Origin of the sequence: Prevotella sp. AM42-24 (assembly GCF_003461825.1) — a bacterium.
In the GTDB taxonomy this organism is placed as follows: domain Bacteria; phylum Bacteroidota; class Bacteroidia; order Bacteroidales; family Bacteroidaceae; genus Prevotella; species Prevotella hominis.
In genome coordinates this window covers 57672-173014 of the sequence record NZ_QTXV01000002.1, presented here as the reverse complement: position 1 = coordinate 173014, position 115343 = coordinate 57672, and the positions used below count along the sequence as shown (strand labels likewise).

Sequence of the window (115343 nt, the reverse complement as noted above, 5' to 3'; positions counted from 1 at the left end):
AAGGAATACTTCCTCTGGTTCACTCTCTTGAGCATCGGTGTATATGGTTTCTTCATCTCTGTTGACATGTTCACCATGTTCATGTTCTATGAGGTTGCGCTGATTCCTATGTATCTCCTCATCGGTGTATGGGGTAGTGGTGCAAAGGAGTATTCTGCCATGAAGTTGACTTTGATGTTGATGGGTGGTTCTGCTCTTTTGATTATCGGTATCTTGGGTATCTACTTCTACAGTGGTGCTCAGACATTCGAAATCCTGGATATCGCTCACCATACCCATGGTGCTCACGCTATTCCTGAGAGCGTTCAGAATGTATTCTTCCCATTGCTCTTCATCGGTTTCGGTATTCTTGGAGCTTTGTTCCCATTCCATACATGGTCTCCTGATGGTCACGCAAGTGCGCCAACAGCCGTATCTATGTTGCATGCCGGTGTATTGATGAAGTTGGGTGGTTATGGTTGCTTCCGTATCGCTATGTTCCTTTTGCCAGCAGCTACTCATGGTTTCTGGATTAAGGTATTCTTGGTATTGACAACCATCTCAATCGTTTATGGTGCTTTGTCAGCTTGTGTACAGACTGACTTGAAGTACATCAACGCTTACTCTTCTGTATCTCACTGTGGTATGGTGCTCTTCGCACTCTGTATGATGACCCAGACAGCTGCAACTGGTGCTATTCTCCAGATGTTGTCTCATGGTTTGATGACAGCCCTCTTCTTCGCCGTTATCGGTATGATTTATCATCAGGCTGGTACACGTGACGTTCGCTACTTGGGTGGTTTGATGAAGATTATCCCATTCCTCTCAGTAGGTTATGCTGTAGCAGGTTTGGCTAACCTCGGTTTGCCAGGTTTCTCTGGTTTCGTAGCTGAGATGACCATCTTCGTAGGTTCATTCCAGAATGCAGATATGTTCCACCGTGTATGTACCATCATCGCATGTACTTCTATCGTAGTAACAGCGGTTTACATCTTGCGTTGTGTAGGTAAGATCCTTTATCAGAAGGTTCCTAATCCAAAGTTGGAGAAACTCCACGATGCGACATGGGATGAGCGTATTGCAGTAGCAGGTCTGATTGCCTGTGTAGCAGGTCTCGGTATGTTCCCACTCTGGGCAGAGGAGATTATCATGGACGCAGTAGGTCCTATCTTTAGTGTAATCATGTAATAAATATCAGAAGAAATGAATTACAGTCAATTTTTAAATATGATTCCAGAAGCTACCCTGATGGTAGTTCTGCTGATCACTTTCTTTGCTGACTTCTGCAGTTCCAAGAGCGCAGACCGTAAGTGGTTCAATCCTCTGGTATGTCTCTTGATGGTGGCTCACATTGTCATCAATATCTTCCCAACAGAAGCCACAGAGGCATTTGGCGGCATGTACACAACAGGTCCTGCTGTCGGTGTCTTGAAGACTATCCTTGCTCTCGGTACCCTCATCGTGTTGGTACAGGCCAAGGAGTGGTTGAGCCGTAAGGACACAGCCTTCAAGGAGGGTGAGTTCTATATGTTGATTATCTCTACCTTGCTCGGTATGAATATGATGGTAAGTGCCAACCACTTCCTCCTGTTCTTCCTCGGTCTTGAGATGGCATCTGTGCCAATGGCTTGCTTGGTAGCATTCGATAAGTATCGTCACAATTCAGCTGAAGCTGGTGCTAAGTTCATCCTTACTGCTACATTCTCAAGTGGTGTGATGATTTATGGTATCTCTTTGCTTTATGCTGCTTGTGGTACTTTGTATTTCGATGATGTTGCAAAGGTTATCTCTGCATCTCCATTGACCATTGCTGGTATGGTATTCTTCTTCAGTGGTTTGGGCTTCAAGATTTCTTTGGTTCCATTCCACTTCTGGACAGCTGATTCATATCAGGGTGCTCCAACTACAGTTACAGGTTATCTCTCTGTAGTTTCTAAGGGTGCTGCTGCATTTACTCTCTGTGCTATCCTCATGAAGGTATTTGCTCCAATGGTAGAGTACTGGACAGTATTGCTTTACATTGTCATTGTACTTTCTATCACTATCGCCAACCTCTTTGCTATCCGTCAGAGTGACTTGAAGCGTTTCATGGCATTCTCTTCTATCTCTCAGGCTGGTTACATCATGTTGGCTGTGGTTGGTAACTCAGCAATGAGCGTGACCGCTCTGACATACTATGTATTGATTTATGTAGTTGCCAACTTGAGCGTGTTTACCATTATCTCATCTGTAGAGGAGCACAACAATGGTACAGTTATGATGGACAGCTACAACGGTTTGTACAAGACCAATCCACGTTTGGCATTCCTGATGACCTTGGCATTGTTCTCATTGGGTGGTATTCCTCCATTTGCAGGTATGTTCTCAAAGTTCTTCGTGTTTATGGCAGCCGTTCAGGGTGCTGATATTCACACCACTCTTGGAGCATGGGCTTATGGCGTAGTATTCATCGCTTTGGTTAACACCGTATTGAGTTTGTACTACTACTTGCTTATCGTGAAGGCAATGTTTATCAAGCACAGCGATAATCCGCTGCCTACTTTCCAGAGCGCTTGCTCAACAAAGTTGGCGCTTGCCATTTGCACAGTAGGTATCGTTGCATTCGGTATCTGTTCATGTGTATTCGATTGGATTTCTGTAGCAGCTAATGCATAACATCATTAAGGTATAGAATTCTTATCAAGAAGAAAATACAGATTTAATATAAAAAAGGATGGGGCTCCATGATAGAGTCTCATCCTTTTTTTGTATTTTTGCACCATGAAAAAGATTTTTAGATCATTACTATATATTATCATGATGCTGGGGTTGGCATTACTTCCCGACCTCTGGCTGTGGTTTGATGCTGTTTCTACTTGGCCTTTAGCTTTGGCAATAGCATGGTGGATACCATCAGCTTTGCTTCTTCTGGCAGAAACAGGACTGCAATTTGGCGTATATCATAGACTTTCAGTAAGAGTCCTTTTTACGATGATTCTTTTTTCTGTGATGCCAAAGATAGTTTATATCCTTTTGTCTCTATTTTTGCCTTGGTGGGTAGCCATTCTTCCTGCCTTGTTTATGATAGGGGGATTCATATTTGGTTTCACGAAGGGATGGAGAAAGTTGGAAGTGAAACAGATCACCTATTCGTCACCGGATTTACCTCCCTATTTTGATGGTTATAAGATACTGCATTTCACTGATTTTCATTTGGGTACTTTTCCCAAAGATACGGATTTCGTGGAAAAAGTGGTGGAATGTGCCAATAATGAAGATGTTGAATTGATGGTTTTTACTGGAGATTTAGTCAATAACTCTGCTACAGAAGTCGCTCCATATCTGGAAACATTAAAACAACTTCATGCTCCAGATGGTATCTATTCGGTATGGGGAAATCATGATTATTGTGAGTATGATAACAATCATTCCATTGGAGCTTTGAAGCGAAACCGCAAAATGCTTTTCGGATTTCAGAAGGAGTTGGGCTGGACTCAGTTGATGAATGAGCATGTTACCTTATCGCATGGACTGGCAAGTATTGAGATAATAGGAGTAGAGAATGCAGGAAATCCACCTTTCTCTAATCGTGCCAACTTGAAAAAGGCAATTAAAGGAATCGTAGATAAGAAAGCTTTCAAAATACTGTTGACCCACGACCCACATCATTGGCGCAAGGAGGCTCTGAAGGCTGGCATACATCTTACCCTTTCCGGTCATACTCATGCTGGACAGATTCTCATAGGTAAATTGACACCAGCCCGTCTGGCTTTCAAGGAGTGGGGAGGTATTTATAGGCGGGGTGCCCAGATGCTCTATGTATCCGCCGGTATCGGTGGTTCTTTCCCTTTCCGTTTGGGAGCATGGCCTGAAATGACCGTCATCACATTGAAAAGAAAGTTATAAAATAGCGATTTCCTTTCAAAAAGTTTATCAATTGTTTGGAAGTTATTTAGAAAAACGTTATTTTTGCATAAGAGTAGAGTTATATCATATAATTCAGTCAATTTAGGAGTTTTAAAATCAAAGAGAAGATGAAAAGTTTAAAGAATCTTGCCCTTGTGGCAATGACATCATTGGTGTTGGCTTCCTGTGGAACCACCCAGCAAGTACCATTGACAGGTCGTACTCATCGTATTTCAGTTTCTGATGAGCAGGTGTTGAGCCTCTCTAATCAGGAATATACAAAGTATATGGCTTCGGCTAAAAAATCCACGAATGCTACTCAGACAGCTATGGTCAGAAGAGTAGGTCAGAGATTGGCAACTGCCGTAGAAACATATTTGAAGCAGAATGGTTTTGCTAATGACTTGAAGAATTATTCCTGGGAATTTAATCTGGTGCAAGACAATAGTGCCAATGCTTTCTGTATGCCTGGTGGTAAAATTGTAGTTTATGAAGGATTGCTCCCATATACCCAGAACGAGACCTGTCTTGCCATTGTTCTTGGTCATGAAATTGCACATGCTGTGGCTAAACATAGTGCCGAGCAGTTGAGTAAGCAGCAGAATCAGCAGATTGGTACTAATATTTTAGGCAGTGTTCTGAATCAGGCTGTGGGAAGTGGTGTAGGTGATGTGGCCAGTGCTGTTGCCGGTCAGTATTTCTCATTCCGTAACTTAAAGTATTCCCGTGACAATGAGACAGAGGCTGATTATATGGGTCTGATCTTTGCAGCGATGGCTGGTTATGATCCTCAGCAGGCTATTCCTTTTTGGAAGCGTATGTCCAGCGGTTCAAGTTCAAACAAGAGTGATATCTTCAGTGATCACCCTTCTGATGCTAAGCGTATTGCTGCTTTGCAAAAAGAAATGCCTACAGCTTTGCAATATTATAAGGCCGCAACTCCTGCCGTTACTTCTGTTAAGACTGTCAGAGCTTCGCAATTGACAAACAATAGAAAGACTGCAGCGAAGAAGACTACAACGAGAAGACGTTAGACAATATAAAAATACTAACCATTCAAAATCATAGAATCATGATAGACTATATTTCTCAAAATCTTTGGCTTTTCTGGACCATTATTACAGTAGTGTGTCTCATCATGGAACTCTCATCTGGTGATTTCTATGTTACTTGTTTCGCCCTTGGTGCTCTGGTAAGTATCTGCCTGGCAGTGGCAGGTTTGCCTTTCTGGGTGCAGGTTATTGCCTGGGCTGTCTGTTCGGTATTGAGTATTTGGCTCATACGCCCTCATCTGGTTCATGCCATCCATCAAGGAGCTGATGACAGGAAAAGCAATGCTGATGCCCTCTTGGGACAGGTGGGTGAAGTAACGCAAACCATTGTTGTCGGTGATTACGGAAGAGTGAAATTGGATGGTGACGACTGGAAAGCAGAGGCGCCATCTTCATCTGTGAACATCGAAGTGGGAACAAAGGTAAAGATAGTCGGAAGAGAGTCTATTATTCTGAAAGTTGAAAAGCTGTAAAAAGCATTTTTTAGTCAATTTTCATTTATTATTAACTAATCAAAACATACAATTATGAGCATCGGTATCTACGTGTTAATTGTTATTGTGGTTCTTGCACTTATCATCGTCAAGAAGACCATTGTCATCATTCCTCAGAGTGAGACCAAGATTATAGAGCGTCTCGGTCGTTATTATGCGACTTTGAAACCAGGTATCAATATCATCATACCTTTTATCGATCATGCCAAGGATATCGTTTCCCAGCGCAACGGACGTTATTCCTATAGTAATAGCATCGATTTGCGTGAGCAGGTTTATGATTTCGCCCGTCAGAATGTAATCACGAAGGATAATATTCAGATGCAGATTAATGCCCTCTTGTATTTCCAAATTGTAGATCCATTCAAGAGTGTATATGAAATCAATAATTTGCCAAATGCTATCGAGAAGTTGACACAGACTACACTCCGTAATATTATAGGTGAGATGGAACTTGACCAGACTTTGACTTCCCGAGATACCATCAACACCAAATTACGTTCTGTATTGGATGATGCTACCAATAAGTGGGGTATCAAGGTAAACCGTGTTGAGCTGCAGGATATTACTCCTCCAGAGAGTGTGCTCGTTGCCATGGAAAAGCAAATGCAGGCAGAACGAAACAAGCGTGCTACCATTCTGACTTCTGAAGGTGAAAAAGAAAAACAGCGTTTGCTTTCTGAAGGTGAGAAGGCTGCTATTGTCAACAAGGCTGAAGCTGCAAAACAGCAGGCTATCCTGAATGCCGAAGGTGAAGCTACTGCACGTATTCGCAAGGCAGAAGCTGAGGCGATTGCTATCCAGAAAATAACTGAGGCAGTAGGGCAGTGTACCAATCCTGCCAACTATCTCTTGGCACAGAAATATATTCAGATGATGCAGGAGGTTGCAGAAGGTAAGAACAATAAGGTGGTTTATTTGCCATACGAGGCCACAAACCTGTTGGGCTCAATTGGTGGAATCAAAGACCTCTTTAAGGGATAAAGCCGAACCTGATGTAGCCCCTTTCCTCAGATAACTTATAATTTTATACTTTATATCAAGTAAACTTTATGAAAAAGATTTGTATTGTAGCAGGAGCAAGACCAAATTTTATCAAGGTAGCTCCACTTATCAGAGCTATCGTATCAGCAAAAAACAGTGGTCATGATATCGGCTATCAATTGGTCTATACAGGAATGGAGGATGATCCTACGTTGGAAAATTCTCTGTTTGAAGACTTGGAGATAGCGAAGCCGGATGTTTATCTGGCTGTGGACTGTGAGAATCTGAATGAACTTACAGGTCATGTTATGGCTAAATTTGAAAAATATCTTCAGGAAAATCCTGCGGATGTGGTTGTAGTGGTGGATGACTTGGCTTCTACTATGGCAGTAGCCATTGTAACTAAGAAACAGGGCATTCAATTAGCCCATATTGCAGCGGGTACCCGCAGTTTCGATATATCGATGCCTAAGGAAATCAATCGTCTTGTTATTGATGGTCTTTCTGACATCCTCTTTACTGCAGGTATTTCAAACAACAGTATTGCCAATAAGGAAGGTGCTGAACTTTCCAAGGTATATATGGTAGGAAATATCCTTATCGATAACATCCGTTTCCTGAAGAACAAGATGTCTCGCCCATCACTGATGGATGAGCATGGATTGGAAGATGGGAAGTATCTTGTTCTGACTATCAACCGAAAAGTTTTGCTTGCTGATAGAGATAAGTTGAATGCCTTACTCTTTGTGATTGATGCGGAGGCGCGAAAGGCTGGTGTCAAGGTGATAGCTCCTTTGAGAGGTAAAGCTTTGGAGGCCGTACTGTCTTTCCAAACCCATCAGGCATTGCATGATCATCATACGGGAATAGAGATTGTTTCTCCACAGGCTTATCTTGATTTCTGTTATCTCACAGCTCATGCTCAGGGTGTCATCAGCGATTCTGGTAATGTGGCAGAAGAGGCTACGTTTAATGGTGTTCCATGTATTACGCTCAATAATTATACAGAGCATATTGAGACGGTAAAAGTGGGAACCAATGAACTGGTAGGAGAAGATGCTGAGATACTTGCTGCCATGTTGCAGAAAATCTTCAAGGGCGAATGGAAGAAGGCTGGCATTCCTGACCGCTGGGATGGTCGTTCTGCAGAACGTATCCTTCAGATCCTTTGTGATTAAGTATAGCGATAAGTTATGTAGGTTTTACATCATTGATTTTCAAACCAATATGAACAAAAAAATAAGAGTGTGATGAAGTTTCCCATCACACTCTTATTTTTTTGTCTTTATAATGAATTTTATATTACTGTTTGGAACGGTTTTCATTCGGGTTCGGATAATTGTATCTATCAAAATAATCCATTCCCTTATTATTATACCAAACACCCTCCACATTGATTCCGATGGAGAAATTCTTGTTGACATTGTACTTCACGCCTGCACCTAAGACATTGGCTCCTGGCATTCCCATACCATATCCGAAAGGCATGGTTCCTCCCATTCCCCATAAACCGGGATAATAACCTAATCCGTAGCCGCCATATCTGCCATAACCATAGGGACCATATCCTGCATAGCGATTGTAGAAGTTATCATAGTTGTTGCTGATGCTGAGTTGTCCATATACATAAGCTTCCCAATGCTCATTGAATTTATAGCCCATGATGGCATAAAGTCCTACGTCACGATAGCTGTCGCTTCCCCAGAAAGTATTGTTGAAATATCCGCCTCCTGCAATCCAGAGTTTTCCATCTTTAGAGAGAGGAGCCAGATAAGTGGCATTGATATTCTGCGAGAATCCGCCTTTATGAGGCAGGCCTTTTCCGAAAGTTGCAAATGCTGAAGCACCTAAGGAAACATTCAGTCCTTTGTGCAGACCATAGCCATACTCCAATCCCTTGTTATCATCTAAACTGCTTAGAGGAGATAAGTTGGATTTTTCTTCAGAGAAAGATTTCTGTTCTTCATTCCAAGAAGGTGAACTGACTGTATATTTCACATTCTTCATTGGTTTCCCCTGATAAATCATCTTTTGACCGGCTTGCATGATGGTGTCACCTGGCAATAACCAGTCTGCTCTCGGACTATCTGCGCTGTGCAGTGGACCGAAAGTTAAGGTTTGTGCCTGTGCTTGAGCAATGCAGAAACCAAAGAGTGATATCAGAGTTATGATATATTTCTTCATATTCCGTATTTGTTTTATTCTGCAAACTTACAATTTTTTCTTGTATTTCTATCAGGCTTTAATATAAAACAACAAAAAATAGGCTTGCTTTACTTAAAAAACAAGCCTATTATATAATAATGTAAAAATCAGGAACTTTTCCGGACCTTTACTTTCTGTTTATTAGAAGAATTAGTAAGCGAACAGAGGATAGTCCTTCATTGTCTCATTTACTTTTTCGCGAACTCGAGCGATGACCTTCTCGTCCTCTGGGGCATTCAAAACTTCCTCGATAAGTTCAGCAATCAGGTGCATCATGTCTTCCTTAGCACCACGAGTAGTCATGGCAGCTGTTCCGAGACGGATACCTGATGTCTGGAATGCAGAACGAGAGTCGAATGGAACCATGTTCTTATTGACAGTGATATCTGCTGCAACAAGTGCATTTTCAGCAACTTTACCTGTCAAGTCAGGATACTTAGAGCGCAGATCGACAAGCATAGAGTGGTTGTCTGTACCACCGCTGACAATACCGAATCCACGACCGATGAGGTCTTCTGCAAGTACGGCAGCGTTCTTCTTAACCTGAAGTGCATAATCTTTCCAAGATGGTTGCAGGTTCTCATTGAATGCAACTGCCTTGGCAGCGATGACATGCTCCAAAGGTCCACCTTGCTGTCCTGGGAATACGGCAGAGTTGAGCAACATACTCATCTTCTTCACCTCTCCCTTCTTGGTAGTCAGGCCCCAAGGATTATCAAAGTCTTTACCCATCAGGATGATACCACCACGAGGACCACGGAGAGTCTTGTGGGTAGTAGAAGTAACGATGTGGGCATACTTCAATGGATTATCCAACAATCCAGCTGCAATCAAACCAGCAGGGTGAGCCATATCAATCATCAGCAAGGCGCCTACCTCATCAGCAATTTTGCGCATGCGGGCATAATCCCACTCACGGCTATAGGCACTACCGCCACCGATGATCAACTTAGGTTTATGTTCACGAGCCAATTTCTCCATTTCGTCGTAATCAACTCGGCCTGTCTCTTTGTTGAGGTTGTAACCGATAGGGTTGTAGAGAATACCAGAAGTATTGACGTGGCTACCATGAGAAAGGTGACCACCGTGGTCGAGATTCAATCCCATGAAAGTATCGCCAGGTTTGAGGACAGCGAGCAAAACGGCTGCATTAGCCTGTGCTCCAGAGTGAGGCTGAACATTGGCATACTCAGCACCGAAGACTTTCTTGACACGCTCGATGGCAAGGTTCTCTACGATATCAACAACTTGGCAACCGCCATAGTAACGTTTGCCAGGGAGACCTTCTGCATACTTGTTGGTCAAGTATGAACCCATAGCTTTCATCACTTCTTCACTTACGAAATTCTCTGAAGCAATCAGCTCCATACCTTTCAACTGACGCTGATGCTCTCTCTCAATCAGGTCGAAAATCTCTTGATCTTTTTCCATTGGCTCTTTTATTGTTAAGTTCTTTATTTATGAATTGCGGCTGCAAAAATAAGCATTTTTCTTCAATACTCCAAATAATATGGAAGAAAAAGAAGAAAAATGCTTTCAAATTGTTACTTACAAAGTTCTACCTTGCCTAATTGTTGCTCTTTATCGCAATAGTGGCAGCGGATAATTCCGAGTGTAGCATCTACTGTGTGGAAGATAGTTGCCATAGGCTCATTGTTGGTGATACACTTAGGATTGTTGCATTTTACGATGCCTTTGAGTGTATCAGGAGTCTTCACGGTCTTTTTCTCCACGATTTCATAGTCCTTGATGATACTCAGACCGATGTTAGGAGCAACTACAGAGAGGCGGTTGATTTCCTCATCAGTGAAATACTTGTTGGCAACCTTGATGATTCCCTTTTTGCCGATTTTCTTGGAAGGCAAGTTGTAGCCGATAGTGACAGGAGTGTCCATCTTTTCCAACTGGAGCAGGTTGACAACCTGATAGGTCTTCTCGGCTGGTATGTGGTCGATTACGGTACCGTTTTCGATAGCCGCAACTACGAGTTGATTCTTATTGTTTCCCATAATTACATTAATCACTAAACATTAAACATTACTCAATCACGGTCTTGTCATTCTTGACGTCATCGAGTGTGATGCCGAGGCAGTGACAGAAGATGGCTTCTCGTGCATAGAGACCATTTTGAGCCTGCTGGATGTAGTATGCATGTGGGTCGTCATCCACATCGTATGCAATTTCATTCACGCGAGGCAGTGGGTGCATGATCTTCATGTTTTCCTTAGCCTTGCTGAGCATTTCGCGTTTGAGGATATATACGTTCTTTACTCTTTCGTATTCCATCAGATCACTGAAACGTTCCTTCTGTACACGTGTCATGTAGAGAATGTCGGCATCAGCGATGACATCCTCGTTGAAATCTTCGTGCTCCACATACTTAATGTTGTGCTGCTGGCAGTACAACTTATATTCCTGTGGCATAGCGAGTTCCTTAGGAGCGATAAAGTGGAATGTAGGATTGAAATGGCGCATGGCTGTGATGAGGGAGTGAACTGTACGTCCGTACTTCAGGTCGCCTACCAGATAAATATTGAGGTTTTCCAAAGTACCTTGTGTTTTGTAGATAGAGTAGAGATCGAGCAAGCATTGTGATGGATGCTCGTGGGCACCATCGCCGGCATTGACGATTGGCACAGGAGCAACTTCGCTTGCATATATGGCAGCACCTTCGATGAAGTGGCGCATAGCGATGACGTCAGCATAGTTGCTTACCATCAGGATGGTATCCTTGAGAGTCTCACCCTTTGTAGTGCTGGATGTCTTGGCATCAGAGAAACCAATGACACGGGCGCCAAGGCGGTTGGCTGCTGTCTGGAAACTGAGTTGGGTACGAGTGGATGGTTCGAAGAAAAGGGTTGCTACAACCTTTCCCTTCAACAGCTCCCTGTTAGGATGCTTTTCAAACTCTTGTGCCATTTCCAAGAGATACATGAGTTTCTCCTTGGAAAGGTCTGCAATCGTCACAAAATTATGTTTTTCCATTGTAAATTTGATTGAATTGTTCTGAAATCGCCTCCAAAGTTACATATATTTTTTGGTTTTTCATTCATTTCCTCTGAAAGTTTTAGGTTATTTTGCACATCGTCTTTCATTGTTATCATGTTTTTCTCTAATTCCTTTTCCAATCTCAAACTTTTTGTCTATCTTTGCACTCACATGACGAATAAAAACATAGCATCATGAAGATGGTGAATATGTTTACCTATTTATATATAAGAGATAGGAAATATTCGGTAGATATTAACATCATAAAGTACAAGATAACTATGCCAAAAGCAACCGGTTCGATACATTATATAGAACACCGTTCGCCGATGAAAGACGAGACCGGCGAATATTTGATTCATCCTCAGTTCGTTTATAGCGATATTTATGATTTCAAGGATATGACAAAGGGTATGCGGCATCATCACCAGATGACGCCAGCCCAATTTGTGGCAGCCATCGAATCCATCAAGGACGAGACGATGCTGGCTCTCTCCCAAGGTATGGAAGTGAAGATAGGAAATATGCTTGTCATTCGTCCGAAGCTAAAGTTACGGGAACACAAGGATGAAAATGGTAATTATTATCACAAGGTTTATCATGAAGGTGAGCGCATACCTGCCAGTGAGGTGGTATGTTCCGGTTTTGAGGTGCGAACCACCAAGGAGTTTGACAAGGATTTTTTCATAGAGTATGATAGTAAATGCAGCCGTAGTCCTTGGAAAACAAAAGCTTTTGCGCAAGACCCGGAGCAAGAATGGCAGGTTATCACCAATTATTGCAAGGAACATGGTTTTATAACGGTCAAGAACTTCCGTCTTTTGTTGGGCGTAGCAGACTATCATGCTCGCCAAGTGCTTGATGGTTATTGTGAAGGAGATTTCCCGAAGATGGTTCGCGAGAAGGTGGGTGCCACTTATTTGTATCGTGTAATAGGGGAGTGAAATCATGCGATTGTACAGTAAAAGGTATATTGCTTAAGAGTAATTACCAATACTTATGGGATGGAACGTATGCTCCCAACCTTTAGTACATTCGTAAAAAGAGTTTTTGACGGCTGTCAAAAACTCTTTTGATTATTCTCGAAAGCTCTTGTGACGGTAGTGAAAAACTATCAGAACATTACTTCTTTATGTGTTAATCTCTTCTGCTACGCTTGTGGCATATTGCTCAACGTCTGGAATCTTGTACGGGCGAAGTGTATGTGTGGTAGTGATGATGTCGTCTCCAAGAACGGTTGCCATTTTAGCGATAGAGGATAGTGTGAGATTATGCGTGCCGCTTAACCATCGGCTCACTTCTGTTTCTGTCTTGTTAAGGGCTTTAGCAAAATCACGTTGGGTCATGTTGCGTTCCTTCAGCAAGTCATACACTCTGTTGGCAATAGCTACACCAAAATCTACTTGCTTGTTTGTGTTCTCAGGAGTAGTCTTGCGGATAGAATCCATTATCTTATTTGTTTTCATAACTTGTCCTCCTTTTTAGTTGTCTGTATTAATAGTTATTTCAAGTGGACCATTTAAGTTGGTGCCAATGATAGTGATAATCTTTTTCTTTTCTAATGGAAGAGCCATGACTCTATCCTGTTTGCTACCTTCATATCTAAAAAATCTGTCTTCTGCACCCATTTCTTTAATGATATCTAAGCGTCTGATGAGAATCTGAACGTCTTTTGTATATGAGTCTTTATAGGTGAGAAGAAATTTTTCAAACTCTGTAAATTCTTCTCCTTCAAACCTTGGAGAATAGAGGCTAACCTTTTCTCCAGTTTCCAATAACTCTATTAGTAAGTTCTTTTTCATTTGCCTAAATATTTTTTTGTGCAAAAATAAACATAAAAGTTTATTCTTGCAAATGTTTAGTGTTAATATTTACTTTTATGGTGAATTTTTATGGCGATGTACTCATATTAACCCACATTGCAGCTACCCGTCATGTAACTCCCTGATTTTCAATATCCGGATTTTTTGAAGTCTGATTTGGGTGTAGCATGGATTTTCTTTTCCCGAGCGGTTTGGGGTTAATGTAGAGCAAATCATAGATGGCGGAGAGTTTACTCTCTGCCTCTGTGCTCTGTCTTATACTAATGACCTGTCCATCTACGGTTTCAACTTTTGCAGTAACCACAACCTGTGTGCTGGCAATGCGCATAATTTCATCCCATCTCACATTCTCATACTTCTTCAATTTCAGGCGATATTTGGTGACGCTTACCACCCAATATGCCAGTATGGCAAGATTGAGATGAGACTTGATTCCATTGTCGCTCTTATGATAGACAGGACGGATGTCCAAGTCTGTCTCCAACACATGGAAAGTCTCTATCTAACCAATTTATTTATTAAAATAGCTAAAAATAGAACAGAAAAACAAGGAAAAGTTAGTTTCCTGTTCAAAATTTTACTATTTTTGCAGAAAAAAGTTGCGGCTCGGCAATTGAAACAAGTTTCATAGCTCTCGCACTTGCATTATTTTTGCACTATGATATTGGATTTAGAACATATAGGTAACATACCAGTCAGTACTTCGGTAATAGCTTCGTTGTTTACAAATATTGAAGCAGGAAATCAGAAAGTGCGCAATCTTGAGGCGGCTCATAAGATTATCCGCCTCAAGAAGGGGCTTTATGTGGTCTCTCCAAATGTGTCTCGTGTTGCTCTATCCACAGAACTTGTTGCCAATCATCTTTATGCTCCTTCATACGTATCAATGCAGACGGCTTTGCGTTATTATGGCTTAATCCCAGAAGCTGTATATACTACCCAGTCGATGACACTAAAGCATTCTCGTTGTTTTGATACTCCAGTAGGACGCTTTGAGTATAAGAACATGTCAAGAGAAGCTTTTCCCATAGGAATCACAAGCATCAATAGGCAGAGTTACGCCTTTCTGATGGCAACCCCCGAAAAAGCACTTTGCGATTTGATTGCTAATTCTCCCAAGGTTAATTTACGCTATCTGAAAGATGTTGAGGTCTATTTGGAAGAGGACATCCGAATGGAAATGGATGATTTTAAGAATATGGACATAAGCATATTTGAGCGATACGCTCAGGTTGGCAAGAAGTCTAAATCCATAGAAACTCTAATTAAATATTTAAGAAAATGAGTACAAACGAAATATTCAATCAAATGCTTTCGGGCTATGATATAACGACTGAGCAGCAAAAGCGCAATGCTATCTTTGAGGTCAATCAGCAGGTTATTCTTGCAGGTCTTTATAATGGTGGCTTTTTCAATGAGGCTGCTTTCTATGGTGGAACATGTTTGCGCATATTCCATGGATTGCAGCGTTTCTCAGAGGATATGGATTTTTCCTTGCTTGCTCCAAATGAGAACTTTGACTTTACCCAATACTTTCAGCCTATCATTGACCAATTCGCGTTGGTGGGCAGAGAGGTTGAAATCAGAAAGAAGGACAAGAAGAATTTTGGCAAGGTGGAGTCTGCCTTTCTGAAAGACAACACAGATGTATATGATATTACATTTCAAACGGAGAAGTCTGTTAAGATAAAGATAGAAGTTGACACCCAACCTCCATTGAAATTCAAAACAGAGCAGAAGTTGCTTCTGCTCCCCCAGTCATTCATGACACGCTGTTTCACCTTGCCAACTCTCTTTGCAGGAAAGATGCACGCCTTGGTATATCGTGCTTGGAAGAACAGGGTAAAGGGACGTGACTGGTATGACTTCGAATGGTATGTTCGCCATAATCTCTCTCTTGACTTTACCCATTTGTGCGAAAGAGCCTTGCAATTCAATCAGGAAGAGCTTGACAAGGAAACTTTCCTGCAAAAGTTGAACGAACGGCTTGCTACAGCAGACATTAATCAAGTAAAGGCTGATGTCTTGCCTTTTGTGAGAAATCCAAAAGAGTTGGATATTTGGTCGAATGACTATTTTTTGCAATTAGCTAAGATGATTAGATTTGAATGAAAATAACTGAGCCCACTTTGCATCTTGCCAGTCTTGAGCTACATGGCATTGTGGTTCTTTGCAAACTTTCGATTGTCTGGACTTTGATAGGCACCATCTGCATACAGGTCAATGCCAGTTCTTTCCTGATATTCGCAGATGCGGCGGCGAAACAGATAATAGGTATCTATTGATGGAGTCACATCTGTTCGTTTTCTCATTCTATTACCCAGTCTGTGATGTTCCTTGTCGTGCCGTCAAAGTTGACACCTACCTTGGTAATTGGCTTCTCGCTTAAAGCGAAACGCTGGCGGTAGTTCTTGAGGTTGATCTGCTGCATTGCAGTCTGGGCATCCTGATTAAGTTTCAATTCTATGAGGTAGAGATTGGTCTTGGTCAGGAGAACAATGTCAACTCTGCCTTTTGGGGTATGAACCTCCACATCTACTAAGTAGTCTGTGAGCAAAGTAAAAATGATGTATAACATCTGTTGGTAATGCCCCTCGTAATTGGTGTTGCTGCAGTAAGGTACAGTGCCGAGGAAAGTCTGGAGCAGTCCCAATGCTCCATTCATATCCTGCTTGTCGAGAGCCTGGGCTATACGACGAGCCGTATTGGTGGCAGCAAGTGTGTTTGAGGTGACGTATGAAGGAATCAAAGATTTGGTCAGTCCCACTTTTACCTCTTTGTTTGGAATGTCGAGGGTATAATAATTATACTCCTGGTTGTAATCTTTGATGGTGATGTAACCACTTTGGTAGAGTAATGGCATGATGGTCGTCATGTTCTCCGTTGGTGCATCAAATTCGCTTGCATCAGCTTCTACTCTTGTGATGTCCGATGGTATAACGTCGAATTTTCGCATCATATTGATGAGGTATGTAGGAGTGCCAGAGGCAAACCAATATGAACCGAATTTCTTCTCATTGAAGCAATTCAGCAAACTGTAAGGATTGAAAATGTCTGGTGATTCGCCAGAGAAGTGATAACCATCGTAATGCTCTTTGAGTTTTTCGATGGCTTGCTCCTTGGTAATGCCTATTTTTTCAGCCAATTCTCCTATGTCCTCCGACATTTGGGTAAGCAGTTCTTCTTTTGTGATACCACAAATGCCAGCATAGTCATCATTCATGGAGAGAAGAGTGATGTTGTTTAGTTCACTGAAAATGCTGACTTGCGAGAACTTGGTGATGCCTGTGAGAAAAACAAAACGGAGAACAGGTTCTCTGTATTTCAAAGGGCTGTAGAAATTGCGCATAACATCACGAAGAGCTATCAGTCTGTCATTGTCATGAGCAACGTCTAACAATGGCGCATCATACTCATCAATGAGAACGACCACTTGTTTGCCGCTTTTTTGATACGCAGTGTTGATAAGGTCTATCAAACGATTGTTGTTACCTTTTGCAGGGTTAGAAATTCCCCATTTTTTTTCCTCATCTTGGAGGCGATATCCCAGGTACTCTTCCAGCTGCTCCTTGTCCATGTGCTTTCCACCGCTCATGTCAAAATGCAGTACAGGATATTCTGTCCATTCTTTCTCAAACTTTTCGATGGCAAGTCCTTCAAACAAATCTTTCTTGCCTTCAAAGTAGCTTTGGAGCGTTGAGACAAGTAGTGATTTTCCAAAACGGCGAGGGCGAGCCAGGAAGAAATATGTACCACTGGTATGAGTCATGTGGTAGATATATTCCGTCTTGTCTATATAGAGTTTGTCTTCCTTGCGGATTCTCTCAAATGTCTGTATTCCTAAAGGATATAGTTTTCTTGCCATAAGCATCTAAGTCTTTTTTCTGCCGACAAAGTTAACATTATTATTTGGAATATGCAAAATTTCCTTGATTTCTTTTGCGTAACAACTTTTTTTGTGTAATTTTGCACAAATTATCAAGAAATGATATTTGAAATATAATTTAATTAGTGATGAGAAAACGTTTCATACATATTTTGTGGGCGCTTCTTGCTGGAGGTTTTGTTTCTGCAATAGTTGGATTCTTTGCCATTTGGTTTGGCTGGATTGGCTATATGCCGGATATTGAAGATTTGCAGAATCCGATCAACCGCTTTGCGACTCAGGTATATTCTTCTGACGGTAAGGTTATCGGTACATGGAATCTGAATAAGGAAAACAGAATTGTGATACCTTATAAGAAAATGTCACCTTATCTGGTTCAGGCTTTGGTGGCTACTGAAGATGAACGATTTTATGAGCACTCTGGTATTGACTTCAGAGCGCTGGGGCGTGCTATCATTAAGCGTGGTATTTTGGGGCAGACTAATGCTGGAGGTGGTTCTACCATTACTCAGCAGTTGGCTAAGCAGTTGTATAGTAGTACTGCGCAAAGTGCTGCTCAGCGAATGTTCCAGAAGCCAATAGAGTGGGTCATTGCCATCAAGTTGGAACGTTATTATACCAAAGAGGAGATTATTGCTCTCTATCTCAACTATTTTGATTTCTTGCACAATGCTGTCGGTATCAAGACGGCAGCTAATACCTATTTTAATAAAGAACCGAAGAATCTGACGGTGTGCGAAGCTGCTACTTTGATAGGCCTTTGTAAGAACCCATCGCTCTTCAATCCGGTACGTTATCCAGAACGTGCCAAGGAGCGTCGTAATGTTGTTCTCTCGCAGATGGTGAAGGCTGGTTATATGGACCGTGCTGAGTATCAGAACTATTCAAGTGAACCTTTGACGCTGAACTTCCATCGTACTGATCATAAGGATGGTACGGCTACTTATTTAAGGGAATTCTTGCGCCAGTACATGATGGCAAAACGCCCTGTTCGTACAGATTATCCTTCGTGGAACAATGTGCAGTTTGTTGCCGATTCAATTGCCTGGGATACGGATCCTCTCTATGGCTGGTGCAATAAAAACTTCAAGAAAGACGGTTCGCCATATAATGTTTATTCTGATGGACTGAAGGTGTTTACTACCATCGATAGTCGTATGCAGAAGTATGCTGAAGAGGCTGTTTATCAGCATGTTGCCCGTTATCTTCAGCCAGCTTTTGATAAGGAAAATAAGCCAAAGCCAAGTTCTCCTTATTCAGATAAGTTGACTCCTCAGCAGATTCGTAATATTCTGAACCGTTCTATTACCCAGAGTGAGCGCTGGCGTACGATGAAGGCTGCGGGATGCACACCTGAGGAAATTAAAGAGGCTTTCCGCAAGAAAATTGAAATGACGGTGTTCACTTATCATGGAGATATTGATACCTTGATGAGTCCGCTCGATTCCATCAGATATTACAAAGGTTTCCTGCGTAGTGGTTTCATGAGTATGGATCCGAAGACTGGAGCTGTCAAGGCTTATGTGGGCGGTTTGGATTATCCTCACTTCATGTATGATATGGTAAGCTTAGGTAGGAGACAGGTGGGTTCTACTATCAAACCATTCCTCTATAGCTTAGCTATGGAGAACGGATTCACACCTTGTGATTATGCTCCTAACCGTCAACAGACATATATAGTTGCCGGAAGGCCTTGGACTCCTCGTAACGTGAGTCATGCCCGTTATGGACAGATGGTACCATTGAAGTGGGGACTGGCGCAGAGTAACAACTGGATCAGTGCTTATCTGATGAGCAAGTTGAATCCAAACCAGTTTGTTCAGATTCTCCATGACTTCGGTATTCATAATCCTGATATTCATCCATCCTTGAGTCTCTGTCTGGGTCCTTGTGAAGTGAGTGTGAGCGAGATGGTGAGTGCCTATACGGTATTTGCCAATCATGGTATCCGTACAGCTCCTATGTTTGTGAGTCGAATAGAGGACAATGAAGGAAATACCATTGCTACATTCCAGCCTCGAATGAATGAGGTGATTGGTGCTGCCAACGCAATGAAGATGCTTACGATGCTGATGGGTGTAGTAGATAATGGTACTGCTGGACGTTTGCGCTATCGTTATAATTTCCAGGGACAGATTGGTGCCAAGACTGGTACGACCAACAATAATAGTGATGGTTGGTTTATCGGTTTCACTCCACAGTTGGTTAGCGGCTGTTGGGTGGGCGGTGAAGACCGTGACATCCATTTTGACAGAGGGCAGATGGGACAAGGTGCTACGATGGCGCTTCCTATATGGGCTATCTTCATGAAGAAGGTGTATGCTGATAGGTCATTAGGTATTGATCCAATGGCAAAGTTTGACCTTCCTGAAGATTATAATCCTTGTGGTCAGAAAACAGAGGAAGATGATTTTACAGAAAACGGAATTGATGAGGTTTTTGAATAATACCTTGTCTTCCTGATAAATATGTATCCCACGATTATGCAGAAGTAGATGAGGCATAATTGTGGGATATTTATTTTTATCCCATCAATGCTTGCTCCTGGCAGCATGGTTGTGAGTTTTAGAGCCGTATTCGTTGCTTGAGTGATACTGATGAGTCCACTTGCTGCAAAGTGTAGAAGCGGTTCTGACAGTAAACTCATCAAGGGTATATGGGTAAGAAGTGTAAGCAGGAGGATAGCGGCAGATAACCAAAGGATTACTGTGGCAGCAGGGATGGCTATGAAACCTGTGAAAAGTGCATAGCATGAGATGCGACCAAAATAATAGATGATGAGTGGCATGGTGCCGATTTGAGCGGCTATGGAAATGCAGAGCATACTCCAGGGCCATCGGGTATAAAAATGACTGGTACTGCAAAGGTCTTCAAGAGGCTGGTAGAATAATAGTATCGAATAAACTGCCATAAATGACATTTGAAAACTGATGTCGAATAAGTAGAGTGGATTGTAAATGAGCATGATAACATAGGCAAATGCGAGGTTGTTGATGGACAGTGCTTTACGATGGGAAAGCATGGCAAAGCAGCAGATGCTGATCATGGTAGCAGAACGTATAGCACTGGCAGGCATTCCGATGAAGATGACATAAGCCCAAATGGCAGTGATGGAAAGTATGATGGTAGGGATACTGCGTCTTCGTCCTCCTAACAATAGAATGAATAGTTGGAAAATAATTCCGATATGTAATCCGCTGACAGCCAGTATATGACTGGCTCCTGATATCGAATAGATATCTTTGGTTTCTTTAGTCAATGAGGTCTTGTCTCCGAGGGTCATGGCAGAGACGATGGCGAAGTCCTGTTCCTGGATGTTGAGGCTTCGCAATTGTTTTTGGATTGTATTTCTGCATTCTTGAGTGACTAACATGGTTTTGTCAAATGATGAAAGGTTTTCTTCAGTGATGATTTGCGGCTTATCCTGTTTCTTATCCAATTGGTGAGAAGTCAGGACTCCTCCCATACAGAATATGCAGAAAATCAGGGAAAGGCATTGGGCGTTTATTGTCGATGAATAGCGTTTGAGAAGATAGAATGAAAAGCCCCATGAAAGCAGTGTAGCCACCAGCCAATAGATGGTGTCAATATAGCCGTATCCCATCTTTGCGATGAGAATTCCAAAGGTTAGGAAGATGCTGATGTGCATCAGGGGTGTTATCTGTGGGGACTCTTTTTTTCGCATGTTATTTTGTTTTGAAATCTATCTTCCAAATGAAAAAGTTTCTGTTTTCGCTGGAAAAATCGCATTAAACTTTTAATAAGTGCAAATATACGAATATTTTTTCGTCTAAGTCTGTTTTTTTTTGTATTTTTGCAAAGTTTTAGAGAAAATCATAAAAAGTCGAAGTGCGTGAGGTGCTTCGATGTGAATTTTGAGAATACAAATAAAATCATTATAATGAACGTTTCTTACAAATGGCTTAAAGAATACGTCGATTTCGACTTGACTCCTCAGGAAGTTGCGGACGCGCTGACTTCTTGTGGTCTGGAAGTTGACGCTTTGGAAGAAGTTCAGTCTATCAAAGGTGGACTGAAAGGTCTTTACGTGGGTAAAGTGTTGACATGCGAGATGCATCCTAACAGCGATCATCTTCATGTAACAACTGTTGACCTGGGCAAGGGGGAGCCTCAGCAGATTGTCTGTGGTGCGCCAAATGTTGCCGCTGGTCAGAAGGTTATCGTAGCAGACTTAGGTTGTGTACTTTACGATGGTGACCAGAGTTTTACTATCAAGAGAAGCAAGCTCCGTGGAGTGGAGAGCCTTGGTATGATTTGTGCCGAGGATGAGATTGGTGTGGGTACAGACCATGCTGGTATTATTGTTCTCCCAGAGGATGCTCCAGTAGGGCAGCCTGCTGCTGAGTATTATCATCTTGAGAGCGATTGGTTGATTGAGATTGATATCACTGCCAATCGTGCAGATGCACTGGGTCACTGGGGCGTAGCCCGCGACCTCTATGCTTGGTTGAAGCAGAATGGTTATCAGACCAGTCTTCATCGTCCTTCTTGCGATGAGTTTGTCGTAGATAACGAGGACCTGCCTATTGACGTAGAGATTCAGAATACTGATGCTTGCAAGCGTTATGCATGTGTAAGTATCACAGATTGTGAAGTAAAGGAAAGTCCAAAGTGGTTGCAGGATAAGTTGAATATCATCGGCTTGCGCCCAATCAACAATATTGTGGATATTACCAACTATATCATGATGGCATATGGTCAGCCATTGCACTGTTTTGATGCTGACATGGTAACCGGTCATAAGATTGTAGTTCGTACCCAGCCAGGAGGAACTAAGTTTGTTACCCTCGATGGTGAGGAACATACACTTGGTGAGCACGATTTGAGCATCTGCAATGCAGAAGAGCCAATGTGTATCGCTGGTATCTTTGGCGGTAAGGGTTCTGGTACATACGAGACCACCAAGAATGTAGTTCTGGAGAGTGCTTATTTCCATCCAACCTGGATTCGCAAGAGTGCACGTCGTCATGGTTTGAGTACAGATGCCAGCTATCGTTTTGAGCGTGGTGTTGATCCAAACGGACAGATTTATGCTTTGCAGCAGGCTGCTATTCTCTGCAAGCAACTTGCAGGTGGTAAGATTTCCATGCAAATCAAGGATGTTTATCCAGAGCCTATTCAGGATTTCCCTGTTCGCTTGAACTATGAGTACGCTCATCGTCTCATCGGTAAGGAAATCGGTGTGGAGACTATCAAGAACATTGCTACATCCCTGGAGATGAAGATTGTGAAGGAGGATGCTGAAGGCATCGATCTCCTTGTTCCTCCATTCCGTGTAGATGTTCAGCGTCCTTGTGATGTAGTAGAGGACATTCTCCGTATCTATGGTTATAATAATGTGGAAATTCCTACCCAGTTGAAGAGTTCTTTGACAGTTCAGGGAGAGGAAGATAAGCATTATCATACTCAGAATATCGTAGCAGAGCAGTTGGTGGGTGAAGGTTTCATGGAAATTCTGAACAACTCTCTTACCAAGGCAAGCTATTATACTGATTTGGAACTCAATGCTTATCCTGATGAGCATACTGTTAAGATCATGAATCCATTGAGTACTGATCTCGGTGTGATGCGTCAGACTATGCTCTTTGGCGGTTTGGAGAGTGTTTCTCGCAACATCAATCACAAGAGTCAGAATCTGAAGTTCTTCGAGGTTGGTAACACCTATATATATAATAAGGAGAAGTGGGATGCTGAGAATCCTATCAAGGGTTATACTCAGGAGGGTCATATTTCTCTTCTCATTACCGGTAAGCGTGTAGAGGGCAACTGGGCTCATGCTGATGAGCAGAGTAGCATTTACGAGTTGAAGGCTGTGGTAGAGAATATCCTTCGTCGTGTTGGCATGCCTGCCAATAACATTGTGATTAAGCATAGCGACAACAATATCTTCTCTAAGGGTGTACAGTATGAGACACGTGCAGGTAAGGTATTGGTAGAGTTGGGTATCTTGAGTCTCAAGTTGAAGAAGGCTTTTGATATTGAGCAGGATGTATTCTATGCTGATGTGCATTGGGACAACCTGATGAAGGCCATCAAGAAGGTAAACCTCACCTATACTGATATCAGTAAGTATCCTTCAGTAAGCCGCGACCTGGCTCTCTTGGTAGATAAGAGTGTACAGTTTGAGCAGATTGAGCAAATCGCTCGTCAGACAGAGAAGAAACTTCTGAAGAGTGTCGTTCTCTTTGATGTCTATGAAGGTAAGAACTTGCCAGCTGGCAAGAAGAGTTATGCTGTCAACTTCATTCTTCAGGATGAAGAAAAGACTTTGAATGACAAGCAGATAGATGCAATCATGAAGAAGTTGATTACCAACCTGACAGGCAAGCTCAATGCAGAGTTAAGATAATATTTTAAACAAAACGATAAACATTTTTAAAATTTATTCCAATGGGAAGAGCATTTGAATATCGTAAAGCTACAAAGCTGAAAAGATGGGGCCACATGGCCAAGACATTTACTAAGTTAGGTAAGCAGATTGCAATTGCAGTAAAGGCTGGCGGTCCTGAGCCAGAGAACAATCCTACTTTGCGTGCTATCATCGCTAACTGTAAGCGTGAGAACATGCCTAAGGATAACATCGCTCGTGCCATCAAGAACGCTTGTGGCAAGGATACCAGCGATTACAAGGAGGTAACATACGAGGGATATGGTCCTCACGGTGTTGCTGTATTTGTTGACACATTGACAGACAATACTACTCGTACTGTAGCTGATGTTCGTTCTATTTTCAATAAGTTCAGCGGCAACTTGGGTACTACAGGTTCCCTTTCTTTCCTCTTCGATCACAAGGCTGTGTTCACATTCAAGAAGAAGGATGGTCTGGATATGGATGAGATGATTCTCGACCTGATCGACTATGGTGTAGAAGACGAGTTCGATGAGGATGAGGAGAACAATGAAATCACTATCTATGGTGCTCCTACAAGCTTCGGTGAAATCCAGAAGCACTTGGAGGCTGAGGGCTTCGAGGTAACTGGTGCTGAGTTCACTTACATTCCTAATGATTTGAAGGATGTAACTGCTGAGGAGCGTGAGACTATCGACAAGATGGTTGAGAAGTTGGAGGAGTTTGACGATGTTCAGACTGTCTATACCAACATGAAGCCAGAAATTCCTGCTGACGCTGAATAAGTTTTCTATGATCAACAACGAGAATGTAAAGCATCTTACCAAGGTGACTTATCAGACTCATGGTACCTGCTCCAAGTACATCTGCATCAGTGTAGATGAGAATGGAGTCGTACAGGATGCGCAGTTTATCGGTGGTTGTGATGGCAATACCAAGGGCGTTTGTTCCTTGATAAGAGGTATGAAGGCGCAGGAAGTGATTGCCCGATTGAAGGGTATTACCTGCGGCAACAAACCAACAAGCTGTCCAGACCAGTTGGCAACTGCACTTCAGGAAATGGGGTACTAAATGTAAAAGACAGCATTACTGGTCGGTTTCCAGTAGAAATAATATAAAAGTCCCGAAGAATTAAATCTTTCTTCGGGACTTTTTCTGCTTTTAATCTTTGTCTTTTTCTGCTTTTAATCTTTGTCTTTTTCTGCTTTTAATCTTTGTCTTTTTCTGCTTTTAATCAATGACCTTTTCTGTCTTAATATTTAAAGGTTTCGTCCAATAGAACTTCCTTTGGATTTTTAGCAGAATGATAGATGAATCTGAAAGCAAAATGGGCTTCTTTGTATTTCTGAAGTCCTGGATTATTGTCTAATGACTGCTTTTGTGCATCATAGAGTTTCTTGTGGTTCTGTTTGATGAGTATGGCATTATCTGCTTTGTTTCTCAAAGTCATATAATAAATATAGGTACGGGTATTCTTGTCGAATACCGTACTGTCTGTGCGCCCATCATTCACGAAAGGAGTAGGGCATACTTTCTCTGTATATTCCTTAGCCTCTCTTGCTGCTCTGTCTTCAATGCTTTCTGAGCATGAAGCCAACAATGTAATCAACATGATTGGAAAAATAATCTTTTTCATATCTTTCTTTTTAATATTTGTCCTTTATCGTATTTATCCTTTTAATTCTTTTTATTCACAAGTACAATATGCTGTTCTGTATTTGAATTGTACTGAAATTCGGGCACAAAGATAAGTTTTTTTGATGGAATAGCAAAGCAATCTGCTACGTTTTTGTGGGGAAGATTTATCAAATTATACTTTTTCTCATTTTATTTTCTTTTTTCTCTGGTTTTTGCAGTACCTTTGTATTTCAAAATATAATATCTTCAAAAGTATAATATCTTTGAAAGCAATGAAATTTTTTAAGAAAACAAAATCATTAAAGTCAGCTTGTTTGTTGATGTTGCTCATCCTGCCTTTGCAGATGTTGGCAGCAGAATTGGGTGAAGCTGGTAAACGGTTAGCGGCTCTTCCTGGTGTGAGTAAAGTGGAACCGCTGCAGAGTACTTGTTTCCCAGAAAAATACGTGTTCTTTATCAAGCAGCAATTAGATGCTAAGAACCCGCAGGTTGGTCAGTTTGAGCAGCGGGTAGTGCTCTGTCATCGCGGTTTTGACCGTCCAACAGTACTTGTTACAGAAGGCTATGATGCCAATTATGCGTTGCATGAGGGATATATAGAGGAACTGTCCAAGCTTTTCGATACCAACATCATTACCGTGGAGTACCGTTATTTTGATAAGTCCATGCCAAGCCCTTGCAACTGGGATTATCTGACAGTGGAGAATTCTCTTTATGATTTGCATCATGTGAATGAAGCATTACATGCTTTATATAAGGGTAAGTGGATGGCTACGGGCATCAGTAAGGGTGGTCAGACAACCATGTTCTACCGTTCCTATTTTCCAAACGATATTGATATTTCTGTTCCATACGTAGCTCCACTCAACAGAAGTGTTGAGGATGGCAGACATGAGAAATTTCTCCAATATGAAGTTTCGACTCCTGAAAACAGACAGAAAGTGCTCGACTTCCAGCTTCTGCTCTTTAAGCGCAAGGCAGCTCTTCTTCCTATGCTTGAGAAATATTGCAATGACAAGCATTATACATTCAATGCCCCTTTGGCTGAAATATATGACTTCTCTGTCTTTGAGTATGCATTTGCTTTCTGGCAGTGGGGTTCTGATATCCAAAAGATTCCTACAAGAGAGGCTGATGATTTAGCTGTATTCAAGTATTGGATGAGTCATTGTGAACCCGATTATTTCTCCAATCAGAATCCCTATTTCTCGTTTGATGTGCAGGCGGCTAAAGAATTAGGTTACTATGGCTATTATACAAAACCATTCAAGAGATATCTGAGTATTAAGACGGCAAAGGGATATTTGCATCGGTTGATGTTGCCGAAGGATGCGGAGGAAGTGAAATTTTCTCCTGTATTATATAAGCACACAGTAGATTTCCTGAGTAAGAATGATCCTAAGATGGTTTATATCTATGGTTCTATCGACCCATGGAGTGCTTCTGGTATTTATGGACTTCCATTTACAAAGAACAAGCAAAACTTGCATGTTTATATGTGTCCGGGAGGTTCTCATAAGACCCGTATTCTTTCCTTTCCAGAGCCTACTCGTCAGGAAATTATTAATTTGATAGGTCGTTGGTTGAAGGAATAGTACATTATATAAAAAGTTAATAAAAACGTGTAAGTAATGATGTTTACTTACACGTTTTTGTTGTTTTGAATATCTGGCTCTGCTGATGTGCCATTTCTATTAAACTCTCGAAGTCATTGCAGAATTCGGTCATCTGATGGTAAAGAAGATTACTGCCTTTATCTGATAACTCATTATCTGGTAATGGACCGGAATTGATAGCTACCGTGAAGATGTTAGCAGCAACACCCGCTCTGACTCCTAATGGAGCATTCTCTACAACGATACCTTCCCATGGTTGAAGATTGCCCGTTTTCTGCAATCCCATCAGGTATGGGTCAGGGTTTGGTTTTCCACGTTTCACGTCATACGCAGTTACAATATGCTCTTCATCCAGAAAATCGCCGAAGTCATTGAGTAGGCGCATGATGAGAGGGCGCTGGCCGCTACCGGTAACCACACCCACTTGCATACCAGCATCCTTAATCTTCTGCATGATTTCCTTAACACCAGGGAAGATTTCTGCCGTTGGCATAGAGTGGAAGATATCCGTCTTTACATCATACATTTTCTGAGCTTCTTCCAGAGATATGTCGATACTTTTCTGTTTTTTCACCATCATCTGGATGGTATCGATACCTCGTGCTCCCTCTGTGGCATAAGCATCAGCTGCAGTCATGTGGATGTCAAACTGCTTCATAGATTCCTGCCAGGCCACGGCATGATTAGGCATACTGTTGTATAGCACGCCATCCATATCAAAAAGAACGGCTTTAGGGTTGAATTCCCCAAAGCCGTGGTCTTTTAAGTATTTTGAAATAATTTCTTTCATCAATAATGAAATGATTTCTTAATATCGATTATTTCTCGTTAGCCAAACGCTCCTGGATAGCCTTGCTTTCAGCCTCATAACCAGGCTTGTTGAGCAATGCGAACATATTCTTCTTGTATGCCTCAACACCAGGCTGGTTGAATGGGTTTACCTCTTCCAAGAGACCGCTGATACCGCAAGCCTTCTCGAAGAAGTAGATTAACTGACCGAGGTAGTAAGCGTTCAACTCTGGTACGTTAACCAAGATATTAGGAACACCACCGTCAACGTGAGCCAAGCGAGTACCGAGTTCAGCCATCTTGTTCACCTCATCCACACGCTTGCCCTCCAAGAAGTTCAAACCATCAAGGTTTTCATCATCGTGAGGGAAGAGCAACTTCTCGTTAGGAGTCTCTACGCTGATAACAGTTTCGAAGATAGAACGCTCACCTTCCTGAATCCACTGACCCATAGAGTGAAGGTCGGTAGTGAAGTCGCAAGCTGCAGGGAAGATACCCTTCTGGTCTTTACCCTCGCTCTCACCATAGAGCTGCTTCCACCACTCAGCGAAGTAGTGAAGTTTTGGCTGGAAGTTGCAAACGATCTCAATCTTCTTGCCAGCCTGTGTATAGAGTGCCTGACGAGTAGCTGCATAGATAGCAGCAGGGTTCTCATCGAAAGCAACGTCTTTACCACAAGCCTTTTCCATGTCAGCAGCACCTGCAACGAGCTGTTTTACGTCGAAACCAGCAACTGCGATAGGCAATAAACCTACTGGAGTAAGAACAGAGAAACGACCACCTACATTGTCAGGAATGATGAAACTCTTATAACCCTCTTTGTCAGCGCAAGTACGGGCAGCACCCTTCTTGGCATCGGTAACGGCTACAATCACATCCTTAGCCTCTTCCTTACCACGCTGATCCTCGCACTGCTTCTTCAAAAGACGGAAAGCGAGAGCAGTCTCAGTTGTGGTACCAGACTTAGAGATATTGATAACACCGAACTTCTTGTCCTTCAAGAAAGAAGTCAACTCGTAGAGGTAATCCTCACCGATGTTGTTACCTGCGAAAAGGATTGTTGGATTCTTTTTATCATTTACGAGCCAAGCGAAAGAATTGCCGAGACCTTCGATAACGGCGCGAGCACCAAGGTAGCTACCACCGATACCAGCAACAACAACAACCTCACACTTTTCACGCAATGTGTTGGCAACTGCCTGAATCTCATTCAAGAATTCAGGGGTGATAGAAGATGGCAAATGCAACCATCCCAAGAAATCGTTACCTTCACAAGTGCCGTTCTCAAGAGCTTCCTGAGCGGCTTTTACCTTAGGCTCGTAAGCCTTTACTGCACCTTCTGCGAGGAATGATGCAGCCTTAGTAATGTTTAAGCTGATACTTTTCATTTTCTTATTTAAATATCTAAATGAATGTGTTAATTTTTCTCCTTTATCTGAACGAATCAGTCAAGAGTTTGATTTCGATTTGCGGACTGATGCGCTCGTACAGTATATTATATACAGCATCGAGAATCGGCATGTTGACGTGCATGTGGCGATTGATTTCCTTCATACACTTTGTACCGAAAAATCCCTCGGCAATCATCTCCATCTCTATCTGTGCACTTTTCACGCTATAGCCTTTACCTATCATGGTACCGAAGGTGCGGTTGCGTGAGAAATTACTGTAACCTGTTACGAGCAGGTCACCGAGATATACTGAGTCGTACATGCTGCGGTCGATAGGGTGGACGGCAGTGAGGAAACGGTGCATCTCCTGAACGGCATTCGACATGAGTACCGCCTGGAAATTGTCGCCATATTTCAGACCGCCACAGATGCCTGCTGCAATAGCATATACATTCTTCAAGACTGATGAGTATTCGATACCGATGACATCGCTTGAAGTCTTGGTCTTGATGTACTCGCTTGCCAGACAGTCGTTGGCAAAGGCGCGAGCCTTATCTGTGTCGCTACAGCCCACGGTGAGATAACTCAGACGCTCCAGCGCAACTTCTTCTGCATGAGAAGGGCCACCGATACAAGCCAGGTTTTCATAAGGCACGTCATATACCTGATGGAAATATTCCGAACAAACGAGGTTTTCGTCAGGTACGATACCCTTGATGGCTGTGATGATAAACTTGTCGCTGATGCGAGTCTTGAGTTTCTTGAGATGATTCTTAAGGTAAGGCGATGGGGTGACGAATACGAGTGTGTCGTAGTTCTGCACAATCTTATTGATGTCTGAAGAGAAGAAAATCTCATCCACATTGAATCTTGCCGACATCAGATAGGCAGGATTATGCCCCAAGCGCTTGAAGTCCTCGATGCGGTCGTCGCGTCGCATATACCAACCTATGTGATGAGTATGCCCCACCACAATCTTGGCTATTGCCGTAGCCCAGCTACCGCCGCCAATAATAGCAATTTTTCCGCAGTTGAACACTTCGTTTTATGTTTAATGTATAACTAATAATGTATAATTGGAGTATGCTGCCCCAATTATACATTAATATATATTACTTATTTGCTGCGTCAATCCAGCCCTGGATATCATCAACAGAAGGCTTCTCGTAGCCGAGTTTGTACTTCTTGTTGATTTCACCGATCTTCTGCTGAAGACCCTGAGCCTTCTCTTCACGGATGTCAGAAATCAGGTTGAAACCTGCCTTGCGGAGCACGTATGCCCAATCCTCTGGCACGCCGATCTCAGCCCATTCCTTGATAGTACTCTGTGGCATCTTCTTCTCAGGCTTCATCTGAGGGAAGAACAATACCTCCTGGATGAAGGTCTTGCCTGTCATCAACATGACGAGACGGTCGATACCGATACCGATACCTGATGTTGGAGGCATACCATACTGGAGGGCGCGGAGGAAGTCCTGATCGATGATCATTGCCTCATCGTCACCCTTGTCAGCCAACTTCATCTGGTCGATGAAACGCTCTTCCTGGTCGATTGGGTCGTTGAGCTCTGAGTATGCGTTGGCAAGCTCCTTACCGTTGACCATCAACTCGAAACGCTCTGTCAAACCAGGCTTAGAACGGTGCATCTTTGTCAGTGGAGACATCTCAACAGGATAGTCGGTGATGAAAGTAGGCTGGAGGAAAGTACCCTCGCAGAACTCGCCGAAGAGCTCGTCGATCAACTTACCCTTACCCATGGTCTCATCTACATCCATGCCCTTCTCCTTGCAGAATGCGCGGATTTCTTCCTCTGTCTTGCCGTTGCAATCGAAACCAGTCTTTTCCTTGATGGCATCGAGGATAGGAAGACGGCGATATGGAGCCTTGAAGCTAATGATGTTACCATCTATCTCGCGTTCTGGCTTTCCATTGACTGCGATACAGATAGTCTCGAGCAATTTCTCAGTGAATGACATCATCCAGTTGTAGTCCTTGTACTGAACATAAAGTTCCATACAGGTGAACTCTGGGTTGTGGTTACGGTCCATACCCTCGTTACGGAAGTTCTTGCCAATCTCATAAACACCCTCGAAACCACCTACGATAAGGCGCTTCAGATAAAGCTCGGTAGCGATACGCATATACATATCCTGATCGAGCGCATTGAAGTGGGTGATGAATGGGCGGGCAGAAGCACCACCAGCGATGCTCTGGAGAGTAGGAGTCTCCACCTCTGTATAACCAGCGTTGTCGAGAACGCTGCGGAGTGTACGGAGAACTGTAGCACGCTGCAAGAAAGTATCCTTTACGCCATCGTTGACGATGAGGTCAACATAGCGCTGACGATAGCGCAACTCAGGGTCGTCGAACTTGTCGTAAGCAACACCATCCTTATACTTTACGATAGGGAGTGGTTTCAGACTCTTAGAGAGCAGGCACAGTTCCTTGGCGTGAACTGAAATCTCGCCAGTCTGTGTGCGGAAAACAAAACCCTTTACACCGATGAAGTCACCGATGTCGAGAAGTTTCTTGAAAACAGTATTATAAAGGTCTTTGTTCTCGTCTGGACAAATCTCGTCGCGTGCGATATAGACCTGGATTCTTCCCTTTGAGTCCTGCAACTCTGCGAAGCTGGCTTTACCCATTACGCGTCGGCCCATCATACGACCTGCGATGACTACCTGGCGTGGCTCTTCCTCGTCTTTGAATTCAGCTTTGATATCAGTGCTGAATGCATTGGTTGGAAACTCTGCAGCTGGGTATGGATCAATGCCCATCTCGCGCAATGTTTGAAGACTTTGTCTGCGAACGATTTCCTGTTCGCTTAACTCTAAAATGTTCATATTCTATTTAGATATATCTAATTTTGTTATTCTGTCTGCAAAAATACAAATAATTTTCTGAACTCCACCTTATTTTTATGCTTTTTAATATAATAAGTCGGAAATAGTAGTGCAAACATTTGCATTATAGCTTAATGAAAATCTTCTTTTGGTACATCCAGATGCCCATCGCTGCATGAATGGCAACAAAAAACAGGGCATAGGTGAGGGAAACCAGATACTCGTCTGAAATGACATTCCTGATGAGGCCTAACAGGTCGTCCTTGATGCCGTATGTTCCGAAAACGATGGCAAGGAACTCGCTCAGGACATAAAGAAAAAGTGGATTCATTCCGAATGACAGAAACAGAACTGTTATCGGATTCTCCGTTGTTTTTATCGTCTTTCCTTCCGCATTTGCTTCATTCTTTCCTTCTGCACTGATTTCACCCCTGTCAATCCATTGGATGAGCAGACTCAAGGTCCAGGCAGCAAAACCACAGGTCACAAATACATAGCTTGGACTCCATATTCTCTTATTGATGCCGAAACCAATCAAGGAAAGGAAGAAACCAAGAATGAGCATGACAAGACCACTGATTTTCAAAAACTTAATTTTGGAATGAACGTTCTGGCCTGCAATGCTGATGTATTTGCAACAGAGGAAACCTATCATCGTATGGGCGATGGCTGGCAATGTACTCAGCAGTCCTTCGGGATCTACCGGACTCTTATGATAGAGGTGATCGTAGCCGAAAAAATGGAGATCTGCCTGGGCGATGATGTTGACTGATGCATCGTAGGCATAACCGTTGCCGAAAGCTAAGATGCCCATATAGACTATGATGATGCCGAGGATGATATGGACAAAATACCGTTGGTTGATATGGATGGCCAACAGGGATACAATGCCATAACAGAGGGCTATGCGCTGTAAGACTGCCCATATACGCAGATGCGCAAAGTCTAATCCATTACCCGAACAAATCATATCAAACCAGTTGATACTGAGTCCGATAAGGAAAAGCAAGATGGTGCGTTTTGCGATTTTTCTGTAGATAATTAGCGAGGGCTTAAACTCCGTCTTTCTCAAAGACAGATAGGTGGACATACCCATCATGAAGAGGAAGAAAGGAAAGACCAGGTCGCAGGGAGTCAAGCCGTTCCACTTGCTATGCGTCAGAATATGATAGTTCTGTTCACCGCCATTATTGACCAATATCATGAGGGCTACTGTGAGCCCTCGCATGATATCCAGAGATTTGAGTCTGATCATAGTTTTCTGGGTGTTTTATCTTGTTCTTAATAGTTCTTATCTGATAAAATTGATAACTTCCTTCGCCACTTCCACACAGTCTCCTTCAGGTTGATCACTGTAGGTATTGTGCTGCAGAGTCCATGGTTCCTCTATAGCATACCAGTCAATTACCGGACCGCCAGGCAATGCCATTTGGAAGAGTTCGGCAGCAGTCTTGTTAGCATTCTTGCCACCGCCTAACGCTTCGTAATCCACTTGGGTGCTGGCTTTCATCTGGTCTTTTAATGCCTTCATATAGGTACTCCATCTTTTGTAGTAGAAGTCTTTCAGTAAACCTTGCCATTCCTTGTGTGCATAGTCTCGGAGCCCTCCCTTATCAGCACAGGTGCGGTTTCCCCATGTGGTAATCTGTACACGAGCATTCCATTCATATTGGTCTTTCTCTGCCGTAGTCTTGCCGATTTTGCGTGCCTGTTCTGTCCAATGTCCCAGACGGAATTCAGAACGGGTGCCTAAGAGTTTGTCCTGTAGGAGAATCATCTTCAGGAATCGGTCTGCATTCTTGTCAAAGTCTTTACGGGCAAAGGCATTGTAGTCGGCAATCGTCTTCAGGTACTGTTTTCTGCCCTGATCTGCGAGAGCCTGTCGGCAGATATCCACGAGGTCATATTCGTAGTTGTTGTTTCCTTTGTATTTATCAGCTACTTGTGCGAAGAGGATGGCAGCCTGTCGGGTGTCTTCCGGATCATAGTAGTTGTGCATTTTCGACCAGCTGGAAACCTGGAAATTGTTTAATGATGGGCGTCCGCAGAAGATGCTCTCATGGGGACCTTGCTGGTTGTTGCCGAGCGGACAGTTGTAGATGCTTTTTGCAAGCAAAGTCCAGGCTTTCACGATTGTATCATCGTGGACGCCATATCTGGCAAAGCAGTATTCCTGGATCCATTCTTCCTTGGTCATCTTCTCCGCTCTCCAAGGCAGTTCGCTCATCAGTTCGAACATCACCGGGTTGTTTTCTGAACCTTCCATCGTAAAGCCCCAACCCTTCATTGAAGAGTTAGTGATAAATGAAGAATTCTCTTGCTTTTGGACGTTCTTTTTTCCTGTAGCTAGATAGAAGTTGTTGAGAAGCTGATCCATTCTTCCATGAAGACCTACGTTTCCGCCAAAGTTCTCCAGAAGACAGAAGAGCCATTGATGCTTGCCGTATCCACCTTCCCGTTTCCAGATACTCGGACTTCCGAACATCGGGCGGCATTCAGAGAAGAGGTCGAGTATGAGGAGGTCGCCAACCTTCAGATTTTCTATCATCTGTGGACGTGGATTCTCGGTCCATCCCTGAACCACCCACACAGCCTCAGAATTGGCACGCTTCATGGCATCCATCAGCACCTTTCCTGCTTTTCCGTAATCAACGGCAGCATCATCATTGCTTTCGTGGAAAGGATCCATGGAGTAATAGGAAGCCTTACCGAAGAGATGGGTGAGCTCCTTATAATATAGGTCTGCGATTTCTGCAAATCGGGCATCCGTAGGCGATAGGTTGGCAGGGCGCTGATAACCATTCCAGCGACCACCATCAGTCACGTTGAGTCCTAACTTTTCTTTGGCGTCATGAGGCATCATACCGCAATAGCCCGGCAAGACAGGTTTCATACCAAGCTCTTTCATTCTTGCCAATATCTTCTTCTGCAATACTTCCTGTTGCTTGTACCAGTTGAGTGGCAGCGGACCGCCCCATCCCTCGAGGTTGTTCATTTCCCACCAAGCCAGGAAAGCAGGACCGGCAATGAATTTGCCGACTTCTTCCTCTGTATAGCCTAACTTGAGGAGCATGTTTCTCCATACACATTCTTCGCCTACGATGGCAAGCGGCATGTTGATGCCATGCAGAGCCATCCAGTCGATTTCTTTCTGCCAACGGTTCCAGTCCCAGAAAGCCATCGAGTAGGAGAAGGTGCAGTAGTTGAAATCATAGCGCAATTTGAGATCTGTCTCATGGCGCTCCTTTTTCTCAACTCGTGGCAATACGGCAGGTATTTTAGCCGTCATATTGTTCCAGGAGATATGGATGCCGGCATAGTGTTTGAGATACCAGTTGACACCCACGGCAATATTCACCCAAGAGTTGCCCCGGATGATGATAGGAGATGAAGTTTTCCTGCTGTTGGAGGAAGGATGAGACTTCTGGTCAATCTCAAAAAAGTCTTTGTCTGATTTTACCAGTATGGTCTGAAACTTGCGTGAAGCGCCTTTGTCAATGCGTTCCAGGATGTCATCTACAGGATTTGCCTGTATGCTCGTAACGGTCAATAGAAATAGGTAGAATAATATTTTTCTCATATACATTATATAAATATAGGATTAACATGATGATGAAAAGGTCTCATATTTGAATATAGAAAAGGTCTAAAATATAAATGTTGAAGAGTTTGTGTATCTTCATTCTTCCTTCTGCTGATACACATTCTCTCCAACATTTCATAAGATTATCCTTCTCTGAAGAAATCCAGTGCTTCCTTGATTTCGTCCATGGTAGCCGTCTGGTTGATGCGGATGTCACCGATGCCTCCCAAGAGGGTGAAGTTGATGATGCCGTTCTGGTTTTTCTTATCGTGGTGCATCAACTCTATCAGTTCATCGTAGTCATCACAGGTGATAGGCAATGTGCCGTAGTATTCCTTGATGAAACTTACGGTCTGTCTCATCTTTTCGGTAGGGAAACCTGTATGTGTGGCACTGAGATATAGTTCGCAGATCATACCGAAAGCAACCGCATGACCATGCAGGATAGGCTTGCGCTTCAAGGCCCAACTCTCAAAGGCATGACCGAAGGTGTGTCCTAAGTTCAGTGCCTTGCGGATACCATGCTCATGAGGATCTTCTTCTACGATGCGTTCCTTTACCTTCACGCTGTCAGCCACCATTTGCTGCAGATGCTTTAAATCAGGATTTGCCAAATCGAAGGTAATCAGTTCCTTCCACATATCCTCCGTTGAGATGAGTCCGTGCTTCAACATCTCTGCATAGCCAGAACAGATGTTCTCGGCATCCAGACTGCGCAGGAATTCCGTGTCGAGGATGACAAACTTAGAATCGTTGAATACACCTATCTCATTCTTCAGTCCGTTGAAGTTGATACCCGTCTTACCGCCAACCGATGCATCCACCATGGCAAGCAGGGTAGTAGGGATATTGATGAAGTTGATGCCGCGTTTGAAGGTGGAAGCAGCAAAACCGCCGAGGTCAGTTACCATGCCGCCACCGAGATTGATGAGACAAGAGTGTCGTGAACCGCCACCATCGCCGAGTGATTTCCATACATGTGCTATTGTTTCCAGGTCCTTATGGGTGTCTGTAGCACCTATCGTGATGACCTGTGCATTTTTCAGCGTAAAGAATCCCTGGATGACCGGAAGGCATTTTTCCTTCGTCACCTCATCGACAAGGATAAAAATCTTGTCGTGCTCGCATTCAGTGAGTGCATTGGCAATTTCACTCTCCAGATGAGTAGATATGATAATTCTCTGATTCATAACAAAAACGTTTAATAATGTTGCAAAGGTACGTTAAAAAACTGACTTATACGGCAAAAAATCCTATTTTTTTTGATTGTTTACTCTATATTTGGCATAAAAATAGTATTTTTGTTTAAACCTTGTATAATTATGTACGTCAAAAAGGCAAATCAAAAATAACTTATTGCAATGAAAAAATCAATTTTGATGATGCTGTTGCTTTTGGTCTCAATAGCATCGTTTGCTCAGGAACGCTTGGTAAGCGGAGCGATTATCGACCGGGATACCAAGGATCCTGTAGAGCAGGTGACCGTCCAGTTGCTCAAAACCGATAGCACCTATGTGACGGGTGCCATCAGCAACGAGAAAGGTCTTTTCCATCTGAATGCGCCTGGAAATGGCAAGTATCTTCTGAAGATTACGAGTGTCGGATATAAGCCTACCGTGAAGCGTGTGGTTCTTGAACAGGACAAGAATCTGGCATTGGGTAATGTCGTCATCGGTGCTGATGCCATCATGCTGAAAGGAGCTGTGGTTACCGCTATGGCTCAGAAAGTAACGCTCAAGGAGGATACCTTCGTATATAATTCTGCTGCCTATCGTACGCCGGAAGGTTCGGTGGTGGAAGAACTCGTGAAGCGTCTGCCGGGTGCTGAGGTGAGCGATGACGGTACCATCAAAATCAATGGTAAGGAGGTGAAGAAAATCCTCGTTGACGGTAAGGAGTTTATGACCGGAGATACCAAGACTGCCCTCAAGAACCTGCCAACCAGTATTATTGATAAGATCAAGGCTTACGATGAGAAAAGTGATCTCTCTAAAGTGACGGGCATTGATGATGGTGAAGAACAGACCGTGCTCGACTTCAATGTGAAGAAAGGTATGAATAAGGGCTTGATGTCAAATATCGACCTGGCTATTGGCAATAAAGACAGGTATAGTGCCCGAGGTATGGGCGGATATTTCAACAGTAATAACCGGTTTATGCTTTTTGGCAATGCGAACAATACCAGCGACCGTGGCTTCGGTGGCGGTGGACCAAGGCGTGGCTTCGGCGGTGGCAATGGGTTGAATGCAAGCAAGATGCTGGCTGCCAACTATAATTATGAGGAGAAGAATAAAATCAAATTTAATACATCTCTTCGCTGGAATCACGGTGATGGTGATGTCTGGAGTCGTAGTGCCAGCGAGAATTTCATGGGAAGCAGTTCCTCTTTCTCCAATAGTCTGAGCCAGAAATTCTCTCGCAGTGACAGTTGGAATGGCAATATCCGTCTGGAGTGGATGCCGGATACAATGACCAACATCCTCTTCCGTCCTTCTATCTCATGGACTACCAATGATAGTCGCAGCACGGGTATTTCTGCATCCTACAATCAGGATCCGTACCAATATACAGAAGACCCTCTTTCTGATGAGGGCATAGAAAAGATGGATGAAGTGGATGCTGTGATCAACAGACAGAAGTCTGTAAGCTTGAGTAATTCCAAGAACAACAACATCCGCGGCATGCTCCAGTTGAATCGTAAACTCAACAATAAAGGACGTAACGTAACCCTCCGTATGGATGCCAAATATACCGATAAGGACAGTAAGAGCATCTCCCTGCAGAATGCCCATCTTTATCTGGTACAGACTGCTGCAGGTCTGGATTCCACATATCAGACCAACCGCTATAATCTGACTCCTTCCAAGGATTACAGTTACAGTGCACAGGCCACCTATAGCGAACCGCTCTGGAAGGCCACCTTCCTCCAGCTTAGCTATAAGTTCACCTACAGCTACTCCAAGAGTGACCGCAGCACCTACGATTTCAGTAAATATAGTTTTGATGGAATCAATCCAGAATACGGAGCGTGGGGCAATTATCTTGGCCGTCTGGATGGCGGACTGGGTGACTATCGAGATGACAAACTGAGCCGCTATTCAGAGTATAGAAACTATACCCATGATATTCAGGTGATGATGCGCTTCGTCCGTCAGAAGTATAATCTGAACTTCGGTGTGATGATCCAGCCTCAGCGTTCCAAGTTCATACAGGATTATCAGGGCAAATATGTAGATACGGTGCGCACGGTGACCAACGTCAGTCCGACCCTTGATTTCCGTTACCGATTCTCCAAGATGAGCAATCTGCGTGTCAACTATCGAGGAACGACTTCACAGCCAAGCATCTCTCAGTTGCTCAACATCGTAGATGACAGCGATCCGCTCAATGTCTCTATAGGTAATCCCGGTTTGAAACCTTCGTTCACTCAGAACTTCCGATTGTTCTACAACAATTTCGTTCAGAATCACAACAAGGGTGTGATGACCTATATTAACTTCTCTACGACCAGCAATAGCATCAGCAATAAGGTGACCTACGATGAGACGACTGGTGGAAGAATCACCCGACCTGAGAATATCAATGGCAACTGGAATGTGATGGGAGCCTTTATGTTCAACTGTTCTATCGACAGTGCTGGTGTATGGAATATCAATACCGATACCAATTTGGGTTATAATCACTATGTGAGTTATCTGAGTCTCGACAAGTCGCAGGATTCCCAAAAGAATACCACCCAGAATACCACGTGGAATGAGCGTCTCTCTCTGAGTTATCGCAATGATTGGTTGGAATTGTCACTCGATGGAACATTGGCTTACAATCATGCCAAGAACAAGTTGCAGCCTAACAGCAACCTGGATACCTGGCAGTTCTCTTATGGACCTTCGATGACATTGACCGCTCCTTGGGGCACAAGTTTGAATACCAGTCTCTCCTGCAGCAGTCGTCGCGGCTATTCCGATGCATCGATGAATACCGATGAGTTTGTGTGGAATGCTCAACTTTCACAGGGATTCCTGAAGGGTAAGCCTCTCACCGTGATGCTTCAGTTCTACGATCTGTTGCACCAGCAGAGTACCTTCTCGAGAGCGATTTCATCCGTTTCGCGTACGGATACGGAATACAATGCCATCAACTCTTATGCGATGCTTCACGTAGTATATCGCATGAATCTCTTCGGAGGCAAGGATGCACGCAAGGAAAATCGTGGGGAAGGTCCAGGTGGACGTCCTGATTTCCGTGGTCGCCCATTTAATGGAAGTGGTCGTCCAATGGGTCCTCCTCCAGGACGTTTCTTTTAATAGAATTTTTTAGGAGATAACTGAACTTTCGAGTTTTTAAGACGATAAGAAATAATTTAGGTATGGCTTTATAAAAGCTGAACAGCCGCTTTCTCATGTGTTCGAGAAGCGGCTGTTCTTATTTTTTTAGTTGGCTTGATCCAATATTTAGTTGGCTTGCTCCAACTTATTCTGTGCGATGATTTCCTCAGCTCGTTTGAGCGCCTTGCTAATATGGTCGGTGATATTCTCCTTACCGAGCATATTGTAGAAACCAGCGTGCTCCAACTGGAAGTTTACTTTCTCGCAAACACCGGAGAGAACGATCTGGATGTTTTCCTTCTGACTCATTTCGCAGAGGTTGGTGAGGTTGTGAATACCTGTAGAATCTACGAAAGGAACCTTGCGCATACGGATGACGCGTACCAGCGGGCGATCACCGAAGGCAGCCATCACTTCCTCAAATTTATTGCCGGCTCCGAAGAAGAAAGGACCATTGATCTCATATACCTCCACACCCTTAGGAATGGTATAGTGCTCCAGGTTGGTAGAAAGGAAGTCAAACTCTTTGTTGAGGTCAATCTCATCGTCGGTAATAGCCTTTACGTCGGTCGTCTCAGACATACGTTTCATGAAGAGCAGACAGGCGATAATCAGTCCCACTTCGATAGCTACGGTAAGGTCGAAGATGATGGTGAGGAAGAAAGTAATCAGGAGCACAGTAACATCGCTCTTAGGATTCTTCATCAGTGCTAAGAATGAACGCCAGCCAGACATACCATAAGAAACAACTACCAATACACCAGCCAGACAAGCCATAGGGATAAACTTAGCTAATGGCATCAGGAAGAGGAAGATGAACAGTAAGACGATGGCATGGATGATACCGGCCACAGGAGTCTTACCACCATTATTAATATTGGTCATCGTACGGGCGATGGCACCTGTAGCTGGAATACCGCCGAAGAGAGGAGAGGCGATATTGGCCAATCCCTGTGCCACCAACTCTGTATTGGAATCGTGGTGGTCGCTGATTACACCATCTGCCACGGTAGCAGAAAGCAGACTCTCAATGGCACCGAGAATAGCGATGGTGATGGCAGGAGACACCAGGTTCTTGATGGTTTCCCAGTTGATTTCAGGCACCTGTGCCGCAGGCAGTTCATTGCTGATGGAAAAACGGTCTCCGATGGTCTCGATGCTTGTCACACCGGCATATTGTTTCAGGATGAGCGCTACTATCGTCATCAGGATAATGGCGATGAGCGAACCCGGAATCTTCTTGCTGAAACGAGGAGTGATGGCAATGACAATCACGCTCACCACACCGATGAGGGCACACCAAGGGTCGATGGTATCGAAACTCTGGAAATAAACGCCCCATTTCTCGATAAAGTCAGAAGGATTGCTGGCTAAGGTCAAGCCAAAGAGATCCTTGATCTGTGTGGTGAAGATGGTAACAGCGATACCACTGGTAAATCCCACTACGATTGGGTAAGGAATGTACTTGATGATGGTGCCGAGTCGGAGCAGTCCGAAGAGTACCAGGAAGAGACCCGCCATCAATGTGGCGATGGTCAGTCCCTCCATGCCATACTTCTGGATGATGCCATAGATGATGACGATGAAGGCTCCCGTAGGACCACCAATCTGCACTTTACTACCGCCAAAGACGGAGATGATAAGACCTGCCACAATGGCGGTGATAATTCCCTTCTCTGGGGTCACGCCTGAGGCAATACCGAATGCGATGGCCAGAGGCAGGGCTACGATTCCCACGATGATTCCTGCCATGAGGTCAGACATGAATGTTTTCTTGTTGTATGTCTTCAGACTAGAAAACAAGCTTGACTTGATTGCTATTGCTTTCATTACCTTATTAAAAAATTATATTGTATTTTTTGTTATCCAAAAATATCGCTTGCAAAGGTACGATAAATATTTTAAATAACAAAATGTTTTTTAATGTTTCTTAATTGTCGATCTCGTTTCATTGATTTAGCGTACTTTTGTACGTCATCTAAGGTTTAGATAGCATACAGATTATGGCAAAAGACAAGATAGCATACGTTTGCAGCAATTGCGGACAGGAATCAGCCAAGTGGATTGGCAAATGTCCGAGTTGTGGACAATGGAATACTTTTAAGGAAATCCGAATCGCAGGAGAAACGGGAACCCAGGCTGCCCGAAATGCGGGCATGACGATGAGACATGGTGGCGCAGCTACTATGTTTGGCGGCGTGCGTGCTTCGGATGGCGCAGTCCAACCCATGAAGCTTCGTGATATCTCTGCCCACGATGAACCCCGTATTGATATGCATGATGAGGAACTGAACCGTGTGCTCGGTGGGGGAATGGTGCAGGGCAGTATCACTTTGTTGGGTGGTGAACCGGGTATCGGTAAGAGTACGCTCACACTGCAGACCATTCTCAATATCCCTGAAAAGAAAGTGCTCTATGTGAGCGGAGAGGAGAGTGCGCATCAGATCAAGTTGAGAGCCGACAGGTTGGCTTCTTCGATCACACCCGATGGAACGGATGTGAATCTCGACCATATCTCTATCCTTTGTGAAACTTCCTTAGAGAAGATATTCTCCCATATCCAGCAGGTGGCTCCGGAAATCGTAGTCATTGACTCTATCCAGACCATCGCAACAGAGGATGTGGATAGCAGTCCGGGCAGTGTCTCGCAGGTCAGAGAGTGTGCTGCAGCATTGTTGCGATTTGCCAAAACCAGTGGCATTCCTGTTATCCTGATAGGACATATTAATAAAGAGGGAACGCTTGCAGGACCTAAGATACTGGAACATATCGTGGATACCGTCATCCAGTTTGAGGGCGACCAGCATTATATGTATCGCATCCTCCGTAGTATCAAAAACCGATTTGGAAGTACTTCGGAATTGGGAATCTATGAGATGCAGCAGGGAGGACTCCGCCAGGTCAGTAATCCGTCAGAACTCCTCTTGACTGAGGATCACGACGGACTTTCGGGAGTGGCCATTAGCAGTGCCATCGAGGGTGTGCGCCCATTCCTGGTCGAGACTCAAGCCTTGGTTTCCACTGCCGCCTATGGAACTCCCCAGCGCTCAGCTACGGGTTTCGACCAGCGCCGACTTAACATGCTTTTGGCCGTATTGGAAAAGCGCGTGGGATTCAAGTTAATGCAGAAGGACGTGTTCCTGAATATAGCAGGAGGACTGAGAGTCACTGACTTGGCGATGGATTTGAGCGTGATAGCCGCTGTCTTGAGCAGTAATGTGGATACAGCCATAGAGGCTGGCTGGTGTATGTGTGGCGAGGTAGGTCTGAGCGGAGAAGTGCGCCCCGTAAGCCGTATCGAACAGCGAATAGCTGAGGCTGAGAAGCTCGGTTTTCAGCACATCATCATCCCTAAATACAATTATTCGGGATTTGATCATTCGAAATACAAGATAGAGATTCACCCGGTCAGAAAGGTGGAAGAGGCGCTGAGATGCCTGTTCGGATAGAGGCTTTTTGAAAGGTAAAAAGGTAAAAAAGTAAAAAGTTAAGAAAGTAAAAATATATAGAGGAAATGAAAGATTCAGTGATTATTGTGAGTGGTGGTATGGACAGTATCACGCTGCTCTACGACAAGAAGGACGAAATCGCTTTGGGCATCAGTTTCAATTATGGTTCCAATCATAATGAGCGTGAGATTCCCTTTGCCAAAATGCATTGCGAGCGTCTTGGCATCAAGCATATTTCTATCGATTTGGGCTTTATGCACCAGTATTTCAAGAGCAGTCTCCTTGAAGGAGCCGATGCTATCCCAGAAGGGCATTATGCTGATGACAATATGAAATCCACGGTGGTTCCTTTCCGTAATGGCATCATGCTGAGCATCGCCATCGGCATTGCAGAGAGCAATCAGCTGAAGAAGGTGCTTATAGCCAATCATGGAGGAGATCATACGATTTATCCCGACTGTCGTCCTGAGTTCATTGATGCCATCGACAAGGCGGCGCAGGCAGGTACTTTCGTAGATGTGCAGGTGAGTGCTCCTTATACCAATATCACCAAGGCTGATATTGCTCGTATCGGCAAGAAGTTGGGAATCGACTATGCTGAAACCTGGAGCTGCTACAAGGGCGGCGAAATCCATTGCGGTAAATGCGGCACATGCGTAGAACGCAAGGAAGCGCTTGCCGAGGCAGGTATCGAGGATACAACCGTATATGAAGCCTGAGAATGACGTGTATAAGATTAAAATTAGTAAATGACAAAATAACAACAAAATGAAAAAGAATTTGATTTTGAGTGCAGCTCTTTTGCTTTCTGCAACTGCAGCGATGGCACAGAGTGGCACTTTCACATTGAAGGCCAACTTGAAGAACTTTGGTGACACCGTGATAGTCTTTAAGAACAGAGGTGTGAAGAACGATACCATCTTGGTAAAGAAGGATAAGTTCACTTATACCACCACTTTGGATAAGCCAATGTCTATCATTTTCGCAACTCCAGGTACATTCCGCAACACAGAGTACAAGATGGCTCGCATCGTAGCAGTACCAGGTGAGAAAGCAGAGCTCGTAGGTGATGTTCTCACCCGTTACGATATCTCTGGTAGCAATTTCTACAAGCAGTATCATTCATTGGATCTGATGTTGGAAGAGGCAGAGAAGCCTTTCACAGAGTTGCGCAAGTCTATCGAGGACCGCATGAAGAACGGTGGCGATCAGAATGCTCTCCGCAAGGAATATCAGGAGAAGGCTATGGAACTCGAGAAGACACGCAATGAGAAGGTAATGAATTACATTTCCCTGCATGCCAACGAGGAGGCTACTGCAGCACTCGTTCCTCAGTTCCAGGAGTATGACGTCATGCAGAAGGTTGTCAATATGCTTTCAGAGTCAGTTCGCAATGGTCGTATGAAGGCATTCTATCAGCCAATGTTGGATCAGGCAAAGGCTCAGATGGAGGCAGAGGAGAAGGCAAAGAAAGTACAGGCAGCCGGTGTTGAGGCTCCTGATTTCACCTTGAAGGATATTGAGGGCAACGACTTCACCCTTTCCAGTTTGCGTGGCAAGTATGTAGTTCTCGATTTCTGGGGTTCATGGTGCGGTTGGTGCATCAAGGGTATGCCTCAGATGAAGGAGTACTATACCAAGTATGCTGGCAAGTTTGAGATAGTAGGTATCGATTGCAATGATACCGAGCAGAAGTGGAAGGATGCTGTGAAGAAGCACGAGTTGCCATGGAAGCATGTTTACAATCCACGTAATGGTGCCGAGAATATTTGTGACAAGTATGCCATTCAGGGTTTCCCTACCAAGATTGTTCTTTCGCCAGAGGGTAAGATTGTGAAGACCATCGTAGGCGAGGATCCTGCATTCTATACATTGCTCGACGAGTTGCTCGGCAAGTAAATCTTGCGTGCTGGTTATCAGGGGCAGATTGGCAGTAAATATCCCGCTGTTTTCCTTTCAGACGGGGTTATTTGCTTCTAAATAAGCATAAACAGCCAAATATTTGCAAAAATATTTGGCTGTTTCAATAAAAAGTTGTACCTTTGCACCCGCAAGTTTAGAAATTGCAAATGATTAATTGATGGTTCCGTAGCTCAGTTGGATTAGAGCAACAGCCTTCTAAGCTGTGGGTCTTGGGTTCGAACCCCAACGGAATCACAAAAATCATGGAGAAAGAGGTTTGTCAGGAGTTCCTGGTGAGCCTCTTTTCTGTTTAATATAAGTCAATGGCTGCCGTTAGAATTGTGATTGCCTTGCTTTTTGGACAAAACTGGGGCTTCACTCAGGAGGATATGTATAGACCCAACAACAAATATTGAGGGATGGAAAGGAGTCATGGACATTTAGAACAAAGAAAAACGTCCCTTCTGCAGATTTGTATCATAAAATAGTGGTAGTGGAGACTTCCCCACTCTGCAAAGGCTAAGTCTTGGTACGGAGAGGATACGGACTTGGTATGAAGGTAGTCTTGCTTCTTTTGCTTGGTTTCCTTTTGAATCTTTTTTCATTTTTATGAGTCTCCTATATCTATGAATCTCCTATATATTTAATGGATATCAGACTCTTCCGCTACAGATGCTTTGCTTTCCTTGGGTTGTGGTTTGGGTACGAAACCTAGAATGGCAACCAGACAACTCATCAAAGGACTGATGATATTGAAGAAACAGAATGGGAGATAGATCAGAGTTGGGATTCCAAGAACCGTACTTTGCGTCATACCGCAGGCAGTCCATGGAACCAGTACGCTCGTCACGGTAGCACTATCCTCTGTACTTCGGCTTAAGAGTTCAGGTCGGTAACCTCGTTCTGCATACTCATCCTTGTAGATAGATGCATTCATGATGATACTCAGGAACTGATCGCCCATAACGAGATTGAGCAACACACCCGATGCCACAGTACTGCATACAAGTGATATTGTGCTGTGTATGCTTTTCAGAAGCATGTGGGTGATAGCGTGAAGCATGCCGCTGGCTACCATACATGACCCGAAACACATGGCACAGAGGATGAGCCAGATGGTATTGAGTATGCCAGCCATGCCTCGGGTGGCAACAAGATTATTGATGTTCGCCATACCGCAATCTACCTGGGTATGAGTGTAGCAGGTGGTCATGATTCCCTCAAAGAGACTCTTGGCAGTGATGCTGTCTTCGTCAGCAATCTTTACCAGTACTTCCGGTTGGAGGACGAGGGCACAGATGCATGCTGAAAGGGCAGAAAGAAGAAGTGTGATGAGAGAGGGGGGCTTGCGGTAGATGAGCCATCCTGTAAAAGCTGGAACGAGCATCGTAAGTAGGGAGATATTGAAACCATGACTCAGACCAGTAAGATACTGGCTAATATCCACAGGCTTGGAATCATAGCAGAGTCCGATGATGAGATAGAGTACCAGCGAGAGCAAGATGCTTGGTATGGTGGTATAGAGCATGTAGCGAATATGCGAGAAAAGATCGGCACCGGCTATGCTTGAAGCCAGGACCGTGGTATCGCTCATAGGTGAGAGCTTATCACCAAAATAGGCTCCCGAAATGATGGCTCCAGCGGTATATGGGGCTGGTATTCCCAGGGCATCACCGATTCCCATCAGGGCAATACCGATGGTGGCAATGGTGGTCCATGAGGTTCCCGTCATCACAGAAATAATGCTGGAGATGATGCATGCGCAGGGAAGGAAAAAGATTGGTGACATAATCTGTACGCCATAATATATCAATGTAGGTACTACGCCACTGATCATCCAGGTTGCTGACATCATTCCTATGAGCAGCAGGATCAGGATAGATACTCCGGCATCGCCCACCGTCTTTTTAATCATCTCTTCAAAGATATTCCATTTCATCCTATAGATGCCCATGCCGAGTGCCACACATACGGCAGTGGCTATCATAAGGGCCACCTGGGAGGCACCGGCCAGGGCATCGTCAGGGAAGAGTTTGACAACCATGACGATGAGGGCGATAAGTACTGCCAGTGGTATGACAGAAATGAAAGGATGTGGACTAGCTGGCTGCTGCGGTGGGCAGGATACCTGATTCTCTGCAGCTTGAGATTTCTGTTTCTTTTCTTCTTGTTCCATTTTTAATACTCTCTTATACAATTATTTAAAATCAAAGTCTTTCATTTACTTTGCGTTTTCATCAGTTTCTTTAACGCTTCTCTTCTGGGTATTCGGCAAGAATCCTGCTATGATGCCGAGCAATGGCAGGAAGGCACTCACCTGGAAGATAAACTCAATACTGGTCTTGTCGGCTAACCAGCCGAAGAACGCGGAACCAAGTCCTCCCAGTCCGAACATCAGTCCGAAGAAAATGCCTGCTATTAATCCCACTTTATCCGGCATTAGGTCGGTGGCATATACCACGATGGAAGAGAATGCCGATGCGATGATCAGTCCTGACATGAAGGTGCAGATGATGGTCCATGTGAAGTTCACGAAAGGCATGGCGATGGCAAAAGGTGCGGCACCCAGAATGGAGAACCAGATGACATACTTTCTACCGAATTTGTCACCCAACATTCCTCCAGCCACAGTACCAATTGCAAAGGCGGCCAAGAATACGAAGAGGCACAACTGAGAGGTCTGTACTGATACCCCGAACTTATCCATCAGGAAGAAGGTGAAGTAACTCGTAATGCACGCCGTATAGAAATACTTGGAGAACACGAGCATGATGAGGATAAATAGTGCCCAATACTTCACCCTTTTAGAGATATGGTTATTAAGAAGGGGCTGTTTCTGTGGATGTTTTACCACGTAAGCCAATCGTGCTTTATACCAGACTCCCAATCTTACCATGATGATTGCGGCAAGCAGGGCTGCAAGGGCAAACAAGGAGATGGCATGCTGGCCGAAAGGCAGGATGATGATGGCTGCTAACAGTGGTCCTATTGCCGATCCGCCATTGCCGCCCACCTGGAAGATGGATTGTGCCAGACTCTTCTTACCTCCCGATGCCATCTGGGCCACTCTCGATGCTGTGGGATGAAACACGGACGAACCCAGGCCGACAACGCTCACTGCCAGGAGAATCAGGAAATAATTCTCGGCGAAAGCCAGCAGGAGCAGGCCCACCAATGTGAAGCACATGCCGATGGAGAGGGCATAGGGACGGGGATGCTTATCGGCATAAAGTCCTGTGAAAGGTTGCAAGATGGAAGATGTCATCTGGAAGACCAGTGTGATGATACCTATCTGTGCAAACGAGAAGTCGAACTTATCCTTCACGATCGGGTAGATGGAAGGAATGATCGACTGAATCATATCGTTCAGAAAATGGGAAACACTGCAGATGATGAGCATGGAATATACCGTGCCCTCTATCATCTTGGGATTACCCTTGATTTTATTACCTATTGACTTGATATTCATTTTGTTTTTTACAAATCTTATTGAATTTACAAATGATGGAATGCTTTTATGATTATTCTGTCTCCAGCTCCAGCAAAATTCTCTTAGCTTCCAGTCCTCCGGCAAAACCTGTCAGGGAACGGTTGCTGCCGATAACGCGATGGCAAGGAATAAGAATACTGATGCCATTGACTCCGATAGCTCCTGCTACGGCTCTGCTTCCCTTAGGATTGCCTATATTTTGAGCTATGTCCTTATAGCTTCTAGTTTCACCGTATGGTATTTCGAGCAAAGCACTCCATACTTTTTTCTGGAAATCTGTTCCTACAGGATACAATGGAATTTCGAATGACCTGCGGGTGCCCAAAAAATATTCATCCAGTTGCAGCTTGGTCTGTTCCAGAACAAGAGATGTTTCAATCTTGAAATCTGCATTCATATACCTTGTAAGTCTATTTTTATTGTGCTCTGCACATGGCATTTTATTCCAATCACAAAGACACAAATCATCACCCACTGATGCCAGAATTAACTCTCCGCAGGGCGAGTTGTAATATTGGATGTTTATTTGCTGCATTTTTTCAAATACGATTAAACGGAATCTTTATTTTTCATACAGTTCTATCGGTAAACCATCTGGGTCACTGAAGAATACAAATCGCTTGCCTGTATATTCATCCGTGCGAATGGGTTCATGCACGATGCCTTTACTGTCTAGTTCATCAATTGTCTCCAAAAGGTCATCTACCTCAAAAGCAAGATGGCGCAGACCGGCTGCTTCCGGATAGGAAGGACGTGCTGGTGGGTTAGGGAAGGAGAATAACTCGATGATATAGTTGTCATCAAGCCAGCAGTCAGCTTTCCAGGAGTCACGTTCCTTACGATAGTTTTCACTCATAATCTTCATTCCGAGCACATCTGTGTAGAAATGCTTGGATTTCGCATAGTCGGAACAAATCACGGCTACATGATGGATTTTGTTAAGCTTCATATTTCTTAAATATTTCTCATCGGTTTGTTTATCATGCTTTTCTATAATATGAATATTCCGATGAGACCACAAAGCAGCATGACTAAAATAGGATTCGTCTTCCTTACTTTTGTGAAATAAAAGGCGAAGGCAAAGAGGAGTATGCTGATGGTAAACTGGTATGGACTCTCTTCTGGCGAACCGAAATTCTCCTTGTTCATCAATAATACTGCTGCGGCGGCTATCAGACCTATAATGGCTGGACGGAGACCGCTGAAAATGTTCTGCACATCCTTGGAATCCTTGTGGCTCATTAAATACCGACTGATTAAAATCATGATGATAAAGGGTAACCATATGATTGAAAGGGAGGCTATGAATGAACCTATACAGGCTACCCAATGGGAATAGCCTGCATGAAGTACGGAGGTGTAACCTACATAAGTGGCACAGTTGATACCGATTGGTCCAGGTGTGGACTGGCTGATAGCTACGATGTCCGTGAACTCGGCATTCGTGAGCCAGTGATTTTTTACTACTGTCTCATTGTGGATGAGCGAAAGCATGGCATAGCCTCCGCCAAAATTGAATGTTCCTATCTTTGTGAACGTGAGAAATAAATTCAGAAAAATCATACTTGCTTTTTATTTGTCCTTTTTGATGATTCTGCCATAAAGCCAACCGAGTACACCGGCAGCGATGATGACATAAATAGGGGATACGGCGAATATCGGCAATGCGATGAGCGCACAGCATACGATCGGTATCCAAAAATTGTACTTATTGATATTGGCTGTCTTTGCCATCTTAAAACAAGGTGCTGCTATCAGGGCTACTACAGCTGGTCTTACACCTGCAAAAAACTTAGCCACCCAGTAATTGTCCTTGAAATGCTGGAAGAACATAGCGATGATGAGGATGGCGATGATTGATGGCAAGGCTATACCGATGGCGCCCACGATGCCTCCCCATACTCCTTTTAATTTATATCCGATATGACTGGCCATGTCGATGGCAAATATTCCCGGAGTGGTCTGCGCTACTACCATGATGTCCATGAACTCCTGTTTGTCCATCCACTTGTTTTTATCCACAAACTCTCTCTCCATGATGGGGATCATGGCATAGCCTCCTCCCAAGGTGAAAGCCCCAATCTTGTTGCACGTCGCAAAAAAATTCAATAACATCTGTCTTTCTGTTTTAATTTGGCTGCAAAATTACACATAATTTGTTAAATATAGACCATAACTTCATGAGATTTTTTTATTTTCTTGTTTTATTTCAAGAATATTCATTATCTTTGCATTTTATAAAAACGCATTTTGAATTAAACTTAAAAAAATATAATAGCATGAATTTAAAAGTACGTTTGGCAGTGATGAACTTCTTAGAGTTTGCTGTCTGGGGAGCTTATCTTACTTCTATGGGTAATTATCTTGGCAAAGCTGGCATGGGTGCCGAAATTGCCTGGTTTTACGCTATTCAGGGAATAGTGTCTATCTTTATGCCTACCTTGATGGGTATTGTTGCTGATAAATGGATTCAGCCTCAACGCCTCCTCGGATATTGCCATCTCTTAGCAGGTTTGGGGATGTGTGCGCTCTTTGCTATGGGACAGGCTGCGGCTCAACCGGACGAGGTGCTCTTTATTTCTGTCTATACCTTCAGTGTGGCTTTCTATATGCCTACACTCGCACTGTCAAACACGGCTGCTTTCACCATTCTCAAGGATCATGGACTGGATACGGTGAAGGACTTCCCACCTATCCGTGTGTTCGGTACTGTCGGCTTCATCCTCATGATGTGGGTGGTGAATTGTGCGACATGGGAAGACGGTTCTTTCTCTTTCCTCCTTATAGAAAATGCAAATAAGTTCCAATATACGCATCTGCAGTTCCTCATGTCGGGATTGATGAGCTTTGTGCTTTTCCTCTATTGCTATTCCTTGCCTCAGTGTAAGATAGTAAGGAAGGAAAACCAGAGTATTGCGGAGATGTGGGGACTGGATGCCTTCAAACTGTTTAAGTCTAAGCAGATGGCGCTGTTCTTTATTTTCTCCTGCCTATTGGGCATGTCTCTGCAGGTGACCAATGGTTATGCTACTCCTTTTATTACCAGTTTCAAGGGAGATCCTGCTATGATAGATACGTTTGCTGCCAATAATGCTACTCTGTTGGTTTCTATATCTCAGGTGGCTGAGGCACTGTGTATCCTGCTGATTCCGTTCTTCCTGAAGCGTTTTGGTATCAAGGTGGTGATGTTGATAGCCATGTTTGCCTGGGTGCTCCGATTTGGATTCTTCGGATTGGGTAATCCTGCTTTCCCTGGTGTCATCCTCTTTGTGGCTTCCTGCATCGTATATGGTGTGGCTTTCGACTTCTTCAATGTTTCGGGCGGCTTGTTTGTTGACCAGAAATGCGACCCGAAGATTAGGGCATCTGCTCAGGGACTGTTTATGCTGATGACGAATGGTCTGGGTGCTACGATCGGTACGCTGTTGGCTGGACAGGTGATCAATCATTATTGCCAGTTCAACGAACAGGGTTATCTGATGGGCGATTGGAGAAGTTGCTGGTTGATTTTTGCCGGTTATGCGCTTGTTGTAGCCGTACTCTTTGCTTTCTTGTTTAAACCCAAGAAGCTGAACTAATGTGTGATTTTTTATAGGAGATGATTATTTATGGACTCTTTATTATTAATTAAAAGTGTTTCCGAGATTTTGGGAATCAAGGATGTGGCTCTGGTGTCTTTGGTTAATGCTACAGAGACAAGACAGATTGTCGTTTCTTGTGAGCTGGAGATGCGTGATCTGATCATGAAGTATATGACGGATAGGCCTGAGACCCAGATGCTTTTCCCCAGTGTGGTGAATGATATCTTAGCTACGCGGGATAAGAGTTCGCTGGAGGTCAGGATCAATGGTGTCAAAGATGGTGTTTATCAAACTGAAATTTATGATCGGTTGACACAGAAGTCTTTCCCTATCAGATGTAGTGATGGAATTTTTATGTCTGTTGCCTGCAAGCTTCATATTTATGCTTCGGCAGAGGTGATGCGCCTTCATTCAATTCCTTACGTAACGGGTGCTACGAAGGTTGGACTTCCTTTATCCGTACTCTCTGAAAAGTTGCTCAAGAATTCTCTCCAGATGGCGATTGAGACTGAAAACTATGAGATGGCTTCCAATTTGCGGGATGAACTCAATAAAAGACATAAAGATAAGCACGAATGAAAGAGATAAGATATTTTTTTGTGCCTGATGCAGGCAAAGTGACTGAATTGCCTCAGGAGGAGGCTAAGCATGCACTGAAAGTGTTGCGCCTCACCTCGGGTGATGAGATAAATCTGATGGACGGCGAGGGGAACTTCTATCGTGCTGAAGTTAGCCTCGCCTCCAGTAAGCACTGTCTCTATCAGATATTGGAGACCTTCCCTCAACAGCCTGCCTGGAAGGGAAAGGTGCATCTGGCTATTGCGCCTACGAAGATGATGGACCGTATCGAATGGATGGCTGAAAAGGCTACGGAAATCGGTTTTGATGAACTCTCTTTCCTCTCTGCCAAATTTTCTGAGCGCAAGACTATTCGTGTGGACCGCGTGGACAAGATTGTTGTTTCTGCCGTCAAGCAGAGCCATAAGGCTTGGAAACCGGTGGTGAATGAGATGATTCCTTTTAAGGAGTTTATAGCCCAGCCTCGCACGGGGAAAAAATATATCTGCCACTGCTATGAGGAGATAGACAAGGTGGACTTGTTTGCTGAACTCCAGAAGCCTTTGGATCATGAGGGGGATGTGACGATTCTCGTGGGTCCGGAGGGGGATTTCTCTATCGAAGAGGTGCAGTTGGCCTTGCAACATGGATATGTATCGGTGAGTCTTGGTACCAGCCGATTACGTACGGAGACCGCTGGTCTGATGGCTGTGGCTATGGCTAATTTGGCTCGACGCATTTAATTTAATTTATATAATGGAACTGATGAAAAAAATGAATATCAGCATGGCACTTGCCTGGCTGATTACGGGAATGGTATTTTTCTGTTCCTGTTCTGGGTCTGATTATATCAACGCTATTCCTGCCAACAGTTCTGCACTCATCTCCATTGATATGCAGAAAATGGCTGAGAGTAATCCGCAAGCCAGTAAGACTGGTGTATTGAAGTCTTTGCTTCATGTGGAGGATGTGACTGATTGTGGCATTGATGTTTCTGAAAAAATGTATCTCTTTGAGACTGTTGATGGGAACTTGGGACTTTGTGCAAAGGTTTCTGATGCTGCCGATTTGGAAGATTGGTTAAACAAATTATCGAAGGAACAGAAACTTTGCGAAAATGTAACTGAAAAGAAAGGCTTTCATTTTTCTGTGCTCAAGAATTCCTGGTTGGTAGGTTTCTCAGATCAGGCACTCCTCATCATGGGACCTGTTGTTGCTGATGCTCAGGCTGAACTGCAACGCATGATGATCAAGTATCTGAAGGCTGACGAAGAACATGGCATCCAGTCTTCTCCGATGTTTGAACGTCTCGATTCAATCTCTTCTCCGATGGCATTAGTGGCTCAGGCTCAGGCTTTGCCAGAGAAGTTTGTGGCTCCTTTCACCTTGGGCGCTCCTAAGAATGCGGATGCTTCTCAAATCATCATTGCTGCCGAAATGAATCTACAGAAGGGTATGCTCAGAATCAAAGGCAAGACTTTCTCTTTCAATCCTGATATCAATCAGGCTCTCCAGTCTGCGGTTGCTTCTTACCGTCCTATACAGGGCAAGTATCTGGAATCGATGCCTGATGATGCTACTGCTGGTATCTTCATGAATGTGGATGGTAAGAAATTCCTGCCGATGATGCAGACCAATAAGGGTATCCAACAGCTTTTACTTGGCATCAATGCGGCTATTGATATGGATAATATCATCAGGAGTGTGAATGGTGATATGGCTATCGTACTACCTTCTTTCTCTGATGCTAATCTGAAGATGACGATGGCTGCGCAATTGGCTCATTATCAGTGGTTGGCAGATGTAGATTACTGGAAAGAGTCATGTCCTAAGGGGGCTTCTATTGCCGACTGGGGGAAGAATGCCTATTATTACACGGATGGGAAAACGTCTTTCTATTTCGGTGTTAGCGATGACAAACAGTTCTTTAGCGGAAGTGACGAGCTGCTTGCTTCCTATGCCATCAAGCGTTCTAATCATCCGGTTTCTGCGGATATCAGAAAAGAAATCAAAGGGCAGAAGTTGGCGATGGTTATCAATCTCAACAAAACTGGTAACAGCGGTGATGCCATGGCGGCAGTTACTTCTCTGCTGAGTCCGATTTTCGGAAATCTCAATTCCGTCGTATATACATTGAAGTAATGGTAAACTAAGTTTTTAAAATATAAATAACTAAGTTTTTTAAATATATATCAAAGTGGAAACAATTCAGTTTCAATCTGTTCTCCCTCAGGTCTTTGCGCAGCGCAATGATCTTGATTCGGAGATCTGGCAGCAGGATGTCTCTTTTGAGAAAGGGCATCTTTATCTTGTTGAAGCAGACAGCGGAAAGGGTAAGAGTACTTTCTGCAGTTATGTTTTGGGGTATCGTCACGACTATAGCGGAAGTGTGTTGTTTGACAAGGATGTGACCGCTCATTATCAGGTGAAAGATTGGGTAGAGGTGAGAAAGCGACATATCAGTCATCTCTTTCAGGAACTTCGTCTTTTCCCAGAACTCACGGCGATGGAGAATGTTGAAATCAAAAACAAAATCACAGGATTTCAGCAGAAAGATACCATCCTACAATGGTTTGAAAGATTGGGCATTGCTGATAAGGTGGATTCCAAGATAGGGCGTATGTCCTTTGGTCAGCAGCAGCGTGTGGCTATGATTCGTGCACTGTGTCAGCCTTTCGATTTTATCTTGGCTGATGAGCCTATCAGTCACCTGGATGATACCAATTCTCGCATCATGGGAAATATCATGATGGAAGAAGCGGGCAGACAGGGGGCTGGTGTCATCGTGACCAGTATCGGTAAGCACATGGATCTTGCCTACGAAAAGATTGTAAGATTATAGTTTAGTTTTGGTGTTATGAATTTAGTTTGGAAATTACTTAGACAACATATCAGTATCTCGCAGTTTGCTGGTTTTGCTTTTGCCAATCTATTTGGTATGCTGATTGTTCTTTTCGGCTTTCAGTTTTATCAGGATGTCTTGCCTGTGTTCACTCAGCAAGATAGTTTTATGAAGGCTGATTATCTTATCATGAGTAAGAAAATCGGTATGGGGAATACGATCAGTGGTAGAACCAACAGTTTTGCGGGTAGTGAGATTGATGAGATTTCATCGCAGAAGTTTGTGAAGAAAATAGGTAAATTTACTTCTACTGAATACAAAGTGGATGCTTCTATGGGCGTGAACGGTGTGAATGTACTCAACTCAGAACTGTTCTTCGAGAGTGTTCCGGATGGTTTTGTGGATGTTCCTCTGAAAGACTGGAAATATGAGCCTGGGGCACATGAGGTTCCGATTATTCTGCCTCGTACCTATATTAATATGTATAATTTCGGTTTTGCCCAGAGTCATTCTCTCCCTAAAATCAGTGATGGACTGATGGGCATGATTGATTTTCAGATTTTCATTCAAGCAGGAGGTAAGAAGGAACAGTTTAAGGGTAAGGTGATTGGTTTCTCTTCCCGTCTGAATACAATCCTCGTTCCTCAGGCATTTATGGACTGGAGTAATCAGGAATTTGCTCCCGATAATCATAGTGATCCTACTCGTTTGATTGTGGAGGTGGGAAATCCTGCGGATGAGAATATCAGTCAATATCTCGATAATCATGGTTATGAGGTGGAAACGGATAAGTTGGATGCTGAGAAGACTACCTATTTCCTCCGTATGATCGTGATGATGGTGATGGTCATCGGTTTGGTGATTTCTGCTTTGAGTTTTTATATTCTTATGCTGAGTATCTATCTGCTGGTTCAGAAAAACTCATCTAAGTTGGAAAATCTGCTGCTTATCGGCTATAGTCCTGCGCAGGTTTCAAAACCTTATCAGATATTGACCATGGGTCTGAATGTGGCTGTGCTGATAATAGCCTGGATAGCTCTTTTCTTTATCCGCAACTATTATATGGATTTCATTGAGGCCTTGTATCCTGATATGGAGGATGGCAGTATGCTGCCTGCCTTTGGATTGGGAGCGGTATTGTTTCTGATTGTTTCGCTGCTCAATATTGTGGCGATTCGCAGAAAGGTAGGGAATATCTGGAAAAGAAAAGAATAATTGCTTGATATTATTCATAGTACGGCAAAAAGAAAAGTCATTTGTCAAGTCCTCTTATGTAGGGCTTACAAATGACTTTTTTATTTTCTTATTTCTTCAAATGCGTAAACAGGTCTTTCTTTGGCATATCTGCCATGTATTTCTTTCTCAGTTTTTCGAAGAATGCCATGGAGTCATTGGAGAAACCATGTCCCTTCCAGGTGGAGGTGTTGGTGATCAGAATCCAGCATTGTCCATCAGGATATTTCAGGATGAGAGCGGATGTTCCTGATAGAGAACCTGTTCTGATCCAAGGTCTTCCCTTGGCAGTGAAATTCCAACCGATAGAGAAATTATGTTCTGGCTGTTCGCGTGTCATGAATTCTACGCTCTTCTTACTGAGAATGTCCTTGACGTGTGGCATTCCGTCGATACAAGCGATGAGTCTTGATAATTCTGCTGCCGAACCGCACCAGGCACCGGCACCTTCCAGTCTTGGAACATCGTTCTCTCCATAACAGCGAGGTACCATTCTGCCACTATTGTTGTATTCATATACATTTTCAGAACCCTGATGCATGTAATATTTCACCTCGTTAGGTCGGCGATCTTCGTAGTAGGTGCCTGCAATGTGCATATCATAGCAGCCAGCCGGATGCAATACGTATTTCTGCATGAAATCGGCATATTTCATTCCTGATTTTTTTGCGATGATCTCTGACAGGAGCATATATCCCAAATTGGAGTAGCATCTTCCTTCACCTGGCGTATATCCGAGTCGCCTTTTCAGTAGGATTTTCAGCAGTGTCTTATGGTCGGGTGGAGTAGTGAGGTGATTTTGCATGATAATGTATCTTGTAGAGAACATCGGGTCTCCTGCTCCGTTGGTAAAACCTGCATTGTGTCTGAGCAACTGTTCTACGGTTATATCGTAGTATCTGTTGTCCTTGATGCTGTTGTTGTAGGTCGTATCGTTGAGAATTCCTTTCGGACCGAAGACTTTGTCGCTCATCCTGACTTTCTTCATCTCCACCAATCTCATGACACCTACGGCTGTGATGAGTTTGGAAACAGATGCGAATCTCATCACCATATTGGGCTGCATCAGGATTCCTTTTTCTTTATCAGCATAGCCAAATCCTCGTGCATAGAGGAGGGAATCGTTGCGGGAAATGACGAGCTGCGCTCCATTGATTTCCCATCTTTTCAGATAACGTTCTACAAGAGAGTCAAACTCCTTGTATTCCTTCCCGTCTGACATCTTATTGTTTAATACCTCATTCAGATGTACGCTTGTTACAGAATCTTTCTTCTCTGTATCTGTACTTGAACACTTGCTGATGCATCCTCTCAGGCAGAAAGCGATGATGGTGAGTAGGATGAGCAGGAGTGCTGCTATTCTTTTTGTCTTCAGTCTTCTTCTTTTCATTTTTCAAGGTTTATTCTTTAGAATCATTTTTATTTATTTTTTTCAATCTTCTCATGGCTTCAGGATGTGTCGGATAGAGTTCGAGGGCTTTTTTATAATTATTAATGGCTGCCCCCTTCATATTCTCTTTCTCACATTCTTTTCCAAGAATCACAAATTCTGTAGCCAGTTTCTTGAGGTAATCTTCCAACTTGTTTCGTTCTTCGTCTTTTTGTCTGACGACTTCTTTTAGTTGGGCATTTTCATCTTTCAAACGGTTCACAATATCCAGTTTTCTCCGGATGAACCTTTTTGCAAGCGGCTTTTCTATATCATAGCGACTGTGAATGGCAAGATAGAAATTATCTAGTGCTCCCTGCATATCTCCCTTGTCGAAGGCTGCTGCAGCATCGTGATATTGCTTGTCGGCCTTGCTTTGCTGTAAGGCATTGTTGATGATGTTGTGGTCATTGTATTGACGTGCAAACTTTTTTACCTCATTTCTTACGAATACTTCATTGTGGCGGATAGGTTCCTGAAGGCTGATTCCTTCCAGGCTGGTACATCTGGAAAGTGCTACGTAAGTCTGTCCACCTGCAAATACGCCTCCAGTGAAGTCTATCTTTATCTGTTTGAAAGTGAGGCCCTGACTTTTGTGAACGGTGATGGCCCACGCCAATCTGAGTGGATATTGGGTATATCTTCCGATTTCCTCTTCTTCTATTTTTTTCTCTGTTTCATTGAAATGGTAGCGCATATTGCTCCAGGCAGCCGGTTCCACCATCACATCTTCCCCATTTTCTGTTCTTACATAGATTCGACTGTTTTCGTCGTCGTCAAATCCGATGACGGTTCCTAACGTTCCGTTAACCCATTGGTGGTCGATATCATTCTTGATGAAAATCACCTGGGCACCTGTTTTCAGATAGAGTTCCATAGGGGTAGGAAGACTGCTTTCTGGAAATTCGCCTTCGATGGTTCCCCTGAAGAGCGTAGGGGCTCCTGGGAGCTCTTTCAACTTGTTTTCATTGATGAAATCTACCGTGTCTCGTCGGGTAGATAAGGTGATTGCCAGTCGTGAGTCCCCTTCATCAAGAGTGGCTCCCACACGCTCATTGAGTTTTATGAGGTCGCTGTTTGCCACCTGACTGGTTCGGATATGATCGAGTATGTTGATGAATACAGGATCGCTCTGCCGGTACACCTTTTTCAGTTCGATGCTGACCAACTGGAACTGATAGAAAACTTTGGCATCAAAGAAAAAGTTGCTGGAATAAAAAGGGCTGAGCAGTTTCTTGTCGTCTTCCCTAACTACTGGTTCCAACTGGTATATATCTCCCACCAAAAGCAACTGTTTTCCTCCGAATGGTTCACGCATATTGCGGTTGTAAACCCTTAGAATCTTGTCAATGAAGTCTATAATGTCTGCTCTTACCATACTGATTTCATCGATGATGATGAGTTCTACTTCTCTGAGAAGTTTGATTTTCTCTGAGCTGTATTTCATGGTATTTCTCAGGTTGCGTACACTATATTTGCTGTCGTTAGGCAGGAGGGGATAGAAGGGGAGTTTGAAAAAGCTATGTAAGGTAGAGCCTCCTGCATTAATGGCTGCAATACCTGTAGGTGCTAGCACCACGTGCTTTTTCTTAGTGTTTGCTGCGATATAGCGTAGGAATGTAGATTTACCCGTTCCCGCCTTTCCGGTAAGGAAAAGGGAGCGGTGCGTATATTGTATGATCTGCAAAGCATTTTGCAATTCTTCGTTCTGTAAATCTATATTCTCAGCCATATCGGTTATTCTTAAAAAAGAGAATCGGCGGTTTCAGTAATATGACGGAAACCACCGATTGTCCTATTGTTTATTATCTTTAAAAGCTTTTCTCTTGTAAGCTTAATCACTTGTAAGCTTAATTATTTGTTTTTCAAGCTTATCTTTTGCAAACTTATCTTTTTCAAGCTTTATAAATCGTCGAAATTGATGACCTGTTCTGCAGGTTTGGCTTTTTTCTTTTCTTTCTTTTCGCCATTCTCTTCCTGCTTCTTTTCACCATTTGCTTTCTCCTCAGAGCTTGGAATCTCTCGGATAATCGGGTTGCCGTTTTCATCGAGAATGATTTCCTCGTTCATGGCAGCACTGTCTATTCTTGTAGTATCCACTTTGGCTTTCGGTACATAACTTGCGCACATGTACATATCCTTGGTGATGTCGCCATCCTTCGGTTTGTCAAATTTAGCCCTATATTCCTTGAAGGCTGGATCTTTGAGTACGGATTGCAGGAAGTAACCGCAGATAGGTAATGCCGTGCGTGAACCTTGTCCTAAAGCTCCGGTGCGGAAGTGGATGCAACGGTATTCGCCGCCTACCCAGGCACCGCAGACTAACTTTGGACTTACACACATAAACCATGCATCTGAATGGTTATTAGAAGTACCAGTCTTTCCACCAAATTCAGTATCCTTATAGTCGCCTACATAGCCCCACAAACTTTGTGAAGTACCGCCTGGTTCCAGCATACCTCCTCTGAGAAGCTGCTGCATCAGGAAGGCGCTCTTATATGGAATCACCTGTTCGGCAGTAGAAGGACCCGTATATACTTCCTTTCCGTCTTTGTCAACGATACGTGTAACTAGTACCGGATCGTGATGCATGCCATTATTTGAGATGGTGCTATAGGCACATGCCAATTCCAGCAAATTGACGTCGCTTGAACCAAGCGCCAATGATGGTTCGTCCTCCAAAGGACTGTTGATACCCATCTTTTGAGCTGTTTCAATGATGCGCTTGATGCCCATTTCCTGTCCGAGTCTTACGGCTACTGAGTTGATACTCTTGGCAAACGCACCCTTCAATGGGATGGAATCACCCGAGAAAGAACCGTTTGCATTGGATGGAGTCCATTTTACCATTTCATGTTTCTTCTTGTCGTAAACATCCATGGAGATGTATTCGTCACGACGCTTGTCGCATGGTGTCAATCCCTGGTTCATCGCCTCTGTATAAACGAAGAGTTTGAAGGTAGAACCCGGTTGGCGTTCTGCTGTTACCTTATCGTATTTCCATGCATCGAAATCGATGTCTCCTACCCATGCTTTCACTGCACCAGTCTGTGGTTCCATTGCCACAAAAGCACAGTGCATGAATGTAGTCATGTACTTGATGGAATCTTCTGAAGTCATCATCTTGGTGACAGTTCCCTTTTCATAGTCAAATACCTTAACAGGGTGAACCCATTCCTTATAATAGTAGTTGACTGAATCTGGATTATTAGGGAATTTTGCCATCAGATTCTTATAGAATGTCTGACGCTCTGCGATGCCCTGGATGAAGTTTGGTATCTCCTTGTGGTTTTCGTCCTGCCAAGGATTTTGTCCCAACCATTTCCCCTCGCCAGCCTTGCCTCGGTTGATACTCCAGTGACTGTTGAAATTCTTCTGAACCTGCTTCATCTGTTTTATGGCAGCTTCTTCTGCATATTTCTGCATTCGTGTATCGATGGTAGTGTAGATTTTCAGACCGCTGGAATAGAGGTCGTATCCTTCTTCTTCGCACCAACCTTTGAGGTAGTTAGCAACGGCTTCACGGAAGTATTTAGCCTGTCCGTCGTAGTTTTCTTCCACCTTAAAGTCCAGTTTGATAGGCAATTCCTTCAGTTCGTTATATTTTTCCTTTGACAGGTCACCGTGTCTTACCATATTATATAATACGACATTTCTGCGGGCGAGACTGTTTTCTGGATTAGAACGAGGGTTGTAGTAGGTTGTGGCTTTCAGCATGCCCACTAACACTGCTGCCTGATCTGTAGTCATATCCAACGGAGTGGTATTGAAATAGGTCTTGGCAGCTGTCTTAATACCGTATGAGTTGGAGCCGAAATCCACTGTATTAGCATACATAGTGATGATTTCCTTCTTGCTATATACGGTTTCGAGTTTAGCTGCGATGATCCATTCCTTGCTCTTGATGATGAGAATACGGAGAACAGGAATCTTGCCCAACAATCCTGTAGAGTATTGTGAGCGAACTCGGAACATGTTCTTTGCCAACTGTTGTGTGATGGTAGAAGCACCACGTGCGTCATGGTGTAAGAGCGCATCTTTTACAGCACCGAACAAGCCGATGGGATCGATACCTAAGTGTTTGTAAAAGCGTTCGTCCTCAGTATCTACAAGGGCTTTGAAGAAATCAGGGTTGACTTCTTCGTAAGTCACTGGTGTACGATTCTCATTAAAATATTTACCGATGAGTTTACCATCAGCACTATAGATTTCAGATGCCTCGCTTGTCTGAGGATTCAGGATACCTGAAAAATAGCCCGGTGATTTTCCAAAGAGCCACAGAAAGTTGATATCTACTGCGCCAAGATATAGAATGAAGGCGACGATGCAACTCACCAGTCCAATGGCGGTTTTGGTGTACCATGCTTTGCCTCGATATAGATTTCTATACCAAGGCCAGAAGCCACTGAACTTGTGCCATAACCAGGCAAAAAATGTCTTGAGTTTTTTCATATTTTTTATTGTTGAGGGCTATTGAAGGAAGAGATTTCCGAAGCTTTCTGACTTTCTGATGCCTTATTGACCTTAGAATCGACTTGGTCGTGTCTTTTCAGAAATCTTGAGAGACTTTTAAATCGATTTAGATCAGTCTATTCTGAAGTCTTTAGAAAGCTTTTTGAATCTTTCAATTCCTTTTCTAACCGTTTTTACGTGCAAAAATAGCAAAATTATTTCTTTTGCAAGCAGGTATCAATATAATTTATGATTTCTTTACTGTTGTCGGGGTGAAACCAGGTGATTTCTTCATCTCTTTTAAACCATGTCAACTGCTTTCTCATGTATTCTCTACTATGCGACTGGATTTGTCGGATGGCTTCCTGTAGGTCTATTTCCCCATCAAAGTAAGCAAACATTTCTTTATATCCTACAGTTCTGAGAGCAGTCTGTCCTTTTTGAGAATATACGTTTCTTGCTTCTTTTTCAAGTCCTTCTTCCATCATCAGGAGTACTCTCTGGTTGATTCGCTCATAGAGTTCTGCTCTATCTCGGTTGAGTCCTATTTTGATGATGCGGAATGGTCTTTCTTTCTTTTCTGCAGTACGGAAGGATGTGTATGTCTTGCCAGTTTGATGACAGATTTCGAGTGCATGAACTACTCTGCGTGGGTTTTTCTTATCTACGATGTTGTAATGTTCTGGATCCATCTTTTGTAGTTCTTCCACCAGTTTTTCCAAACCTTCTTTTTCCAGTCTTTCCTTCATCCATTGGCGGATATCATCTCTTATAGTAGGAATATCATCAATTCCCTTGCAAACGGCATCAATATACATCATGCTACCGCCCGTGAGAAGTGTAGTATCGTGACTTTTGAATAGGTTGTTCTGTAGGAGATTCATTACATCTGCTTCATACATGGCTGCGCTGTAATAATCTTCTATATTGTGATTTCCTACAAAGTAATGGGGTATTCGCTTTTGCTGTTCTTTAGTTGGAGCTGCAGTTCCTATCGGAAGTTCTTTAAAAATCTGGCGGGAATCAGCATTGATGATAGGTGTCTGCAAATGTTCTGCTATGGATAGGCAGAGCTCTGTTTTTCCTACACCTGTTGGACCGAGAACAACAATGAGGGTCTTCATTTTATTGCTTTTAAAGTTTAAGATGATCATTCCCTTTTGGGAAAGGGAGTGCTTTCAGCTTCTTTGAGACTTTAAATTCTTTGACCTTATCAGATTCATTTGAACCTTCTGATTTTGACATCATCTTGTTCATTTGAGTCTTCTGTCTTTTTGTCGCCAGAATTTTAAACAGAAAACACTCCCTCTTTTTTATATTTTAGATTCAGAATTACTTTCTTTTCAGAAAATTTTTCTTGAGAAACTTTCTCTCTATTTAGAAAAACTTATCTTCATGATAAATATTTCTTTTATTTTAGAAAGTCTTCTCTTTTCTTCATGGGAAATAATTCTTTTCCTTTTAGAAAGTTTTCTCTTTCCTTTCAGAAAATTATCTGATAATTCCACGTTTTGATGTCTCTACGAAGTCGATGATGTATTGAATTTCAGGAGTAACATCAAGGTTGTTCTTAATTTCCTGAATACCTTCTTTCAGCACACCCTTAGAGTAGAGAAGGCGATAAGCCTCATGGATATTCTGAATGAGCTCATTGCTGAAACCGCGACGACGAAGACCTACGAGATTCAAACCGCAGTATTTTGTCGGTTCCTTACCTGCAATAATATAAGGAGGAATATCCTGAGAGAAGCGGCATCCACCCTGGATCATCACATAGCCTGCGATGTGGCAGAACTGGTGAACGAGTACGTTGGCACTAACAATAGCATTGTCATCAACTACTACTTCGCCTGCAAATTTGGTTGAATTACCGATGATGCAGCCGCTGCCTAACTCACAGTCGTGAGCCACGTGTACACATTCCATCAGAAGGTTGTTGCTGCCCACTACGGTCTTACCCTTAGAGGCTGTACCTCGAGAGATGGTTACGTTCTCACGGATACTGTTGTTGTTGCCCACTTCACAGATGGTTTCCTCGCCACGGAACTTGAGATCCTGTGGCTTGGTAGAGATGCTTGCACCTGGGAAAATTTCATTTCCATTGCCGATGCGAGCACCTACATGTATTGTTACACTATTTTGAAGTACATTATTATCTCCTAGCACGGTATTTTTGTCGATATAACAAAAAGGACCGATGATATTGTTGTCACCGAGTTTTGCCTCTGGATGAACAAATGCTAAAGGACTTATTTGATTCATATTTTATTCTCGTTATTATTTATTTTTTACTATCTGAGCGGTGAATGTTGCTTCTGCTACTACCTGATCGCCTACGAACATGTAACCTTTCATGCTGCTAATGCCATGACGTACTGGAGCCAACAACTCAACCCGGAAAAGCAATGTGTCGCCAGGAACTACCTTTTTGCGGAACTTCACGTCGTCAAGTTTCATAAAGTAAGTGCTCCAACGTTCTGGTTCTTCCAACTGGTTGAGTACAAGCAAGCCTCCACACTGTGCCATTGCTTCTACCTGGAGTACACCCGGCATTACTGGTTCTTCAGGGAAGTGACCTGTGAAGAATGGTTCGTTAGCAGTTACGTTTTTCACACCTACGATGCTGGTAGGACCCATAGCGATTACCTTATCTACGAGCTGCATAGGGTAGCGGTGAGGCAAGAGCTGGCGGATACGGATGTTGTCCATGATTGGTTCCTCGTTAGGATCGTAGATAGGAGCCTGGATTTCATGTTTGCGGATTTCCTTGCGCATCAGTCGCGCAAACTTATTATTGACGGTATGTCCTGGTCTGGTAGCGATAATGCGACCCTTGATAGGTTTGCCAATGAGTGCCATATCACCGATGATGTCGAGCAGTTTATGGCGTGTACATTCGTTTTCCCATTGCAATGGTTTGTGCTGGATATAGCCGAGTTTTGTAGCATCCATGCGAGCCACCTTGAGATGGTCAGCAAGCTGATCGAGCTGTTCCTGTTCTACCTGACGCTCGTAGATAACGATGGCATTGTCGAGGTCGCCACCCTTGATGAGGTTGGCTTGGAGCAAAGGCATGATGTCACGTACGAAAACAAAAGTACGTGCAGATGAAATCTCTTCAACGTATTTCTCCATTCTGTCGAGTGTAGCAAACTGGCTGTTGATGAACTTGCTTTCGAAAGAGCACATGGCAGTGATGCTGAATTCTTCATCTGGGAGGATGGTGATGACGGAACCATTGTCGTCTTTCACTTCTATCTTGTGACGGATGATATAGAAATCTTTCTCTGCATTCTGTTCCTGAATTCCTACACTCTGAATTTTCTCTACGTAGGGTGCTGCAGAGCCATCGAGGATAGGAAACTCTGGTCCGTTGACCTGAATTAGACAGTTGTCAATGCCGAGTGCATAAAGTGCAGACATTCCGTGTTCTATTGTACTCACACGGATATCGCCTTTGCCAAGTACTGTACCACGCTGAGTTTCAACCACGTTCTCTGCCACAGCTTGAATAATAGGTTGACCTTCGAGGTCTATGCGCTGTATCTTATAACCAGTGTTCTCTGGTGCAGGATTGAAGGTAACAGTGAGGCTCAAGCCAGTATGAAGTCCTTTTCCGCAGAGCGAGAAACTACCTTTAAGTGTTTTCTGTTTTGACATAACGATGTATTTTAATGTTAAGTGTTAAGTGTTAAATGTTAAGTGTTAACTTGTTGGTGGCATTCGCTCATTTAACACTTCACATTTAACTTTGAAAAATTACTTTTTCTTTAGTTCTTCAATCTGCTTCTTCAGGTCGTTCAGTTCCTTATACATTTCCGGCAAGCGACGGAAGATGGCCTGCGACTTGAAGTAAGCACGCTGCTCCATAGGAGGAGTACCGATGAGTTGCTGACCGCTCTTGAGACTGCCAGGCACACCGCTCTGAGCTCCGAGGAAAACCTTGTCGCCGATGGTGATATGACCTGCAATACCTACCTGACCGCCAAACATACACCACTGACCAACCTTGGTACTGCCTGCAATACCTACTTGTGAGGACATCACGGTATTTGCACCGATATCGGTATTGTGGGCTATCTGTACGAGATTGTCGAGCTTCACCCCCTTACGGACGTAGGTAGAACCCATTGTAGAACGGTCGATACAGGTATTGGCGCCGATTTCTACATTGTCCTCGATGGTAACGATACCGATTTGTGGAATTTTGTCGTAGCCTTCAGGACCCGGAGCAAAACCGAAACCATCAGAGCCAACTACACTACCAGCATGAAGTGTTACATTATCGCCCAATTTGCATCCGTGATATACGGTTACGTTAGGGTAGATGAGCGCATTTTTGCCCACTTTCACACCCTCACCGATATATGCGTTAGGATAAATTTGGCTTCCTTCACCCACTTCTGCGCCATCACTGATGTATGCGAAAGCACCTACGTAAACGCCGTCAGCCACTTTAGCCTTTGGAGAAATGAAAGCTAATGGATCAATGCCAGTTTTCTTAGGCTTCATAGAATCATACATCTGGAGCAGTTTTGCTACGCATTCGTATGCATTCTTTACGCGGATCAGCGTAGCGCTGACAGGCTTTTCCAGTTCCACGCTTTCGTCAATGAGGACGATGCTTGACTTAGTGTCGTACACGTAGTGAGTATATTTCGGGTTAGAAAGGAACGAGATAGCACCTTCCTTACCTTCTTCAATTTTAGCGAAGGTGTTCACGGTTGCGTTCTCATCACCTTCTACCTTGCCCTGAACAAACTGGGCAATCTGTTGAGCGGTAAATTCCATATTTATCTATTCTTTTGATTTTAGCCAGCTTTAACCAGCCGGCTGGTTTGCTTTGCTTTATTATTTGGTGCAAATATAGTAAAAAAGTTTCGAATTCTTGTAATTATCTTGTAATATTTCGCTTTTTTCCCAAACAAACCTCTATTTTTTAGGCGCAAAGCCTCATTCTTGATGAAACAATGCGCCTAAAAGATACTTTTTATCTTTTTATAGAGTCTGACCGTTACTCTTTTAGAGTTTAGCCAATTCTACTTTAGATTTTTGCCAATTCTGCAGCCATTTGCTCCTGGAGTTCCTTCGCCTTCTGACCAGCTACTTCGGCGAAGTCCTCACCATTGCTGGCATAGATGATACCGCGAGAAGAGTTGACGAGCAGACCGCAGTCCTTGATCATGCCATATTTGCAAACTTCCTGCAAGCTTCCACCCTGTGCACCTACACCTGGTACGAGAAGGAAGTGGTTAGGAGCTACCTTGCGGATGTCCTCAAACATGCTGCCTTGAGTAGCACCTACTACATACATCATGTTTTCTTCGTTGCCCCATTCCTGACTCTTTTTCAGTACTTTTTCGAAAAGTCTTTCGCCTTCCTTATCCTCTGTGAGCTGGAAGTCGTGGCTTCCCTTGTTGCTAGTAAGAGCCAACAGAATTACCCATTTGCCCTCATACTCTAAGAATGGTTTCACTGAATCCTCGCCCATGTAAGGAGCCACGGTGAGAGAGTCGAGATCATACTCCTTGAAGAAAGTCTGTGCATACATCTTGGATGTATTACCGATATCGCCACGCTTAGCATCTGCGATGATGAAGTGGTTAGGGTAGTACTTCTTGAGATACTTCACGGTGTTCTCGAATGCAATCATGCCATATACACCACGGCTCTCATAGAAAGCGAGGTTTGGCTTGTAGGCTATGCAGTAAGGAGCTGTTGCATCGATGATAGCCTTGTTGAATTTGAAAATCATACTAGCTTCTGCACCCTGAATCTCTTCACTTTCAGTAATGCAAACTGGCAATTTGTCGATATCTGTGTCAAGACCTACGCAAAGAAAACTTTTCTTTGCGAAGATCTGCTCTACTAGTTCTTTTCTATTCATATTCTTTGTGATTTTTATAGTTCGGTTTCTTTCAATTTTTCTGCGTTTTCAGCCACGGTCAGCGCATCGATCATGTCCTGGATGTTTCCTCCGAGGAAACCATTCAAGTCGTGAGTAGTGTATCCGATACGGTGGTCTGTTACGCGTCCCTGAGGGAAGTTGTATGTACGGATTTTCGCACTGCGGTCACCTGTAGAGACGAGGCTCTTACGGCGGCTTGCGATATCATCTACATACTTCTGATGCTCGCGGTCGTGGATGAATGTATATAGTCGGCTCAAGGCGCGCTCCTTGTTCTTAGGCTGGTCGCGGGTCTCTGTACATTCGATGAGGATTTCCTCCACTTCGCCTGTATTTGGGTTCTTCCAAGGATAGCGGAGGCGGACACCAGATTCCACCTTGTTGACGTTCTGACCGCCAGCACCTGAGCTTCGGAAAGTATCCCACTTGATGTCGCCCTCGTTGATGTTTACCTCAAATTTGTCTGCTTCTGGCAGAACGGCTACTGTGGCTGCTGATGTGTGCATACGTCCTTGAGTCTCGGTAGCAGGCACGCGCTGAACGCGGTGAACGCCAGATTCATATTTCAGCGTACCGTAAACATCTGTTCCGCTTACGGCAAAGTCGATTTCCTTATATCCACCAACGGCGCCCTCAGAGACTGAAGTTACACTCACGGTCCATCCCTTAGACTCGCAGTATTTCTTGTACATACTGAAGAGGTCTCCTGCGAAGAGAGCAGCCTCGTCGCCACCTGCACCACCACGGATTTCCATCTGCACGTTCTTGGCATCTTCTGGATCCTTTGGTACAAGTGCTATCTTGATTTCCTCTTCGAGTTTTGGCTGCAGAGCTTCGTTTTCGTTCAACTCCTCTCGTGCCATTTCTTTCATTTCCGGGTCACTCTCGTTGGCGAGAATGTCCTTGGCTTCTTTGATGGAGTTGAGGCAGTTGATGTATCGCTTACGAGCGTCCATGATGTCGCCGAGGTCTTTCCATTCCTTGGTCAACTTTACGTATCTGCTCTGGTCTGCGATGACATCCGGGTCGGTGATGAGGGTGCTAACTTCCTCGTATCGGCTCTCTAAGCCTTCCAGTTTCTGTAATATATTGTTATTATCCATTTTATAATGATTATTATTCGAATGTTCTATTGATTAATATTCGAATGTTCCAAATTCGCTCTTGATGGTGAGGCTGCGCTTGCCTTCCTCGATGTGACCTACGATCTGTGCATCGATATTGAAGCTCTTGCTGATGGCGATGACCTTTTCTGCAATCTCTGGGCGTACATAGATTTCCATGCGATGACCCATGTTGAATACCTGGTACATCTCCTTCCAGTCGGTGCCAGAACAGTCGTGGATAGCCTTGAAGAGTGGTGGTACTGGGAACATGTTGTCCTTCACTACCTTGCAGTCTTCTCCTACGAAGTGGAGCACCTTGGTCTGTGCACCACCTGTACAGTGTACCATACCGTGGATTTCTGGGCGCAATTCGTCGAGCAATTTCTTGATGACTGGTGCGTAGGTGCGGGTTGGTGAGAGCACAAGTTCGCCTGCATTGATAGGTGCGCCTTCCACCTCGTCGGTTAATTTGTATTTGCCGCTATAAACCAATTCGCTTGGTACTGCATGATCGAAACTTTCTGGGTATTTCTCAGCGAGATACTTGGCGAAAACATCGTGGCGAGCAGAGGTGAGTCCGTTGCTGCCCATACCGCCGTTGTACTTCTTCTCGTATGTAGCCTGACCTGTAGAGGAAAGACCTACGATAACGTCGCCCGGACGGATGTTGGCATTGTTGATGACATCGCTGCGTTTCATTCGGCAGGTTACGGTAGAATCTACGATGATGGTACGTACGAGGTCGCCTACGTCAGCAGTTTCGCCACCTGTAGGGTAGATGCCGATACCCATTTCTCTCATTTCGTGGAGGAGTTCATCAGTACCATTGATGATGGCAGAGATGACGTCTCCAGGAACGAGCATCTTGTTTCTACCGATGGTAGATGAAACGAGGATGTTATCTACAGCACCTACGCAAAGCAGGTCGTCTGTATTCATTACGACTGCATCCTGTGCGATACCTTTCCATACGGAGAGGTCACCCGTTTCTTTCCAGTACATGTATGCCAGGCTTGATTTTGTTCCAGCACCGTCGGCATGCATGATGTTGCAGTACTCAGGGTCGCCGCCCAGAATATCAGGTATAATCTTGCAGAAAGCCTGTGGGAAAATACCCTTGTCGATGTTCTTAATGGCGTTGTGTACGTCTTCTTTAGCTGCGCTCACTCCGCGCATCATATAGCGATTGTTGCTCATTTTTCTATTTTTTATCGTTTTAACTTAAAGTCTTTTCTCCTTTACATTATTATATATTATATAATCTGAAAAAATATTCTTCTGAAAGTCTTCTCATCTGTTAGAGAATTTTTCTTCAGAAAAATCTTTTTTACAGTTGCTCTTTCCCTTCCCAGAAATCCCAAGATGCGAAGGCTTGCAGGAGCAACATTTCCAGTCCGTTCTTTACGGTGGCTCCCTGCTCTTTGCCCTTCTTCATGAAGAGGGTTTCATCGGGGTTGTAGATCAGATCATATAATAAGGTATGGCTGTCCATGACCTCGTATGGCAGTGGTGGACACTCATCTACGTGAGGGTACATTCCCACAGGAGTACAGTTGACAATCACGTTGTATTCTTTGATGATTTCAGGTGTAATCTTGTCATACTGCAGAGTGCCAGGACGCTCGTATCGGCTCACGAAGACGGTTTCCAGTCCGAGCGACTTCAGTCCATAGCAGATGGCCTTGGAAGCACCACCCGTACCGAGAATAAGGGCTTTCTTGTGGAAAGACTCGATAAACGGTTCTATGCTCTGGGTGAAGCCTATCACATCACTGTTGTAGCCTCTGAGCACCATTTCGTCGCCTTTGTGGGTAACTCTTACCACGTTTACAGCACCGATGGCATTTGCCTCGGGACTTACGTAGTCCAGATAGCTGATAACCTTTTCCTTGTAAGGGATGGTCACATTGAATCCTTTCAATTCAGGATTGGAGTCGAGCACTTCTGCCAGGTCTTCGATGGTAGGTATCTCGAAGTTGATGTAGGTAGCGTCGATACCCTCGTTCTCGAATTTCTCGTTGAAGTAATTCTTTGAGAATGAATGCCCCAGAGGGTAACCTATGAGTCCATACTTGTCCATACTGATTATTTTTTTGTTTTTATTTTGTTGCGAAATACATCGTGCAGATGCCGAAGGTGAGTCGCTTGAATTCAGCTTTCTCAAATCCTGCTTTCTTTAGCACCTCCATCATCGTTTCTCCCTGTGGGAAGGCTTCGATGGTGGCCGTCAGATAGCTGTAGGCACTCTGGTCTTTAGAAATCAGCTTACCGTATATCGGCAATACCGTGTGGGAGTAGATGCGGAATAGCTGCTTCATCGGGAATTTCACGGGATGTGTGAGTTCTACGATACTCAGATGTCCGCCCTTCTTCAATACTCGGCACATTTCCTTGAGTCCCTGGTCGAGGTTCTGGAAGTTTCGTATGCCGAATGCTGCCGTCACTGCATCGAAGGTTTCATCAGGGAAGGAGAGGTGCAGACAGTCTTCTTTCTTGAAACTGATGATGTCTTGCAGATTTTCCTTTTCTACTTTCTTTCTTCCGATTTCCATCATGCCCTCGGATATGTCTGCTCCGATGAGCTGTTGGGGATGCAGTGTTTTTGCCGCCAGGATAGCGAAGTCGCCCGTACCGGTGGCGATGTCGAGCATCTTTTCAGGGTGGTGGCGCTGCAGCAGTCCGATGGCTTTGCGACGCCACCCCTTGTCGATATCCCATGAGAGGCGATGATTGAGGGTGTCGTAGGTAGGAGCGATGTTATCGAACATTTCTTCCACCAGCTTGCCCTTGTCTCCTTCGCCTTCATAGGGCTTAATTTGTTCTTGCTTGTACATTAATATATATAGTACTCTTTTCAGGGAAAAACTAACTCCTCTGCGGAATAATTATTTCCCAGGAATGATTACTTTCTTGCTGCAAGCCATTCGCTTACGTTCTTCTCGATGCGGGCAGCGATATCGCCTTCCTCGGTTGCCTTGTCAAACTTCTCGCCTGTAATGTGCTCGTAGAGTTCGATGTAGCGGTCTGATACGCTCTCTGCATACTCATCGGTAATCTCAGGCATGGTCTGTCCTGGCTCGTTCATGAAGTTGTGCTCGATGAGCCACTGGCGTACGAACTCCTTAGAGAGCTGGCGCTGTGGTTCGCCCTTTTCGAACTTCTCCTCGTAGCCATCAGCATAGAAGTAGCGGCTTGAGTCTGGAGTGTGGATTTCGTCGATGAGGTAAACCTTGCCATCGCGCTTGCCGAATTCATATTTTGTATCTACGAGGATGAGTCCCTGCTTGGCAGCAATCTCCTGTCCGCGAGCGAAGATGCGACGGGTGTAGTCTTCCATCACTGCATAGTCTTCAGCACTAACAATGCCCTGGGCGATGATTTCTTCCTTAGAGATGTTCATGTCGTGACCTTCGTCAGCCTTTGTGGTAGGAGTGATGATTGGTTCTGGGAAACGCTGGTTCTCGCGCATACCCTCAGGGAGTTTCACGCCACAGATTTCGCGGCAACCCTTTTGGTATTCTCTCCATGCGCTACCTGTGAGGATAGAACGGATGATCATCTCTACACGGAAACCTTCGCACTTCAGACCAACGGTGACCATTGGGTCTGGTGTAGCCAACTTCCAGTTAGGACAGATGTCTGTCGTAGTATCCAGGAACTTCGCAGCTATCTGGTTGAGTACCTGTCCCTTGAATGGGATGCCTTTTGGCAGCACAACGTCGAACGCTGAGATTCTGTCGGTAGCGACCATCACGAGGATGTCGTCGTTAATGTCATACACATCACGTACTTTACCGTGGTAAACACTCTTCTGTCCATTGAAATGGAAATCTGTCTTTGTTAATGCTTTCATTTTTATTTTGAACTTTGAATTTTGAACTTCGAACTTTCCGTCGCCTTTCCTTATCTCTTTGTAGAGGGGGTGCTTCCTTCAGTTCCTTATTCTAAATTATTTTGAATTTTCTGCCTTTTCTGCTTTCATAGCTTCCCGGGCTTCTGCTCTTTCCTTGTCGTATTTGTCGTATGCATTTACGATGCGGGTTACGAGCTTATGTCTTACGATATCTTTCTGTCCGAGGTTGACCACTCCGATACCTTCCACACCTTCGAGTATCTTGAGAGCCTCTTTCAGTCCGCTTCGCTGTTCTCTTGGCAGGTCTATCTGCGTGAGGTCTCCCGTGATTACCATTTTGGTGTTCATACCCATACGTGTTAGGAACATTCTGATTTGCTGGGAGGTGGTGTTCTGAGCTTCATCGAGGATGACTACAGCGTCGCTCAGTGTGCGTCCGCGCATGAAGGCAAGTGGAGCTATCTGTATGATATGCTTTTCCATCATGTCCTGCAGTTTTACGGCAGGTATCATGTCTTCTAAGGCGTCATAGAGCGGTTGCAGATAAGGGTCTATTTTGTCTTTCATGTCGCCCGGTAGGAATCCGAGTTTTTCGCCTGCTTCTACGGCAGGGCGCGAGAGGATGATTTTCTTGGCTGTTTTTTCCTTGAGAGCTTTTACTGCAAGTGCGATGCTGAGGTAGGTCTTACCTGTTCCTGCAGGACCTACGGCAAACACCATGTCGTTTTTCTCGTATGCATCAATAAGCTTTTGTTGGTTGGTGCTCCGGCTCTTGATAGGCTTTCCGCTGATGCTATATACCAGTACATCCTTAGCTGAATCGGCCTTGGTCTGCTTGCCTTTCACAATGTCAAGGATATCCTCTTCGTTGAGCATGTTGTATTTCGCCAAATGCTTGCGCATCTGCTCTATTTCTTCTTCCGCTTTCGCCATTTCCTCCTCGTCGCCGAGCACACGAAGTACATTGTCGCGTGCAACGATACGCAACTTCGGGTACAGTGATTTAATCATCTGCAGGTGACTGTTGTTCACTCCGTAGAACATCACTGGGTCAACGTCTTCGAGTACAATATGTTTCTCTATCAAAACTCTAAAAATAATATAGTTTAAACTTATATGATATTAATACGCTGCAAAATTACTATTTTTCCTTGAAATGAGCAAAATTTCTGATATGTTTTGTTTAAAAAGACTTTAAAAAGTTTTGCATTTTCGTTTTTTTACCGTACTTTTGCACTACATTTTTGATTAGGCAGGTCTAAAAGCTTGGCTTCTGCTCTGGGATTCTTTCTCTCATCGGAATAAGGCTAGGGCTTATCTCCCTTGGAACCTTGCTTCGGGATTCTTTTCCTATATGTCCTATATGTAGAAAGTAATCTTCCGAAACTGGAGCTTGATCAAAATGAAATTGAAAATACTCAAATCATGAAAATGAAAGAAATCATACGAAATATCATCAGAATTCTTCGTGCCATGTCGAGCAAAAATCGTTTTCTGCTCGGATTTGTTGTGATAGTCCTGATTCTCGCCCTGATAAGAGTAGCGAAACCGAGCGTGGCGGAATCCTGTTTGACAAAGACTGAGGCTGTTGATTCTTTGAAAAATGATTCTGCTGCTTTGTTGGCAGAGGATGATGCTGCGCTGGAGGTGGAAGTTTCTCGGTCTAATGAATCACAATTAAATGGTGCTTCTGCTGGCAATATAGCGGATGCTGTGCCTGGAATTGCTTTGGACTCTGCTGCAAAGGGGAGTTCGATTTTCTTTGATAAGGACGGCAAGGAGGTGAAACACCGCATCTTTTCTGTTCCGCATTTTGGAAATACGTTTCCCGATCAGCAGGATGTGCAGATACAGGCAGCCAACCATTATGGGGTAAAGCCGGTGCAGAATCGTGATGAGGCTGAACACAGCAAGGGAGCGCTGGTCTATGTGGGTAGTAATCCGTTTTTTTATGTTGATAAACTCAACAATAGTATTCCTTATCTCGTACCCCGTGCTTCGGTGCTTTTGCAGGATATCGGAAGGGCCTATTTCGACTCGCTCCAGATCAAGGGCATTCCGCTGCACAAAATCATCGTGACAAGCATCCTCCGTACCAAGGATGATGTGGCGAAACTCCGCACAAGAAACGGAAATGCAACTGAGAATTCCTGCCATCTATACGGCACAACTTTTGATGTTTGCTATAATCGCTATAAGACTGTGCAGACGGCTAAAAATCCTCGTCGGGAGGTGAGAAACGACTCTCTGAAATGGGTGCTCAGCGAGGTGCTGCGCGACTTCCGTGAGCGTGGTCGCTGTCTTGTGAAATATGAGGTGAATCAGGGTTGTTTTCATATTACTGTGAAGTAGGTCTTACTCTTTGAAAATTTGAAAAATCAATCTTGTAATAATTAGGAAGAAAATATGACATTAAATATGAATATGAAAATGGTGATGGCGAGCATAGCACTTGCTCTTTTCGGGCAGCAAAGCTATGCTCAGGATTATATGAATGCCAAGGAAGTGACAGTCTTGAAGGGCATTGCCGTGGAGGGTGTTGATACGGCTGGAGTGCATCAGGATCCTACCTGTCCTGAAGTCTTGCTGGAGACTACGATGGGCAATATCCGCATTGCGCTCTATAATGATACGCCTCTGCATCGCGACAATTTTCTGAAGTGGGTGAAGTGTGGCTATTATAATGGCTGTATCTTCCATCGTGTCATCAAGAATTTTATGGTGCAAGCTGGTGATCCGGCTACCCGAAAGGTGGATCCTCTGAAAAAGGAGGTTTTTGATACAGCTTATGCCGTTCCTGCAGAAATCCGCTATCCGAAATATTACCATAAGCGAGGTCAGCTCTGTGCTGCACGCGAGGGGGATGAGGAAAATCCAAAGTTTGCTTCAGCTCCCTGCGATTTCTATATTACTTGGGGTAGGAATTTCTCGCGCCGACAAATAGAATATCTGATAGAGAAGGAGGCCAGAGAGGAGAAGGCCTATGTGCTGCCTAATAAGCAGGTGATTGACGGGTATGTGAAATACGGCGGTGTGCCTCATCTCGATGGCGGCTATACCGTTTTCGGGGAAGTACTTGAGGGTATGGATGTGGTGGATAAAATCCAGAATGTGGCCACTGACAAGGGTAATAACGACCGCCCTCTTGAAGATATTATTATCCTGAAGGCTTCGGTTGTCCGATAACCTTCATGAGTTGGGAAGGGAAGATTCCTTCTCTTTGGAAATTTTATTCCTTACAGAATCTGTGAATCACATAAGTGACGACGCCCCATATCATAAAGCGGTTGTTTTCGTCCACTCTAATGGGTGAGTAGTCGTTATTCCACGGCACGAGCCAGCCGAAGTTTCCGCTTTCGTCCATCTTGAACTGCTTGATGGTGAATTCACCGTCCACGAATGCAATCACGAAGTTGCCATTACCGGGTTCTATCAGTCTGTCCACCACGGCCAGATCTCCGTCCAGGATGCCAGCATCCCTCATACTATCGCCTGAAATTCTCACGTAGAATGTAGCTTCCCTGTGTTTCACGAGCACATCATTGAGGTCTATTTCTCCCTCCATATAGTCTTGTGCAGGCGAAGGAAATCCTGCCTTTACACTCTGTTCAGCCATCGGAATGGCCATCTTTTCTCCGATTTCTGCGGGGTGTATAGTTAGTTTTATTTTTTCTTTCATTCTGTTTCTTCTATTCTTTATTATTAATATCTGTTTTTTTCCTTTCTTCTTTTGCTTATTCTTTTTTCAAAAAAAGTTGTTTTTAAAGGAGTCTTTCTACCTTTTTTCTCAACCTTTCTCTCAACCTTTTTTATGGATAATATTCTCAACATTTCACTTCCAGTATGTCGCTAATATCTGTGGTGAAACGTTTCGACATGTATTCACGCTTCAGGTCGAAACGGCAGTCTGTGCCCTGGATGGCTTGTCGGATGGTTCCGTATCCGTTCTTGTGGTTGATGGCATCGATGGCTGCCATCAGTGCCTTCTGGCGCTCACGGTTGATGGGGTCGAAGAGGTCCTGCTCACGTGGCGTGGAGGGGGATATCTGCCAGAGTATCACGCCTGCCTTCTTGAAGCGGAATGACAGGTCGGGACGGTCGGACACAGATTTTGGATAGCGGGCGCGTAGGATGGTGAGCGCTGCTCCTACTATCTCGTCTTGAGCATCTGTGGCGATGGGCAGTACGAGCGAGTCGTGGATGGTATATTCCGGCACATGATCGTTGAAACGAGAGGTCCAAGCAAATACGGTAACACCCTGACATACACTGTCTTGTCTGCGTAACTTCTCTGTGCAACGTACGGCAAAATTGGCCACGGCCTCCTCCATTACATTCTTGTCGCTAATGCCCTCGTCGGCAAAGCTCCTGCTCGTGCAGATACTTTTCTTCTGGGGTAGTTCCTCGATGCTGATGCAGTTTTCTCCGTTGAGTTCCTTCCAGGTTCTCACGGTGGTGATATTGAAATGACAGCGCACCCAACTCTCTTTCTGGTCGGCCAGTTGAGCTGCGGTTCTGATTCCCATATAGTCGAGTTTGCGGGCTATCTTTCGGCCGATTCCCCATACGTCTTCTATAGGGAAAAGCGACAGTGCCTTGTGTCTGCGCTCCTCGGTATCGATGAGGCAGCAGCCCTGATAGCCCTTGTATTTCTTGGCGAATTTTGAAGCGATTTTGGCCAGCGTCTTGGTTTCAGCGATGCCGATGGAGATGGGAATGCCCACTGCCCGGAGTAGGTCGGATGAGATCCTTGCGCCGTAACGGTGGAGCAGGGAATCCGTTTTTTCGGAGGATTGATTTTCCTGAAAGAAGGCAGCGGCAATTGATTTGTCCACTTCGAAGAAACTCTCGTCGATGGAGTATTGGTCGAGTTGGGGAGAGTAATGAGAGAGCATTGATATCACTCTGTTGGACAGTGAACCGTAGAGAGTGTAGTTGCTCGAAAATATCGCTACGCCCTCAGCCTCCAACTTTTCCTTCATCTGGTAGAAAGGATCGCCCATCTTGTAGCCAAGAGCCTTGGCTTCTTCCGAACGGGCGATGATGCAGCCGTCGTTGTTGCTCAGTACAACCACCGGCTTGCCCACCAAGTCAGGGCGGAAAACCCGCTCGCATGAGCAGTAGAAATTATTGCAGTCAGCAAGTGCTATCATTTTACTCCTTTCGTTTTAATTGTTAATAGAATTTATATCTCTATCCATAGAATTTTCCTTTAGGTTCTTCCCTTGACATTTCCTTTGTTTTTTTATTAATTATGTATTATTTTGCCCATACTTACGCAAATCTGAGTGCAAAGGCATTTGGGGAATAAAATAAAAGGCGTATGTTCCCATCACGAGAACAGTACGCCTACTATAAATGAAACCTAAACTTTAATTCAATTTGTATTTCTTCAGATATTCATCCACTCTGGTATCACCCAGCTCCTTAGCTTTCAGCAGATTACCTTTGGCTTCCTCTTTCTTGCCTTTCTCTGCTTGCAGAATACCGAGGAGAAGATAACCATCAGCGTATTCCGGTGCCAGTCTGATACAGGCTTCTGCAGCGCTGATTCCCTCATCATATCTCTTCACGCGGAGATCGAGACTTGCCCATTCTGCAAAATAGGTTGGTTCGTTCGGATTGAGATAACAGGTGCGGGCGATGTCCAACAATGCCTGCTGCCATTGGCGCAACTTCATCTCGCATTTGTATCGGGCATAGAAGAAGGTAGGTGCTATCGGACGAGCTATGCTGTCATACATATTATAGTCTGCCAATGCTTCTCTGGTCTTGCCCTGGGCATCGAGGAAATTGGCACGTGCCAGATAATAAGGGGCTGCCATCTTGGTGCGAACTCCTACTGATACGGCACTGTCCAGAAGTACTTTCAACTCATCGTATGGTGCTTTCAGCTGACTCTTAGCTTGGGCTGCCTCATACCATATCTCGCCACTGTTCATCGGTGTCTTGGTCAGTTCCATAAACAGGTCGTATGCTTTCTGATAGTCCTTTTTCAGGTAGTTGATTTTACCCTCCTGGTGCTTGTAAAGCGGCTCAGCCTTGATACTATAGGCTTTCTGTGCTTCCTGCAAAGCCTTGTCTGCATTCCAAGCAGGGTAGATGGAATCGCCTACGTATGCTACCTTCTGATAGATGAGGTCAGCAAAATCGCCGTGAGCCTCATTCTTCTTGCTGCATTTCTTGATGCTTTCCTGCATCACTTTCTCTGCCTCCTCAAATTGCTGTTTGTTGACCAACAAGGCTGCCTTTTCCTTATAACCGAATGAGGATGTAGGGAACTTTCCGATAAACTCGTCTGCATATTTCATGTTGTCATCAGCCGATTTCTGTCCCTTGCTCAGTGTCATCATCGTGATGGCATCTTCCTCCTTGTCTGGCAAGGCGGTGCGGATGCCGCTTTCTCGAAGGGCTGCGTCCAGGGTGGAGAGACCGGTTACATGCAGTTGTTTGCCATAGTTGGCATCGATGGCCGTAACGGTACCATTGGAGTGCATAAGTCCGATTACCTGTCCGTCTTTATTGACAAATGGGCAACCTATGGCATTCTCTGGTGCGGTATTGCTGAAAATATAGTAGTTGTAGGAGGTGTTAAACTGCTCTACGCTACTGATATCCTCTTGCTGGTATTGTGGCTTTTTGATGGAGTAGGGAACCAGCCATACCTTGTTGCCAGCTTCTGAAGCCTTGCTTGCAATCGGTGCAGCATTGGTATTGCCGATGACTCTGAATTTAGCCATATCATACAACTCGTCTGCACCCATGATGGCATCTACTTCCATCGATTTGCCATTGGCATCTACTACGGTTGCCTTGGTAGCGCCGATAAATGGCTTGAAGGTACTGATGGCAGTGCCCTTGTTGTCGATGAAGACGCCCTGGGTAGAAGCGATGATGCCTCCATCTTTGTTGAAGGTGGTGAGTGAGAAGACACTCTTGGCTACCTTCTGCACAGAACCTGGCTGTGCAAGGAGAGATGATGCTCCGACCATCCATCCTATCATAGTTATATATATTCTTTTCATATTCTTAATAATTCCTTGGCATTAGCGAGTGCCGCCTCGCTGACATCACTTCCACTGAGCATCTGGGCGATTTCCTGTACACGTTCCTGTTGTGATAGTTCCGTCATGCGACTGATAGTTCCGTTGTCGGTTTCTTCCTTGCTCACCTTGTAGTGGTGACTGCCCATGGCTGCTATCTGTGGCAGGTGGGTAATGGAAAGAACCTGTCGTTCGTGGTTGCCCATCTCTACCATGATCTGTGCCATCTTCTCTGCTATCTTGCCGCTTACTCCAGTATCTATCTCGTCAAAGATGATGGTTGGGAGTTTCACGGCTCCGCTGATCATAGCCTTCAGCGAGAGCATTACACGGGCAATCTCTCCTCCTGATGCTACTTGGGTAACAGGTTGGAGTGGGGTGCTCTTGTTGGCACTGAAGAGGAAGCTTACCTTATCTCCACCATCGTGGCTGAGCGGTTTCTCTGTCAGACTGATGCTGAATCTTACGTTTGGAATGCCCAACGGGATGAGGCGCTGTTTCATTTCCTCCTCTACTTTTTTGGCAGCCTTCGTACGGATAGCGGTCAATTCCTTTGCCTGTTTCTGTGCATTCTCTAACAATTGGGTCACTTCCTGTTCCAAGGCTTCCACATCTTCGTCGCTATGGTCGATGTGTGAAAGCTGTTCCTTGAGCTGATGGTAGGTTTCTATCAGTTCTCCCAAGTCTCTGACGTGGAATTTCTGCTGCAGTGAGTTGAGTTTGTCCAGTCGTTCATTGATGGTCTCCAGACGGGCAGGGTCAAATTCTACATGATCGGTCAGTCCGTTTACTTCCTGGGCAATATCTTTCAGTTCGATATAACTGGAATCGATGCGCTCCAACAGTTCGGTTACTTCGGGATAAACATCCTTGATATTCGCGAGTTGCTCTGATGTCTGTTTCAGTCTTTCGATGATATTGCCGTCATCTCCCGACAGATGGTTGTCTGCCTGATAGAGTGCCGTCTTGATATCTTCGGAATGACTGAGCATCTCATATTCCTGTTCCAGTTCTTCCTGTTCTCCGTTCTGCAGTTGTGCCTCATCGAGTTCCTTAAACTGGAATCGGAGGAAGTCCTCGTTCTCTCTGTTCTTTTCGATTTCAGCCTTCAGAGCGTTCAGTTTCTGGTTGGCTTGTTTATATTGATTGTACGCAGCCTCATAATTCTTCCGCTGTTTCTCGTCCTGTGCAATAATATCCACCACATTGAGCTGGAAGTCTTCCTTCTGCAACAGGAGATTCTGGTGCTGCGAATGTATATCGACGAGTTGTTCCCCCAGTTCCCTCATCTTGGTCAGCGATACCGGTGTATCATTGATGAAAGCACGGCTTTTCCCTGCTGCCGTCAACTCACGGCGTATGATGGTATCCGACAAATCTTCATCGATGTCATTGTCGGTGAAGAACTGTTGCATATCATATTTAGACAGATCGAAGTGTGCCTCGATGACGCAACGATCTCTGCCAGCCTTGATAGACTTGCTGTCAGCACGGTTGCCTAACAACAGACCGATGGCTCCGAGGATGATACTCTTTCCTGCACCCGTTTCACCCGTGATGACGGAGAAGCCTGGGTGCATCTGGATATTGAGTTCGTCGATGAGCGTGAAATTCTTGATATATAATTGTTTGAGCATAATTATTGCTTGATTTTGTCCCACGAATTGTTCTGTGTAGGATTGATGGAGAAGAGGAGGTCATAGATACTTTCCTTCTCTTTCTGAGTTCCCTTTCCCTTGTAGATATTGGCGAGCTCGTCTTTCTTGTAGTCCGTCCATATCTGTGGCAGGAGACTGAGCGGCTTGTTTTCCCTTGCCTTCTTCAGGTTCTCCTCCAGAGTGGTCGTGATTTCTGTACGTCCTCGTTCTGCATTGTTTGCCATCTCGTCAAGTCCCTTTCTGTAATAATCGTATTGGAGTTGGCGGAATGGTTTCATACCTCCATCCAGATAGTCGGCGATGATGGCATAGCGGTTTCGGTTGTTGTCGAAAGCTTTCCATCCCGGGAAGTCGAGGTTCTGGGCATTGTTGGTGAGGTTCATGCAGCGCTGCAGGATGTCTTCTCCTCCCATCGGGGAGAAGGTGTCGAGATCCAGACCGATGATGAGATAAGCGTAGTAGGCGAAGAGGGCAGTCAACTGGTTGTCGAGTGTTTCCTCATTGAATTCAATCTGGTCGAACTCAGCAAACTTGAAGATAAAGTTCTCGTCCACATTATTATATATAGTAGTGGTGTAGGCGGAGTTATAGACGGGGCGGTTGGCCTGTATGAGTGCCTTGCAGGTGAAGAGACCTTGGCTCTTGTCATACTTGCTCACCGTCAGATTGAAGTTGCAGTTGATGCGCTCGTTCTTCTGAAATTGCAGATGCGTCCATTGTCGCTCGTTGACGAATCTCTCTAACGTCTGCTGCAGGTTGTCGAAAACAGCGTTGTCCGTGCCCGAAATCTGGGCATGGTTGATGGTAATCTTCGCTTGCAGTTCCTGCGCATGAATATAGGATGCACCACTAACAAGCAGGGTGCATCCTATCATCAGTATCTGAAGGCAGAAGCCTTTCATATTAGAAGAGCTTAGCCAATTCATCGATGATGTCGGCAGCCACTTCTGTCTTTGGCTTTTTCTCATATTCTATCTTACCCTTTTCAGAAATAATCGTGATTTGATTTTCGTCTGTCCGGAAGGTGGTGCCTGGGTTGCGGGTGGAATTGAGCACGATGAAGTCTGCGTTTTTCTTGATACGCTTCTTCTCTGCATTCGTTTCCTCATCATTGGTTTCCAGTGCGAAGGCTACGATGTGCTGGTCTTCCTGTTTCATCTGTCCCAATGCGGCAGCGATGTCGTGGGTGGGTTCCAGACGCAGGAGTAAATCGTCCTTTTCGCGTTTGATCTTCCTGTCTGCCACCTCAGCTGGTTTGAAATCAGCCACTGCGGCACAGAGGATAGCTGCATCCATCTTTCTGCCCGTTGAGTTTCCATCGGTCTTTCCTTCAAAAGCCATCGTGGTAGCCTGATACATCTCCTCACAACTCTCCACGTCGATGCGGTGGATATCCTCATGACAGGAGAGTGATACTGGTCCGGCAATGAGGGTTACTTCAGCCCCTCTCTGTCGGCATTCCTCAGCCAAGGCAAATCCCATTTTGCCGGAAGAATAGTTGCCAATAAAGCGCACAGGATCTATCTTCTCATAGGTAGGTCCGGCTGTGATAAGGATACGTTTCCCCATCAGATCCTTTCCCTTGATACAGTCCTTCATGCCTTCCTTGTTTCCATCCTTCATTCCGTCCAGCAGGTCGAAATACTGGTCGATGTAATCCACGATGACCTCAGGTTCTTCCATACGTCCTTTACCCTCCAATCCGCTGGCAAGGAATCCAGAAGCTGGTTCGATGATGATATTGCCGTATTCCTTCAGTCTTGCCATGTTGGCTTGCGTAGAAGGATGCTTATACATATCGAGATCCATGGCAGGAGCCAGGAATACAGGAGCCTTCATGGAGAGATAGGTGGTAATCAGCATATTGTCAGCGATACCGTTTGCCATTTTTCCCATGGTAGAAGCCGTACAAGGAGCGATGACCATTGCGTCTGCCCAGAGACCGAGATCTACATGAGAGTTCCAGGTGCCGTCGCGCTGAGAGAAGAACTCGCTTACCACGGGTTTATGAGTGAGGGCAGAGAGGGTGATAGGGGTGATAAACTCCTTTCCGGCAGGAGTGATGACCACCTGAACCTCAGCGCCCCGCTTGATGAATCCTCGTATAATCAGGCATGCTTTATAGGCTGCAATCGAGCCTGTGATGCCCAATACGATTTTCTTTCCTTTTAACATAATCTGTGATTAGAAGAAATTACTTTCCCATTCGTTTATTGTACTCACGGAGACGGATGCGGGTGAGTACCTGCTTGGTGTTGTTGGTAAATTCGCTTCCTAATATCCAGGTGTAATAGCCTGGGTCCTTGGAAAGGATTTCTGCCACATCCCAACCTTTGTACTTACCGAAGTTGAACACCTCGTGCTTGAGTGGTTCACCTTTCTCGTCGAGCACTGCTTTTCCGTTGGCATCCACTACTTCTTTCCAGATGATGCGTCCGGCGAAATCCACGTTGTCCTTCTGCTTAGAGAATGCTGCAAGCTCATCCATATCATTGTTGAGTACACGGTCCGGTTCTTCCTGTACGCCTGGAGCATATCTGTCCAATTCACCCATGAGTACACGGTAGGTAGCCTCTGTATCCTGATCGGCACGGTGAGCCTCGAAGTCTTCCTCCATCTTTCTGCCGCAATAGAACTTATAGGCTGCAGCTAAGTTGCGTCGCTCCATCTTCATGAAGATAGTCTGTGCGTCGATGAGGCGGCACTTGTTGAAGTCGAAGTCGATGCCTGCACGGAGGAACTCTTCTGCGAGCATAGGTACATCGAAATGGTTGGAGTTGTAACCGGCAAAGTCGCAACCGGTAAATTCCTGTTCGAGTGTGGCAGCCAACTGCTTGAAGGTAGGTGCGTCTTTCACGTCCTCATCGCTGATACCAGTCAGTTCTACCACCTCTTGTGGAATTGGTCTTCCCGGATTGACAAAGAGGTTCTTTCGAACCTCCGTGCCGTCTGGACTGACCTTAATATATGACATCTGTATGATACGGTCTTTGATGAAGTCGAGACCCGTAGTCTCCAAATCAAAGATGATCAATGGTTTCTTAAGATTCAGTTTCATTTTTTTTTTTCCTTTCTCTGCGTGATTAGTCGTTGAGCAACATAGGCATGAGCAACATGAGGACATCTTCGTTTTCAGGCTGTTCGGCTGGAACGATGATACCGGCACGACTTGGGTCTGCAAGTTGGATAATCACCTGCTCGCTGCTGAGGTTGTTGAGAATCTCCTGCAAGCTGCTGCCCTTGAAACCGATGCTCATATTGGTATTGTTTGACTCGCATACGAGCTGTTCCTTGGCTGATGTAGCGAAATCTACATCCTCTGATGAAACCTCCATGTGGTTGTTGTCTATCTTGAGGCGAATCAACTGGCTGCTTTCGCTGGCGAATGGCATGACACGGCGCAAGGCACTGATCAGGGCACGGCGATCTACAGTCACCTCGTTAGGGTTGTTTGGAATCACAGAGTTGTAGCTTGGGTATTTTCCCTCGTAGAGAATACATCTCAAACTACCGTCTGTAAAGAGAATCTCTGCACTCTTCTCATCAAACTTGATGGTTACGTCACCTTCTTCGCGTGAGAGGATGTTCTTCAGGAGTGTAGCTGGCTTCTTTGGAAGATCGAAAGCAGCAGGAGTATCGCTCTTGATAGTGAAGTTCTTGTTGCGTACCAACTTATGTCCGTCACTGGCTACAATGTTGAGTGATTCTGGTGTCAAATCGAAGTAGATACCATTCATCACAGGGCGCAACTGGTCGTTAGCAGTAGCAAAGAGGGTACGGGTGATATTGTCGATGAGCACAGCTGCGTCGATGGCTACTGTATGTGCAGCATCGTTAACGCTCTGTGTGCGAGGATATTCATCAGCACTTTGCGCTGTAAAGTTATAGAGACCATTCTGGTATAAGATCTTGATAGCCAAGGTGCCCTCAGTATCGATATCGAAATCGAGTGGCTGCTCAGGGAGTTCCTTGAGAGATTCGAGGATAACCTTGTTAGGGATACAGAATTCTCCTTCACCGTCGCACTCTGTGAGTTCGATGGTAGTCTTGAGAATATTGTCACTGTCGCTGGCTGTGATGGTCATCTCGCCTCCGGCTACTTGGAATAAGAAACAGTCAAGGATAGGCAGAGAGTTCTTTCCACCGATGACCTTGGCAAGCATGTTGAGCTTATTGCTCAACGCAGTACTGGATAATGTAAATCTCATGAGTATTTTGTATTTTAAATATTATCTGTTACTGATATAGTTGTTATTAATCTATTGTTTCTGTTATATGACGAGCCAGTAGGCAACTTGTTGTTTCCTAAAAGCTGTAATATGAGCACAAAAATACAAAAAATATCGGTTATAGGCAAAAAAAACAGAGAAATGTTTTAGTTTTTGAACTATTTTTAGTAATTTCGCAAACTGAAAGGTAACTTTCTTCGTTTTTAAAACAAAATATTAATCGAGAAATATATGGAATTACAAGGAAAGGTCATTGCCGTTTTGCCTGAAAGAAGCGGTGTCTCTGCAAGAGGCGAGTGGAAGTCGCAGTCGTTTGTCATCGAGACTCACGAGCAATATCCTAAGAAATTAGTGTTTGACGTATTTGGCGCTGACCGTCTGGCTCAGTTCAACATACAGAGTGGTGAGGAGATTAATGTTTCATTCGACATTGATGCTCACGAATATAATGGTCGTTGGTTTAACAATGTACGTGCCTGGAATGTAGTGAAGGTAGATCCTAATGCTGTTGGCATGATGGGTGGCGTTCAGCCTGGTGCAGCTCCATTCCCTCCAATGGGTGCTCCTGCTGCTCCTGCTGGTGGTGCTACAGCTCCATTCCCTCCAGCTCAGAATGCAGCTCCTGCTGCTGATGCCAATGCTGGTGGTAGTGCAGACGATCTTCCATTCTAAATGATGGCACATCTAAAGGATAGAAAATCGTTTAAATGATAACACAAAATCGCTTCTTTCGAAAAGACTCGAAAGAAGCGATTTTTTTATCTCTGTACCCACTTTTACTTTATTCCTTCCAGATTTTATCCCAAATTGTTAATCATATCTTTGAAGGAATATATAAAGTCACTGAACTTTCGTATATAAGGAAGTTAAAGGAGTTAAGAAAGTTAAGACGTATGTCTTGTTGCTTAAAAAACTATGTCAAAAAGACTATTGTCTTGACTCTTCAGCGACCATAGGGAGTGATAACTCCTTTAACTTCTGAATTTGCGAAACTTGAATTAATTTAGAATAATATTTATTTTTTTTTCTAAATTTTCGGTTTTCTATTCCATTCTTCTTCTTTTCTCAAAGAATTTCTTGGAAGCGAGGAAAAAGAGGAATACACTGGCAGCATTTTCTATCGCTACCATCCAGAAAGTTGTATTGTAACTGAAATGTTCTGCCACGACGCCTCCTAATAGACAACCGATACCGAAACCTAAATCCCAACCGGTAAGAATACTACTGTTGGCAGTACCTCGCTGGTCATGGCGGGCTACATTGATAAACATGTTGAGGAAAGCAGGGTAGAGGTGTCCATTGCCCAGTCCGATGAGGGCAGCAGAGAGATAATAAGCTATCGGATGATGAACGCCTACGAAGAGAAGGAATCCCACCAGAGAGATGCACATACCTTCGGCTGCATTCTGAGTTAACTTACCTTGGCTCAATGCCTTACGACCTTGCAGACGGGATGTGAAGAGACCGATGGAAAGAATGGCAAAATAGGTGCCGGTTCCTCCCGTAATGCCCAATTCCTCCTTGCTGTAGATGGCAAGGTAATTGCTGAGGACTCCCCAACAGAAACCAAACATGGCGATATTGATGGCGAGCAACCAGGCACGGGTCAGGAAGAAACGGTCGAAAGAGAGTTTCTCCTTGTTTTTGATAATTTCCTTTTCGGGCAAGCGGATGGTTCCTGCGATGACCACTGAGGCTAAAGCTACTAAAAAGGCTATCCAGAAAAGAACCATGTAGCTCCCCACGAAATCGTGGAGATAAATTCCTATGGATGGAGCAATAGCCATGGCGAAGTTATTGCTCAATCCATAGAGACCGATACCTTCATTGCGGCGACTCGAAGGGAGTACATCGATGGCACAGGTACTGTTGGCTACTGTGACTGCACCGAAAGGACCGCCATGAAGGGTGCGGCAAATGGCAAACATGAGGATGGTGCCAGCGGCGATATAACCGGCAAAGAAGATGGCAAAGCCCGACAAACAGAACATGAGCACCTTCTTGCGGGAGAAACTATCGACTACATAGCCACTGAATGGTCGGATGATGAGAGCTGCCACGGTATAGCCGCTCAGTACGATTCCAATGGTATCCTTCGTTGCTCCGAAAGTCTCGCTCAGATAGAGTGGGAGCAGGGGAGTAAGAAGGTAGAAGGCAAAGTACAACAGGAAATTGGTTGTCATCACCTTCACATAGTTTGCATTCCAGAGTTTCTCTTTATTCGTTGACATACACCTACATGTTTTACCGTTAATGAATTATTTTTCCTCCAACCAGGCATCAATGAGCTTTCTGGCGATGGAAAGTTTCTCAGGGAGGATAGGGAGGTTGTCTTTCCTGAACCATCTTCCGCGGGAGAGTTCTTCTTTCTGAAGATGAACCTCCCCATCTACGTAGTCGGCTGTAAAACCAATCATCAGTCCGCTCGGATAAGGCCACGGCTGGGAACCGAAGTATTTGATATTGGTAATGGTGAGTCCGGTTTCCTCCATCACCTCGCGGTGAACGGCTTCCTCCAGGCTCTCACCAGTCTCTACGAATCCTGCTACGAGACTGTCGAAATTACCCTTGAAGTTGCGGGCATGAACAAGAAGCACCTCATCGCCCCTATGGATGAGTACGATGATGGCTGTGGCGAGGGAAGGCCAAACCTGTTTGCCGCAGTTGGTACATTTCTTACTGATATCTGTTGCCATCTCCATAGGTGCACCGCAGACACCGCAGAAGTGGGTATTCTGGTCCCAGTAGTTCAATTCCTGACACTTGCCAGCCTTCTGGTAGAGTGCCGGAGAGAGCTTGTAGAAACTGGGACGGAGCCCGCACATCTCGTATTTCGGATTGTCTGTGATAGGTTCAGGAATAGTGAACGTTTTCACCTCCGTACCATCTTCCATTGGAGTAATGTTGAGGATATGTGTCCAGGGCTTTGTCTCTATCGGGCACTCCTCACTGCATGGAATCGTGTAGGTTCCGTCTTCTCTCTTTTCCAAGACGATATCCGTCTTGCAGAATATAAACCAATATTTCATTTTTTCTTACCGAATAAAAGTTGATAGTCTCTTTCTGCGGCAGGCTTCACCCAATTCTGTGGCACAAATTTCCAGTTGCCGTTAGCCTTTGCCTCAATTTCGCCCATACGTGAAATCTCCTCCATGAGATAGAAACGCTGGTCTTTCTCACTGCGATATACGATGCGCTTCTCCAGTTCTTCCTTTGGAATACCGGCACCCTTGGTCAGGAGTTCACCACCGCCATTGCCGCGATAACTGTTCACTGCCACATTGTAGAATTTCTTCTCATCGAAAGGTTGTCCGTTGCTCATGCGCAGGATCTTCACCTTCTCTCCGTCTGGCTTGGTGACATCCACCTCGTAGTCGATGCCCGCAGCACTGTCGAAATTGAAAGAGAAGTTCTTGAAACCGAGTCGTTGCTGGTCGCCGAAAGTCTTTTCATCCAGCAGCAGGAGATGGTCGTCAGGACTCTTCATGGTGTTAACCCAGAGGTCGTAGCTCATTTCCAGATGCTTGCGTATCTCTTCACCGGTGAGGCGCATGGTATAGAGTCCGTTCTCATATTTATAGAGATTGAACATATCGCTGACACGGATAGGTCCCTCCTCAATGACAGCATTCATCTGCAGCGGAGCATTGAAAGCGATGTCGGCCTTGGTAATCTGGAGCATCAGGTTGAGGATGAAATCATTGAAAGCGCAGTCGCCGAAGAATGCCTCACGACTGTAGATGGCGTTCTTGAAAGTTCCGATTTCCTTGTTGACATATTTATCTACCGCTTCCATCTGAGGCTTGAAGGCTGCTATGAATTTCTCATCGATAGGACAGTCTGTCACGTCTGCTATCTTGCCATGCACCTGCTTGTTCTGCAGGATATGCGCCGTCTTGTTGTTGATGGTATGCTCATCGATGGTGATGGTGATTTCTGCATCTGCCACGCTGATGGCATTGTTGGCAGGGTCGAGACAAACCACCTGCTTGCCCTCATTATTGGTGATGGTCTTGCAATGGCGGGTATGGTCGTGTCCGAAGAGCACCAGGTCGAATCCCGGAACCTCCTGTGCCACTTTCTGTGCTGCATCTTCCTCATATTCCTCGGTCTTGATGCCGCCGTCCCAACCGCTATGGAAGAGACCGATTACAACATCCGGGTCTTCCTTCTCCTGAAACTGCTTCATCCAGTACTTGGCAGAAGTCACCATGTTCTCAAAGCGGAGACCGCTCCAGAGGTTTTCTGCCAACCAGTTAGGGATGGCAGGAGTAATCATGCCCAGGACGGCAATCTTCACGCCCTCGCGGTTGAGGATGATATAAGGTTTCACGTAAGGAGCCTGGGTTTTGGTGTCGATGATATTGGCACCGATCACAGGACAGTTGAGTTCCTTGATCCATTTGTCGTAAACCGCATGGCCGGTCTCAACATCATGATTACCAAAGGTTTGTGCGTCATACTTCAAGTAGTTTACCACATCTGCTGCCACGTTTCTTTCCTTCGTAGCGATGTAGTTGTAATAATAGCAGGTAGGTTGTCCCTGCAGGATATCTCCGTTTTCCAGCAGGATGAGATTATCCTTGTAGGTTTGGCGGAGAGAATCCACGTATGAAGAAACACGAGCGAGCGATCCAGCCTTCGGCTTGCGGTTGATGAAATCGTAAGGGAAGAAGGAACCGTGTACGTCACTGGTTTCTATTACTCTTAGCTTGACAGTTCTTTGTTTAGCCATGATTGCATTTGGATTAAGAGTTAGCGCCATCAGTAGCGCGGCCATTAATTGTTTCATAACTGAAAGAATTTATTAATATCTGTAAATCAAGTATCAGTGAATGGGTATGTCATTGTTTCTGACAGATGGGTCATTATTTCTGTCAGTCCACGTGAAAATTTCCCATTTGGATGCAAAATTACAAAAAAGAAATGAATACGGCATACTTTTTGTAGGATAATTGCTAAAAACTTTAAAAATGGAGGAATTGTAATTATGGCATTTGTAGATTATTATAAGATTCTCGGTGTGGATAAGAATATCCCTCAGAAGGATGTCAGAGCTGCTTATCGTAAACGCGCAAAGCAGTTCCATCCCGACTTGCATCCTAACGATCCGAAGGCGAAGGCAAAATTCCAGGCTTTGAATGAAGCCTATGATGTCATCTCCGATCCAGATAAGCGCGCCAAATATGATCAGTATGGCGAACAGTGGAAGAATGCGCAGGCTTATGAACAGGCTGGCGGTGGATTTGGAGGCTTCGGCGGCGGTGGTGCTGGTGGCGGCAATCCGTTTGAGGGCTTCGATTTCAGTAATTTCGGTTCGGGAGGCAGCGGTTTCAGCAGCTTCTTCGAAAATCTCTTCGGTGGTCGTGGCGCTGGTGGTGCTGGAGGCTTTGGCGGTTTCGGTGGTTTTGGCGGAAACGCTGGGGCTGATTTCGGTGCTGGTGGTTGCAACGGCGGATGTGGTGGTAATGCCCGTCATAGTACTGGTGAGATGAACATGAATGTGAATATCGATATGTACACTGCCTTGTTGGGAGGTGAAGGTATTGTGAAATTGAGCAATGGCTCAAAGATCAAACTGAAGATCAAACCAGAGACGCAGAATGGTACGAAGGTTCGTGTTCGTGGCAAGGGTTATGACCGAGGCGACGGCACATTCGGTGATCTGATTATCACCTATAATGTGAAACTTCCTACGGGACTCACCGAGCGTCAGAAGGAATTGCTGAAAGAAATGAAAGAAGCAAAATAAGGGAATAGGTTGCAATATAACATTTTGTTGTTAAAAAGTAAAACTCCGATGGATATCAATCACATCGGAGTTTTTTTGTTTTTGAGTTTAACCTGTTATCTTCTTACCTTTCATACCTGAAAATTATTCTGCGGTAACCTTCGCCATGTTGAAAGCAGAAACCTTTCCGTCTGGCGAAACGGTAGCGTTAATCTTGAATTTGTTCTCTACCTTGCTGCCATCTGTCTTGTCGATGTCCTGACGAGCAGAGAACTGTACCTGGAATTCATATTCCTGATCGCCTACCTCGCGTTTCTTGATCTGGTAGTCGTTGTTGAGGTGCCAGTTCATATTGCTTACATCTTCCTTGTAGAGTTTGTGCATGAAAGTAGCCACATCTGACTTGGTGGCAGAAGCCTTGCCGAGCAGCGAAGAGAGGATATCCTCGCAAGTTGCCGTCAGACCATCCTCATTGCGTGAGTTGATGCTCTGGAAGAACTGTCGGAAGAGACCGCTTACCATCTGCTTCTCTTCTGGCTGTACCACACTGCTCTTGATTTTCTTCATGGCAATCTCAGCCTCTTCGATATGAGCACCGTCGGCATGTGCATCCAGGTATGCCTGATAAGCATCCACCGAGTTGTCTCTCTGGGCTAACTGCCAGTCAATGGAGTCTATCTTATTCCAAATCTCGTTTTTATGCGGTGTGTTTGGATATTTCTGCAGGTAAGCTTCCAGAGCTTCTTTGGAATCACTGACGAGGGCATTGGTCCAGTCCTGATCTACCTGTTGCAGCATGTTGAGATGTGCAGTGATAGAATCGCGGTGAGCCTCATCTGCATCCTTGTATGTATCCAGGTAACTTTTGAGTACCATCGGGTCAGAGCTCTGCATTGCATATTCGTAAGCCTCCTGTTCCTTGTTCTTGTTGGCACTGTCGTAGAAATAATAGAAAATGCCGCATACCAGAATAGAGAAGATGGCTGATATGATGAAGACCAGACCTGGCTTCTTCTGTTTTGGCTGTTCCTTTCCCTCTGCATCTTGCTTGGATCCCTGTGCTGTAGGGCGAGGAGTTGCCGGAGCAGTTGGAGTTGCTGATGGAGTAGGAGAAACCGGTGAAGCTGGTGCCGCAGGAGTTGTCGGTGGTACAGGAGGTACAGGTGGAGTTACAGGCTTTGGGTCTGTAACGGGTGACACCTGAGCCTGATAAGTAGGTCGATGACAGTTAGGACACATCTCCTGAACCTTGAAGTAAACCTCTCCGCAGTTAGGGCATTTGATAACCTTGCCTGCTATTTCTACGCCGCAACTTGGGCAAACGGGTGCTTTGTCACTGATTTGATGTCCGCACTCTGGACATTTTATAATTGCCATGTTATTTCTAAATATTATATATTACTAAAGAATTCTTGCTTTCTCGTTATCGGATTCTGATTCCCCTTTATCGGTGTCGGAATCTGATTTCTCTCAACTTATGTTTTCCCATAAACCGGCTTTTATCTACATATCCGTTTACGCCGTTGAGTCGTCCCTTTCCGGTATATTGCCACATCTCAATATCCCTGCCATCACGGAGCACAGGCTCTCGCTTGCTGTATTGGGCTATCATGATCTTGTAACTGTTGAGCTTGCCGAGCAGGTAGTTGTCGTAGAAGTTGGCACCTGTATAGACGAGCGGTTTCTGCTTGTAGGCTTTCTCCACGAGATGCAGGAACTTGAAGAGCGAGTCACAGAATTCCTTTGTAGGCAGGTTACTCTTGGTTTCCACGTCTATCATCGGCAGCAGATCCTGATCGCCAGGTCGGCATTGTGCCATGAAGTTTTCCAACTGAGTCTGTTGTGGAATACGGGCACGATAGAAATGATATGAACCCACTTTCAGTCCATATCTATGAGCCAGGTCTATGTTTTGTTTATATTTACTGTCCACGTTGGTTGCTCCTTCCGTGGCTTTGAGATATACGTAAGCCATTTTGGAGTTATCACCTACAGTTTCCCAGAACACATTGCCCTGATAGTGGCTCAGGTCGATGCCATGTACATGCTGACAGGTATCCTCGCATTGCACTTGCGCCTGGATGCCGAGGGACATGATTATTGTTATGATTACTATAAAAATACGCTTCATACGTGCAAAGTTACGAAAAACGTCTGATATATGAGTCAGGCGTGCGCTTTTTTTATATAAATTTTATATTTTATTCTTCGATTTCAGAGAGTGATCTAAAGAAACCGTTGAAGAAGTTGCTGGCAGATTCTATTGGTGCATATCCGAAGAATCTCATACTTCGGCGCAGGTTCTTGCGCATGGAACCGCCTGTAGTATGCACGAATCCTACCTGTGATTGCTGGAACTTGATGTCTTCCATGTCCTTGATGTTGTAGTATAGTGAGCGAAGGGTCAATTTATAGGCTCCTCTCTCTACCAACTTGACAAACGGGATTTCATCCTGTTCAAAGTTGAAGAAGGTGATGAGCACGCTTCCTTCCAGTTGAGCCATTCTCTGCAGATGCAGTTTGGTGAGCCAATTGTCGAGTTTTACGAAATCCACCTTGTCTCCTCTGGTGCGCAGATACTGTCCCAGTTGGATGATGCCTCTGATGCTGATGCCGCCAGAAAGCATGGCATTGGCATTGCTCACGATCAGTCGGAGCAGATAGACAGTTTCCATGGACGTATCAATGACGTGCGGTTCCTCTTTCTGAATCTTGGTCAAACGTCTGTTGAGAAAACTGTTGTGCATGAGCACTTCCCCTGAAGGCACGTTGTTCAGGTTTTTCATCATCTGCGCAATCTTCTTTTTCTTGAAGGTGGTCATCGCCTCCAGTTCCTCCTGCGTACCGAAGTTTTCCGAGCGCAATTTCGTGAAAAGATTTCTCTGTAAAAAGTCCATCGTGATTCTTATTTTAAAAATCCTTATTTCCTTTTATTTTCCTCTCTTTCATTCTTCTTCCTCCTTGTTCATTTAATCATTCCTTCCTTTATTCCTTTCTTTCATTCCTCCTTTTTCATTCTTCCTTCTCCCAGAAACTGAATTTCCTATTTATTCTTTAACTGAATCTTCTTGGGTATCTGAAGAGAATGGCAAATAGGGCTGCTAAGCCGATAGCCATTGGATAATAGAGGTAAGGGATGATGTCGAGCGGACTGAGACCTGAGAGTCCTGCCGCCAAGAGCATCTGCACGCCGTATGGTATCAATCCCTGTATGGTACAGGAGAAGGTATCAAGTATGCTTGCAGCTTTGCGGTTATCTACCCCAAACTTGTCACCTATCTTCTTAGAGATATTTCCCACGGTAAGAATCGCCACCGTATTGTTGGCAGTACAGATATTCACCATTGAGACGAGGGCAGCGATAGACAGTTCGGCACCTCTTTTGCTGTTTACATGAGCTGTAATCTTGGAGATGATGAAGTCGATGCCTCCGTTTTCACGGATGATCTCAAGCATACCTCCTGCCATCATAGCGATGATGATGAGTTCTCCCATTCCTATCACGCCATTTCCCATGGCAGAAAACCATCCGAAAATGTCGTAACCGCCATCGATGATGCCGATGATGCCACAGAGAATGGAACCCAATGTCAGTACTGCCATCACATTCATGCCAGCAATAGCCGTGACGAGTACTACTATATAAGGTAGAACCTTCATGTATTGTACCGCATCGATATGGGTCGGTGCCTTGGTTCCTGCGCCCAATATTCCATATATAATCAGGATGATGATGGCAGCAGGGATGACGATGAGGGCATTTACCCTAAACTTGTCACTCATCTGGCAACCTTGTGTCTGGGTAGCTACGACCGTTGTATCAGAGATAAAAGACAGGTTGTCGCCAAAGTAGGCTCCACCCACGATGATGGCTACGGTCAGTGCCAGGTTAGCATCCACAGAGTGGGCGAGACCTGCCGCGATGGGCACGAGAGCTACGATGGTTCCCACGCTGGTGCCTATCGAGAGCGATATGAAGCAGGCAGCGAGGAAGAGACCGGGTAATATCATGCTGGCTGGCAACAAGCTCAGGGCAAGGTTGACGGTGGCATCTACTGCTCCCATCGCCTTTGCCGATGCAGCGAATGCACCAGCCAGCACATATATCCATAGCATGAGCATGAGGTTGTTGGCTCCAGCCCCTCGACTATAGGTGTCGATGCGTTTTCTGATAGGCATACCGCCCGAGATGGCTACGGCATAGATGCTTGAAATCATGAATGCCACGGTGAGCGATAGGCTCGTATCCTTATGACTTTCCTCTGCGGAATATCCCGTAAAGAGGGCTATCATTGCTATCAATAAAATCAGTGGCGATAAAGCCAATAATCCTTTCTTATTACTCATTCTTCTTATATTTAGTAAGAGTGTAGGGTTCTTCTCTCTACACTCTTCGTTCTTCACTTCTTTACAGTGTTACTCCATTTTTGAAGATGGAAATCTCGCGATAATCATTCTCCTCGTTGCGAGCATCCTCTCCACTGGCTACGGAGATGATCTTGTCGATGAACTTGCGTACGAGATCTTTCATCTCTGTGCCCTCTACGAGCTCGCCGGCATTGAAGTCAATCCAGTTTGGCTTGTTCTTTGCCAAGGTGCTGTTGGTAGAAATCTTCATGGTTGGTACGAAGGTGCCGAATGGGGTACCGCGACCGGTGGTGAAGAGAACCAACTGACATCCTGCTGATGCCAAGGCTGTGGCTGCCACAAGGTCGTTGCCTGGTGCTGAAAGGAGATTCAAACCATTTGTCTCCAGACGGTCACCATACTGCAATACACCGCTGACTGGTGCACGACCGCACTTCTGTGTACAACCGAGAGCTTTATCTTCCAATGTAGAGATACCGCCCGCCTTGTTGCCTGGTGAAGGATTCTCGCCAACAGGTTCGCCATGACTCAGGAAGTATTCCTTGAAATCATTGATGAGGTGAACGGTTTTATCGAACAATTCCTTGTTTTCACAACGGTTCATGAGAATTGTCTCTGCACCGAACATCTCAGGCACCTCAGTAAGGATGGAAGTACCGCCCTGAGCAACGAGCCAATCAGAGAACTCACCTACCAATGGGTTGGCAGTAATACCGCTGAACCCGTCAGACCCACCGCACTTCAAACCTACGCGCAACTTGCTGACAGGAACTTCCTGACGCTTGTCAGTTTTAGCCTTGTCGTAGAGCTGCCAGAGCATATCCATACCCACTTCCAGTTCGTCGCCTTCCACCTGCTGGGTCACGAGCAACTTGATGCGATCCTTGTCATAGTCGCCGAGCATCTCCATGAACTCGTCAGGCTGGTTATTCTCACATCCGAGTGAAAGAACGAGCACAGCACCAGCATTTGGATGGAGACAGATGTCACGAAGCACCTTGCGGGTATTCTCGTGGTCGCCAGAGAGCTGAGAGCAGCCGAAGTTGTGGTGCCAAGCGTGGATGGCGTCAATGCCTTCGCATTTTGTTTCCTCCTTGAGTTGCTCTACCAGTTTTTCCGCTATGCCATTCACGCAGCCTACGGTAGGAACTACCCAGATCTCGTTTCTTACACCGACCTCACCATTCTTGCGCACGTAGCCCAGGAAAGTGCGGTCTTCTTTCTCGATGTTCAACTGTTCTTCCACAGGATTGTAAGTATATTCCAAAGTGCCGGCAAGGTTGGTCTTGAGGTTATTCTCGTTGACCCACTCACCCTGTTTCAGATCTTTCTTAGCATGACCGATAGGGTAACCGTACTTGATGATGTCCTTTCCTTCAGGTGCATCGTTAATGAGCACTTTGTGTCCGGCAGGAGTATCCTGCAAGAGGGTGATAGACTTACCATCTACTTCGATGGTCTCGCCCTTCTTCATAGGGCACAAACAAACCACTACCGAGTCGGCAGGGTTAATTTTGATAAAGCTTGATTGTTTCATCTGTAGTTATGTTTTTTAATATTTATAATTACATAAAATTCTATTAATTCCTACTATCTTCCTATAATTGAGTTCGGCGGTAGAAGTCGATGTTCTCCTTCATCAGCAACTCGATAGGCATATAGTTCACGGGTGTTACCTTTTTCTTGAGAACGAGTGCCCGGAAGAGCGTCTCCACACAGTTATATCCCTGCATGTAGGCATGCTGTGCGATAAGGAAGGAGATGCTTCCTTCTCTCAGACATTTTGCATTCTTCTCCACCATATCATATCCCATAATTTGAACATCACGGCGGTTGGTCTTCAGCAGGAAGTCCCCCACGATATGAGCTTTCGAGGTGAGGGTGATGCAATGATGTGTATCAGGATATGTAGCGAAATATTTCTCCAGCATCTTCATGAACTCAGCGCGGGAACCATCGAGTGGCAGGTCGAGCACATTGATCTTGACGCTTGGGAAATGGTCGTGCATATAGTGACGGAACCCTACCTCGCGATTGTCCTGTTGCTTGCTGACCACGATTCCGTTCTTTGTCTGTCTCATCAGCATAATCTCCTTTTCTTTAAAAGCAAGCATCATGAGCATCTTGGCAGCGAAAAAACCACTGCAGAAAGAATCCTGTCCGAAGAAGGAAAGTGGGCGGAGATCAGGCATGTAGGAGTCGAGCAAGATGAACGGAATGTTCAACTCATGCAACTGGTCGGTAAGCGCTCTGGTTATTTCAAGAGATGAAGGTACGATGATGACCCCCTCCGGCTTTTCTTCGATGATAGCCTTTCCCTGTTCGGTGAAAGACTCCTCGCAGGAGCGCTCATAGAAGTTGATCTTCACGTTGATGTGAAAATCGCGTTTGCTTTCCTCACATTTGCGTGCACCTTCCTCTATCTCCTCCCAGTAAGCCTCAGATTCATGCTTCGGAAGTAGCAAGTAGAAGGTATATGACTTGTTGTATGCCAGAGCACTGGCATACATGTTAGGCTGATAGTTCATCTCCTTGAGCGCCTGTTCCACTTTTTCGCGGGCAGGTTTGGAGACGTTAGGGCGGTCGTGAAGAACTCTATCGACAGTACCTACAGATACGCCAGCCCTTTCGGCGATATCCTTGATTCTTATTTTTTCGGCCATGTTTTAAGCGTTTGCTGGTTTTTAACCCATTTATTATTAAACTTCGTCCATGATGCACTTTCTTTCACGTGCGTACATTAATATAATATATGTCGATACGCTTGTGTACTGTGCGAAGAAGGCAATTCAGAGAACTTCCATTTTCCGTGTGTACGTCCACATATAGAATATTCGGTACAAATTTACAATAAAAAAATGAATTGTGCGAATGCACAGCAACTTTTTTGCACAAAAACTAAAAAAAAACTCGATTTTGTTTCGTTATTTGAGAAATTATGATTATTTTTGCCACGATATTCGGAACAGAATGCAAATTATTTGATACTGAATTCGAAGAACAACTATAAAGAAACAAATTAAAAAACATTTCAAGCAATGGCAAAAATTGTAACATTAGGTGAGATCATGCTTCGTTTGTCCCCAGAAGGTAATGATCGTTTTATTCAGAGTGATTCATTCCGTATCATCCCTGGTGGTGGTGAGGCTAACGTAGCAGTCAGTGTAGCTAACTATGGTCATGAGGCTTACTTCGTATCTAAGTTGCCTAAGCATGAGATTGGTCAGATTGCAGTTAACGCCCTCCGTCGTTATGGCGTGAATACCGATTTCATTGCTCGTGGTGGCGACCGTGTTGGTCTCTATTATGCAGAGACAGGTGCTTCTATGCGTCCTTCTAAGGTAATCTATGACCGTGCTCATAGTTCTATCGCTGAGGCAGATCCATCTGATTTCGATTTCGACAAGATTATGGAGGGTGCTCAGTGGTTCCACTGGAGTGGTATTACTCCTGCTATCAGCGACAAGGCTGCTGAGTTGACCAAGTTGGCTTGTGAGGCTGCTAAGCGTCACGGTGTAACAGTATCTGTTGACCTCAATTTCCGCAAGAAGCTCTGGACTTCAGAGAAGGCGATCTCTGTTATGCGTCCATTGATGCAGTACGTAGATGTATGCATTGGTAATGAGGAAGATGCTCAGCTCTGCTTGGGCTTCAAGCCAGATGCCGATGTAGAGGGTGGTAAGACTGACGCTGAGGGATACTATGGTATCTTCCAGGGTATGATGAAAGAGTTTGGCTTCAAGTATGTAGTTTCTACACTTCGTGAGTCTCTCTCTGCTACACACAATGGTTGGAAGGCTCTTATCTACAATGGTGAGGAGTTCTACCAGAGCAAGCATTATGATATCAACCCAATCATCGACCGCGTAGGTGGTGGTGACTCTTTCTCTGGCGGTTTGATCCACGGTCTCTTGACTAAGAATACTCAGGCTGAGGCTTTGGAGTTTGCAGTAGCTGCTTCTGCTTTGAAGCACACTATCCCTGGCGACTTCAACCTGGTTTCTGTTGACGAGGTAGAGAGTCTTGCTGGTGGTAACGCTAATGGTCGCGTTCAGCGATAATTTAAGTGAAGAGTGTAGAATTCATTTGCGCTCTTCCTATTTAACATTTAACACTTAACATTTAATATTTAAATAAAAAATGGCAAAGTTTAGCAAAATGCAGGTCATGGCAGCCATGAAAGAGACTGGTATGGTTCCTGTATTCTTCAATAAGGATATTGAAATTTGCAAGAACGTCATCAAGGCTTGTTATGAGGGTGGCGTACGTGTATTCGAGTTTACTAACCGTGGTGATTTCGCTCACGAAATCTTCGGTGAGTTGGTAAAGTGGGCTGACAAGGATTGCCCAGAGATGATCCTTGGTGCTGGTACAGTCGTTGACGCTGGTACAGCTTCTCTCTATCTCCAGTTGGGTGCCAACTTCATTGTAGGTCCTAACTTCAACCCTGAGATTGCTCCTGTATGCAACCGTCGCCTGGTTCCTTATTCTCCTGGTTGTGGTTCTGTAACTGAGATCAACAATGCTCAGGCTGCAGGTTGCGATGTAACTAAGGTATTCCCTGCAGGTAACGTAGGTGGTCCTTCATTCGTTAAGAATGTAATGGCACCTTTGCGCTGGAGCAATATCATGGTTACTGGTGCTGTAGAGCCAACTGAAGAGAACTTGACTCCTTGGATCAAGGCAGGTGTTCTCTGTGTAGGTATGGGTTCTAAGCTCTTCCCTAAGGAGACTGTTGCTGCTGGCGATTGGGCTGCAGTTACAGCTAAGTGTAAAGAGGCTCTTGGCTATATTGCCAAGGCTCGTGGTTAATTGAGAATTTAATGGCTTAATGGCCAAAATTAATATCACGCAAAAGTTCAGCGCCTTCATTGTGATGATGTTGGCGCTGTTTTTCTATTCAGCTTGTGGTCCTTCTCATAAGCAGGAGGTGGATCGGTTGAATACACTTTCATACGCCTATCACTACCGTGACCTTGATTCTACTAAGATGTTGGCACAGAGAGCTTTAGCTCTTTCTGATGACTATAGTGCCGGATATGCTGAGGCTTGCAATAACTTAGCATTCGTAGAGATGGCAAAGATGAACTACAAGGAGGCTCGCCGATGGCTCGGTCTTGTGGAAGAAAAAAGCAACAACCAACTGGAGCTTCTCATTGCTGATGTGCAGATGATGCGCATCTGTCAGCGGGAATCTCACAACAAAGATTTTTATTCCTATCGCGAGAAAGCGATGGTGCGCTTGCGCCGCTTGGGCGAGGAGGCTTCCAATCTGCCACCCCGTGAGCGGCGACGTGCCACCTATGCTCATAGCGAATTTGATATCGTTGATGCCACCTATTGTTATTATGTCGGTCTGGAAGAACCGATGCTGAAGGCTTTGAACGATATTGATGCGGATGCACTTGAAGCAGATACTGCCCAGTATCTCAACTATCTATATAATATCGGTTCGGGTGGCGCCATCACCAATGGAACGTCTGAACAGATAGCACAGACGGAATTTGACTATCTGATACAATGCTATATGTTGGCTTCAGCCGGACGAGTTGTCATGTCTGATGGAACGATGGCTGGCGGTTATCCTTACTGGCAGGCTAATGCCCTTCAGGCTATCAGTGAACATCTACAGAATGGAAGGATGCGAGATTTCCTCATCCGGAACAATTTGCCGGCTATCCAGTATCTGAATGTAGAACAGATGCCAGATACGCTCTTGGCTGGTAATTTAGCTCAGCGTGCGCTGAATCTTTTCATTTCTTATGGTGATACCTACCAGATAGCTGGTGGTTACCGTACGCTGGCTGAATGTTACTTCGCTATAGAGGATTATAATTCTGCAGGCGACTGTCTGCTTCGTGCCCTGCAAGTGAGCAAGAATATCAAGTCAGCTCCCGATCTGGTGGCTTCTATCCGTGAACGACTTTGTTTGGTATATTCTGCGCTCGATAATAAACAGCAGAGTGACTACAACCGCAATATCTATCTTGACTTGCAGGAGCGAACCCGTCAGGACAGGCAGTTGGAAGCTCGCGCCACCTTGCTTGATGATAATGCTCTGCAGCTCAATCTCATGATAGCAGCGGTACTCGCCATGATATTGCTCGTGGTTATCCTCCTGTATCTCTTCGACCGTATGCGAAGAAGAAAGATACAGTCTAAACCGCTGTCTTCCCTGCTTGAACCTTTAGAGCAGTGGAAGCAGCGTAATGCACAGTATATCAATGATATAAATGAAATAACAGAAGAATTGGATGAAGAGATATCCATAACCCGTTTGCATCTTGATGACAATAAAAAACGTAATCTGGAGCAGCGTGCCAAGGTCTCTTTAGTAAACAGTATCACGCCTTTCATCGACCGCATGATTCATGAGGTGGATAAGTTGGCAGAGGATGATGAAAGTACCCCGGATGAGGTAAAACAGGAGCGGTATGAGTATATCTCAGAACTGACGGATAAGATCAACCAGTATAACATCATCCTGACCAACTGGATTCAGATGCGACAGGGAACTTTGAATCTCCGTATCGTCTCTTTCCCTCTCCAACCGCTTTTCGATATTGTGGCAAAGGGTAAGATGAGTTTCCAGATGAAGAAGATAAAACTCGATGTGCAGCCAACTACAGCTAAGGTGAAGGCAGACCGCACCCTGACGCTGTTTATGATCAATACCATAGCCGACAATGCACGCAAGTTTACTCCTGCTGGAGGTAAGGTTACTGTTTCTGCAGAGGAACATGATAAATACGTAGAAATCGTCATCGCTGATACCGGTAAGGGAATGGATGAGGAACAATTGACTCATGTCTTCGACCGTACCTATACGGGCGGTCATGGATTCGGACTCCTTAACTGCATGGGTATCATCGAGAAATATAAGAAGGTGAGCAGTATCTTCAATATTTGTCGTATTGAGGCAGAGAGTGAAGTGGGAAAGGGTAGTGTGTTCCGTTTCCGACTGCCTAAGGGAATCGGACGGATGATCGTTGGTGTCATTCTTTTGTTGGCATCATCCGTGTCGTCTTTTGCATCCCAGATACATCATCATACCCTGGCTACCGGAAAGGTTTCCCGAGAACTCACTTTGGCTGATGCCTTTGCCGACAGTGCTTATTTTAGCAATATCAATGGTACATACCAGCGTACCTTGGCATTTGCAGATTCTGCCATCTACTATCTCAATCAGCATTATCTGCGCCAGTATCCTCAGGGTAAAAATCTGATGGTGAGCAGTCCAAAACTCTCTCAAGCTGCCGAACTGAAATGGTTTGCTGATAGTGTGACGACCGACTACAGCATTATTCTCGACATCAGAAATGAGAGTGCGGTGGCTGCGCTTGCCTTGCATCAATGGACTTTGTATGATAGAAACAATAAGGTTTATACCAAACTCTTCCGGGAACGGAGTACTGATAATACACTGCCTGAGTATGTCCGCACGATGCAGAGTTCGGAAAACTCCAAGACGGTAGCTGTCATCCTGCTCTTTCTCCTGTTGTTGCAGTTGCCGATAGCCTACTATCTGCTCTATTATCGCCATGTAGTGACCTATCGCTTTGCGGTGGATCGCATCCGTGATATCAATCTTCTGTTGCTCAGCGACCAGTCTATACCGGAGAAGTTGAAGCGCATCAGGGAAATATGGAGTAAGAAGTCCCGGCATACCCGTGCCAATTTCCGTTTGGATGAGGTGGTGCATGAGATTGAGGAAGAACTGAAACGTGGACTGGATTTATCGAATGGCAAGGAGGCAGATAATCAACTGCTGGAAGATGAGTTGAGAAGGGTGCGATTTGAGAATGATCGTTTGCACGTATCTAATTCTGTATTAGATAATTGCCTCTCTACGTTGAAGCATGAGACGATGTATTATCCGTCACGTATCCGACAGTTGATAGAGGCATCCCCCGATGATGTAGCTTCTCTGAAAGAATTGGTAGATTACTATAAATCCATCTATCTGATGCTGAGTGCGCAGGCGATGGAACAGGTGGAAACCAATCTGAAGTGTGATGCTGCGCTGAAGGATTATCTCTTCCGACTGATACAGGAAACCGTGAAGGATCTTGCCAAGGCGCATGGTATTGCCATCACGCAAGTGAAACAGGAAATCAAAACTGTGCATACGGCTTATGCTACCTGCCAGTTTGTCTTCTCAGAATTGAGATACGACGATTCCTTGCATCATCGCCTTTTCACTCCGCTGACCGAGAATATGAGATTCTTAGTTTGCCGCCAGATAGTGAGGGAGATGGGAGAAACGACCAATCTTCGTGGCTGCGGTATCCAGGCAAAGCCTTCTGATGATGGATTCCTGGTCATTGAGGTGGTGTTGCCGGGGATGTTAGTATAGAATCAAGGATAGTTAAAACATAAATTCAACATAGACTCAAATAAACGATAATGGACAATTTTAAAGTAATCATAGTAGAGGATGTACCTTTGGAACTGAAAGGTACGGAAGGAATTTTCAAAAACGATATACCCGAAGCTGAGATTATTGGAACAGCTGACAGTGAGGTGAGCTATTGGAAACTCATCAAACAGCAGTTGCCTGACCTCGTGCTTCTCGATCTTGGTTTGGGCGGTTCCACTACGGTGGGTGTAGAAATCTGCCGCTATACCAAGGAACAGTATCCTAACGTAAAGGTATTGATTTTCACGGGAGAAATCCTGAATGAGAAGCTCTGGGTGGATGTTCTTGATGCAGGTTGCGATGGTATTATCCTGAAGAGTGGGGAACTCCTGACCCGTGGCGATGTGGCTTCCTGCATGAGTGGTAAGAAGATGGTTTTCAATCAGCCGATTCTGCAGAAGATCGTAGAACGTTTCAAGAAAAGTGTCAATAGTCAGTTGATGCGCCAGGAGGCTTTGGTAAATTATGAGATTGACGAATATGACGAGCGCTTCCTTCGCCATCTCGCCCTCGGTTATACCAAGGAGCAGATTACCAATCTGCGAGGTATGCCTTTCGGTGTGAAGAGTTTGGAAAAGCGACAGAACGAACTGGTACAGAAACTCTTCCCTGATGGCAACAATGGTATGGGCATCAATGCTACCCGTCTGGTGGTAAGGGCCTGCGAACTTCGCATCTTAGATATCGACAATCTCGAGGCTGATCCAGAATAAGCTGCGGCATCAAGAAAGATATAGAATAGGATTTAATCAGGAAAAAAATAGAGAGAACGATGAAGAAAATGAAGGTGTTTTCGTATTTGGCTTTAGGTTTGGGCGTGGCTCAAATCCTGCTGATGCTGACTTCGTGGCTATTGACGGCTGCGATGCCGGAGAACTATAACCGTTCGCTCTTGAGTTCTGAGGGCATCCGCTGGTTCTTCGGACAGTTCCAGAATCATATAGCTTCGCCCGTATTAGTGTGGCTTGTGTTGGGTGGTATCGCTTATGGAGCTTTCTGTAGAAGTGGTATTGTCCATTATAAGCCAGACGAGTATCGTCAGCGCTTTGCAATGGGCGTGGCAAGTTTCGAGTTGGGGGTATTTGTGATTATCATGCTGGCACTCACCCTGTTGCCTCATGCCATCCTGCTGAATGTGATGGGCGGTCTCTTTCCAAGCAGTTTTACGCAGAGCATCATACCTTATACCGCTTTTGCTGTAACCGTAGTCTGCTGCAGTTTCGGTGTTATCAGTGATAACCTGAAAGGAGTGGAGGATATTTTCTGCTGTATGTCGTATGGTATTTCTAAGGTTTCTCCTCTCATCGTGCTCTATGTATTTGCCGCCCAGTTGTTCTATTCAGTTCTGTATCTGATATAAGAACAGTTTCTTGAACGAATCATCATACGTGTTTTTATTATCTTGCAAGAAACGTTTGATGAATATAAAAAAATGAGGCTTCCCGTATTCTCCGTTGCAGGAGAAAGGGGAAGCCTCTGTAAATAACTCTCTATTGGTCCTTTTACCTATGTTGAACCTATTGAACTTTCATCTTTTACTATACTTAATTATTCAGCATGGTAAATGTTATGCATATAAATGGTCTGTTCTTTAACTTATTATCAGCGTATTGTATAACTCTCTTTTGTTTTTACTTGAGTTTTATAACTTTCTTATTTGTTATCCTTGATTTTTATAACTCTTTTATTTTTTCTTATATCTTATGAATTTCTGTCTTCAAAGTTATCTGCGTCCTCCGAAACTGCCGTGAGAACCGCCACCATTGCTTCTTGTAGGTCCACCTATAGAACGGTTGCCACCACCGAAGGAGCGAGAACTGTTTCCGAAAGAAGCACCACCGTTTCCTGGATTAGAACGAGGAGTGAAACTCTTGGATGGGCTGGTAGTATTGCCACTGCCAAAGCTGCGCATCATAGAAGAACCACTACCGAAGCCTCCACGGTTGCCACCGAAAGAACCACCAGGTCTGCTGTTGTTTGATGGATTCTCGCGGGTAACAGTAGTACGGGTACTGCTCTGGCGATTACCAAACTGACGGTTCTGGTTGCCGAAACTGCTGCTCTGGTTGCCGAAACCACCATTATTCTGTGGTCTGTTCACGCTCTGAGGGCGATTATCATTGCCACGGCTCATATTTCCGAAACTATGTCCGTTGTTGCGGTTTGAGTTTCCATTATTTCGGTTCATGTTTCCGAAACTTTGTCCTCGACCGAAATCTCCTCTGTTGAATCCGTCACGCATACCCACTCTTGGATGACCGCCAGGACGTGGACCACCGAAACTGCGTCCATGATACCAGCTTCTACCACCATTCATTCTCCAGCTGTGTCCTCCACAATAGGAAACGTAGAAGTGAGGGCGACCGAAGTAGAAGTAGTCGCGGTGAGGATATCTGGCATAGATGCCGAAATGCCAGTAACCAGCGTCCCAGTAGAGAGGGCGATAGAAGTATGTGGCATTGATGAATGTGCGATATTGCCAGTCCAGGAGGATATAGCTCAAGTCCATATTGCGCTGTCTCCAGTAGATTCCGTAGAGGTCATCCACTGTATTGACGCTCATCAGATAATCGAGGTTGGTTTCGTAAGCAGCCTCATACTGATCGTCTGTGAGGTTCAACTCGTATGCCATTTTATCTGTCAAGAAGAGAGCTTGCTGGCGAGCCTGCTCGTAACTCATTGCAGATGCAGTAGTGAAGGTCATTGTGACCATTGCTACAAGGGCTAATATAAACTTCTTCATAATCATATCTCTTTATAAAGTTTGACTTCTTGTTTTATTTCTGCTGCAAAGATACGGCGAAATATCTGGCAAAGGAAAGGTTTTTCCCTAAAGAGGTGGGGGAAATTCCCTAAAGGTCATTATCTTAATGCAATAATTTGTCCCTTATATATAATAAAAGGTGAAAAATTCCGTTATTATTAAAACTTTCGAAAGTAATTATAGATGAAATTTTATCAGACTAATAAGAAAAAAGCGTTTGTCTTTAGTGCATTTCTGCTTTTACCTCTCTCTGTTTCTGCCCAGTATCTTTGGCAGGAGGATGTAGATCCGGGTAAGTTGGATTTGGGCAAGGATATTCATTACAATGTGGAGATGCAGGGTTCTTTCTCCAAGGGTAAGACTCCGCTTTGGCTCAATGCCAATAAGCATGGACTCAGTTCGCTGGAGAAGAACAACGGTTATCTCCGTGGTAGTGTCATCCGTCCGTTGGGTACTGATTCAGCCCGTCGTTGGGGCATCGGTTATGGCTTAGATGTGGCAGCACCGATTCATTATACGAGTAATGTAGTAGTTCAGCAGGCTTTTGTGGAAGCTCGCTGGCTGCATGGTGTGCTGAGTATCGGTGCCAAGGAGTATCCTATGGAACTGAAGAATCAGACTTTAAGCAGTGGTAGCCAGACTTTTGGTATCAATGCCCGTCCGGTACCACAGGTTCGCTTGGCATTGCCGGAGTATTGGACCCTTCCTTTTGCCCATCATTGGTTAGCCATCAAGGGACATATTGCCTATGGTAAGATGACCGATGAGAACTGGCAGCACGACTTTACACAGCGCCAGTCCAAGTATGCTGATGGTATGCTCTATCATAGCAAGGCGGGATATTTGAGGATAGGTAATGAGGGTTCTTTCTTCCCGCTGAGCGTGGAGTTAGGACTGGAAATGGCAGCTGAGTTTGGAGGTACGCCGTATAAAAAAGTGAATGGCGTGATGCATGTCGAACCAACTCAAGGAGGTTTGAAGGGTATGTGGCAGGCTTTTATACCGGGTGGTTACGATGCTTCTGATGGGGAGGAGTATCATAATGTAGCTGGTAATACGCTGGGCAGTTGGGTGTTCCGTATCAATTATGATGCTGATTCCTGGAAACTCGGATTTTATGGAGATCATTTCTTCGAGGACCATAGTGCTATGTTCTTCCTCGATTATGATGGATACGGTACGGGTGATCAATGGAATACTCATACCAAGCGCCGTTATTATCGATATAAGTTGAAGGACATGCTTCTTGGATTGGAGTTGAATGTCAAATATGGTACTTGGTTGCGCAATGTGGTCTTAGAGTATATTTACACAAAGTATCAGAGCGGTCCTTGCTATCATGATCGTACACAGAATATTCCAGACCATCTTGGAGGTAGTGATGATTATTATAATCATTCCAATTATCCAGGTTGGCAGCATTGGGGACAGGTGATGGGTAATCCGCTTTACCGTTCTCCAATTTATAACACCGATGGAAGCATCCGGGTTTTAAATAACCGTTTTGTTGCTTATCACTTAGGTTTTGACGGTATGCCAACTGAACGTTTCGGATATAGAGTATTGGGTACATTCCAGAAAGGATGGGGTACTTATAGGATTCCATTCAATAAAATGCATCACAATGTCAGCTTCCTGGTTGAGGGTGCTTATCACTTTAACCATGATTGGAAGGTGAAAGGTGCGTATGGTATGGATTTTGGAAGCGACCAGATGTTGGGTCATAATGCTGGTTTCCAGTTGACGGTAAGCAAGTCTGGCATCTTTAAACTTTAATAGCGGAGTATGAATATGTTTACGAAAAAATATAAGATTGTTCACGCCATGATGGTAGCTTTTGTAGCTATTAGCATGTTTGCTTTCTCTTCCTGTGAACTGGAATCCAGTGACAATGGCAAGCTTGATGGCTTCTGGCATCTGGAGAGTATTGATTCTCTTGAGAATGGCAAGACGGTTGATATGTCTAAGTTGCATGTCTTCTGGGGAATTGAGTATAAACTGATTGCGGCAACACAGTATGACAATAATACTGAGCGGATGTTTTTCCGCTTTGAGCAAACTTCTGATAGTTTGAAGATTACTCAGGCTTTTATTAATCATGGCCATCAGGACAATGGTGGTGATATTCCTTTGACCGAGGTTACCAACGATTTGCGATACTACGGAATCAACAATCTTCCGGAAGGTTTCGCTAAGGAAGCACTCAGCGGAAGCAAGATGATTCTTCGTTCGAAGACCTTGCGATTGAAATTCAAGAAGTTCTAAACGGATTCTTGTTTTGAAAATATTCAAAAGTCGGATTGATGTCAATATCAGTTCGACATTTTTGTTGCTTTCTGAAAGTGTTATTTGCTTTTCCATTTTTCCATTTTTTGTTTGTTATACCAAATTCTGCCACTTCAAGTTCTGAAGGACGCTGCAAAGTTACAGTTTCTCCGGCGCTTACTTATCCCTTTTGATGCTTTTCTATCCCTTTCTATCCCTTTTGATGCTTTTCTATCCTTTTCTATCCCTTTTGATGCTTTTCTATCCCTTTCTATCCCTTTTGATGCTTTTCTCTTTTGTATTTGTTTTCCCAAATAAGTCATTTAGCATCTGTAATCAAGTCATTTAGGACAGCGAATCAAGTCATTTAGTACCTGTAATCAAGTCATTTAGGACAGCGAATCAAGTCATTTCCTCATTGCAAACAAGTCATTTCCTCATCGTAAACAAGTCATTTGCTTCCTTCAAATGGCTTGTTTCTGAAAAGCGTAAAGTTTTACAAAAAAATCTCAAGGGTGTCGGTGACACCTACTTTTCATCTTTTTTTTATGCATTGGAGCCACTACCCTCCAATTTGGATGTCTCCCTCTGATTATCAATCTTTTATCTATTTTCGCGCGGTAAGTCATAAAAAAAAGAGTATATAAAAGTGTCACCTGTCACCGTTTTCTGTCAAGCCCTTTATTGGAGCCAGTTTGTTGGGTGACACCAGTGACACGAGTTTCCTGTTTTTTTGTGGAGGGGTCTGTCACCCCTGTCACCCATCGGTATTGCGAAAATATTTGTCGTTATTAAATAAATAGCTATAATCATTTGGCAGTTTCAAAGAAAAAATGTAACTTTGCGGAAAAATGTGAGCAATATGAAATATCCTATAGGAATCCAGACATTTGAACAAATCATAGAAGAGGGCTACTCTTATGTTGATAAGACAACTCTGGTCTATCAGTTGGCACATTATGCCAAAAATCAATTTCTAAGTCGTCCTCGTCGATTCGGAAAGTCATTGCTTGTCTCGACACTTCAAGCTTATTTTGAGGGACGTAAAGAATTGTTTAAGGGTTTGGAGATAGAAAAGTTAGAGCAACAATGGGAATCATATCCTGTTGTTCATATTGATTTGAGTGCTGGTAAATATTATCAATTGGACAATCTGCATGTAACTCTTGATTATATACTTTCTCAGTATGAAAGGAAATATCATATTGAGGTGAGTGCTGACGCTTGTAAAGTCTATAATGTGCGATTAGCCAATATCATATCTACAGCTCGTGAACAAACAGGCAAGAGAGTTGTTGTGCTCATTGATGAATATGATGCTCCTATGCATGACTCTGTAAAAGACAAAAAGATACAGGATGAAATTCGAGAGGTCATTCGTGATTTTCTGAGTCCTTTGAAGCAACAGGATTCTAATTTGAGATTTGTTTTTATCACAGGTATTTCAAAATTTAGTCAGGTCAGTATTTTCAGTGAATTAAATAATCTGAAGATATTGACGATGAAGGATGAGTTTTCTGCAGTATGTGGTTTTACCGAAAAGGAATTGCTCACAGAATTTAATGATGGAATCTACGCTTTTGCTCAAGAAAACGGTTTGTCTTTTGACGATGCAGTCACTACATTGCGTAAGCATTATGATGGTTATCATTTTTCTGGAAAATCTGTAGGCGTATATAATCCGTATAGCATTATTAATGCTTTGGATGACAAATCATTAAATAACTATTGGTTCTCTTCTGGTACACCAACATTTCTTGTAGAATTGTTACAGAAGAAGGGATATGATATGCTTCAATTAGATCGGATTTGGGCTTCTGAAAGTCGCTTTGATGTACCTACGGAAAACATCTCTGATCCGGTGCCTGTATTGTATCAAAGTGGTTATTTGACCATTAAAGAATATGATAAAGAGCGCAGACAATATCTCCTGAGTTTTCCTAATGAGGAAGTTCGTCAGGGATTTTCAGAAAGCCTTTTCCGTTACTATTCTCCTGATGGGATGGGTAGCTATGATGCTTTATGCGGTGCATATTTTCAGCATGTAAAAAAAGAAGGTAATATGAGTGCATTTTTGCCTCATTTGAAAACTTTTTATGATAAATTCCCTTATACATTAATTAATAATAATGAGCGTCATTATCAAGCAGTAATGTACACTATTTTTGCCATGTTAGGAGCGGATGTTTCTCCAGAACTTCCAACTTCAGATGGTAGAATTGATTTAGTTTTGAAGACTGTTGATTGTATCTTTATCTTTGAATTAAAGTATGGAAAGGATGCGGTAACAGCAATCAATCAAATAGAGGAAAAAAAGTATTTTTCTGCTTTTGCAGATGATAAGCGCAAAAAGTTCCTTGTGGGTATTAATTTCTCAGATGATAGTCGAACTATTGATGATTGGACTGTGATAGGAGGGTAGTTATTCCTATGGCGCTGAGGATGTGATGAAGATGCTATAAAAACAATTAGGGCAAGCAACCGGGATAGGTGCTTGCCCTAATTTCTTAAGTTTATTCTTAGAATTTCTTTCCAAAAACGATATTGATGAAAGTCTTGATGAGAATCTTTGCATCAAACCACCATGATCGATTCTCCAAATAGTAGAGGTCTAAATCAAGTCTTCGCAGCATCTTCTCCATGGTATCAGTATAACCATTATAGAGAGTAGCGTAGGAGGTAACTCCTGGGCGAATCTGATAGAGATACTCATAGCGAGAATCATGCTCCATAATCTGATCAATATAGAACTTGCGCTCAGGGCGAGGACCAATAAACGCCATATCACCCTTGAAAACATTCCAGAGCTGAGGAAGTTCATCGAGATGATGGTCGCGAAGGAAAACTCCAATCTTTGTCATACGATTATCCTTTTTGTGCCCGAAAAGCTGAGGACCATTCTTCTCTGCATCCACTCTCATCGAACGGAATTTATAGATATAGAAAGGTCGTCCAAAGCGCCCGATGCGTTCTTGCTTGAAGATAGCAGGACCTCCATCCTCTCTTTTCACCAGAATGTAACAGATGACAAATAGAGGTGAAAATATGATGAGACTTATTCCTGAAAGCAAAAAGTCACCGATGCGCTTGATATTGCGCTCAAACTCATTCATGCCATCAGCAATGAATCGAGGATTGTTTACATAGGAATTCATCTTGATATAAGATGGTATTTGAGATGTTTCTTCTATTGGAAGCTCAACTTCTTCGTAGGAAGCAAGCTTATTTATAGGCATTGTGTTCATTTTTTAACTTTTACGTTTATATTATTAACGATAGAGTAATATGAATATTGTATGAAATTACTTTTTTTTTCAATTTTTCTCTCTATTTTTTTTAGACTACTACATATTGATATTAGAAAATAGGTAGTTTCCTTAAAAATATGAGTAAAATTTTGGAAAATCCGTTGAAAACCCTTATCTTTGCAGAAAACTGAGTGTTATGGCAAAAATAGTTAATTTCTATCCTGTAGGAATACAGACTTTTGAGAATATTCGTGAGGGTAATTATCTCTATGTAGATAAGACAAAATATATCGTGAATTTTCGAGAGAAAAAAATGAAGTTTATCTTTCTGAGTCGTCCCCGACGATTTGGAAAGTCTCTCTTTGCATCTACCCTTCAGGCTTATTTCGAAGGAAGAAAAGAACTTTTTGAAGGACTTGCCATTGCTGATTATGAGAAGGAATGGGTGAAATATCCAGTCTTTCATTTTGACATGAGTGGTGCTAAGCACATGGATGCAGAAACATTGGTCAGTTATCTAAATCTGGAACTTTTACCTTACGAAAAACTTTATGGTAAAGGGGAAGGTGAGACTTATCCTAATGAAAGACTGGAAGGTATCGTAAAGCGCGCTTACAAGCAGACAGGTCAGAAGGCTGTAGTCATCATTGATGAATATGATGCTCCGTTGTTAGATGTAGTGCATGAGAAAGACAACCTGCAACAACTCCGTCGTATCATGCAAAACTTCTATAGCCCTCTGAAAAAGCTTGATCCATACTTGGAATTCGTTTTCATCACAGGTATCACCAAGTTCTCTCAGCTCAGTATCTTTAGTGAGTTGAACAATCTGGAAAATATCAGTATGTTCGATCAATATTCCGCCATTTGCGGTATAAGTATGACGGAACTTACTTCTGTAATGAAGCCTGATGTTGAAGGGTTGGGTGATGCTCTTGGATTAACCTATGATGAATGTTTAGAAGAACTTCGCTTATATTATGATGGTTATCACTTCAGCAAGCATTCCGAGGATATTTTCAATCCTTTCAGCTTGATTCGCGCCATGAATGGTCAAGCCATAGAATCCTATTGGTTTGGTTCTGGTACGCCAAGTTATCTGATAAAGAGTTTGCAGAAATACCATGTTAACGTGATGGATATAGAGACAAAAGGAGTTACTATTGATGATTTCGATGTTTCTCCCGAGCAGATGACTTCCGCCTTACCTTTGCTCTATCAAAGTGGCTATCTTACAATCAAGGGCTATAAGCCCCTTACCAAGAGCTATCAGTTGGGTTATCCTAACAATGAGGTAAGGATAGGAATGTTGCGAAGTCTGTCTCCTAACTATCTGTCTCCAGTTTCAATAGACAACAATGGTTTGGTGACAGAGTTCATAGATTTTCTTTATGATGAGAATATTGAAGGGGCAATGAATCGCCTGAAGGCTTATCTCTCAAGTATTTCTAACCGTTTAAGCAATAAGAATGAACGTGATTTTCAAACGGTTTTTTATCTGATATTCAACCTGATGGGAGCGTTCATTAAGGTGGAGGAGGAGAGTGCTATTGGTAGGGCTGATGCCGTACTACAGTTGCCTAATACGATTTATGTGTTTGAACTTAAGTATGATGGATCTGCAGAAGATGCATTGCGACAGATTGATGACAAGGGCTATTTAATACCTTATACCGCAAGTGGCAAGAAATTAGTGAAGGTGGGTGTGAACTATGACAGTACCCAGCGGACGATAGGAGAGTGGCTAATTAGAAAAGGTTAGCATAATTCTAAAAATGTTCAATAAGGGCAAGCAATGATTTCGTTGTTTGCCCTTATTGATACAGGTTCTTTGAAAGAGTTCTGTCTATATTGCGTATTTATTTTTTTGTAAAACTACTATGTTTCTTAAGATATTTATAGCTGTCAATTTTTCTTCTTATGATTTTTTTGAAATATGATGGTATGAAGCCTAATAAGAATGT

Annotated in this window: 98 protein-coding genes and 1 tRNA gene (2 of these 99 cut by a window edge); 39 read left to right on the top strand and 60 right to left on the bottom strand. The window is 44.2% G+C overall.

Annotated features, from left to right (window positions below; all coding sequences use genetic code 11):
• The 7 genes from DW917_RS01625 to DW917_RS01595 form a co-directional block, all read left to right on the top strand.
• Positions 1-1167, top strand: partial view of a NuoM family protein gene (locus DW917_RS01625; RefSeq protein ID WP_118115842.1) — the 3' portion only. 333 nt of this gene lie to the left of the window's left edge; the window shows 1167 of its 1500 coding nt (coding positions 334-1500); its start codon lies off the left edge, out of view; its stop codon occupies positions 1165-1167.
• Between the two features lie 15 nt (positions 1168-1182).
• The gene (locus tag DW917_RS01620; RefSeq protein WP_118115840.1) at positions 1183-2634 is read left to right on the top strand and encodes an NADH-quinone oxidoreductase subunit N; all 1452 of its coding nucleotides are present in this window, start codon (positions 1183-1185) and stop codon (positions 2632-2634) included.
• 105 nt (positions 2635-2739) lie between these two features.
• Positions 2740-3864, top strand: coding sequence for a metallophosphoesterase (locus DW917_RS01615; protein ID WP_118115838.1), 1125 nt, complete (start codon positions 2740-2742; stop codon positions 3862-3864).
• Between the two features lie 128 nt (positions 3865-3992).
• Positions 3993-4898: a M48 family metallopeptidase gene (locus DW917_RS01610; RefSeq protein ID WP_118115836.1), complete on the top strand. Its 906-nt coding sequence runs from the start codon at positions 3993-3995 to the stop codon at positions 4896-4898.
• A 38-nt stretch (positions 4899-4936) separates the two neighbouring features.
• Entirely contained in the window at positions 4937-5389 is a 453-nt protein-coding gene (locus DW917_RS01605) for an NfeD family protein (RefSeq protein WP_118115834.1), read from the top strand.
• Positions 5390-5443: 54 nt separating this feature from the next.
• Positions 5444-6394, top strand: coding sequence for an SPFH domain-containing protein (locus DW917_RS01600; RefSeq protein WP_118115832.1), 951 nt, complete (start codon positions 5444-5446; stop codon positions 6392-6394).
• 68 nt (positions 6395-6462) lie between these two features.
• Positions 6463-7572, top strand: coding sequence for a UDP-N-acetyl glucosamine 2-epimerase (locus DW917_RS01595; protein WP_118115830.1), 1110 nt, complete (start codon positions 6463-6465; stop codon positions 7570-7572).
• 124 nt (positions 7573-7696) lie between these two features.
• Here the strand turns inward: DW917_RS01595 and DW917_RS01590 are convergent, their stop codons facing one another.
• From DW917_RS01590 to pyrB, 4 genes are all read right to left on the bottom strand, one after another.
• Entirely contained in the window at positions 7697-8578 is an 882-nt protein-coding gene (locus DW917_RS01590) for a hypothetical protein (protein ID WP_118115828.1), read from the bottom strand.
• 171 nt (positions 8579-8749) lie between these two features.
• Complete coding sequence (glyA, locus tag DW917_RS01585; RefSeq protein WP_118115826.1) at positions 8750-10030, bottom strand: serine hydroxymethyltransferase; 1281 nt, start codon at positions 10028-10030, stop codon at positions 8750-8752.
• 113 nt (positions 10031-10143) lie between these two features.
• Positions 10144-10608, bottom strand: a complete 465-nt coding sequence (gene pyrI, locus DW917_RS01580) for an aspartate carbamoyltransferase regulatory subunit (protein WP_118115824.1) — start codon at positions 10606-10608, stop codon at positions 10144-10146.
• Between the two features lie 28 nt (positions 10609-10636).
• A complete protein-coding gene (pyrB, locus tag DW917_RS01575; protein WP_118115822.1) occupies positions 10637-11584 on the bottom strand; it encodes an aspartate carbamoyltransferase in 948 nt (315 codons plus the stop codon).
• Positions 11585-11868: 284 nt separating this feature from the next.
• Between pyrB and DW917_RS01570 the strand changes: the two genes are divergently transcribed.
• Entirely contained in the window at positions 11869-12531 is a 663-nt protein-coding gene (locus tag DW917_RS01570; RefSeq protein WP_134842619.1) for a hypothetical protein, read from the top strand.
• Between the two features lie 186 nt (positions 12532-12717).
• Here the strand turns inward: DW917_RS01570 and DW917_RS01565 are convergent, their stop codons facing one another.
• The 3 genes from DW917_RS01565 to DW917_RS01555 form a co-directional block, all read right to left on the bottom strand.
• Positions 12718-13053 carry a helix-turn-helix transcriptional regulator gene (locus tag DW917_RS01565; RefSeq protein WP_118115818.1) on the bottom strand — a complete coding sequence of 112 codons (336 nt, stop codon included), beginning with the start codon at positions 13051-13053 and terminating at the stop codon, positions 12718-12720.
• A 15-nt stretch (positions 13054-13068) separates the two neighbouring features.
• Entirely contained in the window at positions 13069-13389 is a 321-nt protein-coding gene (locus DW917_RS01560; RefSeq protein ID WP_118115816.1) for a hypothetical protein, read from the bottom strand.
• Between the two features lie 130 nt (positions 13390-13519).
• Positions 13520-13897, bottom strand: a complete 378-nt coding sequence (locus tag DW917_RS01555; protein ID WP_233524596.1) for a hypothetical protein — start codon at positions 13895-13897, stop codon at positions 13520-13522.
• A 171-nt stretch (positions 13898-14068) separates the two neighbouring features.
• Between DW917_RS01555 and DW917_RS01550 the strand changes: the two genes are divergently transcribed.
• Both DW917_RS01550 and DW917_RS01545 read left to right on the top strand, forming a co-directional pair.
• Entirely contained in the window at positions 14069-14695 is a 627-nt protein-coding gene (locus tag DW917_RS01550; RefSeq protein ID WP_118115814.1) for a hypothetical protein, read from the top strand.
• On the top strand, positions 14692-15522 hold the full coding sequence (locus DW917_RS01545; protein WP_118115812.1) for a nucleotidyl transferase AbiEii/AbiGii toxin family protein: 831 nt from the start codon (positions 14692-14694) through the stop codon (positions 15520-15522). Before DW917_RS01550 ends, DW917_RS01545 begins: the two co-directional genes overlap by 4 nt.
• A gap of 38 nt (positions 15523-15560) precedes the next feature.
• On the opposite strand, the gene DW917_RS17140 is transcribed toward DW917_RS01545, so the two are convergent.
• Positions 15561-15722, bottom strand: coding sequence for a hypothetical protein (locus tag DW917_RS17140; RefSeq protein ID WP_158570051.1), 162 nt, complete (start codon positions 15720-15722; stop codon positions 15561-15563).
• Positions 15719-17275 (bottom strand): AAA family ATPase, encoded by a 1557-nt coding sequence (locus tag DW917_RS01540; protein ID WP_370453500.1) that lies wholly within the window; start codon positions 17273-17275, stop codon positions 15719-15721. The genes DW917_RS17140 and DW917_RS01540 overlap by 4 nt, the downstream gene beginning before the upstream one ends.
• A 149-nt stretch (positions 17276-17424) precedes the next feature.
• Between DW917_RS01540 and DW917_RS01535 the strand changes: the two genes are divergently transcribed.
• Complete coding sequence (locus tag DW917_RS01535; protein WP_118115808.1) at positions 17425-19743, top strand: penicillin-binding protein 1A; 2319 nt, start codon at positions 17425-17427, stop codon at positions 19741-19743.
• On the opposite strand, the gene DW917_RS01530 is transcribed toward DW917_RS01535, so the two are convergent.
• Positions 19686-20981, bottom strand: a complete 1296-nt coding sequence (locus DW917_RS01530) for a ComEC/Rec2 family competence protein (protein WP_118115806.1) — start codon at positions 20979-20981, stop codon at positions 19686-19688. The two genes, DW917_RS01535 and DW917_RS01530, sit on opposite strands and share 58 nt — an antisense overlap.
• Before the next feature lie 207 nt (positions 20982-21188).
• Here DW917_RS01530 and pheT point away from each other — a divergent pair, with 207 nt between their 5' ends.
• The 3 genes from pheT to DW917_RS01515 are packed head-to-tail and all read left to right on the top strand — an operon-like array spanning position 21189 to position 24737.
• Positions 21189-23666, top strand: coding sequence for a phenylalanine--tRNA ligase subunit beta (gene pheT / locus DW917_RS01525; RefSeq protein WP_370453501.1), 2478 nt, complete (start codon positions 21189-21191; stop codon positions 23664-23666).
• A gap of 41 nt (positions 23667-23707) precedes the next feature.
• A complete protein-coding gene (locus DW917_RS01520; protein WP_117661588.1) occupies positions 23708-24451 on the top strand; it encodes a YebC/PmpR family DNA-binding transcriptional regulator in 744 nt (247 codons plus the stop codon).
• A gap of 7 nt (positions 24452-24458) precedes the next feature.
• Positions 24459-24737: a TIGR03905 family TSCPD domain-containing protein gene (locus DW917_RS01515; RefSeq protein WP_118115802.1), complete on the top strand. Its 279-nt coding sequence runs from the start codon at positions 24459-24461 to the stop codon at positions 24735-24737.
• Between the two features lie 181 nt (positions 24738-24918).
• On the opposite strand, the gene DW917_RS01510 is transcribed toward DW917_RS01515, so the two are convergent.
• Positions 24919-25302 (bottom strand): membrane lipoprotein lipid attachment site-containing protein, encoded by a 384-nt coding sequence (locus DW917_RS01510; RefSeq protein WP_118115800.1) that lies wholly within the window; start codon positions 25300-25302, stop codon positions 24919-24921.
• Between the two features lie 274 nt (positions 25303-25576).
• Here DW917_RS01510 and DW917_RS01505 point away from each other — a divergent pair, with 274 nt between their 5' ends.
• A complete protein-coding gene (locus DW917_RS01505; protein WP_118115798.1) occupies positions 25577-26899 on the top strand; it encodes a S28 family serine protease in 1323 nt (440 codons plus the stop codon).
• 43 nt (positions 26900-26942) lie between these two features.
• On the opposite strand, the gene DW917_RS01500 is transcribed toward DW917_RS01505, so the two are convergent.
• The 7 genes from DW917_RS01500 to aroB form a co-directional block, all read right to left on the bottom strand.
• Positions 26943-27710 carry an HAD family phosphatase gene (locus tag DW917_RS01500; RefSeq protein ID WP_118115796.1) on the bottom strand — a complete coding sequence of 256 codons (768 nt, stop codon included), beginning with the start codon at positions 27708-27710 and terminating at the stop codon, positions 26943-26945.
• Positions 27711-27738: 28 nt separating this feature from the next.
• Complete coding sequence (locus DW917_RS01495; protein ID WP_118115794.1) at positions 27739-29097, bottom strand: glucose-6-phosphate isomerase; 1359 nt, start codon at positions 29095-29097, stop codon at positions 27739-27741.
• A gap of 43 nt (positions 29098-29140) precedes the next feature.
• Entirely contained in the window at positions 29141-30139 is a 999-nt protein-coding gene (locus DW917_RS01490) for an NAD(P)H-dependent glycerol-3-phosphate dehydrogenase (protein WP_022111146.1), read from the bottom strand.
• Between the two features lie 73 nt (positions 30140-30212).
• Positions 30213-31943 carry a lysine--tRNA ligase gene (gene lysS, locus DW917_RS01485; protein WP_022111147.1) on the bottom strand — a complete coding sequence of 577 codons (1731 nt, stop codon included), beginning with the start codon at positions 31941-31943 and terminating at the stop codon, positions 30213-30215.
• Between the two features lie 124 nt (positions 31944-32067).
• The gene (locus DW917_RS01480) at positions 32068-33198 is read right to left on the bottom strand and encodes an acyltransferase family protein (RefSeq protein ID WP_118115792.1); all 1131 of its coding nucleotides are present in this window, start codon (positions 33196-33198) and stop codon (positions 32068-32070) included.
• Positions 33199-33234: 36 nt separating this feature from the next.
• Entirely contained in the window at positions 33235-35523 is a 2289-nt protein-coding gene (locus DW917_RS01475) for an alpha-N-acetylglucosaminidase (RefSeq protein WP_118115880.1), read from the bottom strand.
• A gap of 146 nt (positions 35524-35669) precedes the next feature.
• The gene (gene aroB, locus DW917_RS01470) at positions 35670-36716 is read right to left on the bottom strand and encodes a 3-dehydroquinate synthase (protein WP_118115790.1); all 1047 of its coding nucleotides are present in this window, start codon (positions 36714-36716) and stop codon (positions 35670-35672) included.
• A 171-nt stretch (positions 36717-36887) separates the two neighbouring features.
• Between aroB and DW917_RS01465 the strand changes: the two genes are divergently transcribed.
• Positions 36888-39830: a TonB-dependent receptor gene (locus DW917_RS01465; protein ID WP_118115788.1), complete on the top strand. Its 2943-nt coding sequence runs from the start codon at positions 36888-36890 to the stop codon at positions 39828-39830.
• 147 nt (positions 39831-39977) lie between these two features.
• On the opposite strand, the gene DW917_RS01460 is transcribed toward DW917_RS01465, so the two are convergent.
• Positions 39978-41681, bottom strand: coding sequence for a SulP family inorganic anion transporter (locus DW917_RS01460; RefSeq protein ID WP_118115785.1), 1704 nt, complete (start codon positions 41679-41681; stop codon positions 39978-39980).
• 173 nt (positions 41682-41854) lie between these two features.
• Between DW917_RS01460 and radA the strand changes: the two genes are divergently transcribed.
• From radA to DW917_RS01440, 4 genes are all read left to right on the top strand, one after another.
• Positions 41855-43300, top strand: a complete 1446-nt coding sequence (gene radA, locus DW917_RS01455) for a DNA repair protein RadA (RefSeq protein WP_118115783.1) — start codon at positions 41855-41857, stop codon at positions 43298-43300.
• A gap of 65 nt (positions 43301-43365) precedes the next feature.
• Positions 43366-44019, top strand: coding sequence for a 7-cyano-7-deazaguanine synthase QueC (queC, locus tag DW917_RS01450; protein ID WP_118115781.1), 654 nt, complete (start codon positions 43366-43368; stop codon positions 44017-44019).
• 49 nt (positions 44020-44068) lie between these two features.
• The gene (locus DW917_RS01445) at positions 44069-45199 is read left to right on the top strand and encodes a TlpA disulfide reductase family protein (protein WP_118115779.1); all 1131 of its coding nucleotides are present in this window, start codon (positions 44069-44071) and stop codon (positions 45197-45199) included.
• A gap of 183 nt (positions 45200-45382) precedes the next feature.
• Positions 45383-45457: transfer RNA gene (locus DW917_RS01440), tRNA-Arg, on the top strand.
• Between the two features lie 388 nt (positions 45458-45845).
• On the opposite strand, the gene DW917_RS01435 is transcribed toward DW917_RS01440, so the two are convergent.
• From DW917_RS01435 to DW917_RS01410, 6 genes are read right to left on the bottom strand one after another with little or no spacing between them, the layout of a single operon-like run.
• Positions 45846-47378, bottom strand: a complete 1533-nt coding sequence (locus DW917_RS01435) for a Na+/H+ antiporter NhaC family protein (protein WP_118115777.1) — start codon at positions 47376-47378, stop codon at positions 45846-45848.
• Between the two features lie 45 nt (positions 47379-47423).
• Positions 47424-48671: an MFS transporter gene (locus tag DW917_RS01430; RefSeq protein ID WP_118115775.1), complete on the bottom strand. Its 1248-nt coding sequence runs from the start codon at positions 48669-48671 to the stop codon at positions 47424-47426.
• 52 nt (positions 48672-48723) lie between these two features.
• The gene (locus DW917_RS01425) at positions 48724-49227 is read right to left on the bottom strand and encodes a methylated-DNA--[protein]-cysteine S-methyltransferase (protein WP_118115773.1); all 504 of its coding nucleotides are present in this window, start codon (positions 49225-49227) and stop codon (positions 48724-48726) included.
• 27 nt (positions 49228-49254) lie between these two features.
• Positions 49255-49641, bottom strand: coding sequence for a VOC family protein (locus DW917_RS01420; RefSeq protein WP_118115771.1), 387 nt, complete (start codon positions 49639-49641; stop codon positions 49255-49257).
• A gap of 41 nt (positions 49642-49682) precedes the next feature.
• Positions 49683-50255 (bottom strand): chromate transporter, encoded by a 573-nt coding sequence (locus tag DW917_RS01415; RefSeq protein WP_118115769.1) that lies wholly within the window; start codon positions 50253-50255, stop codon positions 49683-49685.
• Between the two features lie 9 nt (positions 50256-50264).
• Positions 50265-50807: a chromate transporter gene (locus DW917_RS01410; RefSeq protein WP_118115767.1), complete on the bottom strand. Its 543-nt coding sequence runs from the start codon at positions 50805-50807 to the stop codon at positions 50265-50267.
• A 164-nt stretch (positions 50808-50971) separates the two neighbouring features.
• Between DW917_RS01410 and DW917_RS01405 the strand changes: the two genes are divergently transcribed.
• The 6 genes from DW917_RS01405 to DW917_RS01380 are packed head-to-tail and all read left to right on the top strand — an operon-like array spanning position 50972 to position 56888.
• On the top strand, positions 50972-52270 hold the full coding sequence (locus DW917_RS01405; protein ID WP_118115765.1) for an MFS transporter: 1299 nt from the start codon (positions 50972-50974) through the stop codon (positions 52268-52270).
• Positions 52271-52300: 30 nt separating this feature from the next.
• A complete protein-coding gene (locus DW917_RS01400) occupies positions 52301-52852 on the top strand; it encodes a bifunctional nuclease domain-containing protein (protein WP_118115763.1) in 552 nt (183 codons plus the stop codon).
• A complete protein-coding gene (locus DW917_RS01395; protein WP_118115761.1) occupies positions 52849-53574 on the top strand; it encodes a 16S rRNA (uracil(1498)-N(3))-methyltransferase in 726 nt (241 codons plus the stop codon). The genes DW917_RS01400 and DW917_RS01395 overlap by 4 nt, the downstream gene beginning before the upstream one ends.
• A 22-nt stretch (positions 53575-53596) precedes the next feature.
• Positions 53597-54973, top strand: coding sequence for a DUF4836 family protein (locus tag DW917_RS01390; RefSeq protein ID WP_370453499.1), 1377 nt, complete (start codon positions 53597-53599; stop codon positions 54971-54973).
• Positions 54974-55028: 55 nt separating this feature from the next.
• A complete protein-coding gene (locus tag DW917_RS01385; RefSeq protein ID WP_118115757.1) occupies positions 55029-55673 on the top strand; it encodes an ATP-binding cassette domain-containing protein in 645 nt (214 codons plus the stop codon).
• A gap of 15 nt (positions 55674-55688) precedes the next feature.
• Positions 55689-56888, top strand: coding sequence for an ABC transporter permease (locus tag DW917_RS01380; protein ID WP_118115754.1), 1200 nt, complete (start codon positions 55689-55691; stop codon positions 56886-56888).
• Between the two features lie 88 nt (positions 56889-56976).
• On the opposite strand, the gene DW917_RS01375 is transcribed toward DW917_RS01380, so the two are convergent.
• From DW917_RS01375 to DW917_RS01310, 14 genes are all read right to left on the bottom strand, one after another.
• The gene (locus DW917_RS01375; RefSeq protein WP_118115752.1) at positions 56977-58296 is read right to left on the bottom strand and encodes a serine hydrolase; all 1320 of its coding nucleotides are present in this window, start codon (positions 58294-58296) and stop codon (positions 56977-56979) included.
• A gap of 10 nt (positions 58297-58306) precedes the next feature.
• Complete coding sequence (locus DW917_RS01370) at positions 58307-60067, bottom strand: AAA family ATPase (protein ID WP_199545457.1); 1761 nt, start codon at positions 60065-60067, stop codon at positions 58307-58309.
• A 170-nt stretch (positions 60068-60237) separates the two neighbouring features.
• Entirely contained in the window at positions 60238-62787 is a 2550-nt protein-coding gene (locus DW917_RS01365; RefSeq protein ID WP_118115750.1) for a transglycosylase domain-containing protein, read from the bottom strand.
• Positions 62788-63002: 215 nt separating this feature from the next.
• Positions 63003-63911, bottom strand: a complete 909-nt coding sequence (miaA, locus tag DW917_RS01360) for a tRNA (adenosine(37)-N6)-dimethylallyltransferase MiaA (RefSeq protein ID WP_118115876.1) — start codon at positions 63909-63911, stop codon at positions 63003-63005.
• Positions 63912-64278: 367 nt separating this feature from the next.
• Complete coding sequence (lpxA, locus tag DW917_RS01355) at positions 64279-65049, bottom strand: acyl-ACP--UDP-N-acetylglucosamine O-acyltransferase (protein ID WP_118115748.1); 771 nt, start codon at positions 65047-65049, stop codon at positions 64279-64281.
• A gap of 15 nt (positions 65050-65064) precedes the next feature.
• Entirely contained in the window at positions 65065-66447 is a 1383-nt protein-coding gene (locus DW917_RS01350) for a bifunctional UDP-3-O-[3-hydroxymyristoyl] N-acetylglucosamine deacetylase/3-hydroxyacyl-ACP dehydratase (protein WP_263011543.1), read from the bottom strand.
• Between the two features lie 99 nt (positions 66448-66546).
• Positions 66547-67578: a UDP-3-O-(3-hydroxymyristoyl)glucosamine N-acyltransferase gene (lpxD, locus tag DW917_RS01345; RefSeq protein ID WP_118115744.1), complete on the bottom strand. Its 1032-nt coding sequence runs from the start codon at positions 67576-67578 to the stop codon at positions 66547-66549.
• 253 nt (positions 67579-67831) lie between these two features.
• Positions 67832-68674, bottom strand: coding sequence for an orotidine-5'-phosphate decarboxylase (gene pyrF, locus DW917_RS01340; protein WP_118115742.1), 843 nt, complete (start codon positions 68672-68674; stop codon positions 67832-67834).
• A 14-nt stretch (positions 68675-68688) separates the two neighbouring features.
• A complete protein-coding gene (gene prfA, locus DW917_RS01335) occupies positions 68689-69798 on the bottom strand; it encodes a peptide chain release factor 1 (RefSeq protein WP_022110832.1) in 1110 nt (369 codons plus the stop codon).
• A gap of 33 nt (positions 69799-69831) precedes the next feature.
• A complete protein-coding gene (locus DW917_RS01330; RefSeq protein WP_118115874.1) occupies positions 69832-70980 on the bottom strand; it encodes an AIR synthase-related protein in 1149 nt (382 codons plus the stop codon).
• A gap of 148 nt (positions 70981-71128) precedes the next feature.
• Entirely contained in the window at positions 71129-71881 is a 753-nt protein-coding gene (locus tag DW917_RS01325) for a shikimate dehydrogenase (RefSeq protein WP_118115740.1), read from the bottom strand.
• 19 nt (positions 71882-71900) lie between these two features.
• Entirely contained in the window at positions 71901-72635 is a 735-nt protein-coding gene (gene ubiE, locus DW917_RS01320; RefSeq protein ID WP_118115738.1) for a bifunctional demethylmenaquinone methyltransferase/2-methoxy-6-polyprenyl-1,4-benzoquinol methylase UbiE, read from the bottom strand.
• A 68-nt stretch (positions 72636-72703) separates the two neighbouring features.
• Positions 72704-73654 carry a phosphoribosylaminoimidazolesuccinocarboxamide synthase gene (locus DW917_RS01315; RefSeq protein WP_118115736.1) on the bottom strand — a complete coding sequence of 317 codons (951 nt, stop codon included), beginning with the start codon at positions 73652-73654 and terminating at the stop codon, positions 72704-72706.
• 96 nt (positions 73655-73750) lie between these two features.
• Positions 73751-74740 carry a PhoH family protein gene (locus tag DW917_RS01310; protein WP_118115734.1) on the bottom strand — a complete coding sequence of 330 codons (990 nt, stop codon included), beginning with the start codon at positions 74738-74740 and terminating at the stop codon, positions 73751-73753.
• Positions 74741-75085: 345 nt separating this feature from the next.
• Here DW917_RS01310 and DW917_RS01305 point away from each other — a divergent pair, with 345 nt between their 5' ends.
• Positions 75086-76006, top strand: coding sequence for a DUF5715 family protein (locus DW917_RS01305; RefSeq protein WP_233524595.1), 921 nt, complete (start codon positions 75086-75088; stop codon positions 76004-76006).
• A gap of 54 nt (positions 76007-76060) precedes the next feature.
• On the top strand, positions 76061-76840 hold the full coding sequence (locus tag DW917_RS01300) for a peptidylprolyl isomerase (RefSeq protein WP_118115732.1): 780 nt from the start codon (positions 76061-76063) through the stop codon (positions 76838-76840).
• Positions 76841-76883: 43 nt separating this feature from the next.
• Here the strand turns inward: DW917_RS01300 and DW917_RS01295 are convergent, their stop codons facing one another.
• The 8 genes from DW917_RS01295 to dnaN form a co-directional block, all read right to left on the bottom strand.
• The gene (locus tag DW917_RS01295) at positions 76884-77270 is read right to left on the bottom strand and encodes a LexA family transcriptional regulator (RefSeq protein WP_233524594.1); all 387 of its coding nucleotides are present in this window, start codon (positions 77268-77270) and stop codon (positions 76884-76886) included.
• A gap of 208 nt (positions 77271-77478) precedes the next feature.
• A complete protein-coding gene (locus tag DW917_RS01290; RefSeq protein WP_118115728.1) occupies positions 77479-78807 on the bottom strand; it encodes a Y-family DNA polymerase in 1329 nt (442 codons plus the stop codon).
• Between the two features lie 219 nt (positions 78808-79026).
• Positions 79027-80679: a tetratricopeptide repeat protein gene (locus DW917_RS01285; RefSeq protein WP_118115726.1), complete on the bottom strand. Its 1653-nt coding sequence runs from the start codon at positions 80677-80679 to the stop codon at positions 79027-79029.
• Positions 80676-82334: a DNA repair protein RecN gene (gene recN, locus DW917_RS01280; RefSeq protein WP_118115724.1), complete on the bottom strand. Its 1659-nt coding sequence runs from the start codon at positions 82332-82334 to the stop codon at positions 80676-80678. Before recN ends, DW917_RS01285 begins: the two co-directional genes overlap by 4 nt.
• Before the next feature lie 2 nt (positions 82335-82336).
• A complete protein-coding gene (locus DW917_RS01275; RefSeq protein ID WP_118115722.1) occupies positions 82337-83230 on the bottom strand; it encodes a DUF4835 family protein in 894 nt (297 codons plus the stop codon).
• A 28-nt stretch (positions 83231-83258) separates the two neighbouring features.
• Entirely contained in the window at positions 83259-84530 is a 1272-nt protein-coding gene (gene coaBC / locus DW917_RS01270; RefSeq protein WP_118115720.1) for a bifunctional phosphopantothenoylcysteine decarboxylase/phosphopantothenate--cysteine ligase CoaBC, read from the bottom strand.
• A 19-nt stretch (positions 84531-84549) separates the two neighbouring features.
• Positions 84550-85413 (bottom strand): 3'-5' exonuclease, encoded by an 864-nt coding sequence (locus DW917_RS01265; RefSeq protein ID WP_022111162.1) that lies wholly within the window; start codon positions 85411-85413, stop codon positions 84550-84552.
• Positions 85414-85438: 25 nt separating this feature from the next.
• The gene (gene dnaN / locus DW917_RS01260; RefSeq protein WP_118115718.1) at positions 85439-86563 is read right to left on the bottom strand and encodes a DNA polymerase III subunit beta; all 1125 of its coding nucleotides are present in this window, start codon (positions 86561-86563) and stop codon (positions 85439-85441) included.
• Between the two features lie 252 nt (positions 86564-86815).
• Between dnaN and DW917_RS01255 the strand changes: the two genes are divergently transcribed.
• Positions 86816-87256 (top strand): DUF3127 domain-containing protein, encoded by a 441-nt coding sequence (locus tag DW917_RS01255; protein ID WP_118115716.1) that lies wholly within the window; start codon positions 86816-86818, stop codon positions 87254-87256.
• A gap of 371 nt (positions 87257-87627) precedes the next feature.
• Here the strand turns inward: DW917_RS01255 and DW917_RS01250 are convergent, their stop codons facing one another.
• Genes DW917_RS01250 through DW917_RS01240 form a run of 3 tightly spaced genes read right to left on the bottom strand, consistent with a single transcriptional unit; the run spans position 87628 to position 91376 of the window.
• Positions 87628-88815 (bottom strand): MFS transporter, encoded by a 1188-nt coding sequence (locus DW917_RS01250; RefSeq protein WP_118115714.1) that lies wholly within the window; start codon positions 88813-88815, stop codon positions 87628-87630.
• 27 nt (positions 88816-88842) lie between these two features.
• The gene (gene nudC / locus DW917_RS01245) at positions 88843-89613 is read right to left on the bottom strand and encodes an NAD(+) diphosphatase (protein ID WP_118115712.1); all 771 of its coding nucleotides are present in this window, start codon (positions 89611-89613) and stop codon (positions 88843-88845) included.
• Complete coding sequence (locus DW917_RS01240; RefSeq protein WP_118115710.1) at positions 89610-91376, bottom strand: bifunctional UDP-sugar hydrolase/5'-nucleotidase; 1767 nt, start codon at positions 91374-91376, stop codon at positions 89610-89612. The genes nudC and DW917_RS01240 overlap by 4 nt, the downstream gene beginning before the upstream one ends.
• 198 nt (positions 91377-91574) lie before the next feature.
• On the opposite strand from DW917_RS01240, the gene DW917_RS01235 reads away from it, so the two are divergent.
• Complete coding sequence (locus DW917_RS01235; RefSeq protein WP_118115708.1) at positions 91575-92336, top strand: DnaJ domain-containing protein; 762 nt, start codon at positions 91575-91577, stop codon at positions 92334-92336.
• A 123-nt stretch (positions 92337-92459) separates the two neighbouring features.
• On the opposite strand, the gene DW917_RS01230 is transcribed toward DW917_RS01235, so the two are convergent.
• The 6 genes from DW917_RS01230 to DW917_RS01205 all read right to left on the bottom strand — a co-directional run bounded on the left by DW917_RS01230 (position 92460) and on the right by DW917_RS01205 (position 99346).
• Positions 92460-93692 carry a zinc ribbon domain-containing protein gene (locus tag DW917_RS01230; RefSeq protein ID WP_118115706.1) on the bottom strand — a complete coding sequence of 411 codons (1233 nt, stop codon included), beginning with the start codon at positions 93690-93692 and terminating at the stop codon, positions 92460-92462.
• 67 nt (positions 93693-93759) lie between these two features.
• The gene (locus tag DW917_RS01225) at positions 93760-94446 is read right to left on the bottom strand and encodes a glycoside hydrolase family 25 protein (protein ID WP_118115704.1); all 687 of its coding nucleotides are present in this window, start codon (positions 94444-94446) and stop codon (positions 93760-93762) included.
• A 70-nt stretch (positions 94447-94516) separates the two neighbouring features.
• Positions 94517-95212 carry a hypothetical protein gene (locus tag DW917_RS01220; RefSeq protein WP_118115702.1) on the bottom strand — a complete coding sequence of 232 codons (696 nt, stop codon included), beginning with the start codon at positions 95210-95212 and terminating at the stop codon, positions 94517-94519.
• A 157-nt stretch (positions 95213-95369) separates the two neighbouring features.
• Positions 95370-96662: a Na+/H+ antiporter NhaC family protein gene (locus DW917_RS01215; RefSeq protein ID WP_118115700.1), complete on the bottom strand. Its 1293-nt coding sequence runs from the start codon at positions 96660-96662 to the stop codon at positions 95370-95372.
• Positions 96663-96723: 61 nt separating this feature from the next.
• Positions 96724-98220 (bottom strand): UxaA family hydrolase, encoded by a 1497-nt coding sequence (locus DW917_RS01210; protein WP_118115698.1) that lies wholly within the window; start codon positions 98218-98220, stop codon positions 96724-96726.
• Positions 98221-98281: 61 nt separating this feature from the next.
• Positions 98282-99346: a substrate-binding domain-containing protein gene (locus DW917_RS01205; protein ID WP_118115696.1), complete on the bottom strand. Its 1065-nt coding sequence runs from the start codon at positions 99344-99346 to the stop codon at positions 98282-98284.
• Between the two features lie 375 nt (positions 99347-99721).
• Here DW917_RS01205 and DW917_RS01200 point away from each other — a divergent pair, with 375 nt between their 5' ends.
• The 5 genes from DW917_RS01200 to DW917_RS01180 all read left to right on the top strand — a co-directional run bounded on the left by DW917_RS01200 (position 99722) and on the right by DW917_RS01180 (position 106462).
• Positions 99722-100744 (top strand): sugar kinase, encoded by a 1023-nt coding sequence (locus DW917_RS01200; RefSeq protein ID WP_118115694.1) that lies wholly within the window; start codon positions 99722-99724, stop codon positions 100742-100744.
• 79 nt (positions 100745-100823) lie between these two features.
• Complete coding sequence (locus DW917_RS01195) at positions 100824-101495, top strand: bifunctional 4-hydroxy-2-oxoglutarate aldolase/2-dehydro-3-deoxy-phosphogluconate aldolase (RefSeq protein ID WP_118115692.1); 672 nt, start codon at positions 100824-100826, stop codon at positions 101493-101495.
• Between the two features lie 19 nt (positions 101496-101514).
• Positions 101515-105039 (top strand): DUF5112 domain-containing protein, encoded by a 3525-nt coding sequence (locus DW917_RS01190; RefSeq protein WP_233524593.1) that lies wholly within the window; start codon positions 101515-101517, stop codon positions 105037-105039.
• Positions 105040-105089: 50 nt separating this feature from the next.
• On the top strand, positions 105090-105815 hold the full coding sequence (locus tag DW917_RS01185) for a DUF5932 domain-containing protein (protein WP_022111179.1): 726 nt from the start codon (positions 105090-105092) through the stop codon (positions 105813-105815).
• Positions 105816-105874: 59 nt separating this feature from the next.
• Entirely contained in the window at positions 105875-106462 is a 588-nt protein-coding gene (locus DW917_RS01180; RefSeq protein WP_233524592.1) for an AbgT family transporter, read from the top strand.
• 363 nt (positions 106463-106825) lie between these two features.
• Here the strand turns inward: DW917_RS01180 and DW917_RS01175 are convergent, their stop codons facing one another.
• A complete protein-coding gene (locus DW917_RS01175) occupies positions 106826-107845 on the bottom strand; it encodes a hypothetical protein (RefSeq protein WP_118115866.1) in 1020 nt (339 codons plus the stop codon).
• A 204-nt stretch (positions 107846-108049) separates the two neighbouring features.
• Here DW917_RS01175 and DW917_RS01170 point away from each other — a divergent pair, with 204 nt between their 5' ends.
• Positions 108050-109642: a capsule assembly Wzi family protein gene (locus tag DW917_RS01170; RefSeq protein ID WP_118115690.1), complete on the top strand. Its 1593-nt coding sequence runs from the start codon at positions 108050-108052 to the stop codon at positions 109640-109642.
• 15 nt (positions 109643-109657) lie between these two features.
• Positions 109658-110131 carry a lipocalin-like domain-containing protein gene (locus DW917_RS01165; protein ID WP_233524591.1) on the top strand — a complete coding sequence of 158 codons (474 nt, stop codon included), beginning with the start codon at positions 109658-109660 and terminating at the stop codon, positions 110129-110131.
• 134 nt (positions 110132-110265) lie between these two features.
• On the opposite strand, the gene DW917_RS17135 is transcribed toward DW917_RS01165, so the two are convergent.
• The gene (locus DW917_RS17135; protein ID WP_233524590.1) at positions 110266-110445 is read right to left on the bottom strand and encodes a hypothetical protein; all 180 of its coding nucleotides are present in this window, start codon (positions 110443-110445) and stop codon (positions 110266-110268) included.
• A 548-nt stretch (positions 110446-110993) separates the two neighbouring features.
• Between DW917_RS17135 and DW917_RS01160 the strand changes: the two genes are divergently transcribed.
• Positions 110994-112553, top strand: a complete 1560-nt coding sequence (locus DW917_RS01160; protein ID WP_233524589.1) for an ATP-binding protein — start codon at positions 110994-110996, stop codon at positions 112551-112553.
• Between the two features lie 97 nt (positions 112554-112650).
• Here the strand turns inward: DW917_RS01160 and DW917_RS01155 are convergent, their stop codons facing one another.
• Positions 112651-113286 (bottom strand): sugar transferase, encoded by a 636-nt coding sequence (locus DW917_RS01155; RefSeq protein WP_118115862.1) that lies wholly within the window; start codon positions 113284-113286, stop codon positions 112651-112653.
• A 289-nt stretch (positions 113287-113575) separates the two neighbouring features.
• On the opposite strand from DW917_RS01155, the gene DW917_RS01150 reads away from it, so the two are divergent.
• The gene (locus DW917_RS01150; protein ID WP_118115685.1) at positions 113576-115141 is read left to right on the top strand and encodes an ATP-binding protein; all 1566 of its coding nucleotides are present in this window, start codon (positions 113576-113578) and stop codon (positions 115139-115141) included.
• A gap of 97 nt (positions 115142-115238) precedes the next feature.
• Here the strand turns inward: DW917_RS01150 and DW917_RS01145 are convergent, their stop codons facing one another.
• On the bottom strand, positions 115239-115343 hold the 3' end of the coding sequence (locus DW917_RS01145) for a glycosyltransferase family 2 protein (RefSeq protein ID WP_118115683.1). 714 nt of this gene lie beyond the right edge of the window; only the last 105 of its 819 coding nucleotides appear in the window; its start codon lies beyond the right edge, outside the window; the stop codon is at positions 115239-115241.

Excerpts from the sequence above, each read along its gene's own strand:
- DW917_RS01210 (WP_118115698.1), bottom strand. The coding sequence starts at position 98,220 with ATGAAACAATCAAGCTTTATCAAAATTAACCCTGCCGACTCGGTAGTG.
- aroB (WP_118115790.1), bottom strand. The coding sequence starts at position 36,716 with ATGAATCAGAGAATTATCATATCTACTCATCTGGAGAGTGAAATTGCC.
- DW917_RS01295 (WP_233524594.1), bottom strand. The coding sequence starts at position 77,270 with ATGGCTGAACAGAGTGTAAAGGCAGGATTTCCTTCGCCTGCACAAGAC.
- pyrF (WP_118115742.1), bottom strand. The coding sequence starts at position 68,674 with ATGAATAGAAAAGAACTAGTAGAGCAGATCTTCGCAAAGAAAAGTTTT.
- DW917_RS01515 (WP_118115802.1), top strand. The coding sequence starts at position 24,459 with ATGATCAACAACGAGAATGTAAAGCATCTTACCAAGGTGACTTATCAG.
- DW917_RS01265 (WP_022111162.1), bottom strand. The coding sequence starts at position 85,413 with ATGAAACTGAATCTTAAGAAACCATTGATCATCTTTGATTTGGAGACT.
- DW917_RS01160 (WP_233524589.1), top strand. The coding sequence starts at position 110,994 with ATGAAATATCCTATAGGAATCCAGACATTTGAACAAATCATAGAAGAG.
- DW917_RS01330 (WP_118115874.1), bottom strand. The coding sequence starts at position 70,980 with ATGATGCGCGGAGTGAGCGCAGCTAAAGAAGACGTACACAACGCCATT.
- DW917_RS01460 (WP_118115785.1), bottom strand. The coding sequence starts at position 41,681 with ATGAAAGCAATAGCAATCAAGTCAAGCTTGTTTTCTAGTCTGAAGACA.
- DW917_RS01400 (WP_118115763.1), top strand. The coding sequence starts at position 52,301 with ATGGACTCTTTATTATTAATTAAAAGTGTTTCCGAGATTTTGGGAATC.
- DW917_RS01325 (WP_118115740.1), bottom strand. The coding sequence starts at position 71,881 with ATGGACAAGTATGGACTCATAGGTTACCCTCTGGGGCATTCATTCTCA.
- DW917_RS01435 (WP_118115777.1), bottom strand. The coding sequence starts at position 47,378 with ATGGAACAAGAAGAAAAGAAACAGAAATCTCAAGCTGCAGAGAATCAG.
- DW917_RS01405 (WP_118115765.1), top strand. The coding sequence starts at position 50,972 with ATGAATTTAAAAGTACGTTTGGCAGTGATGAACTTCTTAGAGTTTGCT.
- DW917_RS01495 (WP_118115794.1), bottom strand. The coding sequence starts at position 29,097 with ATGAAAAGTATCAGCTTAAACATTACTAAGGCTGCATCATTCCTCGCA.
- DW917_RS01220 (WP_118115702.1), bottom strand. The coding sequence starts at position 95,212 with ATGGACTTTTTACAGAGAAATCTTTTCACGAAATTGCGCTCGGAAAAC.
- DW917_RS01615 (WP_118115838.1), top strand. The coding sequence starts at position 2,740 with ATGAAAAAGATTTTTAGATCATTACTATATATTATCATGATGCTGGGG.
- DW917_RS01410 (WP_118115767.1), bottom strand. The coding sequence starts at position 50,807 with ATGTTATTGAATTTTTTTGCGACGTGCAACAAGATTGGGGCTTTCACC.
- prfA (WP_022110832.1), bottom strand. The coding sequence starts at position 69,798 with ATGGATAATAACAATATATTACAGAAACTGGAAGGCTTAGAGAGCCGA.
- lpxD (WP_118115744.1), bottom strand. The coding sequence starts at position 67,578 with ATGGAATTTACCGCTCAACAGATTGCCCAGTTTGTTCAGGGCAAGGTA.
- DW917_RS01505 (WP_118115798.1), top strand. The coding sequence starts at position 25,577 with ATGAAATTTTTTAAGAAAACAAAATCATTAAAGTCAGCTTGTTTGTTG.
- DW917_RS01605 (WP_118115834.1), top strand. The coding sequence starts at position 4,937 with ATGATAGACTATATTTCTCAAAATCTTTGGCTTTTCTGGACCATTATT.
- DW917_RS01390 (WP_370453499.1), top strand. The coding sequence starts at position 53,597 with ATGAAAAAAATGAATATCAGCATGGCACTTGCCTGGCTGATTACGGGA.
- DW917_RS01255 (WP_118115716.1), top strand. The coding sequence starts at position 86,816 with ATGGAATTACAAGGAAAGGTCATTGCCGTTTTGCCTGAAAGAAGCGGT.
- DW917_RS01165 (WP_233524591.1), top strand. The coding sequence starts at position 109,658 with ATGTTTACGAAAAAATATAAGATTGTTCACGCCATGATGGTAGCTTTT.
- glyA (WP_118115826.1), bottom strand. The coding sequence starts at position 10,030 with ATGGAAAAAGATCAAGAGATTTTCGACCTGATTGAGAGAGAGCATCAG.
- DW917_RS01600 (WP_118115832.1), top strand. The coding sequence starts at position 5,444 with ATGAGCATCGGTATCTACGTGTTAATTGTTATTGTGGTTCTTGCACTT.
- DW917_RS01285 (WP_118115726.1), bottom strand. The coding sequence starts at position 80,679 with ATGAAAAGAATATATATAACTATGATAGGATGGATGGTCGGAGCATCA.
- DW917_RS01205 (WP_118115696.1), bottom strand. The coding sequence starts at position 99,346 with ATGGCCGAAAAAATAAGAATCAAGGATATCGCCGAAAGGGCTGGCGTA.
- DW917_RS01520 (WP_117661588.1), top strand. The coding sequence starts at position 23,708 with ATGGGAAGAGCATTTGAATATCGTAAAGCTACAAAGCTGAAAAGATGG.
- DW917_RS01300 (WP_118115732.1), top strand. The coding sequence starts at position 76,061 with ATGACATTAAATATGAATATGAAAATGGTGATGGCGAGCATAGCACTT.
- DW917_RS01290 (WP_118115728.1), bottom strand. The coding sequence starts at position 78,807 with ATGATAGCACTTGCTGACTGCAATAATTTCTACTGCTCATGCGAGCGG.
- DW917_RS01425 (WP_118115773.1), bottom strand. The coding sequence starts at position 49,227 with ATGCAGCAAATAAACATCCAATATTACAACTCGCCCTGCGGAGAGTTA.
- DW917_RS01230 (WP_118115706.1), bottom strand. The coding sequence starts at position 93,692 with ATGGCAATTATAAAATGTCCAGAGTGCGGACATCAAATCAGTGACAAA.
- DW917_RS01500 (WP_118115796.1), bottom strand. The coding sequence starts at position 27,710 with ATGAAAGAAATTATTTCAAAATACTTAAAAGACCACGGCTTTGGGGAA.
- ubiE (WP_118115738.1), bottom strand. The coding sequence starts at position 72,635 with ATGTACAAGCAAGAACAAATTAAGCCCTATGAAGGCGAAGGAGACAAG.
- DW917_RS17140 (WP_158570051.1), bottom strand. The coding sequence starts at position 15,722 with ATGAGAAAACGAACAGATGTGACTCCATCAATAGATACCTATTATCTG.
- DW917_RS01540 (WP_370453500.1), bottom strand. The coding sequence starts at position 17,275 with ATGGCAAGAAAACTATATCCTTTAGGAATACAGACATTTGAGAGAATC.
- DW917_RS01370 (WP_199545457.1), bottom strand. The coding sequence starts at position 60,067 with ATGGCTGAGAATATAGATTTACAGAACGAAGAATTGCAAAATGCTTTG.
- DW917_RS01590 (WP_118115828.1), bottom strand. The coding sequence starts at position 8,578 with ATGAAGAAATATATCATAACTCTGATATCACTCTTTGGTTTCTGCATT.
- DW917_RS01365 (WP_118115750.1), bottom strand. The coding sequence starts at position 62,787 with ATGAAAAAACTCAAGACATTTTTTGCCTGGTTATGGCACAAGTTCAGT.
- DW917_RS01240 (WP_118115710.1), bottom strand. The coding sequence starts at position 91,376 with ATGAAACAATTAATGGCCGCGCTACTGATGGCGCTAACTCTTAATCCA.
- queC (WP_118115781.1), top strand. The coding sequence starts at position 43,366 with ATGAAAGATTCAGTGATTATTGTGAGTGGTGGTATGGACAGTATCACG.
- DW917_RS01570 (WP_134842619.1), top strand. The coding sequence starts at position 11,869 with ATGCCAAAAGCAACCGGTTCGATACATTATATAGAACACCGTTCGCCG.
- DW917_RS01465 (WP_118115788.1), top strand. The coding sequence starts at position 36,888 with ATGAAAAAATCAATTTTGATGATGCTGTTGCTTTTGGTCTCAATAGCA.
- lpxA (WP_118115748.1), bottom strand. The coding sequence starts at position 65,049 with ATGAATCAAATAAGTCCTTTAGCATTTGTTCATCCAGAGGCAAAACTC.
- DW917_RS01430 (WP_118115775.1), bottom strand. The coding sequence starts at position 48,671 with ATGAATATCAAGTCAATAGGTAATAAAATCAAGGGTAATCCCAAGATG.
- DW917_RS01150 (WP_118115685.1), top strand. The coding sequence starts at position 113,576 with ATGGCAAAAATAGTTAATTTCTATCCTGTAGGAATACAGACTTTTGAG.
- DW917_RS01475 (WP_118115880.1), bottom strand. The coding sequence starts at position 35,523 with ATGAGAAAAATATTATTCTACCTATTTCTATTGACCGTTACGAGCATA.
- DW917_RS01175 (WP_118115866.1), bottom strand. The coding sequence starts at position 107,845 with ATGAAGAAGTTTATATTAGCCCTTGTAGCAATGGTCACAATGACCTTC.
- dnaN (WP_118115718.1), bottom strand. The coding sequence starts at position 86,563 with ATGAGATTTACATTATCCAGTACTGCGTTGAGCAATAAGCTCAACATG.
- nudC (WP_118115712.1), bottom strand. The coding sequence starts at position 89,613 with ATGAAATATTGGTTTATATTCTGCAAGACGGATATCGTCTTGGAAAAG.
- DW917_RS01420 (WP_118115771.1), bottom strand. The coding sequence starts at position 49,641 with ATGAAGCTTAACAAAATCCATCATGTAGCCGTGATTTGTTCCGACTAT.
- DW917_RS01315 (WP_118115736.1), bottom strand. The coding sequence starts at position 73,654 with ATGAAAGCATTAACAAAGACAGATTTCCATTTCAATGGACAGAAGAGT.
- DW917_RS01195 (WP_118115692.1), top strand. The coding sequence starts at position 100,824 with ATGGCAAAGTTTAGCAAAATGCAGGTCATGGCAGCCATGAAAGAGACT.
- DW917_RS01225 (WP_118115704.1), bottom strand. The coding sequence starts at position 94,446 with ATGAAGCGTATTTTTATAGTAATCATAACAATAATCATGTCCCTCGGC.
- DW917_RS01610 (WP_118115836.1), top strand. The coding sequence starts at position 3,993 with ATGAAAAGTTTAAAGAATCTTGCCCTTGTGGCAATGACATCATTGGTG.
- DW917_RS01560 (WP_118115816.1), bottom strand. The coding sequence starts at position 13,389 with ATGAAAAAGAACTTACTAATAGAGTTATTGGAAACTGGAGAAAAGGTT.
- DW917_RS01445 (WP_118115779.1), top strand. The coding sequence starts at position 44,069 with ATGAAAAAGAATTTGATTTTGAGTGCAGCTCTTTTGCTTTCTGCAACT.
- radA (WP_118115783.1), top strand. The coding sequence starts at position 41,855 with ATGGCAAAAGACAAGATAGCATACGTTTGCAGCAATTGCGGACAGGAA.
- pyrI (WP_118115824.1), bottom strand. The coding sequence starts at position 10,608 with ATGGGAAACAATAAGAATCAACTCGTAGTTGCGGCTATCGAAAACGGT.
- coaBC (WP_118115720.1), bottom strand. The coding sequence starts at position 84,530 with ATGTTAAAAGGAAAGAAAATCGTATTGGGCATCACAGGCTCGATTGCA.
- DW917_RS01535 (WP_118115808.1), top strand. The coding sequence starts at position 17,425 with ATGAGAAAACGTTTCATACATATTTTGTGGGCGCTTCTTGCTGGAGGT.
- DW917_RS01350 (WP_263011543.1), bottom strand. The coding sequence starts at position 66,447 with ATGTCAAAACAGAAAACACTTAAAGGTAGTTTCTCGCTCTGCGGAAAA.
- DW917_RS01530 (WP_118115806.1), bottom strand. The coding sequence starts at position 20,981 with ATGCGAAAAAAAGAGTCCCCACAGATAACACCCCTGATGCACATCAGC.
- DW917_RS01480 (WP_118115792.1), bottom strand. The coding sequence starts at position 33,198 with ATGATCAGACTCAAATCTCTGGATATCATGCGAGGGCTCACAGTAGCC.
- DW917_RS01550 (WP_118115814.1), top strand. The coding sequence starts at position 14,069 with ATGATATTGGATTTAGAACATATAGGTAACATACCAGTCAGTACTTCG.
- DW917_RS01185 (WP_022111179.1), top strand. The coding sequence starts at position 105,090 with ATGGACAATTTTAAAGTAATCATAGTAGAGGATGTACCTTTGGAACTG.
- DW917_RS01380 (WP_118115754.1), top strand. The coding sequence starts at position 55,689 with ATGAATTTAGTTTGGAAATTACTTAGACAACATATCAGTATCTCGCAG.
- DW917_RS01155 (WP_118115862.1), bottom strand. The coding sequence starts at position 113,286 with ATGAATTCCTATGTAAACAATCCTCGATTCATTGCTGATGGCATGAAT.
- DW917_RS01305 (WP_233524595.1), top strand. The coding sequence starts at position 75,086 with ATGAAAGAAATCATACGAAATATCATCAGAATTCTTCGTGCCATGTCG.
- DW917_RS01545 (WP_118115812.1), top strand. The coding sequence starts at position 14,692 with ATGAGTACAAACGAAATATTCAATCAAATGCTTTCGGGCTATGATATA.
- lysS (WP_022111147.1), bottom strand. The coding sequence starts at position 31,943 with ATGAACATTTTAGAGTTAAGCGAACAGGAAATCGTTCGCAGACAAAGT.
- DW917_RS01275 (WP_118115722.1), bottom strand. The coding sequence starts at position 83,230 with ATGATAGGATGCACCCTGCTTGTTAGTGGTGCATCCTATATTCATGCG.
- miaA (WP_118115876.1), bottom strand. The coding sequence starts at position 63,911 with ATGAAGACCCTCATTGTTGTTCTCGGTCCAACAGGTGTAGGAAAAACA.
- DW917_RS01200 (WP_118115694.1), top strand. The coding sequence starts at position 99,722 with ATGGCAAAAATTGTAACATTAGGTGAGATCATGCTTCGTTTGTCCCCA.
- DW917_RS01415 (WP_118115769.1), bottom strand. The coding sequence starts at position 50,255 with ATGATTTTTCTGAATTTATTTCTCACGTTCACAAAGATAGGAACATTC.
- DW917_RS01180 (WP_233524592.1), top strand. The coding sequence starts at position 105,875 with ATGAAGAAAATGAAGGTGTTTTCGTATTTGGCTTTAGGTTTGGGCGTG.
- DW917_RS01235 (WP_118115708.1), top strand. The coding sequence starts at position 91,575 with ATGGCATTTGTAGATTATTATAAGATTCTCGGTGTGGATAAGAATATC.
- pyrB (WP_118115822.1), bottom strand. The coding sequence starts at position 11,584 with ATGGAAAAACATAATTTTGTGACGATTGCAGACCTTTCCAAGGAGAAA.
- DW917_RS01375 (WP_118115752.1), bottom strand. The coding sequence starts at position 58,296 with ATGAAAAGAAGAAGACTGAAGACAAAAAGAATAGCAGCACTCCTGCTC.
- DW917_RS01510 (WP_118115800.1), bottom strand. The coding sequence starts at position 25,302 with ATGAAAAAGATTATTTTTCCAATCATGTTGATTACATTGTTGGCTTCA.
- DW917_RS01565 (WP_118115818.1), bottom strand. The coding sequence starts at position 13,053 with ATGAAAACAAATAAGATAATGGATTCTATCCGCAAGACTACTCCTGAG.
- DW917_RS01190 (WP_233524593.1), top strand. The coding sequence starts at position 101,515 with ATGGCCAAAATTAATATCACGCAAAAGTTCAGCGCCTTCATTGTGATG.
- DW917_RS01215 (WP_118115700.1), bottom strand. The coding sequence starts at position 96,662 with ATGAGTAATAAGAAAGGATTATTGGCTTTATCGCCACTGATTTTATTG.
- DW917_RS01620 (WP_118115840.1), top strand. The coding sequence starts at position 1,183 with ATGAATTACAGTCAATTTTTAAATATGATTCCAGAAGCTACCCTGATG.
- DW917_RS01250 (WP_118115714.1), bottom strand. The coding sequence starts at position 88,815 with ATGTCAACGAATAAAGAGAAACTCTGGAATGCAAACTATGTGAAGGTG.
- DW917_RS01595 (WP_118115830.1), top strand. The coding sequence starts at position 6,463 with ATGAAAAAGATTTGTATTGTAGCAGGAGCAAGACCAAATTTTATCAAG.
- recN (WP_118115724.1), bottom strand. The coding sequence starts at position 82,334 with ATGCTCAAACAATTATATATCAAGAATTTCACGCTCATCGACGAACTC.
- DW917_RS01170 (WP_118115690.1), top strand. The coding sequence starts at position 108,050 with ATGAAATTTTATCAGACTAATAAGAAAAAAGCGTTTGTCTTTAGTGCA.
- DW917_RS01395 (WP_118115761.1), top strand. The coding sequence starts at position 52,849 with ATGAAAGAGATAAGATATTTTTTTGTGCCTGATGCAGGCAAAGTGACT.